This window comes from Phocaeicola vulgatus ATCC 8482, from assembly GCF_000012825.1.
Taxonomy (GTDB): domain Bacteria; phylum Bacteroidota; class Bacteroidia; order Bacteroidales; family Bacteroidaceae; genus Phocaeicola; species Phocaeicola vulgatus.
The window spans coordinates 115,343-230,685 of record NC_009614.1; the positions used below are offsets into that span (position 1 = coordinate 115,343).

Sequence of the window (115,343 nt, forward strand, 5' to 3'; positions counted from 1 at the left end):
ATAAACAAAGAAATGAACGTAGAAAACCTATGTGATGCAATGAATATGAGCCGGAGTAGTTTATACAATAAAATAAAGGCCTTAACCAATGATTCGCCCAGTGACTTTATACGTAAAGTACGTATGAACGAAGCTAGCATTTTATTGAAAAGCAAACGTTATACCGTATCCGAAGTTTCGGATATGATGGGATTCAGTGATCCCAAATATTTTACGGATACATTTAAGAAATACTACGGAGTTCCACCAAGCACTTATATGAAACAAAATTAAAAAAATGAATTTCTATTTACAATCATTTCTTATCTTCCTAAAAATAGGACTATTTACTATTGGCGGAGGATATGCTATGGTTCCCCTAATTCAAGATGAAATAGTGGACAAACGAAAATGGATTGACAAAGAGGATTTTATTGATTTATTAGCCCTCACTCAGTCTGTACCCGGAATATTTGCTGTAAATATTGCCATATTTATCGGATATAAATTGCGTAAATTCCGTGGAGCATTGGCAATGGCTTTAGGCACAATACTCCCCTCTTTCTTTATCATATTGGCAATTGCCTTGTTCTTTCAACAGTTCAAACAATACCCAATTGTAGAGAATATATTCAAGGGAATTCGCCCGGCGGTAGTAGCCCTTATTGCAGCTCCCACTTTCTCCATGGCAAAATCCGCCAAGATAAACCGTTACACTGTCTGGATACCAATAGTATCCGCATTGCTTATCTGGGTATTGGACGTGTCTCCAGTCTACATTATCATAATAGCGGGCGTGGGAGGTTTTATATATGGCAAGTACAAACATAAATATTCATCCAAATGATTTTTCTATATTTATTCTACACATTCTGTAAAATAGGGCTCTTCGGTTTCGGAGGAGGCTATGCCATGTTGTCCATGATACAAGGAGAAGTAGTAACAAGATATAATTGGATCAGTGCCAGCGAATTTACAGATATCATCGCTATCAGCCAAATGACACCGGGTCCCATTGGCATCAACTCTGCTACTTATGTGGGATATACTGCGGTATTGAATGCAGGCTACAATGAAAGCTGGGCTATATTCGGTTCTTGCATAGCTACTTTTGCTGTAGTTTTTCCATCGTTCATATTAATGGTAATCATCAGCCGGTTCTTCTTGAAATACCAAAAGCATCCGGTTGTAGAAGCCGTATTCAAAGGGTTGCGTCCGGCAGTAGTAGGTCTGCTGGCAGCAGCTGCACTCGTCTTGATGAATGCTGAAAACTTCGGCAGTTATCAAATAGATTTGTATCAATTCATCATCAGTATAATTATTTTTCTAGTAACCTTTATAGGTACACGGAAATACAAAATCAATCCTATATTAATGATTATACTTTGCGGAGTGGCAGGGTTCCTGCTTTACTGAGAATAGGACGATTATGGGAAATCATCAAAAAAATCCGTATGATCGGCTCCGGAAATAATCATCAACTCTTTGTCATCACTGATTAGATAAAGCCGCAATAGATGGATTACAGATGTTATAACCTTTTCCTGATTTCAACATAAACAATATAGCACCCGGAAAACAGGCGGCATACAAATCAACTGCCACTGCCCCGGAATTCTTTATTCATCGATAGGACGTGAATATAATACCCAGGCAGTGGCAGTAAAAATAAAATCTAAAATTAAAGAAACACTCCCGCTTCTTACAGTTTTACTTTCTTTTTAGTACCCTTCGACTCATTGTGCAAACGATCCAACGCTGTCACTACATACTGGTACTTCGTTTTTCCATCGTTATAAGGTAATGGATAAAAATGGTCACGGGTAATGGCTACAATATGGGAAGCATCATCCAAATTGATTTTTTCTTTTTTATCAAAGCGATAAACCACATACTGTACAGCTTTGTCCATCTCGTCCTTTGCCTTCGGAGCTGTCCAGAAGAGTACCGGACCTTCATACGTCCATACCATCTTCACCTTCTTTACTTTACCTGGAGCCTTATCGTCCATAAAAGGAGATTCAGGAATCAAAGCCGGATAACGATGATACTCCTTCTCCAGCATAGTGCGGTAATTGCCGGCATTATCCACCACTGCAGCAGCATACCATTGACAACTTCCCTGCACGGTAGGAAGCGACCGTTGCAACTTCATTTTGGCAGGCATCTGGTTTTGTAACGGATTACGGGCATCCGCCTTGTTCACCGTACGCATCACATCCTGACCGATAAATAACGGACGCGAAGCGGCATGTTTTGCCCACCAATGTATCAAGTTGTCATAATCGGCAGCAGGATGACCTATTTCCCAATAAATCTGAGGGATATTATAATCTACCCAACCATTATTAATCCACATCAGCACATCTGCATACAAATCATCATAATTCTGAAGACCGCGTGTATCACTTCCATTCGGATCATTTTTCTTGTTGCGGTAGATACCAAAAGGAGAAACACCGAACTTCACCCACGGCTTACACTCGCGCACAGTTTCGTGAATTTCCTTTATCAGCACATTCACGTTGTCACGGCGCCAATCGGCTTTATTACTGTATCCGCGACCATATTGCGCAAAACTGACATGATCAGGAAAATCTTCGCCCGGGTTGGGATAAGGATAGAAATAATCATCCATATGAATGGCATCCACATCATAACGGGTAACAATATCGCGCACAATCTTGCAAATGTATTTACGGTTTTCGGGCAAAGCCGGATCAAAATAAAGTTGACCAGCATAATTCACGAAACGTTCCGGATTCTTATTATACGGATGAATGGGTGATAAGGCAGTAGTTCCCTTTGTCTTGGCACGGTAAGGGTTAATCCAGGCATGGAACTCCATTCCACGCTTATGGCATTCATCAATCATGAACTGCATCGGGTCCCAGTAAGGTGAAGGCACTCTGCCCTGCACTCCTGTAAGAAAGCGGCTCCACGGCTCATAAGAAGATTTATACAAGGCATCGGCTTCTGCACGTACCTGAAAAATTATCGCATTAATGCCTGCGCCCTGCAGACTGTTTAGTTGATTTATTAACAGCCGCTGTATCTTCTCTGTCGGCATTCCCTGGAACTGTCCATTCACACACTGAATCCATGCACCGCGGAACTCACGTTTAGGATAACGTGTCTGAGCACTGACAACAGAAGTAAAAAGTAGTGCTATCAATAAAAGAAGAATAGTTTTTGCTCTCATTTTGTTATTCTTGTTTAATACGCTTGCAAAGATAAGAAAACTTATAATTATCTTTGCATATTAAACCAAATTCAATAAAGAATGTCAGAAAGTAACTATATATCCATAAAAGGAGCAAAGGTAAACAACCTCAAAAACATCGATGTAAACATTCCACGCAACAAGCTGGTCGTCATCACGGGACTATCCGGTTCCGGAAAATCATCCTTGGCTTTTGATACATTATACGCTGAAGGTCAGCGACGCTATGTAGAAAGCCTGTCATCATACGCCCGCCAATTTCTGGGCCGCATGAGCAAGCCTGAGTGTGATTTCATCAAAGGTATACCACCCGCTATCGCCATAGAGCAAAAAGTGAACAGCCGCAATCCTCGTTCCACCGTGGGTACTTCCACCGAAATATATGAGTATCTGCGACTGCTCTATGCACGCGTGGGGAAGACTTATTCCCCCATTAGCGGGCAACTGGTGAAAAAACATAGCATTGAAGATATTGTAAACTGTATGCTTTCCTTTCCTAAAGGAACGAAATACACGGTTCTCACTCCTATGATGCCCCGTGAAGGCCGTACACTGCTCCAGCAACTGGAAATGGACTTGAAACAAGGATTTACCCGTATAGAGGTGAACCGTGAAATAGTCCGTATAGAAGATTTTCTGCAACAAACAGCTGCCGAAGATAAAAAACAAAACATCTATCTGCTGGTAGATCGCATGACAGCCGATGATAGCAAAGACAGTATCAGCCGCCTCACCGATTCTGCCGAAACGGCCATGTACGAGGGAGACGGGAATTGTCTCCTCCGCTTCTACTCTGCTGACGGAAGTACGCAGCTGTTCTCTTTCAGCACTAAATTCGAGACCGACGGAATTAAATTCGAAGAACCGAATGACCAAATGTTTTCATTCAATTCCCCTCTCGGCGCTTGTCCCGAATGCGAAGGCTTCGGTAAAGTGATAGGTATAGATGAACATCTGGTGATTCCAAACCGTGCTCTGAGTGTATATGACGGAGCTGTCCTTTGCTGGCGTGGTGAAAAGATGGGGGAATGGCTACAGGAATTCATTCATGAAGCTCCCGCCCACGATTTCCCCATCTTCGCCCCTTATTATGAACTGACACAGGAACAAAAAGATTATTTATGGCATGGACCTAGAAATAAGGCCTGTATAGATTCTTTCTTCAAAATGCTGGAAGAAAACCAATATAAAATACAATATCGTGTGATGCTGGCACGATACAGGGGAAAAACTATTTGTCCTGTCTGCCACGGAACACGCTTGAAAAAAGAAGCCGGTTATGTAAAAGTAGGTGGAAAATCCATCTCTCAACTGGTTGACTTACCTATTCACGACTTAAAAGAATTCTTCCGCACTCTAGAACTAGATGCACATGACACAGCCATCGCCAAACGGATCTTAACGGAAATTACCAACCGCATCAACTTCCTCATGGATGTGGGTTTGGGATATCTTACACTGAACCGTCTCAGCAACTCGCTCTCCGGCGGTGAAAGCCAGCGCATCAATCTGGCCACCTCATTAGGCAGCAGCTTGGTAGGCTCACTCTATATCCTGGACGAGCCCAGTATCGGATTACACAGCCGTGACACCGACCGGCTGATAAAAGTACTTCGTCAGTTACAGGAGCTGGGAAACACCGTAGTAGTGGTAGAACATGATGAAGAAATAATCCGTGCTGCCGATTATATCATTGATATCGGTCCTCAAGCAGGACGTTTAGGAGGACAAATAGTATATCAAGGCAACATGAACGATCTTCAAAGAAACAGTAACAGTTATACGGTGCGCTATTTGTTGGGAGAAGAAAACATAGAGATTCCCCGATGCCATCGTCCGTGGAACAATTATATAGAAATAAAAGGTGCGCGTGAAAACAACCTTAAAGGCATTGACGTAAAATTTCCACTGAATGTAATGACGGTAGTTACGGGAGTCAGCGGTTCGGGGAAGAGTACGTTGGTACGTGATGTCTTTTACAAGGCATTGAAACGCGAATATAGTGAAGCTAGCGAACGGCCGGGTGAGTTCATCTCTTTGGAAGGAGATGTACAGCTGGTGAAAGATATTGAATTTGTAGACCAGAATCCTATCGGAAAATCATCACGCAGCAATCCGGTAACCTATGTAAAAGCATACGACGAAATACGAAAACTCTTTGCCGAACAGCCTCTTGCCAAGCAAATGGGATATACTGCCGGATATTTCTCATTCAATACCGAAGGCGGGCGCTGTGAGGAATGCAAAGGTGACGGTACGGTAACCGTTGAAATGCAATTTATGGCAGATTTGGTACTAGAATGTGAGTCTTGTCATGGAAAACGTTTCAAGAGCGACACGCTGGAAATAAAATTCCAAGACAAGAGCATCTATGACATTCTGGAAATGACAGTGAATCAAGCCATTGAATTCTTTGCCGAATACAATCAAAAAAAGATAGTGAAGAAACTAATTCCATTACAAGAAGTGGGATTGGGATATATAAAGTTAGGACAAGCCTCCTCCACTCTTTCCGGCGGCGAGAACCAACGCGTAAAACTAGCTTATTTTCTGAGCATAGAGAAAGCACAACCCACTATTTTTGTATTCGATGAACCAACCACAGGTCTGCATTTTCATGATATCAAGAAACTGCTGGAAGCATTTGAAGCCTTAATCAGCCGCGGACATACCATTATCATTATCGAGCATAATATGGATGTGATAAAATGTGCCGACCATGTGATTGACCTAGGACCCGAAGGAGGAAATATGGGAGGAAATCTGGTAGTTGCGGGCACTCCGGAAGAGGTTGCAGCATGTGCGGCATCTTATACGGGACAGTTTTTACGTGAAAAACTGGCGATGGATTCTCCTGATTGATTTTTTATTCACCGTTGATTGTCCAAACTGACACAAATTATTAAATATGATTATACGCAATATACCACTAGATGATAAATGGGAATTTAAAAGTGATTTATTCCGTTCTATAAGTTTAGCATTTTGTGGTATGATTGCAGAATCATTTTACTAAAAATCTGTTTTAATGTTTTCCGCATTGTCAATCTAAACGAAAATATGAGTAAATTTAGAATTGAATTAACAACCTTATAAATCAACAGAATATGAAAAAACTTTTTTTACTACTCTTGCTGTTCCCTTTCCTATTGGGATGTTCACAAAAAGAGAAAGAATTCACCGTTCTTCAATGGAACATTTGGCAAGAAGGAACTGTAATTCCCGGTGGTTACGACGCTATTGTGAATGAAATAGCCCGTCTTCGTCCGGACTTCGTCACATTGAGCGAAGTACGTAATTACGAAAACACCAATTTCACTGCCCGCCTAGTGCAATCATTAAAGGAAAAAGGAGAAACCTATTATTCCTTCTATACCTATGATACAGGTCTGTTAAGCCGATACCCCATCACTGATTCATTAACCGTTTTTCCCGAAAAGAATGACCACGGCAGTATCTATCGCCTTACAGCCGATATGAACGGACAGAAAATAGCAGTCTACACCGCTCATCTTGATTATTTGGATGACGCCTATTATAATGTACGCGGATATGATGGCTCTACTTGGGAAGAAATCCCTATCCCCACTACCGTAGAAGAAGTATTAAAGAGAAATGTAGCCTCACAACGCGATGACGCCATCAGACTATTCATTGAACAGGCAAAAAAAGATCGTGCAGCCGGCTACACCATCATTTTAGGAGGAGATTTTAATGAACCTTCACATCAAGATTGGACTGAAGAAACCAAAGACCTGTATGACCATCATGGCTTTGTAATCCCCTGGACAGTTCCTGTCCTGTTAGACGAAGCCGGATTGAAAGACGCCTATCGAGAATTCTATCCAGATGTATTAAACTATCCCGGCTTCACTTATCCTTCGGATAATCCGGCAAAGCCCGCCGACAAAATAACCTGGGCTCCCAAAGCAGATGAACGCGACCGTATAGATTACATTTGGTATTATCCCGAAAAGGGGTTGAAAGTGAAAGACGCCGCCATTTTCGGTCCGAAAAATTCCATAGTCCGTGCACAGCGTGTTCAGGAAACATCTAAAGACAAGTTTATAGAACCATTGGGCGTATGGCCTACAGACCATAAAGGAGTACTGGTTACTTTCCAATATCCCGCCAAATAATATCGTTTTTCCCAATATTTCTGTTATCTTTGTCCAATAACCTAATTTATTATCCTATGACCAAATGTACACATAAGCAGTTAATGACCGCCTGTATGTTAGCAGGCACATTGATGTTGGGAGCATGTACCAGTACTCCCCCTGTAACAAAAGAGGTATCCATTGTACCCATAACCAACCATCTGGAGGAAACAAACGGTGCTTTTGTATTGAAAAGTAATACCTCCATCGGTGTTATTGACGCCGAACTAATTCCCGCAGCCGAGTATTTGGCCGATATGCTTTCCGGTGCCACAGGCTACGACCTTAAAGTAAAAGAAGGCGAAGGAACCATCACCCTTGCCTTGGGGGATGTTCAAGGAAAAGAAGGTGCCTATACCCTGACAGCCGAGAGCGATAAGGTCAACATTACAGGTAACTCTTACGGAGGTGTCATTGCAGGTATCGAATCCCTCAGACAGCTGTTTCCCCCGCAAATAGAATCTAAAGAAATTGTTAAAGGTACAGACTGGGCCATACCGGCCGTTAACATTCAAGATGCCCCCCGCTTTGAATGGAGAGGCATCATGCTGGACGTATCCCGCCATTTCTACACAATAGATGAGGTGAAAGAATTACTGGATGTCATGGCCCTTTACAAGATGAATAAATTCCACTGGCATCTTACCGATGACCAAGGATGGCGTATCGAAATCAAGAAATATCCTTTACTGACGGAAAAAGGAGCCTGGCGCAAATTCAATTCCCATGACCGCGAATGCATACGTCAGTCAAAGACTGATAACAATCCGGATATGGCAATTCCCGAAGACAAGATACGCATCGTAGAAGGTGACACCCTATATGGAGGCTACTACACTCAGGAAGATATCAAGGATGTCATAGCATACGCCAAAATACGAGGCATAGATATTATTCCCGAAATTGATATGCCGGGACACATGCTGGCAGCTGTGAGTAACTATGAAGGTGTTTCCTGTTTTAACGAAACCGGTTGGGGAAGCGTCTTCTCCTCACCTGTTTGTCCGGGGAAAGACTCTGCATTGGAGTTCTGCAAGAATGTTTATGCAGAACTGATAGCCCTTTTCCCCTATAAGTATGTACATATAGGAGGTGACGAAGTAGAAAAAACCAATTGGAAAAAATGTCCGGACTGCCAGAAACGTATGCATGACAATAATCTGAAAACCGAAGAAGAACTGCAATCATGGTTCATTCATGACATGGAGAGATTCTTTAACGGGAAAGGCAAAGAAATGATAGGCTGGGATGAAATCATTGAAGGCGGATTGTCTAAAACAGCCACCGTAATGTGGTGGCGCAGCTGGGTAAAAGATGCAGCGACCAAGGCAACGGCACAAGGCAACCCTGTCATTTTCACTCCTAACGGACAATTTTATTTGGATTATGCAGAAGACAAGAATTCTATGGCAAGCATTTATAATCTGGATACGACAGACAACCTGACTCCCGAGCAGCAGTCGCTGATTTTAGGAGTGCAGGGAAATATTTGGTGCGAATGGATTCCTTCCAACGCACGTATGCAATATATGACCATTCCACGTTTGCTGGCTATTGCCGAATTAGGTTGGAGCAAACCGGAGCAAAAAGACTGGAATGCCTTCAAACAACGCCTGTCTGATCAGTTTGAACGTCTCAATATCATGGGTATCAATTACCGTATACCCGATTTGGAAGGCTTTAATGCCGTCAACGCCTTTATCGGTGAAGGAACCATCAATGTAACTTGCCTTGACCCCACTGCGGAAATTCACTATACCACTGATGGCAGTACTCCTACTTTACAATCTCCCGTATATGAAGGTCCCATCAAAGTGACTGAAACCACAGACTTTACTTTCTGCACCTTCCGCCCTAATGGAAAGAAAGGTGACATAGCCAAGACACGTTTCATCAAAAGTGAATATACCCCCTCTGTAACTGCCGCTCCTTCCAATCCGGGTTTGAAAGCTACATGGCACGAATTTAAAGGAAATAAATGCAGTGAAATAGAAAAAGCTCCGATCAATGGTACTTATCCAGTGGAAGACGTTATGATTCCTAAAAAAGTAAAAGGAAATATCGGACTGATTATCAAAGGATATTTCAATGCTCCTCAAGACGATATCTACACTTTTGCACTCCTGTCCGACGATGGTAGTACATTGACCATAGACAGTGAACAGATAGTAGACAATGACGGACCTCACGGACCTAAAGAAATAGTGGGACAAAAGGCATTGGCGAAAGGATATCATCCAATGGAATTACGTTATTTCGACCAAAACGGAGGACAACTGAAATTAAAAGTAACAGGTAGTGATGGTAAAGAAATTCCGTTCACGCATCTCTATGCGCATTAATCTCACATAAAAAGTTTTTCCACCACAGATTATACAGATTTACATAGATTGAATTTCAATGAATTCTCCCATTCAATAATCTGCGTAATCTGTGGTGGAATTACATCAATCAGAAGTAAACTCCGAACCCTATCTTGAAGCCTAATTTACTAAATTCTGAAATATCACTAAAACTCAAGTCATAATATACAGACGGCTCAATAGTCACATTTCTGCCCAAGAAAAAAGCATATCCGACTTCCGGTGTCAAACAAACCAGATTCTTTTTAAATCCTACACAAGAAAGGTGCTTATACGCCATTCCCAATCCTCCATAAATACCGCAACTGGAAAAATAATAACGTCCTTGTGCACCAATACTGGTTTCATCCATTCCATGTTCTACATAATTGCCCTTAAAATTCAGCAATACAGCCACATTATCGGCTACAAACGCACCACCGGTCAAAGCGAAACCAAAATTTGTACCCTCATTCTTGCTATGAGATAGGTCAAGCCCTGTCAATGAAGCATTCACATACCATACCTCCTTCTCAAATTGAGCATGCGCACTCAGTGCAGTCATTACCAACAGCATCAAGCTGACTAAAATTTTCTTCATAATGTTGTCGTTTAATAGTTATTTTTTATTTTCCAAATCACGTTCACGTCTTTCCTCCGCCTTTTCTTTCTTACGAAGGACAATCCATAACAACGCTATTATCATATAGGATAAACCTACTGTGAGATACTTTTCCGTATCACTTATTTCCGTATTACGCGGAATAAAATAAACGGCCATCGCTGTAGTATAAACCAACAAAGCGACAGGCAACCAAATCGATTTTCTATATTTTTTCATAAACTATGCTGTTTTGTTTCCTATACCAACTTACAAACCCTATAGCGGCTACCAACGTGCAAAGACCACCGATTATATAAGATACATAATCAGAAAGTGCCAATCCTTCGGGAGCAATGCAAATATAAGTAGAACATACAGCCGTCATAAACAAGGCAGGAAACAAGGTAATATAATAATTCTTTTTCGCACGTACCAGAAAAACAGTGACCGCCCACAAAGTAAAAACAGACAAAGCCTGATTACACCAGGCAAAATAACGCCATATCATATCAAATCCCGCCGCATCACGCTGACTGTACAACAATATACCGATAGTTACCGCAAAAATAGGAATACAAATCAATAAACGTTTCGCTATACTTTTTTGTTCCAAATGCATAAAATCGGCAACAATCAAACGAGCTGAACGTAAAGCGGTATCTCCACTGGTAATAGGAGCGGCAATTACCCCCAATACAGCCAATAAACCTCCTATCGTACCCAACCATTCCTTGGTTATGCTGTCCACAATAATCGAAGCATTACTCTCCTCCATACCATTTTGATGAAAAAAACAAGTAGCGGCAGCAGCCCAAATCAATGCCACGATCCCTTCGGTCACCATCGCTCCATAAAAAATAGGACGGCCATACTTCTCATTCTTCATACAACGTGCCATCAACGGAGATTGTGTGGCATGAAAGCCACTGATTGCCCCACAAGCAATAGAAACAAACATGATAGGAAAAATTGGTAATCCGGCAGGGTGGGTATTATGCAGCCCGTCCGTAATTTCGGGCAATGCCGGATGATTCCATAACAACATCACCAAAATCCCCACCGCCATAAACAATAAAGCAATGGCAAACAACGGATATATTTTTCCTATAATCTTATCTACCGGCAACAATGTAGCCAACATATAATAGACAAATACGACTATAATCCAAAAAGTAACATCCATATACTCCGGAGTAAGTTTGGCAAGCAATCCGGCAGGTCCTGCCACAAAAACCGCTCCGACTAATATCATCAGCACAACCGTAAAACCGCGCATCAACTGCTTTGTGGGAAGGCCCAAGTAACGACCGATAATTTCCGGCAAACTCTCGCCATCATGCCGAATGGAAAGCATTCCGGACAAATAATCGTGTACCGCCCCGGCAAAAATGGTACCTAAAACAATCCACAAATAAGACGCCGTACCAAACTTCGCTCCCATTATAGCACCGAAAATAGGTCCTAAGCCGGCTATATTCAAAAATTGAATCATGAAAATCTTCCAAGTAGGAAGTGGAATAAAGTCAACACCATCCGCCATGGTCAGGGCAGGTGTCTTCCTTATCTTGTCAGGACCGAACACACGTTCCACATAACTTCCATACAAAAAGTATCCGCCTACAAGAACCAATAATGCAATAATAAAGGTTATCATATTCTATTTTTTGTTTTGTTGGGGCAAAAGTAACGAATTAATTGATTACTTCGTATCTTTGCCCTAAAATTAAAGTAAATGCGAACATTCTTTATAACTTTATTACTAGTCATAGTGAGTTTATCACCCGTTTTCTCACAACCTAAATATGAAATCCGTGCCACCTGGATCACTACGCTCGGAGGAATGGACTGGCCTCGTAACAAGGCAGTAAACGCATCAGGCATCCGGCGTCAGCAAAAAGAATTATGTGATATACTGGATCGCCTGAAAGCCGCCAATTTCAATACGGTATTGTTGCAAACCCGTCTGCGCGGAGATATGATTTATCCTTCCGCCATAGAAACTTTCGGCGAATCACTGACAGGTAGCACAGGAGGGAATCCCGGATATGACCCTTTGGCTTTCGCCATCGGAGAATGCCACAAACGCGGCATGGAACTACATGCATGGATTGTTACGATTCCTGCCGGAAACACCCGTCAAGTACAATTGCAAGGACGTAGCTCCGTAGTACGGAAAAACCGGACTATTTGCAAACTTTATAAAGGTAACTGGTACTTGGACCCGGGAAATCCGGGAACCAAAGAATATCTGTCATGCATCGTAAAAGAAATAACTTCCCGTTATGATATAGACGGCATTCATTTCGATTACATCCGCTACCCTGAGCAAGCCGACAACTTTCCCGACAAGGACACCTACCGGAAATACGGCAAAGGTAAGGAGTTGAAACAATGGCGGCGTGATAATATCACAGATATTGTGCATAGGCTCTATACCGACATCAAGACTATCAAACCCTGGGTGAAAGTCAGCAGTTCCCCTATTGGCAAATACCGAGATACCAACCGATATCCCTCCCGTGGATGGAACGCTTATCATGTAGTTTACCAAGATGCTCAGAAATGGCTAAAAGAAGGTATTCATGATGCGTTGTTCCCGATGATGTATTTTCAGGGAAATAATTTCTATCCTTTTGCATTGGATTGGAAAGAGAATTGCGGTAACCGCTGGATAGTACCAGGTTTGGGCATTTATTTCCTCTCTCCCGACGAACAAAATTGGCCGTTGGACGAAATAGTCCGCCAACTTCATTTCACCCGTCAGATAAAACTAAACGGACAAGCCTACTTCCGCAATCGTTTTCTATTGAACAACACCAAAGGCATTTGGGACGAACTCCAAGAGAATTTCTATACCACTCCGGCATTGATTCCCCCAATGACCTGGATGGACAGCATCCCCCCATCCACTCCGGCCATGCCTTCCCTGCAACTGTTGCCGGACGGCAAAATGCACATGAGCTGGCAGATTTCCACAGATAACAACGGAGGTCTTGTCACCTATCATCTTTATGCCTCGGATACCTATCCGGTAGATATCACAGATGCCGGAAACTTACTGGAAACCTATCTCACCCATACGGAATACGAATATACCCCTATTTCACCTTGGCGACAAAAACGTTATTTTGCCGTAACAGCTGCCGACCGTTTTGGAAACGAAAGTGCTCCCTTGGAACTGAATGCAATTTCAGAAACGGACATGCCTTTACTAAATGACGGAGATATTCTCACCCTGCCTGAAATAAAAGAGGCAAAGACAGTGAAAATATTTACTGTTACCGGTGAAGAAATAAAATATTTTGTTTATGCACCCCAAATGTCCATAGCCTCATTACCCGGCGGATTCTATACAGTATATATCTTGAATAATGCAGGAGCACAAACCTTTGTCGGAACAATCGTAAAATAAACACATAGCAAAAAGTAAATTTGGGCAAAGCGTAGCGAAGTACATTCAAAGTGTTATTCTACGTGAAGAAAGGCAGTGCCAAACCCAACGGCAACCTGCCTCTGATGTGTTGTATCACGGTGGACGCGGAAGTTGTAACAAAATACTCAAAGATATAATCATACAATGCGGTTTCAAGGTTCGTTTGACCTACCACGTGGCAAGACATTGTGCATTGTCTTTATCGCTCAAATTGAATGGGTTGCAAAGATTGGCTTCTTGATAGGTAACGATTTAGAAACGAGCGAAGTTCTGTATTCTGCCTTGTTAAACCCAAAGAACGCTGACTTCAAATGCAAAGGTAGTGGATTAGTTTGGATTATTATCATTCTTGTCCTTTAATCTTTTGATTTCTTTATCAAAATCACTTTCAAGCAAATCCATTTCGCGTTTGCGATAGATGGCAAATTCCTTTTCTGCCTTTTCAATCGCCTGTTTATGTGAAATACGTCCCTTATCAATCAAAACCTTTCGTTTATGGGCAATAATCTGATTATCCAATGCCTCTATCCAATCTTTCATGGTCATGGGATTCATTTCCAATGCCTGGAACTCGGCAAAGTCCAAGAAACCGGAAACAAGCAGATTCAAACGCTGGAGTTCTATTTCTGACAAATAGTTCTTGGCAATCTTCACATCGTCCTTAGTCACATAGTTGCCTTTGAAGTTCGTCATACCCACAAACGGCTTCTCATTATCCACACGATTATAGATAACTTCCGCTGCCGTATTTTCGTGAACGGCATAATGGAGCTTGTTTTGCACGGTGGCAAAAAACATCTTTGTCATCTCGTCCCGTGGGTCATAGTCCGTGGCTGTGGCATATATGTCCGTAACCTGTTGATAGAAGTTACGTTCACTACTACGAATATCCCTGATGCGTTGCAGCAACTCACGGAAGTAACGATTACCCCCTTGCTTCAACCGCTCATCATCCATAGCAAATCCCTTTTGGATATATTCATGAAGCCGTTGAGTCGCCCAACGGCGAAAACGGGTTGCAACCTGAGATTGCACACGATAGCCCAAGGCGATAACCATGTCAAGATTGTAATGGTCAATGTTACGTCTCACCTGACGATTGCCTTCCTGACGAACTAACAAGAATTTCTTGTTAGTTGCTTCTGTGAATAATTCTCCGTCTTTATAGATGTTATCTACATGTTGGCTGATATTCTGTTGTGTAGTACAATATATTTCCGCCAACTGATTCTGTGTCAGCCACAAATCTTCATCGGAAAAGCGAACAGACACACGTATTATCTCATTATCGTCTTGATAGAGTATTATTTTGTTATTCTCACTCATGATTAGCGATTGTCTTTTTTCTTGGAATTTGAACGATAAAGGCTATCAGTGATGATACCTCTAAATATATCTTCATTAAGAAATTCTAAAGTACGATTTAGCTCAACAACATTATTGGTCGGTAACACTAACTCATTGTTCCCATTAATTTGTGCATTGATTCCATATTTCTTTAAAAGACTTGTTTTCGTTCGAAACGTCTTTCGCATAAAAGTAGCAATGTTGTTTGTGCTAGATAATAATTTTATGAGTCGACGAGTTTTTATGTTTGCGATATGTTTTATATTCTCTGCATTTACATCTATACCTTTTATTTCGCCAAATGATTCAATTTCTGTATTTGTGGCTTCTGTAACAAAATCTATTAGCGAAAATATTTGATTTGCAATTGTATAACTTTGAAAGTACAATTTCCCATTTTCATATATTGCATGAATTTTATCTTCTACGATAAAGGCAGAAGTATTCATTTTAGCAAAAATGTTTCCATGCTCATCTTGCAGTTGGCTTCTTGCCATGTCTGTAAGGCTGATATAGTCTTCTTCATTGTATTTGACAACGCTAATATCTGTATTTTGAACGGTAATTTTTGCCATTGTAATTGATGCATTGAGTTTCAATCACAAAGATAGCTATAATTTGTGAGGTTGCATTCTTTTTATATGGACTATCTACAAAGATAGGATGCAGTTTTTTTGATAGTAGGCATTATTCCCCGAATAATTTTATTAACTTTATAAATGCAAAGAGTTGTTTGACAGCATAGCACCGCAAATCGCTGATATTCGCACGGTTACTAAATCGTTACCTCTGTTTCTCAAATACTACGCTAAAAGTTTATTCTTCAATCGGTTGTATCAAACTGATGAAAATCTAAAATAAAATGCAAACTGCTTCTTTGGCATGACACATTATGTCGTTGCAGATGCCCGGCTCTCAAAAAGTTTGTCTGCCGGGCATATCCATCTTTGTCGTTAAGTTATAATCTGATAAAACTTTACGTACTGTTATTTTTTATTTCCGCACTGCAATGTTTTTGTTCCGCCACCGCATTATACTGATATACAACGATATGCAGTGACAGAATTTTCTGTATCCCCACAAAGTGTTTTTTTTCGTTTTTCCTTGCGGAAGCCAGCTCGTCAGATGCCGGTTGTCATATTGGATACGTAATCTTGGTATATTTACGGCAGTATCCGTGCAAGAAGAGTGCACCATCTGTACCATCACCCAGATGAACAGGCCCTATCATTCGGGTGAAGAGCCGTTGTCACCTGTGTGAAACTGCCGCTTCACACAGGTGAAGCAATAAAGCCATAAGGCTGTTTTCATGGTAACATACTGCCGGCAAGGTACATCTGTTGGAGTTTTGCCGCTATGGGTATGGTGGGCGCAATGTGGTACATTGACCGGCGATTACCAACCGTTTCGGGGCCTTTACAGATATTTTCACACCGGAACATACTGATAATGAAGACGATGAGATGACGGGGGAATTTTATATTTCACGTTAAATTAGGCCGTGTTTTCTTTTATAGTCTTTAAGATCTTTGATATTGATGGGGGGTGGTTGTACTATGCGTCTTTCTTTATAACGCTATATTGACAAGGCATTGTAACATATAAATAGTGTATGATATTAATGCCTGTTCGATATACATATTAAATTTACTTGTCTAAAAAATAAGAGCATAACAATAAATCTAAAACAGGAACGGCAATAATATGGGAACAGAATAAATCCCTTCTCCTCTTTTATTTTCATAAAACTCAAGGCTATAAGCAAAATAATAACTATTTTTGCACATTCAATTGAATAAAATATATAACTCATGAGCAATCAACGATACATGCAGCGCGGTGTGTCAGCATCCAAGGAAGATGTGCACAACGCCATTAAGAACATTGACAAAGGTATTTTTCCGCAAGCTTTTTGTAAAATCATCCCCGATATTCTAGGCGGAGATCCTGAATATTGCAACATTATGCACGCTGACGGTGCAGGTACCAAATCATCACTGGCTTATTTGTATTGGAAAGAAACCGGCGATTTAAGCGTATGGAAAGGCATTGCACAAGATGCACTGATTATGAACATCGATGACTTGTTGTGTGTAGGTGCAGTAGATAATATTCTGGTTTCATCAACTATCGGCCGTAATAAGCTACTCGTTCCGGGTGAAGTCATTTCCGCTATCATCAACGGAACGGATGAACTGTTGGCCGAACTTCGCGAAATGGGTGTAGGCGTATACGCTACCGGAGGCGAGACTGCTGATGTAGGTGACTTGGTTCGTACCATCATCGTAGATTCTACCGTAACATGCCGCATGAAACGTACCGATGTCATTAACAATGCCAATATTCGCCCGGGTGACGTCATCATAGGTCTGGCATCTTACGGACAGGCTACTTATGAAAAAGAATACAACGGAGGCATGGGCAGCAACGGACTCACCAGTGCCCGCCACGACGTGTTCGCAAAATACCTGGCCGAGAAGTATCCCGAAAGCTATGACAAGGCAGTACCCGAAGAACTAGTGTACAGTGGCAATTTGAAGCTGACCGATGCTGTGGAAGGAAGTCCGCTGGATGCAGGAAAGCTGGTACTCTCACCTACCCGTACCTATGCTCCGGTAGTGAAGAAATTACTGGATGCGCTCCGACCTGAAATTCACGGAATGGTTCACTGCTCAGGCGGTGCTCAAACCAAAGTCCTGCACTTTGTAGGAAACAATTGCCGTGTAGTAAAGGACAACCTGTTCCCCGTTCCCCCTCTGTTCAAAACCATCAAGGAACAAAGCGGCACCGATTGGGAAGAAATGTACAAAGTATTTAATATGGGCCACCGCCTGGAAGTTTACCTCTCACCCGAACATGCCGAAGAGGTGATCGCCATCAGCAAGTCATTCAATATTGACGCGAAGATCGTGGGACGTATAGAAGAAAGTGACAAGAAGGAGCTAATTATCAAAAGTGAGTTTGGAGAATTCAAATACTGACAAGCAATATTATAATAACACTTCCAAGCCTGCTACATTGAAAAAAAGATTTTTTTATGGCATAGGAGCAATAATATGCTCATTAGTTACGATTGATACAATACGCGAGTTGTATTTCATCTCTACCGCATGGGGTCATGAAACAACTTGGCATGACATACTATATACAGTAAGAAAAGTACTTGCCATACTTGGGTGGATATTACTCACTTGGTATGTCGCAAATAAATGTTTAGAAAAGAATGGCAGAAAACAATAATACATTACTTGAGAAATTAGACGGGTTAGTGGCTCGCTTTGAGGAAGTTTCCACCCTCATTACAGACCCTAATGTCATAGCTGACCAAAAACGTTATGTCAAGCTCACCAAGGAATACAAGGACTTGAATGACATCATGAAAGCCCGTAGAGAATATATACAATGCCTGAATGGACTGGAAGAGGCCAAACAAATCATGACTAACGAATCCGACCCGGAGATGAAAGAGATGGCACGCGAAGAGGCAAATCTCTGCGAAGTCCGCATCCCAGAACTGGAAGAGGAAATCAAACTGTTACTCGTTCCTGCGGATCCGCAAGATGACCGAAATGCCATTCTGGAGATACGCGGTGGTACGGGAGGTGATGAAGCCGCCATTTTTGCAGGCGACTTGTTCCGTATGTACTCCAAATACTGCGAGACAAAAGGTTGGAGACTGGAAGTATCCAGCGCCAATGAAGGAGCAGCAGGAGGTTTTAAGGAAATTATCTGCTCCGTAACCGGAGATAAAGTATATGGCACTCTGAAATATGAATCGGGCGTACATCGTGTGCAACGTGTACCAGCCACCGAAACCCAAGGACGTGTACATACTTCAGCCGCATCAGTCGCCGTTTTACCCGAAGCCGAGCCTTTTGATGTGGAAATTAACGAAGGGGAAATCAAATGGGACACTTTCCGAAGCGGTGGTGCCGGCGGACAGAACGTAAATAAGGTGGAATCCGGAGTACGCCTGCGCTACAACTGGAAGAACCCCAACACCGGAATAGTAGAGGAAATCCTGATAGAATGTACCGAAACCCGTGACCAGCCGAAGAATAAAGAACGAGCCCTTTCTCGCCTGCGTACCTTTATATATGATAAAGAACACCAAAAGTACATTGACGACATTGCCAGCAAACGAAAAACAATGGTATCTACCGGAGACCGATCGGCAAAAATACGTACCTACAATTATCCGCAAGGACGTATCACCGACCACCGCATCAACTATACCATTTACAATTTGGCCGCCTTTATGGATGGCGACATTCAAGACTGCATTGACCATTTGACTGTAGCCGAGAATGCCGAACGTTTGAAAGAGAGCGAATTATAATTTAAATATCGTAAACCATAAACTGTAAACATAGCAATGAACAAGCAACAATTATTTGAAAATATCCAAAAGAAAAAATCATTCCTCTGTGTAGGACTGGACACCGACATAAAGAAGATCCCCGAACATCTGTTAAAAGAAGAAGATCCTATCTTCGCTTTCAACAAAGCCATCATTGACGCTACCGCCCCTTATTGCATCGCCTATAAACCCAATCTGGCCTTTTATGAAAGCATGGGCGTAAAAGGATGGATCGCTTTCGAAAAGACTGTATCCTACATCAAGGAAAACTATCCCGACCAATTCATCATTGCCGATGCAAAACGTGGCGATATCGGAAACACTTCGGCCATGTATGCCCGCACATTCTTTGAAGAGCTGGACATTGACTCAGTCACCGTAGCTCCTTACATGGGTGAAGACAGCGTGACTCCCTTCCTGAGTTACGAAGGCAAATGGGTAATCCTGCTAGCGCTTACCAGCAACAAGGGTTCCCACGACTTCCAGCTGACCGAGGACACCAACGGCGAACGCCTTTTCGAAAAAGTATTGCGCAAATCACAAGAATGGGCCAACGATGAAAACATGATGTACGTAGTAGGTGCCACACAAGGACGCGCTTTCGAAGACATCCGTAAAATTGTTCCCAACCACTTCCTGCTTGTACCTGGAATCGGCGCACAAGGAGGTTCTCTAGAGGAAGTCTGCAAATATGGCATGAATAGTACCTGTGGACTTATTGTTAATTCAAGCCGTGCCATTATCTATGCGGATAAAACTGAGAATTTTGCGACTGTAGCAGGACAAGAAGCTCAGAAAGTCCAGGCACAGATGGAGAAAATAATGTGCCAATAAAACAATGTGCTAATATGCAAATTACCAGGTAGATACATAGCGTAATACATTGGTTTAAGCATATCAGCACACTGAATAATTATTCCCCATGAGTGACCGAAAAATTATAAATGACCCCGTCTTCGGGTTTATCAACATCCCGAAGGGGTTACTATATGACATTGTATGTCACCCATTGCTGCAACGTCTTACCCGCATCAAGCAACTGGGCCTGTCCTCTGCCGTATATCCGGGAGCACAACATACCCGTTTCCAACACTCATTAGGCGCTTTCCACTTAATGAGCGAAACGATCAAGCACCTTACCGCCAAAGGTAACTTCATCTTTGACAGCGAAGCGGAAGCCGTACAAGCTGCCATCCTGTTACACGACATCGGACACGGTCCCTTCTCCCATGTGCTGGAAAACACATTGGCAGGAGGCGTTTCACATGAAGAAATCTCCTTGATGCTGATGGAACGAATGAACAAGGACATGAAAGGTCAACTCAATCTTGCCATACAGATATTCAAAGATGAATATCCCAAGAAATTCCTGCACCAACTGGTCAGCGGTCAATTGGATATGGATCGTTTGGACTATCTGCGGCGTGACAGTTTCTATACCGGTGTATCCGAAGGCAATATCGGGTCCGCCCGCATCATCAAAATGCTTGATGTAAAAGACGATCACCTGGTAGTAGAATCCAAAGGCATTTACTCCATCGAAAACTTCCTGATGTCCCGCCGCCTGATGTACTGGCAGGTATATCTGCACAAGACCTCCGTTGCCAGTGAAAAAATGCTGGTCAACACTCTGACACGAGCAAAGGAATTAGCCTTACGTGGCGTAGAGCTGTTCGCCTCACCCGCTTTAAGATTCTTTTTATACCATCCTATTGATAAAAAAGAATTTTATAACAGTCCGGATTGTATTGAAAATTTTATTCAATTAGATGATAATGACATATGGACTGCACTGAAAGTTTGGAGCAATCACAGCGATGTGGTATTGTCCACTCTGAGTCGTGGAATGATTAACAGGAAACTATTCAAAGTAGAGGTAACCTCCTCTTCCATCACAAAAGCACGAAAAGAAGAAATTCTTTCAAGAATAAGTAAGAGACTGAATATCAACAAGAAAGAAGCAAAATACTTCCTATCCATATCCAGTATAGAAAACAATATGTATAAAAAGGAGGATGACAGTATTGAAATCATCTATAAAGATGGAAGCACCCGCGATATAGCCAAGGCTTCGGATATGCTCAACATCTCTCTTCTCTCCCGAAAAGTCAAAAAATATTATATATGTTACCTGCGTTCCGAAAACGACGGACATTAAATAATTAGCGAATTGTACGGATATATAAAAAAAAAATGCGTAATTTGCATAATTAATGATGTGTTTACACTAACATGTAACACGCAAGTAACAAAACTGAAACATTTAGAACATAAAGAATTAGACAGTATTATGGAGTTCTCAGCTAAACAAATTGCGGAATACATCCAGGGAATTATTGTTGGCGATGAAAACGCAACTGTGCATACTTTTGCTAAAATAGAGGAAGGCGTGCCGGGAGCGATTTCTTTTCTTTCAAATCCTAAGTATACTCATTACATTTACGATACTCAGTCTACCATTGTGTTGGTAAACAAAGATTTCGTTCCCGAGCAAGAAGTAAAAGCTACCTTAATCAAGGTAGACAACGCCTACGAAAGTCTGGCTAAACTACTAACCCTCTATGAAATGAGCAAACCTAAAAAGACTGGTATAGATCCGCTGGCATACGTTGCCCCCACTGCGAAGTTGGGGAAGGATGTATATATCGCTCCGTTTGCCTGCGTAGGCGATGGTGCTGAGATTGGTGACAACACTTCCCTCCACCCGCACGCTACTGTAGGAAGCCATGCCAAAGTAGGTAATAATTGTACACTTTATCCACATGCCACCATCTATCACGACTGCTTGGTAGGAAACCACTGTACCCTGCATGCAGGCTGCGTAATCGGTGCTGATGGATTCGGATTCGCACCTTCTCCCGAAGGGTACGAAAAAATTCCACAAATAGGTATTGCCATCATAGAAGATAATGTGGAGATTGGTGCTAATACCTGCGTAGATCGTGCCACCATGGGCGCCACCATTGTACATAAAGGAGTGAAACTGGATAACCTGATCCAGATAGCACACAATGTGGAAGTAGGAAGCCACACTGTCATGGCATCACAGGTGGGTATTGCCGGTTCCACCAAAGTAGGTGAATGGTGCATGTTTGGCGGACAGGTAGGACTAGCCGGACATATTAAGATAGGTGACAAGGTAGGTATCGGCGCACAAGCAGGCGTTCCCGGTAACGTGAAATCCAACGAGCAAATTCTAGGCACTCCGGCCATCGATGCCAAGAATTTCATGAAATCATCGGCCGTATACAAAAAACTGCCCGAAATTTACACCACACTGAACGCCATGCAGAAAGAAATAGAAGAATTAAAAAAACAACTAAATAAATAAACCCCATGTTGAAACAGAAGACATTAAAAGGCAGTTTTTCTTTAAATGGAAAAGGCCTTCACACCGGAGTAAACTTGACGGTGACATTCAATCCTGCACCGGACAACCACGGGTATAAAATCCAACGAATTGATCTTGAAGGACAACCAATAATTGATGCCGTAGCAGAAAACGTAGGTGATACTACCCGCGGCACTGTGCTGATGAAAAACGGAATAAAAGTAAGTACAGTAGAACATGCTTTGGCAGCTCTTTATGCAGCTGGTATAGACAACTGCCTGATTCAGGTAAGCGGTCCCGAATTCCCTATCCTGGACGGCAGTGCCAAAGCGTATGTAGAAAATATACAGCGTGTAGGAATCGAAGAACAGAATGCTGTCAAGGATTACTATATCATAAAATCAAAAATCGAATTCAGGGACGAGGAAACCGGATCTTCCATCATTGTTCTTCCGGACGAAAATTTCAGTGTGAATGCACTGATCTCTTATCAGTCTAAAATACTGTCCAATCAGTTCGCCACACTGGAAGACATGGCTAAATTCCCCACCGAGGTAGCTTCCGCGCGTACCTTTGTATTCGTCCGCGAAATAGAACCATTGCTGGGTGCCGGACTGATCAAGGGAGGCGATCTGGACAACGCCATCGTAATCTACGAAAAAGAGATGAGCCAGGAAAACTACGACAAGCTGGCAGACGTCATGGGGGTTCCCCACATGGACGCCACCAAACTGGGCTACATCAACCATGTTCCCTTGGTATGGGACAACGAACCGGCCCGCCACAAACTGTTGGATATCATCGGCGACCTGGCACTGATAGGCAAACCCATCAAGGGACGCATCATCGCCACCCGTCCGGGGCACACCATCAACAACAAGTTTGCCCGCCAGATACGCAAAGAAATCAAACTTCACGAAATACAGGCTCCGTCCTATAACTGCAACGAAGCTCCCATCATGGATGTCAACCGCATCCGCGAACTGCTTCCGCACCGTTATCCTTTCCAGCTAGTGGACAAAGTCGTTGCCATTGGCGCCAACCACATTGTCGGTGTGAAAAACGTAACCGCCAACGAACCCTTCTTCCAGGGACACTTCCCACAGGAACCTGTCATGCCGGGTGTGCTTCAAGTAGAAGCCATGGCACAATGCGGTGGTCTGCTTGTTCTTAATTCAGTGGACGAACCCGAAAGATACTCCACCTACTTCATGAAAATAGACGGTGTGAAATTCCGCCAGAAAGTAGTGCCGGGAGACACTTTATTGTTCCGTGTTGAATTGTTGGCTCCTATCCGCCGGGGCATCTCCACAATGAAAGGATATGTGTTTGTAGGCGAGAAAGTAGTCTGCGAAGCCGAGTTTATGGCACAAATAGTAAAAAATAAATAACCACTAAAAAAACAACATGATTAGTCCATTAGCATATATACATCCCGAAGCAAAAATTGGTGAGAATGTAGAAATCGGTCCTTTTGTGTTTATCGACAAGAATGTAGTTATCGGTGATAACAACACAATCATGCCTAACGCCAATATACTGTATGGCTCACGCATAGGGAACGGCAACACCATTTTTCCGGGAGCTGTTATAGGCGCTATTCCCCAGGATTTGAAATTCCGCGGTGAAGAAACGACTGCCGAAATAGGTGATAACAACACCATTCGCGAGAATGTAACCATCAATCGTGGTACAGCGGCTAAAGGCAAAACCATAGTGGGCAGTAACAACCTGTTGATGGAAGGGGTACACGTAGCACATGATGCCATCATAGGCAGCGGTTGCATCATAGGCAATGCCACCAAGATGGCAGGTGAAATTATCATTGATGATAACGCCATTATCAGCGGCGCCGTATTGATGCACCAATTCTGCCGGGTAGGCGGTTATGTAATGGTACAGGGCGGTTCACGTTTCAGCAAGGACATTCCTCCTTATATTATAGCAGGGCGCGAACCCATTGCCTACGCAGGAATCAATATCGTAGGACTCCGCCGCCGCGGATTCTCTAATGAACTAATAGAGAATATACACAACACCTATCGCATTATTTATCAAAATGGCATGAACGTTACCGATGCCTTGGAACAAGTACGCAAAGAAATACCTATGAGCAAAGAAATAGAATATATTATTTCTTTCATAGAAAATTCTCAAAGAGGTATCATCAGATAACAAAGTTTTTTATAACTTTACTGCACGAAAAAAAAGTTATATAGTATATACAGTATAAATATATGATTTACAGATTTACACTAATCTCTGATGAAGTCGATGATTTTATAAGAGAAATAAAGATAGACTCGGAAGCAACTTTCTTTGATTTGCACGAAGCAATATTGAAAGCGGCAGGATATAAAGATGACCAGATGACCTCTTTCTTCATTTGTGATGACGACTGGGAGAAAGACCAGGAAATCACACTGGAAGATATGGGAAGCAGTTCGGAAGAAGACAGCTACATCATGAGAGAAACCCGCTTGAGTGATTTGGTGGAAGACGAAAAGCAAAAATTGCTGTATGTATTCGACCCGTTGGCAGAACGAGTGTTTTTCATTGAACTGTCGGAAATCATCACCGGCAAAGACCTTGACAAAGCAGTGTGTTCGCGCAAAGCCGGAGAAGCCCCGAAACAAACCGTCGACTTTGACGAAATGATGGCAAAAAGCAATAGCGGAAATCTGGATATAGACGAGAATTTCTACGGCGACCAGGACTTCGATATGGAAGACTTTGATCCCGAAGGATTTGATATGGGCGGTGCCTCCTCACCGGACCCTTATGAGCAAGAAAACTATTAATCTTAACGGGGGCGGACGTTACACGTCCGCCCCTCTCTTTTTATAAACACCATGCCTGACACCCTTATCGTCCTTATCGGCCCTACCGGTGTAGGAAAGACCGAACTAAGCCTTTCCATTGCCGAACACTTCCGGACTTCCATTGTTTCGGCAGACTCACGCCAATTGTATGCAGACCTGAAGATAGGAACTGCCGCCCCTACCCCCGAGCAACTGGCGCGTGTTCCTCATTATTTTGTCGGAACATTACAGCTAACAGATTATTACAGCGCCGCACAATACGAAGCAGACGTACTGGCACAACTGGAAATCCTATACCAAAACCATGACACTGTAATACTGACCGGAGGTTCCATGATGTATATAGATGCCATTTGCAAAGGCATAGATGATATCCCCACTGTAGACAATGAAACACGCCAGCTGATGCTACGACGTTACGAACAGGAAGGGCTGGACACTCTGTGCGCCGAACTAAGGCTGCTGGACCCCGAATATTACAAAATAGTGGATTTGAAAAATCCCAAACGAGTAATACATGCATTGGAAATATGCTACATGACCGGAAAAACTTATACTTCTTTCCGTACCCGTACTCACAAGGAACGCCCTTTCCGCATCATCAAAATAGGATTAACCCGCGACCGCGAAGAATTGTATGACCGCATCAACCGCCGCGTGGACATCATGATGCAGGACGGCTTGCTGGAAGAAGCCCGGCAGGTATATCCTTTCCGGCATCTGAACTCGCTCAATACCGTAGGATACAAAGAAATGTTCAAGTATCTGGACGGAGAATGGACATTGGAATTCGCTATCGGGAAAATCAAGCAAAATTCCCGCATTTACTCTCGTAAACAGATGACCTGGTTCAAACGGGACAAAGACATCGTGTGGTTCCATCCCGACCAACAAACAGAAATTATGCAATATATTCATTCAGTTAACCACTAATTACAATCATGAAAAAATTACTAACCTTCATCATGGCTTGTGTCATAAGCCTGGGTGCAACAGCCCAAATCTCGGAAAAAGCATTTGAGAAATGGCATCAGAACAAGTATTCCATGTTCATCCACTTCGGTCTTTATTCCGAACTGGGAGGCGTATGGGAAGGCAACCCCGTCACCCGAGGATACAGTGAACAAATCCAATCGTTTGCGGGAATCTTCAGTGACTGGTATGGAGATACCGCCCTGCGCTTCAATCCCACCCTGTTTGATGCAGACGCTATCGTGTCACTGGCCAAAGAAGCCGGTATGCGCTCCATCATCATTACCACCAAGCATCACGACGGTTTCTGTATGTTCCGTACAGCCACCACCGACTATAATTCATACGATGCCACCCCCGGCAAGCGCGACTTCATAAAAGAGATGGCGGAAGCTTGCAAACGTGGCGGAATCAACTTCGGCATCTATTTCTCACTGATAGACTGGCATTTTCCACAAGCCTATCCTATCTCCAGCCATAACTGTGATTTCATCACCCCACAGCATCATGAATTCACCAAAGCCCAAGTTACCGAACTGTTGACCAACTACGGTCCCATCTCCGAACTTTGGTTTGACATGGGTTCCAACACTCCTGAACAAAGCAAGGAACTGTATCAACTGGTGCACAGATTGCAACCAGACTGTATGGTAAGCGGCCGGTTGGGCAACGATCAGTATGACTTCAGTGTCATGGCAGACAACACATACCCCGAAGGCTCCTTGCAGACCGCATGGCAAACAGCAGCTTCCATGTTCGATGAAACCTGGAGCTACCGTTCCTGGCAGAAAAGGGGGGACGTTCACACCAAAGCGATGGAAAAACTACGCAGCCTGATCAATGTAGTTTCCCATGGCGGAAACTTCCTGCTGAACATCGGTCCCAAAGGTGACGGTTCCGTAGTACCCTTTGAAAGAGAGGTGCTGAAAGAAATCGGTATCTGGTTGAAGAAAAACGGTGAAGCCATTTATGGCACAGAAGCCTCTCCTTTCCGTGAGCAATTCGAATGGGGAACCATTACCCGCAAAGGCAATAACCTCTACCTCATCTTATCAGGCAACCGCCCTGCCGATGGTAAAATCACTTTGAACGTGCCGGGATGCAAACTGCAAAAAGCAGACATTAAAGCTATTCAGAAAGGACAGGAGATGATCTTCACACTACCCGCCGACGCATACGGAAAAGACATCCAAGTGATTTGCGCCACGTTCGACCAACCGGTGAAACCGCAACCTATGGCTGCACAGCGCACTCCCAATTATAGTTATTCCTGTTTCGATTATTACAGCAACTACCGCAGTACGGTGAGCTATCAATGGAGCATCAACAAATCCAACCTCAACGCATTGGAATTTACCTATACTCCGCAGGAGAACGGTAAGGAATTACTGGTTGAAGTAGATGGAATACCTTACACAGTAACCCTTGACGCAGGCAAGGCACAGGCATTAAACCTGCCTTCCAAGACCGTATGGGGTCAGCGTTACTTCTGCGGACCGGGCAGCGGATTGTTCGATGCTCCTGCCACCATCCATACTGATCCGGACAAAGCACCGGTAAGAAAAGGACAATGGAAAGAAGTGAATGAGGAAAAAGCCATGTTCCCCAGCAATATTCTGGAAAGTTACTTCCTGATGCAGCAGGTAGAATCGCCCAAAGCACAAGATATTCTAGTAGATGTAGGTGCCGGAAACGGTATCGAAATCTATCTGAACGGCAAGTCGGTAATGAAACACCTCAACCCTTACCGCTGCAAGTTCCGCGAGGAAAAGGTGCTGCTACCGCTTCAAAAAGGCAGTAACCAAATTGTGGTAAGAATATACAACCGCTTTGAAAAAGAAACAGGCTATCTGCTGCGCCCATCAGCGGAACAGGTTATCTACAAGCAGAAATTCACTTTGCCGCAAGTGGCAAAAGGAAAAGTTCATACTGTTGTTGTAAAACAGAATAATCTGCCATCCATCCATAAGGACACAGAATTATCCAATCTGAAGGTAGAGGCAAAATAAAACTTTTCAATAAATAAAAAATGAAAAACCTCTCCCCGGATGTTTCTGTCATGAAATGTCCGGGGAAAGTTTTATATAAAGAAAACATCATTCTAGAATTTACCAATAGTACTGACAGGCCTCATGCATGAAGATCATAATATTCATAAAGTACCCTTCATACAGTCTGTTCCGATATTATGCTTTCCTCCTGTCTGCCTGATAATTCAGAATTACCCCCAGTACTATCAGTACAGAAAGTACAATCCATGCAACATTCAAAAAGATCCCTTTCCATTCCTGCCGGGTAATGAACTGTGAATACAAAGGTCGTATAATCGGAGCTTGAGGATGGTGGAGTTTACAGCGGGACCGATCAATGGCTTTCTGATAATCATCTAAATCAAAAATACAACGCTCATAACATACAACGGCTTGTCCTTTCTCATGCCTCACCGGAATAACCCATGCCTTAACTTCCCGCTCCTCATACTTATGATGGGGCAATGAATCGGTAAATGCAGGAGCTACAGAGAAATGATATTGCTTCTGTTCCTTACGATAGCGGTGTCTGCCCATACTTCGTGTCACCTCACGAGTGACAGTCACACTGCTCCTTCGGGCATAATCCACCTCCAGAGTATCGAAAGTAAAATACAGAGCATTATTCTCCAAATTATATAAATCGGTAACAGCATGATAACGCACCACTTCATCTGCCGAATGAAAAAGCCAGTTCTGTAAAGGAATATTAAAGGCCATACTTGCAGCTGCCATCAATATAAGAAAAGGAATTTTCCATCTTGAAGCAACGATAAAAGCCCCTCCGGCGAGAGTGAGTAACGGAGGTAAAGCATACGTCGTAATTTGTAACCAACCACCCGGATTAAAACCCAGGATAACGGTGAACAAAATTCCCACAAAAGAAGGAATGAAAAGTAACAGTAACAGCTTTACAACCCAATTTTTCATATTCAATATTAGTTTTATCCTGCCAAAGATAGCAATATAATTCTTGTTGTCTAAATCAAATTAGTAAATATTTTATCTATACAACAAGGCTAGGATTCATGAAACTGACAGGGAAAAAACAATAAGATAAGACCGATAAAAAAATCAGCTGTAAAGGAGGAAATTTCCACCCTTACAGCTGATAACTTTATCTAATCTTACTATTCAGACTTTCTTCCGCCTGTAACTACATCTCTGCAAACAAGGGGAAAATATTTATTCGGCAATCGTCACATTCGTCACCCTTTCCAGCCAGAAGCGGTTCCGGTTAGGATGGAACGGTTTGTATTCCGTATTCAACTTAATGGTGTTATTGCGGAAGACCAACCCATCGACAGACTTGGCATAAAGAATAGGAGCGTCGAAGGTTTCAAACTCATTGTCTTCAATCACAATGCCACCCTCGGGTCCGCCGTGGAAATATTGCTGCTGTCCCTTCAGGTCGGGAATCTCCGGATAGATGGAGATAACCGCATTGGTAAACTGGAACAGATTAGTCAGCGCGTTTACAAAACGGTTCTTACGGATAATGACATGACGGCAGGCACCGGTCTCAAACCAACCGTTGCAATCGCCGCAAAGCAGAATAGCAGCCCCCGAAGTATGGTCAAACAAGTTATTCTCGACGATAGTCTTGCGCGGGGTACTGAACAAAGAACCGCGTGCACGGTTATTACGGATCACATTGCCGGAAAACAAAACTTCAGGAGTCCATGTGAGGTTCTCTATTCCGAAACCACTTTGTTCATTAATTACCTGGTCTACCGGTTCCTGAAACGTAATCAGGAACTCTCGCGCGCCTTCGGTCTGTTCTTTGTCATAAGGACGGATAGAAATGATCTTATTCTGTTTTCCGACCAGTTCCATCGTATTCGAACGGATAAACTGCACCTCATCACCCGGGCATCCCCACTCGAATCCCCACGACTGACCATGCATATAGCGGCCCACCAAGGTACGGTCGTCCACCCGTTTCACCACTTTCAAATAAGTGCCATGTACATTGATGGCATCATCCATCATCCCCTCATACAACCCGTTGCAAGACACAATCTTACCCTTACAACCGGAAAAATGGGTCGCATCTGCCTGCGTGGTAAAATAACGCGGATCGGCATCCCCTTTCAAACATACGCCAAATTTCTCAAGTGTAATATTTTCACAAAGCTGTGCCAACAATCCCATGCCTTCCGCATAATGTACCTTCACATTCTCAATCGTTGTATTGACATCATGGGAAAGGAATATACCGGGTGTAGGACGTCCCCAGCCACGCATGGCCACCACTGTCCCCGGCACTAGGCGGGCATCTTTCCACCCCGGAGCATGGATACGGCGCGGAGCCACCTCACTGGCTCCTTTCGTCGGACAACCTATGTCACTGGTATTGTAAACCAGATGTTTGGTATCCCCGTCAAAAGCAATTCCCCACGAGTGTCTCATGGTCCATCCTTCACCATAAGCCTCGAATATGGAATCTTTAGCAATGCGATAATCGACCCACGGAGCCGGTTCAAAAACAATTCCATCCTGCGGATCGTTTTCTACGATCTTCACCTGGGCAATATGGGGGTTCTCGAAATCGATGCTGAAGTTCTTTAACAGACAGTTTTCGGAACGCAACAAGGAAACAGGCAACATCCTGCCGTGAAATACAAATTCGGAACCTTGCCCGTCTAATGTCAGATTCTTCATGTCCTCTAATGCGATACCTACTTTCTTGGGATTCGTTTGGTCGTGATTGGAAATATAATACTCGCGCACAGCGGCTCCTTTTTCATGAAATTCATAACGCCCTTCGGGAAAACGGAGGATTACCTTCTCACCTTCCTTATATTCCGCCTTTATCTTGGCAAGCGCTTTTTGAAGAACCGGAGAGGCATTTTTACTGCTATTGGCTTTCAGACCGAAAGCAGAGATTTCATAGACTTTCTGAGCAGAAAGAGTGGTGCACGATAACACCAGACTCAATGATAAAACAGATAATAATTTCATTTTCAGTTAGAATTAAGAATTAATCGTATTGAAGTTTAAAGATACAGTGAAAGGAAATAGCCCAATCTATTAATCAGATTTGTTTAAATTATTTTAACATAGACTTAAAACAAAACACAAGCATGAAAAAGGCTTGAAAGCAACGTCTTTCTAATAATAGCAAAGAGGAAATGCAGCCCCAGCTGCACTCCCCCTTTCCTTATCCTTGTTACTATTTTTAAATAGAATGTTATAAAATTATTTTAGAAAGTGTCATGATATCCTTTCACCTTGTTCCAAGCATCCACACCACCCGTCCTCCAGTCTGGAGCAGATGCTTAAGAACAACATAAACTCGATACACTTCACTTAAATGCTACATTATTTGTCAGCTTCCGTCGCCCACTCTTTGGCTCCCCGTTCTTTCAGTTTAGCGGTGAATGCTTTGGCTTTTTCCATACTTGCCTGCTCTTCTTCCGGGCTTGCATAAGCGTGCTTGTAGCCTTTCACCACGTTCCATTCTCCACGAGTGAAGTCGGGGAACTCTACGGCAGCGCAGTTATTGTCCATAGATATCTCACCCAGTTCGGCCAGTGCGCACCACTCGGCAAGGTCATACACATCCATATCCAGAGGCAGACCATTCTGCAAACAATATACCAGACGGCTGTCCATGATAAAGTCCATACCCCCGTGTCCGCCTACCTCTTTGGCTATTTCACCATACTTCTTCAGAATAGGGTGCTGGTATTTCTCAACCAAAGCATCCATTTCAGCTTGTGGCAGGAATCCGTGTGAGCTGAGATTGTCCACCTTGGGTTGTACTCCTGAAGCACTCAGCTGATCAGCTCCCAATGCGTAGCCTTCTGTAGGATATTTGTTGGCGAACCCTTTCACACCTGTCAATTGATACAAACGGTTATAGGGTTGCGGAGTCATTACATTGTGTTGTATTTCGATCACTTTACCGTTTTCGGTACGAATCATAGTCGTAGTGTGATCTCCATTACGGAAATTAGTGCATTCTGAACCTGTTTTGGCTTCTACCAATCCTTTTCCTACTACTGATTTGGTATCCATGGCAGTCAGTGTCTTCATACGGTCGCCACGGTGAATATCCAAAACTTGTGCCACAGGGCCAAGGCCGTGTGTAGCATACACATCACCACGATGACGCATATTGAATTCCAGACGCCAGCCCAGTTTATCGTTTTCACCGTTTTTCCAGTAATAATCCCAGAAATCGCTGAGGTTGTGGATGTAAGCTCCTTGTGCGCGGATTACCTCACCGAACACACCGTTCTGCGCCATGTTCAGCGTATTCATCTCAAACCAGTCATAGCAGCAGTTTTCCAGAATGAAGCAGTGCTTGCGTGTTGTCTCGCTCAAGTTGACAAGATCCCAGCATTCCTGCAGGTTCATGGCAGAAGGTACCTCGATGGCTACGTGCTTGCCGTTCTCCAATGCACATTTGGCAATGGGGAAGTGGTGCAACCAGTCTGCGGCGATATATACCAAATCAATATCATCACGTTTACAAAGTTCCTCGTAACCTGTCTCACCCGAGTAGATTGCCGCTTTCGGCATAGAAGCTTTCTTTAAAATGTTCTGGCATGCTTCCGCACGTTTAGGGTCATAATCACAAAGCGCCACGATTTGGGTGCCGGGAATATGGGTGAAACGCGATACAGCTCCGGGACCACGCATTCCCAAGCCAACAAAGCCTACACGCACCACCTCCATTTTAGGAGCAGTAAGTCCGATCACGCTTTTTTGTCCGGCAGGACGTTCGGGGCTTTTTACAACAATAGTTCCCTCGTTCCACTCCCATTGCGTACCTTTATCGGTCGTATGAACAGTAGGAGCCTGAGGTGAACATGCACTCAGCACAACACATGCGCCGGCTACGAGTAATAGTTTGATTTTTTTCATGATAATTGTTTTATAAATAAATAATAAATGAATCGGTTTATGCACGAACACATAATAAATACGCCTATAAAGGACCTTCCCCCCCTAGTGGAAGTGATTTTTTTAGAATCCATGTATTTCCATTCATTGTCATTCAGAAGGATAAACAAAGGCTTGCTGTCCATTGGACATGGAAAAACAAGCCTTTTTCATTGTTTATTCAAAAAAGTTGAAGAAAACAGAAAACATTAGTATCCAGGGTTTTGGTCATCTTTCAACAGCGGATTCACGTCCATGGCAGAAGTCGGAATAGGCATCAGGAGCAAACGATCTCCCCATACTTTATCTATTACAACATATTTTTGCCATTCTTTTTTCACCGGATCAAATCCTCCACAAGGTGCTGTACTTTCGCCATTCATCGCCTCACGACAATATTCCAATCCGTAACGACGTATATCATCGTAACGATGACCTTCGGCTGCCAGCTCAATACGACGCTCATTGCGTACCAACTCAAGAGCCGCATCTTTTGACAGACTGTTCGGAACATTGGGCATACCGCAACGGTCGCGCAAATCATTCAAAGCATGCTGAACTTTTTCATCCCAACCATTATTTTGTACACGAGCTTCAGCATAAGTCAACAAAACCTCAGCATAGCGAATGATCGGATAATCCTCCACACTCTGCCAACCTTGATAAGGAGTAAGAGAAACCAACTTACGGTAATTATATCCGGTCCAAGATTCATTTCCATCTGATCCGGCTTTCAAAGGATCCCACATATAATAGAAATCACCGGAGAAGTCCGTTTCCTGCCATCCTTTCAATGGAAATAAAATAGAAGCATACAAACGGCTGTCACGATTACGGAACTCCTGCATATAAGGGATTGACTTGATGTCCAATGTAGGCACCTTTTCACGGAACACTGCCGGAGCAACCGATTTATAAGTTTCTCCCACCGGCTCTGCAAAATACTTCATCCACATATCGGCAAAACGTGCACGTCTGGTTTCTTCGGAAGGAATTTCAGGAAGAGTTTTTCCATCAATGCTCCAATAGGCATCCACCAGATCCTGCATGGGCTCAAAAGAAGAGTATCCAGATCCCATCTGACTGGGACGAATATATGTATAACGAGTCCAATCACAGTTATTATCATCTGCCATGTATTCACGTGTCAGGATATATTCAGGATTACCCGGATTGGCATTCTCTTTGTGCCACAAGGTTTCATAACTGAACAATCCTTTTACAAACTTGTCTTTGTCAATACCCACTTCAGCAAAATCAATATATTTCTCCATTTCATCAGCTTCCTGCTGTTGTGCCGCATTCAAAGAAGTTACACGGAACAAGGAATGATGTCCTTCCGATATCACTTTGCCGGCAGAAGCCTCAGCCTCTATATAGTTACCGAAATAAAGGGCAGCGCGGGCACGCAAAGCCAAAGCAGCGGCACGGGTAATACGGCTTGACTCATACAAATAACTGCCATCATATTCATCAGGAAGTATTTCGGCTATTTCATTCAGCTCGCTCAAAATAAAAGCCTGTACTTTTTCTGCCGGATCGCGTTTTGCATAAGGTGCATTATATTCGGGCACATCAGTAAAAAGATAGGCCTTGCCAAACTTCGTAGTCAGTTGTAAATACTGCCAGGCACGGAAGAAACGGGCTTCTGCCTTCATACGTTCCTTCAGTCCTTCACTGATATCACATTTATCTACATTGATGATAAAATTATTGGCTATGCGGACTGTACTATAACCATAACCAAAATCATTCCCTGCCGTGATACCATTGGTTTGTACCAACTCATAGGGACCTTCCCACGGTTTATGGCTATGCGCGTTATCGGTATACATTTCATCCCAGATATCCATGCCCGGGAGTTCTGCATACAACGCGTTCAATCCATTCCAAGCATCTTTCTCGTTTTTCCAGAAAGTCTCGGTAGATATATCAGAAGGTGGAACAACGTCCAAATCACATGAAACCATAGATGCACACAGCAGTGCAGAAAATGTGATATATTTAATGTTGAATTTCATAATTTTATTTTTTTGAATTAGAATGATACGTTAACACCAAAGGCTACAGATTTAGCACCAAAAGCACTGATACCACGTCCGGTAGAGGATTCGGGATCAAAGTCCTTCATGTCTTTGTCGGCACGGAAGGTAAACAAGTTCTCGCCGGTAAGGAAGAATTTAAGGGAAGACAATCCCCAACGAGTTACCGCATCCTTCGGAACCATATATCCCAAGCTGATGGTCTTAATACGGAAGTAATCGGCATCAAATAACTGGTAATCAGAGAAATGCTTATTATATTCATCATAGTAATTACCTCCATACAAACGGGGACATGCTGCATTTGGATTCGGATTATCTTCATTCCAACGACTTAAATGATACTTTCTCGGATTAGAATTCAACATAAAGGCAAACACCTGTTCTGACTCAAAAGCCACACTGGTACCGGAAACGCCTTGGCCAAATGCCGACAATTCAAAATTCTTCCATTGCAAATTGATATTTATACCATAAGTAAAATCGGGTACATCTTTGCCAATAATAGTGCGGTCATCATCGGTAATGTCATCTCCCCATTCCACATTTTCACGCTGGGGTACATACTTAATGTCACCGGCATTAGGCTTGCGTCCGTATTTATAATAATGTCCCGCATCAATCTCTTCCTGGGTATACAGTCCATCCGTTTCCAGGCCATAATAAGAACCGATGGCTTCTCCTTCTTTCAGAATATATCTGACTACATCTCCACCATTCTGTATCATATTGTCTGATCCGGCCAAGGTTACGATTTCATTGTTATTAGTAGCAATGTTACCACTTACAGAATAAGACAGGTCACCAATCTTATTGCGGTAGGTTGCTGCCAATTCAAAACCTGTATTACGGACTTTGGCCAAATTCATAACCGGTTTTGTCCAAATACCCGTTTCTGCCGGAACGTTATAGCCCAACAAGATATCTTTAGTATTTTTGATATAATAATCGGCAGTCACACTTAGTTTATTATCGAACAAATCTACATCCAAACCGAAGTCCGCCAAAGCTACAGTCTCCCAACCCAAAGTCTTGTTAGTAATCTGCGCTTCAAGCACCCCCTTCACCGGCTCATCATTAAAATTATAATTTGCATTGCTGCTCAGCAATTCAAAATAGTCATAATATCCTACATTGTTGATATTACCCAACGTACCATACGAAGCTCTCAGTTTCAAGTTATTCAGCCAAGCTATCGGTTTCATGAACGATTCTTCGCTGATACGCCATCCGGCGGAGAAAGAAGGGAACCATCCCCAACGGTTGTCCTTATGGAAACGCGAGGAAGCATCAGCACGAAGATTGGCTTCAAACAAGTAACGGTCTTTATATGAATAGTTTATACGACCAAAGTAAGAAAGCATTTTGCTCTCCACAATACCACGTCCATCAGGTAAATCTTTTGAAATATTATTACCTTGTTCTATATCTTCCAGACCATCGCTTACAAAATCTGTTCGTTTACTATATAACCGTTCAGACTTATAATGCTCGTAGGATGTACCAACCAGAAAATTCACCGCATGTTGTCCCAGTTTCAAATCATACTTGGCAGTAAGAGTAGTCATCATATTGCTGTTGCTGATCCAATACATACTCATTGAGTTCGGACTACTGTTGCCCGTACCGGGAATTTCCTTTCCTGTTTCAAAATGTACTACTTCAGGATACTCAGCCGAATAACTCTTGCTTTTATATTCATAACGCTTATAATCCAATTGTCCCGAAATGACCAAGTTCTCAATAGGTTTCAAATCAAAACCCAAATCATACATGGTATTTTCCGTAGTACTTTTGCTCCAGTTGTCAAAACTAAGCGTACGGAGTGGATTACTATTCATAAAGGTTTGTGTTGCATCCTTACCTCCGGCTATACTACCCCATTCGCCATTAGACTGCTGAGCCACCATAATAGAAGGAACCAAAACAAAATTGGCAATCCATGGAGTGCCGTTTTTTGTATCGGAACTATTACGAATATACTTCACTCCGGTTTTCAAAGTCAGCCATTTGGTGACATCACTTTGAAGGTTAAGATTCAGATTATAACGATCGTCAGTAACCCCCGGCATGAAATTATCATTAAATACATAGCCCACACTGCTAAAGAAACGTACTTTCTCACTGCCTCCGCTAAAGTTCAAAGAATGTTGGGTAGTCAGCACATGTTTGTCCAATACCAGATCAGCCCAATTCGTATTTGGATAGTAATCGGGATTGCTGCCATCTCTAAACCATCCGATTTCTTCATTCGTATAAGCCTGATTTTTTCCTCCTGAAGGATTGGCGTTATATTTAGCTTCATTTAATAAGGTCGCATAATCCCATGAATCAAGGACATCCGGTAAATAAGTCGGAGTTTTGACTCCGACATATCCACTATAAGCCACATTCATTTTCTCTGCCTTTCCTCCTTTAGTCGTAACCAATACAACTCCATAGGCTGCACGAGAACCGTAAATGGCCGAGGAAGCAGCATCTTTCAAGAATGAAATTGACTCAATCGTGTTCGGATCAAGATTGGAAAATACCGTAGCATCTGCAATAGCACCATCGATCACATATAATGGAGCAGAAGTTCCCAAATTACCACGACCACGGAAATTAATAGAAGGTGTTGAACCCGGACGAGAAATAATAGTTACACCGGGAACGGTTCCTTGTATGGCAGACAAAACATTAGTCTGCACACGGTCTTTGATATCATCTGTACTGACAGAAGCAACAGCACCGGTCAAGTTTACTTTCTTTTGAGTACCGTAACCAATCACTACCACTTCATCCAGTGTTTTCGTGTCTTCTTTCAACGTTACATTATAAGAAGTAACTCCAGATTGCACTTTTACCACTTGAGGAAGATAGCCGATATAGCTAATCTGCAATTCATTACCCGAGACTGTCAATGTAAAGTTACCATCGAAATCGGTAATCGTACCATTGGTCGGAGCCCCTTTCTCTACTACAGAAGCACCGATGATAGGCTCTCCCAAAGCATCTTTCACACAACCGGTCACTTTCTTTGCCTGCTGCTGTTGTTGTTTTTCTACAGCAGCCACGGCATTCGCCTTTGACACAATGATCTGATTATTTACTATCTTATAAGTATAACCAGAATTTTTAAACATCTGGGCCAAGACTTGTTCAATAGTAGCATTCTGAGCCTTTACTGAAACCTTTTTGTCCAGTTTGATCTGATTGTCATTATAGAAAAAAGTATAGTCACTTTGTCCTTCCACTTCCTGCATAATCGTATGCATGGAAACATTTGACTTATTCAATGAGATGGTACCAGATTGGGCATTAACAGGTATTGCACAAACAGCACACGCCACTAAGGCACAAAAAAGTTGCCTTTTTACTTTTTGCGGATAAAATAACCGCTGGTTCGTTTTTTTCATAAATACATAATTCTTTATTAGACTAAAATCAACATGATTTTCAAAATACAGTGATAGAGACTATGGATAGTCAAGCCTGTCTACAGTAGTTTTCACAATTGTTTTTCATACTATCATTTTTATAATTACTATTTCATTTCTTCTATGATATAATGATCATTACTTATTAATCTATAATTTAATGGCGCACTGTGTGAAATATAATTCAAAATCAAATCCAATGATTCGCTGTGCATCGTAAAAGTAAAGCGATAATGTCTGGCAATATGGGGGACACATTCAATCTTTTGTCCATACCATTTTTCCAACCGTTCCAAAATCATCTCTAATGTCTCATTTTTAAAGCTCATTCTTTTTCCTTGCCGCCAAGATGAATAAGCATCCGCGTCAATAGTAGTGAGACTAATGCCATCAGTCTTGCTATATGTCAACTTTTCGTTCGGTTTCAAAACATAACTTCCGCCTTTCTGTTGATTACTTTCAAGTACTTCCACTTTTACTTTTCCAGTCAACAATACAGTTTCGCCCTCCTCATCACCATCATAACTAAACACTTCAAAAGAAGTACCCAACACAGTCACGTCCATTTTCTGGGTTTTTACAACAAAAGGGTGTGTTTTATCAGGCGTCACTTCAAAAAAGGCTTGTCCCGAAAGCTGTACTTCCCTTTTCTCCCCAGAAAACTCTTTTGGATAAGTAAGCCGGCTGCCTGCATTCAACATAACCTTTGTACCATCAGCCAATCTCACGGAATCCATTGATTGGTATCCGGTATTCACTACATATATAATTTCTTCACCACTATTTTTCATCAACAACAAAGCTGAAAGCACCATACATACTGCAATCATCGCAGCCATTCCATATTTATAAAAGGATTTCTTTATAAAAGGAAACCTCCGCCCTCTTACTTTCTTCATAATACCATTCAGTATCTTTTCTTCCCTCACCAAATCCACTGCCTCTTCGGACATTTCTTCCCATTGTCTATGAAAAGTATCATTTACATATTCATAGTTATTCAATGCCGCACGCTCCTCCGGGCTTAAAGAGCATTTGCTTTCAAACAGCTTTCTTATAATATCTTCGTTCTTTGTTTTCATCCTTTATTTGATACCCTACGGAAATTCATCCATAAATTTCCCCTGTACTTACTATAAATACACGCCAAAAAAGACATACCCCCAATGCAAGGATACATTTTTGCTAAAAAAAAATAAACTATGATTATTTAAAAGATAAAAATCAGATAAAGCATAATGTTCTTCTTTAAGAACTTGATTGCTTCATTAATATGTCGTTCTACTGTTTTCTCACTGATATTCAACCGAGTAGCAATTTCTTTGTAGGTCAGATGTTCATCACGACTCATCTTAAAAACTTCTTGTTGACGAGGTGGCAACTCACCCACCATCCTTTTAATAAATTCTTTTAAATCAGCTGCACTTAGCTCATCTTCCATATCATAATAATCCATTGCAGCACTCAACACCGTAAGTTTATAGGCATTCTCATTGAAACTTTTACGAAACTGATTAAAAATAAGATTGCGTGTAATAATAAAAAGATATCCCTTAAAATTATCATCCGCACGTAAAAAATCACGTGTCTCCCACACTTTCACAAACACTTCCTGCACCACTTCCTCAACTTCTGTTATGGAAGACAAATACAGACGAGAGAAATTATAAACTTTAGACCAATACAATCTATACAAAGTTGTAAATGCCTTTTCATCTCCATTTTTTAATAATATAATCAGTTCTTTTTCCGACATCGCATACAAAATCTGCACAAATATATTATTAATAGTTAAGAAAAGAAGCAATATTATTTTATTTTTTAAACAAAGAAAAAAAACATCATAGAAAGTCAGATTTCTACATTATGAAAAGCCACCCAATAAATCAGCGGAGAAAATCTGTAATCAATATAGCCAAAGAAAAGATGCAATCAAAAAAAAGAATCTGTAAATGCTTACTTCCCAACAGCATCTACAGATTCTTATTCATTTTATTCTTGCAGAACGAACACGTTCTTTATTTCTCCAATGCTTTCATTAATTCTTTTTTTACGGTATCCACCCCCGGAAAACCGGTGTGTTTTTGAATAACAGCCCCCTCCTTATCAACAATAATATAAGTCGGAACGCCCTGTATGCTGAACTGCTTGCTCAAGTATTTCCATTGAGCCGCCGTTACCCGGTAATGCTCTCCATGAATATCCGGAATCATGTTATCCCACGTTTCCTTGGGCGAGTTCTCTCCGGCAATAAAAACATATACAATATCTTTACCTTCAAGATCTTTCTTCATCGGTTTCATCTGTTTCATAGCCATTTTGCAAGGACCGCACCAAGTTGCCCAGAAATCAACCAAAATCACCTTACCCTTAAATTTAGAAATGATGGAATAAAATAAATCTTCATCTTTTACTTCTCCGGATTCATTAACGGTATAACCTTTCTTTTTCTTATTAGCATCAATCGTTTCCAAAAGACGGTTGTTCATCTTTGTCAGTCTGCCGAGATAATAAGGGTCACTCATCTTCCGTATCTCCTCAAAATCATGTACAGTCAATGGAGTGAAGTCACTGATTTTCTGAGCATATTTCATCATTTTCTGCAAGTCGAAAAAAAGTCCTTGGTCTGTGCCCAAATATCCGGCTATAATCTTTTTCAAAATATAGTCTTGCTGCATAGAACTGAATTCTTTAAACAATTCATCGTATTTTATTCGCAATTCGCCCATTTTTTCCTGATAGACAGATGTTTTTCCGGTATCTGTATCAGCCTTGAACTCACGTATTATCTTAGCATCTTCAGCAGAAACTTTATCGGAAGAGAGAATAAACGCAAATATATCACTCAACTCATCATCCATCTTCACCCTCAGATAGCCCATTCCCCTTACCAAATCAGCATAACCATTGGCATAAAGCATGACAGGCGAGTTCAGTATATTCAACTGCCGGATATAGTCATAGAAATCATCACTCAATTCCGGTTGTTTAAACTTTTGATAAGCTTCACGAGCCGGTAATCCACTGCACTGCACATAAGCATAGGCTAAATTAGAACTTACACGGGTCAATGTCAAAGTACAAAGCAAATCATTCTGAGCCAATAAAAGCTCCCGGTATGCCTGACTTCTTTTCTTATCGGAACAGATAGCGGATTTGGTTTCTTCATATTTTTTCAACCAATAAGCTTTATACTGACCGGCAGTCATATTATATAAATCATTCATATTCCAATGAACCATTCCCCATACATCCATCAAATGTTCATCATCGGTTATCATTTCATCATTCAAAGCCGCCATGGTACCTGAAAAATAGACTTTCTTTCCACCAGCACGCTTGCCTTTCAACAATTTGCTTTCAGAACGACTCAACTCACGCAAGTTGACAGCCATATCCAATTCACCACCGGGAACCAAAAAGACGTCAAAATAAATATCACGTCCCACAGAAAAACTGACCGTAGTCGGAGCACAAAGTTCAATCTCTGTCCGAAATGTTCCGTCTTCATTCACCTTTATTTCAGTATCCTCAAATTTTGCCGTCAACAAATCACAAGTCCTACAAGAAAACGGAAGTGCATAGTGCTTCTCATAGTCTAACAAACGACCGGTTATCACTGATTTGCCATCTTTCAATTCAGCCTTAGGCAACGGTTCAGCGTAATTCAATTTCTGTTTCTTCACATCATCCGATAAATCCAATTCCGGTAATTTACCATCCAAATGGATTCCCCATACCTTGAAACAGTCCTCACAATCGCTCTCAATGAAATCAATCACTTTCACTGTAGGGGGCAATAACGGAAAAATAAGACTAAAAGAAGCCTCACCGCTATCGGGCATCCAAAATTTTTCGCCCAAGGTAATTCCATTACCGGAACGAATCGGATACTTCTCTCCATTATCAGCCAACAAATAACTTTCATTACTTATCTGAATCCAATTATGAGGACGGAAAAAGGCTTTTACATCCAATACGGTTGCCGTATCCGAAACCACCACTCTGTCTATCTCGATAGTAGAAGAGCTACGAGCGATGAAAGGCGGCTGTTTAACCACCCTGTCTTTTGCCTGCAAAAGGCAGCAACTCACCATAGCAAGCAGTAAAATACCAAAGTTTTTCATTGTATCTTTTTTTTTAACATACTTACTTATTTCCCAAGTTCCTATCCAAAAGATTCTTTACTTCTTCGTATGCCTTTGTATATCCACGGGCCAAAGTAATACCATCCGGAGAGATTAACATAAGAATGGGAACTCCTGAAAAATAAAGGTCTTTCACTATAAAGCCGTTGCCCTCATCCTCTGTGTAAACTGTAGTCCACGGATGGCTTAGCAATCCCTGTACCCGTTCATCTTTCTTAAACTCTTCAGAACTTCCCTGCAACGATTTCAACAAATCATCACGGGTAAATCCCAATACCTCCAAACCTTTTTCATGATATTTTTGATAGAGATCCGTTATTTTAGGATTTACCCAAAAAGTACCAGGACATAATCCCCAATGATAAATCAACACATATTTGCCTTTATAATCAGACAAAAACACCTTCCGGCCGTCTTTATCTGTCACTGTAAACTCCGCTGGCGCAAAGCCTACTTCAATATTCTTCAATACAAGCAATTGCTTGTCAAGTATTTGTCCAAAATATGAATTTTGAATCTCTGGAGTAAATTGTGCCAAACGCTCTTTCACATCCTTATAAGTAGCATCAAAAACAAAAGCGGATGCATACATAAAAGCGGCATATTCCATATCGTTCACTTTCAATGCCAGACTATCACGAACAGTCTTCAGCATTAGCGGACGATGATATTCATTATACATTTGCCCGTATTTTGCCACACTATCATTTTGCTTTGTATCCTGATATTTCAGTATCTGACTGAAGATATCAATCATTTCAGTATTGGAAGACGCAGTCAGGCTATCATACCTAGCCACCAACGAATTGTCATAAAAGCCACCCGAATGACGAACCGCACCCAAGTAATCCAAAGACCCTTCCAGTTTTATATCATCACCTACGCGAGCTATAATCTCAGCTCCGCGAATACAACTCCGTAACGGTTCACCCACTTTAGGCTGATGCGTCAATAAATAAAAAGTAGTATGTTCCATAGGAATAAAAGCCGAGAAAATCCCCTCCTTTTCCACCAATATGGTATCTGTCCCGTCTTCTTTCCAATCGGGTAATAAAAAAGTTTTAAGAAAAAGAGTATCTCCAACCTGAAGCCCTTCCAAATGACCGGATAGTTTAAAGCCATCGGTCTGCATAGTTTGCCGGCATGACACTAGAGCCACTGCAAAGAGTGCCAAAGCTAAAATTTTCTTCATATATTCTTACTTTTATATAAATGACTTCCGTTATTTTGCATGACGAAGTGCCAACGTATCTTTTTTCTCTACAGGAAATGACTTTGTCGGAATATCACCTCTAAAGAAACCTTCCTCCTTTATTTTTTTGATACGTTTCCATGCCTGCTGGTAAAGTGTTATGCGGTCTTCCACCGGGTTCCCGTCTTCGTCCAAGGCATAACGCTGATCTTCGGAAACTGTAGCCATGTATTTCCTATAATAGCGAATGGCATTCTTCTCATCTTCTTTCCAATCATAGAGACAGGCTATTTTATAAAGAATGGAGTTTTTCTTTGTATAAATATATAACTTCTCCAAGGCTTCCACCTCTTTCTTTGTATCCCCCGCATAATCGTAACATTCTACCAACCCGTCATAAAGACGTACCATCATACTATCAGAAGGAACTGCTATGCGGAAGGCTTCTTCCATATATTCCACACCCTCCTTTTTCCAGGAAGTGCGTGCCGAAGCTTTTGCCAGATAATAGAGCACATTCACATCCATCGGATTTTTTTGATAAGCTTCTTTCAGATTATCGTATGCACCGTAAAACCAGTTATCCCCATAATGGGATACACCTAAATAGTAAAGAGTGAGAAAACTACGATCACCCAGTTCTTTTAATGACTCATAGCGTTTTACCGCCGTTCCGTACTCTTTCAGCATACAATAAGCCTTCGCATTCTGGCGGTTCACATCTATATTGGTGGTATCGGACAAACGATAAACTTCCGTCACATCAACAGCATCTTTAAACTGCTGATTGTTATTAAAAATACCGGCAATGCGTGCCACTGTCTGGGCATCCAACGAATCACGCCGATAGGCTATGTTATAACTGAGGAAGGCACTGGCGGCATCCTGCAATCCCTCGTATGCCTGTCCCAGATATTTGTATCCGGTGGCCGACAAGGAATCGCGTTCCAACCAGCCATGACAAGCCGTACGCGCTTCTTCATAATCTTCGGAAGCTAATAAAGAGCGTATGAACTGCAACCGGAAAAATTTATTTTCCGGTTGCAAATTCATTGCCTTCTGATAACAGTTGGCCGCCCGACGGGAGTTACCCGTCAATTTGTAACACTCGGCAAGGTCGATCAAAACTTTTGTGTTTGTGCTGTCTTTCAAGATAAGAGAGTTCAATACCCCTATGGCTTCCGGATAACGGTTCATCGCTTTCAGCGCCTGAGCTTTGGTAATCAGCAACAAAGAATCCTGACAATCGGGTTCAATCAGCGTAACTACTGTTTCATAATCATAATTATCCATTGCCTGACGAATCCCATCATTCACCTGGGCAAACAACGAAACGGGGAGCATACATAGCAGCAGTGTTACAAATTTTTTCATATCTTTATTCTTATTGTTTCTTTGTGGTAATCAATATCACGCCATTCTTGGCTTTGGCTCCATAAATGGCAGTACCTGCCGCATCCTTCAACACCGAAATAGATTCAATGTCCGAAACATTTATTTTTTCCATTTGACTATAAGGCTTTTCTATCCCATCAACTATAAGCAATGGTTTCTCCTTCCAATCTTTCAACGAAAAAGTTTCCTTACCTATCCGCAATGGATTTTCTTGAAAAACAGTGTCTGTCTTCAACTCCAAATGACGTGCTTCATTTGATTTGATATCTTTACCGTCTAGTCTGAAAGTGACGGGAACCGTATATTTCACACGCACAGGCTGACCTTTCTGCATACCCGGTTTCCATTTCGGCATAATGGAAATGACTCGGATGGCCTCACCGTCCAAATCCGGATCAATGCTCCTGACAACTTTGGGATTGGCTATATTACCATCTTTCTCAACTACAAATTGTACAATAACCTTTCCCTGTACTCCAGCTTTCTGAGCCTCCACTGGATATTTGATATTCTTCCCCAAGAATTTCAAACATTCTCCCATACCACCCGGAAACTCAGGCATCTCTTCAACAACCCGAAAAACCGGAACTTCATCAGAAGCTTCTTCACCACCTCCATAACCTACTACAACCACTTCCTGTGTCTTAGTTGTGATTTCTCCCTCCAAATACACTTTTAAAGATTTAATTTTTCCAATAAGTTTCTCTGTAATAGTCAATTCCTTTGTTTTCATATTTATATATGAAACACTCAAAGTAGCCCCAACAGGCATTGATATAACAAAATTTCCATCTAAATCAGTGATCGTACCTGAAGTGGTACCTTTGATAATCACACTAGCACCTACAACCGGAGCGTTTGTACTTTTTTCTAATACCTGCCCTTGCACTTTTATTTCCTTTGCAGGATGTTTTTCGGGACTTTTAACCTCTTCGGTTTTCATAATTGCCGTTAAATCATTAACTTTGACGGCTGAAATCTCATCTAACTCACTAGAGATTTCGGGGCGGGCAAAGGCTGCCACGGCAATGGCTGCCAATGGAAGCACATACAGGTACTTGAGTCGTGCCCACGGATTGGATTTCTTTTTTAACATCATAGTAATACGTTTTTTAAGTGAACTGTGATTGAAGCTGTTGGCCATAGAGTAGAGCCTTGTGCCGACAGCTTTTTTTATTAATAACAACTGATATTTCTTTGCATCAATACCTTGTGCAATCACGCTTTCGTCCGCTTCGAACTCGTGTATGTTCTGTAGTTCCTGTTTCAATAACCAGGAGGCAGGATTGAACCATTGGAAAAAGATGCAGATATCCGCTATAAGTAAATCTATGGAATGTCTCTTCCGTATATGGGCATATTCATGCGTCAGTATTTCCTCACCGTTTTCCTTCAGGTCTTTCTCAGAGATCACTACAAACTTCATCCAACTGAAAGGTGCGATTTTTTTCTGATGGGTAATCAGCGTGATGCCATTTTCCTGACGGACAAGGGTGCTACCCTTTATCAGCCTCAGCATACGGGTCAGCGACCATACATTACGTAAAAAGAAGAATACAATACCCAACAAATAAACCATCAGCAGCGCTTCACGCCATGTAATGACAGATTCGGGAGCAGTTTCTATAGTAGCAGTCCGATTAAGATTAGCCATAAGTAGCAGTTCTTCCCAAGTCAGCAATTGTTGGCTGACTTCCATCGGTTCTTTCATGGTCACTTCCACAAAGGGAATGGCACAGGACAATATCAGTATTCCCAACAAAGCAATACGGTTAAAACGATGGAATGTTTCACGGCTCAGCAACAGGCGGTAAAATAAATAAAATACCGCCAGACAGACTGCCGACTTTACAATATATACAAAAAATGCTCCCATAGTATGTATTTTTAATTATTCTCTTTATCCGGATTATTCATGCGCCTTTTCCACATCCCGGATAAGCTGCTTCAATTCATCCAAAGAAATCTCCTCCTCTTTCACCAGTGAAGAAACCGCTCCTAAATAAGAGTTATTGAAATATTTACTGATAACCCCTTTCAACGTCTTCTTCTTAAAATCATCACAGCTTACCACCGCATAATACTGATAGGTATTTCCAAATACCTCATGACTGAGAAACCCCTTTTCCTCCAATCCTCTCACAATGGTAGACAGAGTATTGAAATGCGGACGCGGTTCATCATAAAAATCAAGTAACTGTTTTACAAACAACGGGCCTTTTTCCCAAAAATAACCCATAATTTCTTCTTCCTTTGCTGTCAACATTTTCATAATCTTTCTTTTGATTATCACAAAGAACTAAAACTTTTAGTTATAAAACTAATTTTCATAGTTAAAGTAAACTAAAAGCTTTAGTTACCTGCTGTAAAACAGTATATCCCGTTTTCACCTGCTGATGCAAACGGGATATACTTATCATAAATAATCCACCTATAAGGAGACTACAGATCTCTATATACTTATACTTCCCTGAACAATCTATTATTCGTCAATGACCGGTTTATTTTCCGTCAGCCTTTTCAAACGGAGAAGTGCCTCCATATAATAATAATCAGCATAAATGATGGATGCATCAATCTCTGATCCGGCAGGCAAGTGTCCTGTGGAATGAAGCAGGAAAGCAGGTTTACTTTTACCACACTGGTATTTGTCAGAACTCAGGCTGGCCAGCATTTTTACAGCCGCCTGTTTATATTCCAATGCTTTTTCAGCCGGCAGATAACCGGACAATTCTAATAAAGCAGAAGCTACCACACAAGCAGCAGAAGCATCCCGGGGAGCATCAGGAATGGACGGATCATTAAAATCCCAATAAGGAACATAGTCTTCGGGCAGATTTTTCAGATATACATCCGTTACCTTTTGTACAAAATCGAGGTAACGGACATCTTTTGTTTCCCGATAAACGACTGTATAACCATAGATAGCCCATGCCTGACCACGAGCCCACATACTGTCATCCGAATAACCTTGATGGGTCACTCCCTTGATAAATTCACCTGTCAGGGTATCATACACTGCTACATGATAAGAGGTATAATCCGGACGAAAATGATATTTCATCGTCTTATCCGCATGAGCCACGGCAATGTCAAACAAATAAGGATTACCTCCATTCTTGGCTGCCCAGAAAAGCATTTCCAGATTGATCATATTGTCCATGATGGTATTATGACCGCCAAACATTTTCACATTGCGAGGCCATGAAAGCATAGTACCTACACGGGGATTGAACAATGCTGATAACGAATCAGCCGTATTGATTATAACTTGCTTATATTCCGGATTACCGGTCAGACGATAACCATTACCATAGCTACAAAAAACCAAAAAACCCAAATCATGATCGTATGCAGGAATCTCCGAGAGAAATTTCAAAGAAGCAGTAAACTTTTCGGCCTCTTCCTTTATTTTCGGATCTTGTGTATATTCATAATCATACCACAAGATGCCCGGCCAAAAACCTCCGCACCATTCTTCCTTACTCACTTTACGATAGTTCCAGTCATACTGGCCATCCATTATGTTACGAGGCATCATAGTGTAATCTACCTCCCGCCCTTTTCCATGCATAACCTCCAAAGTACGATGTACCTGGCGATCACAATATTCCAAAGCCCTGTTCACCTCCAGTTTGTTGTCTACTTCAGTACAGGCTGAAAGCAGACATAACCCTATACCTACTAATAGATTTTTTGTATTCATAATTATCCTTTCTTTTTTTACTTATCGATACGAAACCAGTCGGCATCTACCCAACCTCTTTCCTTGCCATAAGGAGCTGTGCTGAATAATCCTACTTTCGCTCCTATCCACTTACCTTGACGAGCAGTAAAAGGCACACCGGCCAATGTATATTTCCTGCCGTCCAGACTGTAGCTGAAATAACAGATACCTCCCCCAGTTACTTTCACCTGCAAATAAATATCACGCTCATAATTGGGATAGAGCCCGGCTCCGAACCGGCGGCTTACAGGTAATTCCGCAAGATGGGTCACTGTTTCAGGAGACCGTTGCTCCGCATCCTTGCAGACCACTTGATTCAATATAAACTTATCACCTTCTTTTACTACACCCAGATAGCCATAATCCCACCCCATCACTATCAGTCCGGACTGCTGTCCGTCCGCTTTCGCAGAAACTTTCAGTTTGGCAGTCGCCGTAAATTCTTCGGCAGGGAATTTTTGTAACAAGAGATTCGGCACCTCCCAAAAATTTACAAAATCCTTGGACAAAATATGTCCATATATACGAATGTAACCCAAATCAGAGGTAAAGCCAAACGTATCCTGATAATTGGCATGCCATTCCCATTGCAAGCCCAATTGCCTTGTGTTGAATTCATCACTCTCAATCGGTGTCTCTATAGGATAAATCCTGCCTACATCCGGTTTTTTATAGCGTTTTACAGGTTCGCCGCATCCATCACCGTCCTTGTCCTCCCCAATTACGGGCCAATCATTTTCCCACTTCACAGGATTCAAGTGCAAGACTCTGCCATACATGGCTTTATCTTGAAAATTGATAAACCAAGACTCGCCTGTACAGGTTTCCACCCATCCCCCCTGATGAGGGCCATTTATGTCCGTATCTCCTTGGGCCATAACAATTTTTGACTCGTATGGGCCATACACATTGCGAGAGCGAAGTGCCAATTGCCAACCTGTCACCACCCCTCCGGCTGGCGCCAGGATGTAATAATATCCGTTGCGTTTATAAAACTTAGGTCCCTCTATAGTATGATTTACACCATCATTGCCATCAAAAACCAATACAGGTTCACTAATAACTTTTGTACCTTCCGCATTCATCTCACAAACCGTAATCACACTATTGAATGCGGCGCGACTGCCCGCCCACGCATGTACCAAATACACTTTTCCATCCTCATCCCACAACGGAGTAGGATCTATCATTCCTTTCCCAGCCTTTACCAAGACCGGTTTTTCCCATTCACCCAGCGGATCTTTGGTCTTTACCATGAAAATACCCCAGTCGGGATCTCCCCAATAGATAAAAAACTCACCGTTGTGGTAACGGATAGAAGGAGCCCATACCCCTTTTCCATGTTGAGGAGCGTTAAAGAAAATGGTCGGCTCTATCTCCTTCAAGGCATAGTTTGCCAAACGCCAGTTCACCAAATCCTTTGAATGAAGAATGGGCAATCCCGGGGTGCAGCCAAAACTGGAAGCGGTCATATAAAAATCATCACCTACGGCACAAACATCCGGGTCAGAGTAATCCGCATGAATAATCGGATTAATATACGTACCGTCCTTCTGATCGGACACCCATACCTTCGATACATACTGAGCATCTGCCTGTTGCCATGCACCGCATACTAAAGCCACTATAATCACTATTTTTTTCATTCTTACCTATTATAAAAATGCCCTGAAACAATCATTCTTACCTTAAAAAACATACCCCTTTAAACTTAAAAAATCACCTAACCTTCATTTGTTAACCTAATCTGTCTATAATACGGACAAGAAAACCAATACACTCAACGAAAGTGGTTATTTTTATAATACTTGTCCTTTATACTTTTTATATTCTTTTATTTCCTGATCCGTCACTGGCACGAGTTGCATGGCCGCACCGCCTCCTGGCTTCAATGCAAACTGCATGATTTGAGAGGAATCCACCAACAGACGGGTACATTTCACCTGAGTACGGGTCTTTATCTTATCTCCCCCATCCGTATAAATACGGGCCAGATAGGTCTTTCCCTTATCTAAAAATGAAAGATTTACCGATTGAGCAGAACCTTCATTATTAGTCAAAGCTCCTACAAACCACTCATTACCCTTGCGACGCGCCATAGTTATATGCTTACCCGGAGCACCTTCCAATACTTTTGTATCATCAAATACGGTTTGCAGATTCTCGAACCATTCTATTTCGGGCTCCCCTTGATAGAATGAGGGGCGGTCATACCAGAAGATAGTTTGTAAAGGACTGTAAAAAATCAATGAAGCCGCCAACTGATGAGCATGGGTGTTCTTCAGACGTTTGTCGAAATAACAGATGGTATAATCCGCCGCTCCATTAATCATACGGGTAAAAGGCAGAATCGTATTATGCGTAGCGTCGGGAAATTCCTCATTCCCCCGTATCCCTTCCTGAGTGAGCAGGTTAGGATAAGTACGGCTGAAACCGGATGGACGGAACTCATCATGAATATTAATCAACAATTTGTTTTCGGCAGCCAGACGAACCATATCATGCAGCCAAGTAGCCCAACGATGACTGGCATACTGTACGAAGCCGGATTTCACACCTACGACTCCCCACTTATGCAGCAATGGAAAAAGCTCACGCATCTGTTTCATCAGGGCATGCTGATTGACATACACCCATACGCCTACCCCTTTTTCTTTGCCGTATGCAATGACACGCGGCATATCCAGTTTGGAAACCACCTTTGTGGCATCTCCATCATGAGAAGTACAAGGCATATACCATTGCCAGTCAAACAACATATAAGGAATATGATGGGTGGCACAGAAATCAATTGTGGCTATGGCCCCTTCAGTGGTAATAGTCGTTTCACGCATAATCTTTCCGGGCCTGATCCAGTCCGTATCGGTTATCTCACAAGGAGGATTCAGATTCTGGATGATATCATTGTGTTCCAGCAATTCTCCCGGTTTATCGGCTGCCATGATAACTTTCCATGGGGTAGCGTAATAAGTGACAATATCCACAGGACTGTACATGACCGAAGTCAGTGTATTCTGTTTAGTCGGAGAAGCTACCAATTTAGTAAGACACCAGTCATCTACATCGGCATCAGTCAAAGCCACCCACAGCCCGTTGGAAAGTTCCACAGTCAAAGCCCGTTCCACCGGCTGTTTAATATCGTTAATGGCAAGGTGCTCAAAAGGCGCTTGCGCCCATTGCTCCGCCCACGCCATCGCACCGGGGGAAAATGTATATTCAGTCAGATCCCCCACCACTTTATGAAAAATGGCCTGTGGATGTTCAGGAAAAAAATAACGGAAAGCGATGCCTTCATCGTACGCGCGCACTTCAATATTCAAACGATAATTGGAACCATCTTTTTTGGAAAGATACATGGTTGCCTCATTATACGCCTCGCGAACCGTACTACGTTCTCCATACAGAGGATGCCAAGACTTGTTAACAGCAGGCTGATAGATCACACTATCCACCTCCAAATTATCCATCCAACATTTTACCTGATTTATTTTACGGGCAAGCGCCAGTTCCCAAGTACGGTTATCCAGCTGAAGACCGGCACGGGAGTTTCCGATAACCTCTCTGCCTCTATACTTTACCTGATATACTATTTCATTTACTGAAGAAGAAATTTTCTCCTGCCTGAACATAACTTCATGAACTCCCTCCGGGGACGTCAATTTCAATTCTTTAGAATGACCTGCATAAAGCGAAGCCGTACAGGTCAACGCATATGCTATGAGTATTATTTTTTTCATAATGATTACTTTTTAATTAGTAGTACGGATGAATCGGAAAACTCACTCAACGAAAAGAAAAATAAAATCTATAGGATAAAACAATTCACCGCAGAGACCTTCAGCATTAGTCCCTGCGGTGAATAAGGATGCACAAAAAAATTATAATTTTTGATTGTAACCTTCATTCAGTTCTTTGGTTTCTTTTCCTATTTTCACCCGTACAGGACCGGTTGCTGAATAGTACCAAACACCATGCTGCATATAGATTGCAGCATATACGTCATGATCCGATTCTAAAACAAAGTTACCTTTCTTTAGTGAACGGCCACAGCCAAGATACATCAGTTGAATCTGACCTTCTTTTTCTCTTATCAATCCTAACCCGCCACAGAATGAAACACGTTTGGAAGGATGATGAGCCTGCATGTCCGTCGCACTGAACAGATAATCCGCATATCCGTCCGCCGTATTCACCTTCACCCCGGTACAGCCATCATCTCCCTGCAAGGCTTCTACACCGAGCACATTCGGACCACTCTTTTTATACGCTTCATAAACAGAAACAAAAGGATGAGTATGAGCATTATTACCTTCCTGACGGACAATCAAAGCAGGAGTCGGCATAGGAGGCATACAAATATCGCCGGGAGTCAACCCTTTATTCATTGTAGTCGGGGGAGCATCCACCTGATAAATTTCACGTCCCTCACCTCCTGTCATCCATAAACGCGCCGTTATATCTTCGGGCATACTCCATGAAGCGATGAAATTCTGGTTATAATCGGATTTATGCAGATTGGAAAACCAATGATATCCTTCATGCCACGTTTTGTCAAACTTCTCCAAAGCCTCACCGGGAAGCTTGTTCCCTTCCGAATCAGTGATTTCCATCGAAGTACCTACATGATGGAACAAATAATCATTATCCGCCCTGTCCGACCGGAAAATATCCACATAATAACCACTATTCCCCGAAGTACGGACCATAGCGACCATTCTTCTTTTCTCACCGGCAGACACATCGGCAAAGTTGAGGTAAGGAGTTAATTCTCTATCATTTACGAATTCTCCCTCCTTCACCATAGGTTCCATAGCATGAATAGTGATATCTCCTTCCGTATATCCGGGTAAAACCGTATTAGAACCTGTAGGAGACTGATGGTATCCATGATCTTTGCTCCAATAGGACTCATAAGCCGCTGCATCCGGAGCCAACGCATAACCATACGCATAGAATTGTAAAGCCAACCCGTTCGGAGTGAGATGGTATCCTTTTTTACCACCATACAGAGTGAACATCATTTTATAATCTCCCTCCCAGTTCTTCATTGTAATAAAACGATGATGGGGAGAATAAGACGCACGCTCATTACTCTCTGCACGTACAGACGGGATGGTAGCTGTATAGGTACAAAGCCCTGTCCAACCGGCATTATTTCTGGAGTATTTCTTTTGAGAAATCCCTTTGTTCAAGGCACTTGCCACTTTTTCCACCCCCTCCTTATTATCTGTTCCGGTATAATAAGTCAGCAGATTTTCAAACGTCTGAAAATTAGCACTTCCCCCACGTGAATCACCGAACACCACCATATTGGCTGCATCGTCCATCCAAGGAAATACAGCCATTGCAGCTTTCTGCAAAATGGGGTTACCGGCTATGATATCTATCCCGGCACGTTTCAAGGGAGCCGCCCAATCAAGCAATGACTGCACTGTACCGAATGAATAACCGGGAGATTCCGGCCACAGCCCTGTCACCCGATCGTAAGTTTTCAATATATCGGGAATGGCATCATGATAGGGAGTAGATTCGTTCACCAGCAGATTCAAATAATACTCTTTTCCTTTACCGTCAGCATAAGCCTCATTATGATCGAGCACCAACATAGGACGCAGCATTATATTCCACCCGTTCACATTCCAGTTACCCGATTTGCCACCGCGTACCAGCCCTATATTGATAAAACGCTTAAAGACTTCGGCAGCTACCGTTTTTGTATCTTTCCCAATTGCTTTCAGATGAGCATGAGGATGCCGTATCAAATAATCGAAAGCAAAATCATACGCCATTGCCGCATGCATTACCAAATCATCATGTATCTGTTCGTAATCATAATAGCCGCAAATACCTCCCGGTTCCCAACCACCGACACTGCCACACGACTTTTCAGGGTCCAAAATAGGATTCATATAATACGTCCCTACCAACCACACATTAAATATATCTGTGGCAAAACGGGCAAACTTCTCTTCTCCTGTCACCCAATAAACAAAAGCGGCATTTTCTGCTAATGTCAAGATCTCGACATTATTCCCCCGTATCATGTGCCCGCTTTCCTTATAAGGCACTTTGACCGAAGGCTCCGAAGGATTTAATTTATTAATTCCCCACATATCACCTGTTTCATTATAAGAAGTGCGGTCCTCCAACGGAACATTGACATACTTATTCCAAGTACGCATTCCCGGCATTCTTACAGTGGGAACAGGAGCATTCCCCTCTCCATAGTCCCAATTCTGTTTTTTCAAATAACATTGAGTATAGCGCTCTCCATCTTTCCAATACATGGCCAGCCGGAAAGTTATCCATTCGGGATCAGTCTGATGACGATCCACATATTTTTCCACTTTGGAGCGGATAGCTGCAAAGGCTTCCCCAGCCCAAGGCTCATTTTTCACTTTTTGCAGAACAGACGCTCTATCCGCCGGAGAAACATATACACAAGGGTGTTGCTGCGCCTGAACAGCCGACATACACCCTATCCATAAAATAAAGGTTACTAAAATATTTTTCATACTCATTTATTGATTTACTATCTTGGTTACCGTTTCAGACAGGACAGGACTGCCATAAAAAGAAGAGAAGCCGTCTTTTTTATTAGCTCCTCCCTGTACGTGAGCTATAAAGAAACCATACACGCTATCACGTTTATTTATCCACGGGTAAGCACCAGCCCATCCGGGAGAACTAATCTGATAAGCTTCTCCTGTAGTCTCATCAACCAGTTCACGCCATTCACCTAATCCATAGATACCAGTGTGGTGCTGTCCTAACGCTTTCTCAACATACTCACCAGGAGCAACAACAGCATTCCGTACCTGATCTACCTGCATAGTTTGAACTGTTTCCGGTTTCAATATCTCTTTGTTCCCGAAACGTCCGTTATGATAAATCATTTTCAAGAAACGGATATAATCATTCAGCGTGGTACACAATCCACCTCCCAACATAGGAGCATGTCCCCCGTCAGTATTAACCGGAGTAAAATGAGAGCCAGTCATTTCCAAAGGAACGGCAATTAATTTCTGAAATAAAAATTCAAACTCTTCCCCCATAGCTACTTCGGCCATACGTCCGGCTATTTGCATGGCCAATCCTCCATATTCAAATCGAATTCCCGGTGCAAAAACAGTATCCAAAGGCAATATCTCTGTGACAGCCGAATCCAAATGATTGTAATTGTCCACCCGGGGAGCAGGCAGGTAAGGACGTACACCGGAAGTATGAGAGAGTAATTGACGCAAAAGGATATCGCCTTTCGCATCGCCCCTGAACTGCGGTAACCACTTCTCTACAGGATCATCCCAACTCAAATCCGTCCGGTCCACTACCGCACCAATTACGGCAGCAGCCACCCACTTGCCGGCAGAAGCGACATACACTTTTGTATCTCCGGTGAAAGAGCCATACGTCTTTTCAAACAACACTGAATCATTCTTTATCACACATATTGCTCCCCCCGGATAGTATCCCTTATCCATCCAGGTACTGATTATGGAATCCAAAGGGGTAAAATCATAAGTTACATTCTGTTTACCTTGCCGTAAACAAGAAGTCACAACCAAGCCAACAGCCAATATCAAAATAAAAACGAATCCTCTATTCATATTCCTATATCATTTGATTAGTCAAACCATATATAAATACGAATCAAAGGATTCATTTACTCATCTAATAATGAAATTTATTCTTTCTCCAAATCCCAATATACCACATAACGCTGCCGATGAATATTGTACAACGGTTCTATCACATCTCCTTGCGAAGTCGTAAACTTTAATTCCGTACCGACACGCTGTACACTGCGTTCAGGATGCTTGACATCGAGTTTTAACGTAGTGCGAAGTCCTGCAGGGATATGATAATCATACGTATAATAATCATTGTACAAAGCAGGATTGGAATCGGGCGCAGGTGCCTGCATTCCTTCTGTTCCCCGCTTACCGGCCAACACTACCGGACCATAAACCAACGCTCCTTTTTGAGGATTATCCGGGGTCGTTTCCACACGGAGACACATAGGATAATCAGCCGTAATACGGTCACCGTCTTTCCATAGACGAGTAATGGCAATATATGAACCTGGCTTCTGTTTCACCGCTATCTTTTTGCCATTCACAAACACTTTCACTCCCTTGCTCCATGAAGGATAACGAAGATAAACCGTAGTCTCTACAGGATTTTGGGCTCTTATGGTCAGAACAGTGGTCTCCTCTGCCGGAAAATCCGTTTCCTGCCGGAGAGTCAATCCTTTCTCGCGCCAATTAACCACCGAGGGGATAAAAAGATTCACATAAATGCCTTTGTCATTGTGATAATAAATAGCTTCTCCATATTTAGCATGGTTCTCAAAACCGCTTCCCACACAACACCAGAAAGAATTTTCTTTCGTACTATACACCTTATGCGAGCCTGAAAGCAAGGGCAGGAAATATGTTACCATACCGGTCTGAGGATCTTGCTGTCCCAAAATATGGTTGTAAAGGGCCCGTTCATAATAATCCGCAATGGCAGCATCGGCTGTCCAGCAGAACAAATGACGGGACAGTTTCAACATATTATAGGTACAACACGTTTCCCCAGTATAACCTGACACATGCTTGGAGAACCGGGCCGGGTCAAAATAATGTTCCTTGTCACTACTGCATCCAGGGGCAAATGTATGATGGTCTATCATAGTATGCCAAAAGAAATCGGATAACTTTCTGCTGTTCTCATCCTCTGTCAATTCATAATTGCGAGCTTCGGCTATCACTTTCGGAATGAATGTATTGGTATGTTTAGTACCCAAATCATCACGTAGTTCCTTTAACGGATCAATCACTTCATTATGGTAAAAGAATTGAGCCAGCCACCGATGACGTTCGTCCCCGGTTATCGCATACAAATTATAAAAGGACTCATTCACTCCACCAAATTCATTCCGTATCATTTTTTGACGTGTAGTCTCATCCAAAGGTTTGAGTTTATGATATGCCCAGTCGGCCATACGGATAACAACCTCCAAAGCTTTCTGATTGTCACTGTAAAGATACTGGTCTATCAATCCAGAGAAAAGCTTATGAAGCGTGTACCACGGTGCCCATACACTGGTACCACGGATATTCCGATTGATCAATTCTTCAGGATAAGCACTCAGATAGCCGTTACCCAATGCGGTTTGTACCTCCGCCAGGCCATTCACCAGACTATCCCCTTTTTGTTTGAACTGTTCACTGCCGGTTGCCGCATACATCAAGCCGTAGGCAGAAAGCAAGTGCCCTGTGGTGTGTCCACGCAATTCACAGTCCAAGGACTCCCATCCACCTAACTTCTTTACTGTCATATAACCACCTTCACGACCTGCAAACACGCCAGCATTGGTACGAAAACTATGCAACAGCCTGTTCACCTCTATAGAAGCCATCCACATAGAATCACGCATCATATTTTCACGAAAACGGCTTGGAAGCAAACGAACATCTTTCAAATCAAAACTCTTGACTTTCATCGGAGCCACGGTTTCTCTCTTCAACTTTCCGGCATGTTGGCCGGGATAAACAGACTGGGCCGTCAAAGCACCCGACATAGCCAATAACCCGGCTACAACTAAAATTTTCTTCTTCATTGTCTTTTTCTAATTAGTTCCTCAATCGACATTCAAACTTGCTACATAATACGATAAAAGAGAGAAAAACACTCAATGCTTTTCTCTCTTTTCATAAATAGGTCCAACTATAAAACAGTTTTTTATCTACTTTATCTTTATTCCTTCGATATATTCATTCGTGATAAAACCCTTTAAATCCTTTATCTTCTCTCCATTAACCACCACATTTTCAAACGTAATATTCCGCACCATCCTTTCTTTATCCAGCCCTTTTATCAACGAAGGATTCTCGCCTACTCCGTTATAAGTAATATTACGGAAAGTTACTCCATCAATGCTCTGTCCGGGCTGTTTGTCATATTTAGGATTGAAACGAATGTTGATATGGAACAATTTTCCTTCTTGAATACTTTCCACCCGAATATCCTCAAATAAAATATTCTTCACCCTGTTTCTATCACCGGCATCTATAGCCATACATCCCTGATAAGGCACATCATCTTCATCATGTTCCAAAATATCAATATTCCGAAAAATCAAATTTTCAATGGTCTCACCTATCAAGGACTCCGGATCACCATGACCACCTACATTGATAGGATGAGCAATATCCGCCCAAAGAATGGAATTCTGTACAGTGATATTATCCGAACCGCCCCACCAGTTCCAACGATGATTATATAAAGCAATGCAGTCATCACTATTACGCATAAACACATTGTCTATCAATACATCGTGACAGCACATCATGTCAATGCCATCACTCCAACCTTTGCAACTAAAAGATTTCAAATTTCTGATTGTCACCCCTACAGAACCTCCTCCGAATACCGTGTAATGATCCGGATTGATCACCGTTATGCCATCCACCACTACATTTTTAGAATCTGTTATTTCAATGCCACGAATAGGATGATCCAAGATACCTCTACCCACAATACGTACATTTTCGGCTTTATCCACCCATAGTTTTGCTTTCACAACTGCTCCCGGAGCCAAATAAACCGTCGTATTACTTGGTATCCTTATCTGATTGTTTGGCAAATCTTTAGGTCGATGCACTCCCGGCCCAAAATACATCACTCCTTTCTCTTCTTTCGAGTAAGTCTCCGTTTCCATCGGATTGGCAAACACATGAAGGTTATGCAACCTATCCCCATTAAACTCCACAGAAAGATATCGGGGTTTATCAAGCATAAATGTAATCACATTCTTATATTGTACATAGCGTATATCATTTACCTGCGGACGAATATCTACCTCATGAATCGTTCCATTATTCTTTTTTACCATTACCTCCACAAGACTGCCCATATCAAACTGTACCATCGAAGCATCTTGTACCCTATCCATATCCACCTGCACATTATATTCAAACAGGTCTTTCCATTCACCCCCCGGAACACGGACACGGACTGTATAATCATCATTATGAGGCATACCTGTTTTCAATCCTTCGGGATAAGTCACCAACTGAGCCTGTGCAACCGCACAACACACCATAAAACAAAAGGCTAATAACTTTTTCATTTTTATGCTTTTCTTTTTAAATACGTTTGATAAGCATTTTCCACTCAAAAATAAAAGCCTATTAACCATTTTCTCATCAACAATGATCTTATCTTCTAGAATTTATTCCGTTCCACCTCTTTTCCTTCCTGAAAGAATACCACTTCATACGATGCGTTATCATCTGATAGTAACATATCCGAATCAAACATCAGACACTCAATCTCATAAGGTTGCAATGTTTTCAAAGCAATCCTTCTTTGGCTGGAACCGTTGCATATCACCTCAACTTCCGTCGGTTCCGATGCAGACAAACCAAAGTTCTGTATCTCTACCTTCAACCCACCTTTTTCTTTATCAAACAGAGGGCGACGGGCGGAGAGCAGAGCCGGCCGATAATTCACGTATGGCAAACGGGCATAACCATACAACATATTCCCTTTTTTATCTTTACCTATCATTTTAGGAGCAAATTCATCCGAAGTGATGCCACTGCCCTTCGCTTTAAAGACCACAATCAAATCTTTGCCCGACACCTTGGTCTTCACAGGCTTGCAACCACGTCCAAAATTCACTTCGGTAAATGAACCGAATCGCAACGACTTTACATCCACATCTGTCTGCGGATTAAAACCTGATTCGGCAGCAATCTTTACCTCAATAGTACGAGTAGACGGAGTGATCTCTTCTTCATTCAAAACAGACAATAGCATTCCTTTATTCAGAGGAATACTTATATTTTTGGAACTATGTTTATCGTTAGGCAGATCGTTCCATTTAATGGTATCAATCACGGCAAAATTCATTTGGACAGCACGCCCCTTCTCATCCTGAAAAACTTTAGGGCGCTCATATTTAAACCAATGTTCCACCGCTCCATCCTTATGGAATGATACACCCGGCACGTATGCTTCCCCTTGTTCTGTCACCCAATGCACTCCGTCCTTGGAACGCTGATAGAAAGCAATTCTGCCCAACCAGTCATTCACGATCAAGTGATATTGCAACTCATCCCGCCATACCACGGGATCTTCGAATCTGCCTTCCACATCCGGATAAACTCGTTTGTCAGTCAACTGCATATAAGGTGAAAGTCCGTCTTTACTGATCCAGACACCTCCACCCCGACATACCATCAAGTAAGAATCATCCTGACGGCGGGCAAAAGTCAAATTGGAAAGCCCCTCTATGATTTTTCGGTCACGAGAATCAAAACTGAATTTACCATACGTCCACACCTTGCTGTCCACCCCGTCTGCTATATAGTAACCGTCAATCACATAGACCACGACACGGCCATCCTTTAACTGGAACGCTTCCGGATTATGTCCTTTTCCCACAGAATTTTGAATTTTAAAAGGTCCTTCCAACCGATCACTTACTGCATGGAAAACAGTAGAATTCGACCAAAACATGTGCCCTTTCGGAGAATCCTCAGGCCAGCCACACACAAACAAATGGTATTTACCATCCGTATCCTGCAATATATTTCCTCCCCAAAAAGAAACTCCGGGAAGTTCTATTCCATTATCCACATAACGATTCAGTACACTGTCCGTACCCCAAATCCCCTTAATCTGAATGCCGTCCGGCATAGGAAGGAAACGGTCATAAAACGTGCGCCTTTTACTAAATGCTGCCATTCGGCAGGACGTTCACGCTCGGTTATCTGCGCATCTACTGAAGTTAAAAAGAAGCTTGCCGCTATTAAAAAGAAGAGTTTTTTCATTGTGTCATTCATTACACGTTAACAAATCGTTTATTTATGTGCTCAAAAATAAAAAGATTAAGCTGACCTAAATATAAGTCAGCTTAACAAAAAGCACGTAAACCTTTGCGTAAAATAAAATACCTTAAGAAGCCACCTGTGGATTTATTTAACCAAACATGGGATTACAACTGACTAACCTCTTCGAATGTCAATCCTGTAATTTCCATAATATCTTCTGTAGAGAATCCTTTTTCTTTCATTCTCCGGGCATTTCGAAGAACACCTTCTTTAATGCCCTCTTCACGACCTTCTTCACGACCCTCCGCACGTCCTTCTAATCGTCCCTCTATCTTTCCCTCTATCTTTCCCTCTATCTTTCCCTCCAACTTAGCAGAATCAAGAACATCATTCTGGATCATCAAAGCGCTAAGATGTTCATCATAGGCATGGCGTTCCTGAGGCGTCATTGAATAATATTTCAATTTTTCACGTGCCTCACCCAATCCGGGAGCAGTCGTGTCAGGACGGATAATACCCGTCTTCAAATATTCTATCCATTCCTCTAAAGGGGTCACCGCCACCTTGTTAAACTCATTCACACGGATCAGAAAATACTCCGGATAAATTTCGGAAGGCATACGGGGCACAATGGCATCCTTTTCCCGAGTACTCACTTGAAGAAAGTCTCCTGTATGCACTCCTTTAAATATATTCTGCCCATGATAAAGATAATCAGTTCCATGACCAATATCGAAATAAAGAATGCTGATAGAATATATCTTTTTAACTTTATAATAAGTCTCGCCCAATGAGATATGTTCTGTAATGGCTTTAGCCACTCCATACAGGATACGCTCCAAATAATACAGCTCACGCGTATTTTGAATCTCGATGATAACAATCTCATTTTTACTATTGAGAGCTTTGATATCAACCCGATTGAACTTATCATTCTCCGTTTGCTGGTTACCCTCGCTTTCCAAAATCTCCACTATATGAATTTCATCACCTATCAGTACCGTAAGGAATCCTTCGAGCACACCAAAATTAGCTTTATGACGCAGCAGACGCTTAACAGCCCAATCAAAGCGGATATATTTATCTTGTAATTCCATAAGAATATAATTTATTCATTTTCAATGGACAAAGATAGCAAAAAGGATCATTCTTTAAAAATTATCCTACCTAAATAATTACCTTTTCTTTTTATTTCGCAAAGATGATTTCTTTTATATGCTCTCTCTAAAAAACACCGACCACAGAGTTTTAAATCTTCTTGAAGCTCTTGCTTGAAACTACCTTTTTTCATTTTACAAATACAATATCACCTACATGTTCCCCAACAAAGAAACGCGCCATGTCCGACGTTTTATACCATGCAGGCTTACCGGTCATATCATCCGATATAACTTTACCGTTTATCTTCAGATTCTCAAAACGAATATTCTTCACCATCCGTTCCTCGTCGTAGCCAACGATATGTGAGAATTCGGCATGATCGCCATTATAGGTAATATCTTTAAAAAGCACATTCTCAATGCCCCTGCCCGGAGCCTTGCAATACTTCTTATTGTAAAATATACGCAGATTCACCAATTGTCCTTGCCGGAAATTCTCGATGCGGATATTCTCGAACCGTACATTCCGGACCAGATTATTATCACCTGCATTGATAGCCAGACAGCCTTGATAATCCACTTGCATTTCCCGATGATCCAAAATATCAATGTTCCGGTAAGTCAGATTCTCCATCACTTCATTCCTATCCACATCTCCGTGTAACCCGATAAAAATAGGGTGCGCCACATCTGCCCACAAGGTAGAATTCTGCATTGTCACATTACGGCATCCGCCATGAAACCCCATACGTGTAGCATACACGGTAGTGCAATCATCGGAGTTACGGCAAAATACTCCATCAAACAAGACGTTGTTGCTGGCAAATACATTCATACCGTCCCCCCACCCATATGAACTGACAGCCTTTACATTGCGGATTGTCACACTGTCCGAACCTCCAGTGGGGCATTGGGTTGTGATGAGACCTTCCACATATATATTTCGTGAATTAATAATGCTGATGCCTGCCCCACGACCTTCGGGATGCACCTCACCCCGTCCCAGAATTTTCACATCACGGGCATTGACCGCACGGATACATCCACGCACAATGGCCCCACCTGCCACATAGACCGTCTTTCCCGAAGGAACATTAAGTGTATCGCCGGGTAACTGATGTATTCCCGGAGCAAAATAAATCAGATTCTTATCTTTCAATTTCTTCGGGCGATTTTCATCTATCGGATTCGCAAAAAGATGAAGATTATGGAATATGTCTCCATTTACCTCAATGGACAGATTACGCGGACGGTCTAGCGTAAAAGTCATCGTACTGCCGCTAATCTGCGGAGTGATACCATACGACAACGGACGCACCCTGCCACTCTTTACTTCTCCTTTATTATAGGTAACGGAAACTTCCACCTGACCGGAAAAGTCAAAATATCCCATTGAGGCTAGTTCAACATGATGCTTCGTCTGGCGTACTTCATCTACTTTCATCGGATAAGTAACTACTTCTTTCCATCCACTGCCAGATTGCCTCACCCGAACTGTAAAATCGTCTTTCAACTCCACCCCGTCACTAGGAACCGTATAAGTTATCAACTGGTTTTGTGCATAAAGAATACAGGTCATCATCCATAAAAGACCTGTCAAGCATAATGTTCTCATTCTTTTCATTTGTAAAGTCTGCTATTTATTTTAGAATATACGTTCAATAACTATCAATCACTCAAAGCGCCTACCAGCAATTCTAATATACCACAATTTCATTATCAATTAGGGCATGAAATAATCCTTTACCTAAAGAATATTCTTATTTCACACCCTAACTACTATAAATCAGTCTATTGATTTTCGATTTATCCTTCAGTTTTTATTACCAACCAGGATTCTGCGTTAATTGCGGATTCAAACGTATCTGCTGACGAGGAATAGGATCTAAATAATCCCTTTGTGTATAAAGCAAATTACCAGCCAAAGTTGCTATAGAACGTCCATAGTCAGGGTCGTTAGGATCAGAGCCCTCATAAAGCCCATAAAGCAAAGGATATTTTTCTGGATAATAACAGGGTTCACCGAAGTAAGTGGCATCATTGGCTTTCTCTGTTTCGTATGCCGTCCCCAAAACATGTCGACCCAATTTACGACCAGTCAAGTTAATATGCGCAATACCCCAACGTTTTAAATCGTCCATACGAAAACCTTCACCAAAAAGTTCACATGCACGCTCTCTACGTATTTCATCCAACATATTCATTTTTTTACAAATAGTTTTTCCTGTAGCATGATCCCAATAACCAGCATCCCAAACATTAGCAATTAACGCATTGGTCAAAGGAGCCACTCCAGCACGAGCACGATTTTTATTAATAGAGAAATTAAGATCTTCATCTGAAATGTTTCCATTATTCAATTCACAAGTCGCCTCGGCATAAATACAATGCACCTCTGCCAAACGAATCAATGGAAAATCTGCAGATTCTGTATTATCCGGACGATTTGCCCCTTCAATCAAATACTTACGGCTGCTGTATCCCCCCATTGTACTATTATTTCTAATTGTGGGATGGAAGACTGCACAAGAACTACTATATACGGGATCAGTAGGATCATAATGATCATTGTCCTTAGGAAACACAGGAGTAGGATAAGGTTGACTAGCATCCATACGTTGACGTCCATCTTCAGTACGGCTACTATAAGATACACGGTCAGGTAAGAAAGTACAACCAACAAAACGATAATCACGATTACGATATTCACCTATAAATGTTGCATATCCCTCGAATTCTGGATTATTCTGCGCATCAGACATACTACCTGTATAACTGATACGAATAGGAAGTCCATTACGACAAAGGAAAGATTCACCAAACTGAGCACTCATACCCGTTGCTGCACCTACCATGACCGAATGCGATAAATTAATACCACCACGACTCAGATCGTAGTCATATTTTTTTGAGAAAATAAATTCTTTATTCGTACTTTTTCCAGCACTTTTGAAATTAGGAATATTTCCACCCTTATCATCAATATTAAACAAATAGTAATAACTCAAAGAATCACATTCTGCCCACAACTTATAAGTTCCACTTTCAGCTTCTTCTATCACCTCTTTTGACATCTGCTTTGCTTCTGTCAACATATCGGTTATAGAAGGATATCCTTCCGGTTTAACAGTTCCTGCCCCCTGCGAACTCCCATCACCATCTAAATCATAATTGATAGCAGGAACATACTTTTCCCACGTAGCCTCATAAAGCAATACTCTGGCCAAAAAAGATTTGGCAGCTTCCTTGCTTACTTTTCCTTTGCTTCCTTCCGGAATTTCCGTTTCTTTAGGCAAACGCTTTACAGCCTCTCTTAAATCGGACATAATAAAGGCTGCCACCTCATACCGACTGTTTCGCGGGGCCTGTAACACTCCATCACTAACAGTCAACACATGGTCTGAAATAGGCACACCACCAAAATGTTGCAACAAATAAAAATGCTGCCATGCGCGAAAAAAATAAGCAGTCCCCACAGACTGGGCAATATCACTTTGGCTACCATCATAAGCTTCTGCCTTTTCCAACAATATATTGCAAGTACGGATATGCGAATAAGGCTTATCCCAACTCCAATTTCCTTCCGATGCCGAACCACCTCCATTGCTTCCTAATCCACTGATATCCGTCCCTCGGTCCATTATATCACCGTATGACGGCTTATTATCCAGATTTTTCCATCCAATTACATTATATAAAGCATTGGCTGCCTGTTCAAAATGTTCAGGAGTCTTAAACACAATAGCCTCTGTTCCCTGAGACAACGGTTCTTTATCAAGAAAGTCACTGCATGCAGTCAATGACATCACCACAGCCGATGCAAGAAAAAATTTATTTATTATGGTTTTCATATGTTTATATTTTAACAGGTTATTAGAATGTAACATCTACTCCGAATGTCAGCAATCTGCTGAACGGGAATGTGTTATTTGAATTTTCACCATATTCCGGATCATATCCATCCTTTACTTTTGTCCATTCCCAAAGATCATCACCGGAGAAGTAAACTCTCAATTTACTGAGTCCGGCTTTTGAAATCCACTTTTGAGGCAATGAATACCCCACTACCAAAGATTTCAAACGGACATACCGATTATTCTGAACACTGACATCTTTATTATTATAATTCCACTTATTAAAATTCTGGTCACGTGAAGCAATAGTATATTCTGCATCCCGATTATTCTCACTCCACATTTTCCCTGCGAAGTTTTTATTTTGCAGAACATAATTTGTAGTCCATGGAGCAGCCAAATATCCACCTCTTAACAATACTTGTTTACCTACTCCTTGGAAGAAAGCCGAGAAATCGATTCCTTTCCATTCCAATCCCAATTTAAAGCCAAATGTCAAACGAGGGGCCATATCTCCTGCATAGTAAAGATCATCTTTTGTTATAGCACCGTCACCATTCAAATCGACTACTTTACGAGCCCCCGGACGAAGTGTATTAGTAGATGCCTCCTGAGGTGCAGGAAGAATATTATTAGCTTTCGGTCCTGAATGATCCGCATTCCAATAATACTTCTCATAATATGCAGCCACTTCATCTGCACTTTGGAAAATACCATCAGTTTGGTATACATACAATGCTTGTCTTGGCATACCGATTAAGCGATTTTCATTCTTACCCTCATTAGGTACATTTTCATTATTAGCTAATTCAAGCACTTTTGACCATGCATCCGAAAGAGATCCTCCAATGTTATACTTTACCTGACCTATTTGATCATTCCAATTCAAAGCCAACTCCCAACCACGGGCACGAAACTTACCATTGTTGGTTTTAGGAGCAGCCGCACCTAAAATAGAAGGATATTGTACATCAATAAACATACCGTTATTGGTCTTGATAAAATAATCAAATGAACCTCTCAAACGATTGCTAAGAAAAGCAAAATCCACTCCCACATCGTGGCTGTCAATAGTTTCCCATGTACGTTCCGCAGATCTCATACCGTCTACCCACAATGAAGTATGCGTACCGGGATTTACACCAAAAATAGTCGTACCAGTTTTGATAGTAGCAAATCTCTCGTAATTGTCAATACCTTCCACACTACCTGTTCTACCATAATTGTAACGCAGCTTCAAATCACTCAACCATGAAACATCTTTTAAAAAGTCTTCATTTGAAAGTCTCCAAAAACCAGAAATAGAATAAAAATTTTTCCAACGTTGTTCTTTCGCCAACTTAGAAGACCCATCCCGACGACCCAATACCTCTATTGAATATTTATCAGCATAAGTATAATTCAAACGCCCTAAATAAGAAACCAATCCCCAAGAATTCTGTCCACCATATGCCTCATTATTATTTCCATTCACCCATACATCCAAATCTGCTAATCCAGACCCCGGATAAACAGCACCGGATTTACGAACCGCACCTACCCTTTTATATGTTTCTTGTTCGGCAGTCATACCCAACATGGCAGAAACGCTATGCACATCAGCAAAAGTACGATTATAATTAGCAAAAGCACCTAAAGTAATGTTTTCCCATTTCGCTATTTCTTCTTTCAATTGTCCGGGACCTTGCTTATTACCAGTCTGTGTACCTACCCAATCATAATATTGTACTTTATTCTTCACTTCCTGCATATTTCTCTGTACAGTCTTATAAGCCCCCGAAGCTGAAATAGAAAGTCCTTTTACCCATTTAGAAAAATCATAAGTTGCTTTAGCACTTCCTCTAAAAGTTGTCAATGAATTTTTCTTCTCCCCTCCTTGGGTCAACCCACCAATAGGATTCCGGTTACCACTAAATGTATCATAAGCCTGACCATTTTTATTATACACAGTCCAAAACCAAGGATCAAAATATCCAGCTCCCACATCAGTAGTTGGGGTTATAATATCACGTTTGTCATACGACATACTTGTTTCAAATTTCAAAGCATCTGTCGCTTGATAATCAGCATTTAAACGACCACTATATTTTTTTTCTCCATCATTAGCAACTTTCAACTGTGAATTATTATCCGCATACCCCAAAGACGCTCGATAACTAAACTTTTCATCTGCTCCAGAAATACTAATCGAATGCTTTTGAGAAGTTGCCTGACCATAAAGATAATCCATCATATACACATTTGGGTCCCAACGTTCCACTTTATCACCATTTTGTAATGTCAAGACTTTACCTGCACGAAGAGCATTAAAAAGAGTTTCCCCCTTATATACTGTTGGTGCACCAGTAGCCGGATCAATATCCGATTGATCCAAAGTAGGACCACCAAAAGAATTAAATATCCACCAATTTACAGCTTTATGAATTTCATCAGCAGTAGTTAAACTAGGATTTAAAGCGGCAGCATCATTATATTGAGCTTCATAAAACATATCCAACCATTCCCGATTATTTGTAATAGGAGGCTGAATACCGTTAATTGTGCGACTAACAGAGCCACTATATGATATTTGAGCCTTTCCTTTTTTACCACGCTTTGTTGTTACCAGTACAACACCTGAAGCCGAACGGGCACCGTATATCGCAGCCGAAGCATCCTTCAAAACTGAAATATTTTCAATATCACTTGCATCCATAGCATTTAACTCATCCAATGAACCTGTTATACCATCAATGATAACTAATGGAGAAGATTTTCCATTAACAGAAATATCACCACGTATTTTCATCTCTGCTCCCTCACTACCCGGACGAGTAGAAGTGCGTGTAATAGTCAATCCCGGAACTTCACCTTGCAAAGCTACTGTAGCATTAGCAATACCCTTATTTTTAAAAGCCTCATCCCCCTTGATCTGACTAATAGAACTAGTTAAAGAAGCTTTCTTTTGGGCACCATAACCAACTACTACTACTTCATCCAGCACCTCAGTATCCTCTTTCAAAACGACCTTAACGTTTGTTTTCCCTGATATATTAACTTCCTGAGTCTTGTATCCGATATAAGAAATGACCAATATGCCTTTTTCCGGAACATTATTCAATGTAAAATTACCATCAAAATCGGTAATTGTACCATTAGTCGTGCCTTTTACTTGTACCGTAGCACCAATTACCGGTTCTCCTGTAGCATCCACCACTTGCCCTTTTACCGTTCCAGTCTGCATAACAGTCTGCACCCCATTCACCTCTGCAAATACAGTCTGCGGGCTACCTGCCAACAAGGCAGAAGCCATCACCGTAGAAAACAAGATTCTTCTCGATGAAAATTTAAAGAATTCGTTTTTCATAAACTTAAAATTTAATATTAACAGTTTTATTGTTGTTTTCTTATTATATACACTGTTTGATAAACTCGCGCACCTCATGCCGCCCTATCCTTAAATGGTTTTCAACGGTACGGTGCGAAAGATTTAATTCCGCTGAAATATCTGAAATAGATTTGTCTTCAAAACGACTCATTGCATAAATAGTACGACGCCGTGGAGGAAGCAAAGACAATCTATATTTCTCACACGCTTCCAAATCATTGGCCACCACACGAAGTTCTGTTTCATTTGTATAAGCAACCGTATGCTCATATAAATAAGAAGTAACTTCTTGCCTCTTATAATAACGACGTAAATAGTCAGTTACCAAATTACGAGCAATAGTAAAAATAAAATACTTAATAGTCTCTGCACAGAGCATCCGATCGTAGTCCATCAGCCGTACATACACATCTTGAGCCAAGTCTTCCGCCTCTTCTTTATGAGCTATCCTATAATAGATATACAGATAGACCGAATGATGATAATTCGTATAAGAATCCTCTATTAATTGAGTAGATTTCATGGATATGTTTTTCATGTCTTCAGCTTTTTGGGTTACATTTACGAATGCAAATATAGAAGGTAGAAGGACAAGAAAAACACTTTTTCTATTCTAATAAATCTCATATCATTACCCTAGACCAAAGACAGACTAATCCGCTAGTTTATAACAGATTAAGAATTTGACACACTCAGTATCATATAATAATTTGAGACTCTCAACAAAAAATAGAGAGGTTATTCATTGTTTTTCCCAATACTTCGGATGTACTCATTGGGAGTGATATTAGTCGCTTTTTTAAAATATCGAAAGAAAGAAGCTCTTGAACTGAACCCACACAACTCAGCCAAAGCACTCAAAGTGTATTTAGCATATTCATCTTTCTCCACCAAGCGCTTGAATTCAGCCATGCGATAATCATTGATATAATCATAATAATTACGGTTTAGATACTGATTAAATAAATAGGACAAAGTATGAGATGATGTGCCAATGGACACAGCCAAATCGGCAATCTTCAAATTAGGATTAGTATAAGGTTTTTCTCTATGCATAACAATCTCCAATTTCTCAGCCAACCGTTTACATTCCTCCACACTTATCTTATTTGTCCTGTATTTCTCTTCCGCTACAATATGGGATTCCTCAACTGGCTGAATCTCCTTTTCTATAACTTTAGCAGAGTCAGGCATCAGTTCTTCCCTTTCGTTCTCCACCTCTTTCTTTTTTTGATAAAGGACAGCAATGCTTCCGGTCACCACAGCTATCACGATGAACACTATGCTCCATATACTAATAGAAGACGCTATTTTAACCGTTAGCTGAGTTTCTGACTCTGGATTCCCCATCTGTCTTACTTTAAAAGTATAATTACCGGACGGTAAATCATAATAAGTAATATCCGAACGACCTGTCAAAGCCATCCATCCGGTATCCTCACCCTCTAATTGATATTCGTATGACATAAAAGCAGGTGCCGTATAACTGAAATCAGAAAAGTAAAAGGTAACATTCTTCTGAGAAGCTTCCAATGAAATTTCACTCTTGCCGCCATCTCCCACAACAGATTGCACTACAGATTTTCCATTTACACATATATCTGTTATGGCAACCGAATAGGGAACGGATTTCCTCTGATTCATCCGCACTGTATCCAAATACAGAAGCCCTTTGGAGTTTCCAAACCAAATGCCGTTCTCATCACGTACCGGCGGACAAAGAGTAAAAATGGAACTGGGAATACCATCAACAAAATTATAAGGAATAAAATGGTCTTTCTTATCATACCGGAACAAACCATTGTTAGTTCCCAGCCATAACCACTTTTCACGATCCTCTACAATAAACATACCATCATTCCCATCCAAAGGAGTCCCCGGCTGCAAACGCCTAAAAATAGTCATAGACAAATCAGAGATAAAAAGAGAGCCTTTGTCCGGAAAAAAATAAAGATCATGGTTGGAATCTTCGTAGATCACTCTTATTTTTTCCTTATGAATAAATCCCTCAGGAAACACATCGGTTTTCAATGTCCGGGCAGAGGGGTCCCAAATGCACATTCCATTCTCTGTACATATCCATCCTTTATGAGTGGAATCAAAATAGATTTCATATACGTTCCCTTCTGGCAACTTAGAATTGGCACTGGTATAATGAGCTATCTGTCTGCCGTCTTTATAGCAGAATATTCCTAAAGATGTTCCTATCCACAAATTCTTTTCACGATCCTGCTTGATACAAAAAATATGTCCCTTACTAAAAGGCATTCCTCCATCCGGTTCAAAATCTCTGAGTGTCAAAGTCGCAGGATTTAAAACATACATTCCACCACCGTATGTACCTATATAATACTCATTCTGATAATACAGACAACTGAAAATCATATTTGAGCGTAACTGTGGAACCTTGAAACTTTTATAACGATGATTTTCTTCGTCAATATAAAAAAGTCCGTCACGAGATCCAATCAGTTTCTCTTTCTCTTTGATAGCAAGTGCACGTACTGGCATATCTCTGGAATCAAAAAAAGGAGCATACGTATAAGTGGAGAACAGCCCACTCTGATATAATGTGTAATCCAACCCCAGCTGATAGAATCCTACCCAAATCAAACCTTCTTTATCAACCAAAACAGAATAAACGGAATTAGAACGCAAAGTTTCATCCTTCCCTGTTTCATGACGCATGGAACGAACAACTTTCTTTTTATCCGTTGATACAAAATGAACTCCGTTACCATCGGTTCCCACATACAAAAGGCTTTTCCCATCACCGGATAAAGAAGAAATTACATTACAACCTACATCAACAAAACGAGCAAATTCTTTAGTTTGTGTATCGAAACTGATGATTCCCTGCCCCATCGTTCCTAAATAAAGCATACTCCCAATCCTAGCTATATTCTTAAAAGAACAAACATGCTTCTCTTCCATCACATTATGATAAGCCTCTATTTTTCTATCTGAAAGTCGCAGAGAATAAAGACCATTCTCCGTAGCCATCCAAAGTATTCCATCTTCTCCCAAATTCAAGCCACCAATAGAGTTCGCCGCCGACAACATATTAGGATCTATCATAATTTGGTTCAAGCTACCTCCTTTATAAATGAAAAGCCCCCTTTCTGTTCCGATATAAAGTATTCCTTTCCCATCATGTAAAAGAGAGCGCACAGCATATCCTATCGTTTCACGGGCAATGGGCTCCAAACTATTTTTCTGCTTGCTAACACGCCATAATCCACTACCATTCCCCATCCACAATTCATTGCCAGGCATCTCAGCAATGGCATTTACCCGTTTCAATTTTTCATCTGAACCCGGAATAAGATAATGCTTGAAATGAATTCCATCAAAACATTCCAACGAATTGCCGGTCCCCAACCACACATAACCTAAAGAATCTTTATAGATGGCATTTACCACTAAATCTGATAATCCCTCAGTTACAGACAAGCCACGAAAAGCGTAGGAACGAGAGAAAATGGGTAAAGACAAGAATATAAGAAACAATATAAATATAAATCTTAAAATGTTTTTCATTACATTGTGCATATTTGGAACCTCGTGTTTATCAAATAATGCAAATATAGTGAAAAGGGAATATATTTTCCCTATCAAAAAAAGAAAAAATCATCATCCACTTCTTATTTGCTGTATGAAAAAGAAAGGATGATGATTTAAAAAGATTACTTTATAAAAGAAAGTTTATATCAAAGTTTGCGTAAATCATGTCCGGGCAACAAATTATATTCTTTTCCATTCATCCTGACTTTACAAGGTGCAGAAGCTGCATATTTCCAAACGCCCTCTTTATACACCAACATCACATCTGTTACTGTCAATGAACTTATTTCAACATGTGGAGTTTTCAATAGTGTACCTCCTCCCAAAAAGAAAATACAATCATCGCCTTGTTTATTTCCCCACAATGCATAAGCAGCTTGTACAGTCATTTCTCCACTTTTACACAAATGACCTGCATCATCCGAAGAAATAATCCGGTCCACACGCCCCTCTTTTTGTTGAATACAAATTCCGACATGACTTCCAGCCACACCACTTTCCACTTCTGGAAAAGTAACGGAGGAAATACATCCCGGCTCCTTTACCGAAGAAGGTTCATAAACAGCTACAAACGGACGATTCCAAGCTTCACCTTGTTGGCGGGCTACAAAAGTCAACGTAGGTTGCTCTTTGATAGCATAAGGCATATCCGGAATCCGGCTCAATCCTTCAGTCATCGGGCTCAAAGCCGAGAAGACTTTACGTTCAGGAGCACCTTTCATCCACATATTCATACTGATATTATCCTCATCCGGCATCTGTATAGTAAACATTGTTTTAATATCTTTGGAGGTCTCGGCACTTTTCTTGTCAAACAAATAAGAATAGGCATATATATGTGCCCCAGCAAAAGCCAGTTCCTCCGTTGGTTGAAGAAACAAGCTACTCCCATCAGCAGCAGTCAAGTTCATGGTTTGTCCCATATTATGATAAAAATAATCATGCATTTTATCTCCTCCCTCCACTTTCCTGCTACGGAAAATATCGACATAATATCCGTTCTTTTCTCCTGTAGTCACAATACTCATCATACGGTTTTGATCAGCTTGTGATTCAGGTTCACGGAAAAAGACTTCACTATAACTCACAGGCTGATAATCTACTTTCATCCCTGCTTCGGGGTAGCAGTTCAATAATTTGAAAGCATGATTGCTTTTCATAACCGGATAAGAAGAGATTCCATCTACACAAACCGTATTGTGTGCAGGGAACTGACTATAATACTCCAAATAATCCAAACCGGAATAAAGGGTCAAGCCAATACCTCCATCCGGTGCCAGACGATATCCTTTTCCATAAAGTTCCATGCTGATGCCATTGGCATGCATGTGATTCCCTTCACTGGCATTTTGGGCAATCATCAAACTATGACGTTTGTCCATGCCATTGCGTTGCACCAACCAACTGGCATTGGGAGCATAAAAAGTAGGAGTTACATAATCATTGATATCACCGGCAGGTATCTTATCATCAATTACCAAAGGCTTGTCACTGAAAAAAGAAGTTACCGCCACCCTCACATTTTTCTTTTCAGTCGCCGGTTTGGAGGCATCGGGATCAAATAACTTCAACATAGCAGTAAATTGTCTTTCTTGATATTTTTTACCATGTTTCTGGGCATTAGCTACCATACGGGCAAAGATAGCAGGATTCAATTTACCGGGATGTGTATCGCCAAAACCCATTGTCATACAATCCGGAAACAAATATTGCGGGTCGGCGGCCACCGCTTTTTTTATGACAGGAATCTCCTCGGTCAGGTCCATACCCAAATTACGGTCAAAGATAGTGACCATATCCGTATAATCCCCGACAACTACCTGACTATAACCCGGACATTCAGCCCAAATACCGGTTTCAGCATCATAACCATAATCAGCAAGCTGTTTCAGTGACCATTGACGGATGGAAGAACGATTCAACACATAATCAATATAATACTCGCCTCCCTTTTTATCCGGATAAGAAGCATCAGATTCCAAAATCATGCCGATGCTCATGATATAACGTGCCTGCATCAGATTCCAGTTATTATGCGGCACTCCATTATCAATGATATTATCCGCCCATTTCTTGAATGCTCCGGCATAGATGTCCATCTTATCAGCCTTATCGGTTTTCAAATAATCATATAAAAAATCATACAATGGAACCAAAGCATTCACAGCATCCTCGTGAATGACTTCAAAACTGCTCATACCCACCAAAGTCTGCTGATGTCCATGATTCAAATCCTTGGGAACATTCCGGTAATAAATCCCCGTCATATAAGTGTCAAATACCGAAGCTGCCAAATCAGCATATTTCTTCTCCCCGGTCATCCACCAAAGAAAAGCGGCATCACGGGCGATACCCAGTATCTCTACATTAATACTTTGGATGATATTTCCGGTTTTACTGATATTCACCCATTCGTACGGTCTGCCTTCCAACGTCCCATTTGCCAGATACATTCCCCGAGCATCTTCCTGATAAGGCTTCAAATCTTCCAGCTTGGGACGTACATAGTTAGTTGCATGACTGCGTGCACCGGTATACATCACCGTAGGAGCCGGCGCCTTCTCTCCTCCTGCATGATCATAATATTCTCCTTTAATATATACCTCCGTTGCATGAGTTTTCCAATACATTTGCAAACGGGAAGTAAGCCATTCAGGCCCTCGGTCAGCATACCGGTCAGTCCGTTGCTTTAACTTTTCAAACACTTCCTGTGCCCACGGTTCTTCCTTTATCAACTTCTGCGTTTCAACTTTGCCATTACTATCCGTCAGATAACGGGGATGACCTTGTGACAGTTTCACCGATAAGGAAGTTTCCTGTGCATATAATACACTTGTTACAAGCAAGCATATCCATAAAACGATCTTTCTCATAATTCTATTCATTCTCTTTCACAAAAATACGTATCATAAAGCTATTCCACTCAATCCAAATGAATTATTTTATCATCCGCCTCTTCCATTCAAATTTAAAGTTACCGAATATAAAATGTTTGCTTTACCGGCTCTGCAGTCTTTATCTTAGGATCAGAGTTTTTTCCGTATTGCCATGCTATTACAGTTACTTTTACCGGATAGGTGGTTTTAGGAGGAATAGCAGTTAATATCAATCGATTACCATCCACATAAGCCGGTCCCGATTCCACATAAAAATCTACCGGCAAGCCACAACTGGAAACAGCAGATAAAGAAACGTACTTAGTACCACGCTTTATGTCCGGTAACGTTGCAAACTTAATATATTGCTGCTGTCCTTCCGTATTTTTAACCGGAATTATCATCTGAGCTTGCTGAACAGCCGGTTTATATTCTTCATCTCCCGGATGAGTTATTGAAAAAACAATATCCGATTTCTTGTCCGTCCATAAAGTTCCCCGATTCCATTGTATTCGAAATGTCACAGAATCAACTAAAACAACTGGGCCGGTAATCATCTGCAGGACCGGAGCTTTTCCAGCATGACCAATAGATGCCCCAACAGGCAAATCAGTCCAATTGGAAAGTCGGGGACTTTCTCCTGGAACAGTATCCAAAAAAACAGGGGTCAATTGAAATGTGATACCATCTTCCTGTGGTATAAAAGCCGGGTGAACTTGTAAATGAGTATTCTGTTGGGATACTGTTTTTCCGTTTTGAGACACACTTACCAATTGTGGCTTCATATCGTAATATCGGGATTGATACGCCAAAGTAGCCTCTATCATCTCACGATCAAAAAACCAAAATGCTTGTGCAGGATCCCCTTTAAATTGATTTACCGGTGCCGGAATACATGAAGGCTTTTCATTTTTTTTCCATCGCTCCATCAACCATCCCTCCTTTGTCGGATCTACGTGTCCATAATGCATTGCCTTCTTGATATAGAGAGCTATATATTGTGCTTTTTCCGGAGTATAGGCAAAGTGTCCTTCAGCAGGACAGGCCAACATGCTTAAAGGCAGCAATGGATGCTCCTTGCGTTCTTTCAAACCTTCATTGCTCCATGTATGTGCTGATTCATATTCTCCCATGGTTTCCAGACAAGGAATTTTATTGATGTTACGTTCTCCCCAAATATCCGGACATAGCCAGCGATCACGATGATATGGCCACTGACCACTGACAGAAATGCATGCCAATGTACGTTCCGGTTTATAGGCAGCAAGATAATAAGGCCAACTAGCAGCAGCCGAATGTCCTATGGCTATTAAAGGAGCTGTAGACAACTCTTTATATCCAGATTCTTCAGCAAGATCTGCCAAAAGGCCATCCAAAGTTTCCCATGCCCCATCCGTAAAATCAAATCCATGATTGAAAGAAGGACATACCCATATTTGAGCAACATCAAGCTCAGCCATACGTTGTCGGAAAGCCTCATCTTCAAGGATAGAAATTTCCTCCATATTGTGTTGGGCAACCAAGATTGCTTTTACTTGTTCACACTGCCCGGGAATCCACAAGTAAGCCCTTGACTCAGGATTTTTGGGATGAGTACTAAAATTATGGACGGGTACAGACCATTGCCAAATTCCTGTTTGTGCAACAAGCGTAAATGATAAAAGCCAACCGAATATTCCAAATAAAAATACATGTTTCATAGCTATCTTCATTGTTTATTATAAAAACGAATCAGAATCAAGAAACACTCAACTTTATTCTAAAATTATCTTCCAAAGAAATGAGTAAAAACCTATCTTTGTACGTATTAGATACATATACAAAACTTAAATAGCATGAATAAACACACTTTATCTGTAGCAATCACTTTCCTATTCTGTACCCCAATATCAGGGGGCATACCGGACGGAATTTACCACAAAGGATGGATAGACTTCAACAAGAACGGGAAAATGGATCTATATGAAAATCCTAAAGCCCCGCTGGAAGACAGAGTACAAGACCTGCTTTCACAAATGACACTAGAAGAAAAAACCTGTCAAATGGCCACACTTTACGGTTCAGGACGCGTACTAAAAGATGCGTTGCCTCAAAACAATTGGAAAACAGAAGTATGGAAAGACGGAATAGGAAACATAGATGAAGAACATAACGGATTAGGGGCTTTCAAGTCCGAATATTCTTTTCCATACGCCAAACATGTGAATGCCAAACACACCATTCAACGCTGGTTTGTAGAAAAAACACGTTTAGGTATCCCAGTAGATTTCACCAATGAAGGTATTCGCGGATTATGTCATGACCGGGCAACCTACTTCCCCGCCCAGTGCGGACAGGGTGCCACCTGGAACAAAAAATTAATAGCCCGTATCGGAGAAGTGGAAGCTAAAGAAGCAGTGGCATTAGGATATACCAACATCTATTCTCCCATTCTTGATATCGCCCAAGACCCTCGCTGGGGAAGATGTGTAGAAACATACGGAGAAGATCCTTATTTAGTAGGAGAATTAGGAAAACAAATGATTACCAGTTTGCAAAAATATAATCTGGTAGCTACTCCGAAACATTTTGCAGTTTATAGTATCCCGATAGGCGGACGTGACGGAAAGACACGAACCGACCCACACGTAGCCCCACGAGAAATGCGTACCTTATATATAGAACCTTTCCGGATGGCATTTCAAGAAGCCGGAGCGCTGGGAGTAATGAGCTCTTATAATGACTATGACGGGGAACCCATTACGGGAAGCTACCATTTTCTGACCGAAATATTACGTCAAGAATGGGGATTTAAAGGATACGTAGTATCGGATAGTGAAGCTGTGGAATTTATCTCCAACAAGCATAAAGTAGCAGATACATACGAAGACGGAATAGCACAGGCGGTCAATGCCGGACTGAATATCCGTACCCATTTCACTCCGCCTGCCGATTTTATCTTGCCTCTTCGTAAAGCTGTTGATAATGGCAAAATCTCTCAGGAGACTCTCGACAAACGGGTAGCCGAGATACTTCGTATCAAATTCCGGCTAGGCTTATTTGACAATCCCTATCGTGGCAATGGTAAACAAGCAGAACAAATAGTCCATAGTAAGGAACACCAAGCTGTATCATTGGAAGCTGCCCGTCAGTCGCTGGTATTACTAAAAAATGAAACTAACCTGCTTCCTTTATCCAAATCTATCCGTTCCATTGCTGTTATCGGTCCCAACGCCAACGAACAGACTCAATTGATTTGCAGATACGGTCCGGCCAATGCTCCTATTAAAACCGTTTACCAAGGTATAAAAGAACTGTTGCCTCATACAGAAGTGATCTATAAAAAAGGATGTGACATCATAGATCCTCATTTCCCAGAAAGTGAAATCCTTGATTTTCCGAAAACTGCGGAAGAAGTCCAATTAATGGAAGAAGCCATTCGTGCAGCTAAACAAGCCGAAGTGGTAGTCATGGTATTAGGAGGGAATGAACTGACCGTCAGGGAAGATCGTTCACGAACCAGCCTTAACCTTCCCGGACGGCAGGAAGAACTTTTAAAAGCTGTTTGTGCAACCGGGAAACCGATCATTCTAGTAATGCTCGACGGACGCGCTTCTTCTATAAATTACGCAGCAGCTCATATACCTGCCATTTTACATGCTTGGTTTCCCGGAGAATTTTGCGGACAAGCTGTGGCCGAAGCCTTGTTCGGCGATTATAATCCGGGGGGAAGACTGGCAGTTACTTTTCCTAAATCTGTAGGGCAAATTCCTTTTGCTTTTCCCTTTAAACCAGGGTCAGACGAAAGTTCCTCTACTTCCGTTTACGGAGCGTTATATCCTTTCGGGCATGGCTTAAGTTATACTACTTTTACTTACAGTGATTTACATATATCACCATCACACCAAGGAGTACAAGGAGATATCCATGTAAGTTGTAAAATCAAAAATACAGGAAAAATAAAAGGAGATGAAGTAGTACAACTTTATTTACGGGATGAAATCAGCAGCGTTACCACTTATACCAAAGTATTACGCGGCTTTGAACGTATCAGTCTGAAAGCTGGAGAAGAACAAACTGTTCATTTCAGATTGCGACCACAAGATTTAGGATTATGGGACAAAAATATGAATTTCCGTGTGGAACTGGGTAGTTTCAAAGTAATGCTCGGAGCTTCTTCTACAGACATCAGATTACATGGTCAGTTCGAAATAACGCCCTAAACCTCCCACCATTTTAACTCAGCATGGAATGACAGGAATATTCAGATTCCTATAAATACAGTATTTCATTAAAACATCGGTAAATAATCAGTTCACATCTAATTTATGTTCACAGATCCTTTACCGATGTTTTGAACAAGAATCTTTTAATCTCTATTTTGAAGATATAAATGAAGGAGGAAGTTCTTCTACACCCCATTTTTTGTTAGGCTTTGCCCCTAATTTCAACTCCAAAGTCCCCCCCTTAATAAAGTCTTCATGATAAAACCAACATTTATTCCACTTTTTCCCATTAAGGGAAGCATTTTGAATGTACATATTATCAGTTGAATTTCCTTTCGTTATGATTTGGAAAGTCTTTCCGGAATAATAACGATTGTCCAAATGAATAGTAACCTTATCAAAAAGCGGAGAAGTAATCTCATAAAAAGGCTTTTCCGCACAACCACCATCCACCTCAAACAGTCCGATTGCCATCAGAACACCTAAAGCCCCCATCTGTCCCTGATCCTCATCATCCCGATAGCCTCCATAGGGAGTCACATCACAATAAGCAGCTTTTACTTTACGCACCCACTTCTGAGTAAGCCAAGGTGCTCCTGCATAACTAAACAAATGAGCCATTCCAGTCCCCGGCTGATTACCATAATCTGTCCAATTGCCTTCCTTTGTTTTATTAGAACGGAAAAACCCATACGACTCACTCTTTTCGAAATTAGCATTCAATCTCTTAACATACTGGTCGGCACCTCCATAAAGTTCTATCAATCCTGCCATATCATGTGGAACATAGTGTGAATAAATAGCAGAGTTACTCTCGCAAAATCCTCCTTTTTCTGTCAATTCCAACGGATCAAAATAAGGTAACCAGTTGCCATCCTCTCCACGAGGTTGCATATAACCACTTTCCGGATTCCAAAGATTACGATAATTCTTTGACCGCTTCATAAAAAACTCATAATCCTGTAATTTCCCCATTGTTTTCGCCATCTGTGCCAAGCACCAATCCTGATAGGCATATTCCAATGTCATGGAAGCTCCGGTAGTATGCATCCCTTCAACATCTTTCCGTCCGTCAGGCACATACCCCCATTCCTCATAATATTTCATGCCACCGGAATAAGCTGTCTTGCTATGTTCATAACCGGCATGGTCGCGAATACCTCCCACAAAAGCATTTTTCCGCAAACCTTCATAAGCCAGTTCCGCATCATAATTACGAATTCCTTTATTATAAGCCGAAGCAAAAAAAGAAACAGCCGGATCACCAATCATCACATACGTATAATTTCCTCCTGATGGTCCACGGGGAATCAGACCTCCGTTTTGATACATATCTATCATTGTATTACAGAAATTATCCATAACTTCAGGATATGCCATAGACCAGAGTATGTTCAGTGACCAATGACTTCCCCACCATGCATCAAAGTTATGATGATTATACAAAGGTTTTCCATCTTCTCCCAAAGGAATTTGCCGTATGCGCGGAAAGTCGGAAGTCATATCCATATAATGTCCATCGGCATCACTGACTACATGGCGTCCCAATAAGGCATGCCACAAATCCGTATAGAGTTTTATTTGCTGTTCTCTGCTACCGCCTTCCACTTCTATCCTTCCAAGCCAATCATTCCATTCGGAAAAAGAAGACTGCTTTACTTGCTCAAAATCCCAGCCTGACAGTTCCGTTAACATATTCTTACGTGCCTGTTCTACACTGACATATGAAATCGCCACTTTCAGCATCACCTTTTCGTCTTTTTCTGTTTTAAATCGGACTGCCATACCCGCATTCTTACCTGATATTCTTTCCGGATTGCTATTAGATTCTATCCGGCCTTCGCGCCAAGATACAACCTTATCCATTGGCTTGCTCAATTGTGCATAAAAATAAACAGGAGTATCTTTAGGACGACGTCCTGTACGTTCCATCATCTCCCATCCGGCTATTTCCTTATCACTTACTTTCCAAACCTCCGAATAAGCTGTAGGTCCATGTGCCAAAAACGCTCCCGTATCAAATAAAATATAACTGGCATCACTTTTCGGAAAAGTATAACAATGAAAGCCTACGCGCATAGTAGAAGTCAACTCTGCTGTTATGTCATAATCTGTCAGTTTCACTTTATGATATCCCGGTTTAGCTATCTCTCCATCATGAGTAAAAGCCGATTGATAAGCATTCATACCCAAATGCCCTTTAAACTCGCCAACGGTAGGCATCACCGCCACACCGGACATCTGCCAATTATGAACATGACTAAAACAGCGTATTTGTTTTGAGTCATACAGATATCCTGATCCCCAAGAGTGCTCGGTATCCGTATCAGGGCTAAGGCTGACCATACCAAACGGACGACATGCCGAACTGAAAAAAAACCATCGGGAACGGTGACTGTCAACAAAAGGATTTACCAAGTCAACATAATTCTTTTTAGTCCCCGCTTCATTGAACAACAAAGAACCAAAAGCAGGCTGATCACGATCGTATCCTTCAGGACGAATCTGCCGAAGAACCTGTTCCGTATAAGGCATCTGCATCCCTTTCCGTATAACAAAATGATTGTAGGTCATTTCAAAAATCGGCATATATCTACCCCTTCCTTTATTAGATATCTCAGTCCAGTTGCTATATTTTCCTGTGACATCCTTCCACACAGCAAAAGGAACATTATACCCCAAATTATATTTTGCGACATACTCAAACCCTTTCATAAGCCGGTTATCAAGAGCCGAATATAAATCATCACCTTGTTGCCAAGCTATTTCACAAACAGTTGCCAGGGCACCTATACCCAACATGCTATGCCCCTGATCACGACCACTCTCCTGTATCTGACCGGTATCCCCACTGATATAATGAGCTATTGTTCCGTTATCATTGGCATGAAGATAAAAATCAACCGCCTTATTATACATTTCCTCATTATCCCATAAAATAGCAGCTGCCATATAAGCTTTAGTCACAATAGGTCCCCAATTCCCATTTGTATAAGGCTTACGATGGTAAAAATTTTCCATTACAGGCAAGAACACTTCCCTTATCATTCTACTGATCTCATTAAACTGAACAACTGTCATCTTTTTATAAGTATGACGCAGTATTTCAGTAGCATAAATAATCTTTAATCCTTCCAACCCCACCAACAAAGGGGCATCATTCGTTTCCGGAATTCTTTTAAGTGTTCCGGCATAGCCTAACAATAATTCCAAAGATTTCTCGGCATGAGTCTTTTCACCAGTCAAAACCCACATCAATGCATTCTGATAGACTGCACTAAAGTCTTGCTCCATTTTTGATTTTGTATGACGAAACTCACCATCTCTTGAAATGATTTCAAAAGGTCCGAAAGGCTGATAATCCGCCTGAGAACAATGATGACTTTTCAATAATTCAAAAGAACCATAGGCAGGATATTCCTTATCAGCGATTTGAGCACGCATCCGCTCAATACTTTTTGTTGTATGTAATATTCCCGGATGCACAAATTTTCGGGCCTGCATCTCAAGTCCTATACTCAAAAACAGACAATAGAAACCCAATTTCAACAGGACTGATATTTTAAACTTTCTCATAACCGCTGCTGCTTATAGTTTTTGACAGATTTTATATTTCCATCGTCAGGAACTAAACGAACTGCCCCCCCCCCGGATGCTTTCAAACAAAAGTTTAATTTCGTCTTGTTGCTCACACGATAAGTAGAAACTCTGACTTTAGTACGTGTTTTCACTGATTTATCCCCATCCGTATAAATTTCCGCTATGTAGTTCTTTCCTTCGGGCAAGAAATCCAAGCTTACAGATAAAACACGCTTCTCATTATTTGTTATCGAACCGATAAACCATTCCTCTCCTTTACGACGGGCTATAGTAATAAATTCACCGACCTCCCCTTGCAACACTTTTGTATCATCCCATGTAGTATATACATCATCAAAGAATTTCAACTCGGGTTCGTCTTGAGAATCTGATGGTTTATCATACCAATACATATATTGCAACGGACTATAATAAACTGCCGCCAAAGCCAATTGATGCGCAGGAGTGGTCTGGATAGATTTAGAACGAGGAACACCATAACTATCCTTGTCTGCATTCAAGCGACCGAAATCCTGACGATAGTAACAAATGGTATAATCCGCCGCTCCAGCTATAAACCGGGTAAAGGGAAGAGTAGCATTATGTGTTGCATCAGGAAATTCCTCATTACCTCGGATACCTTCCTGAGTCATCAGATTAGGATATGTACGACTGAACCCTGTAGGACGGTACTCATCATGTACATCAACCATCAAGCCATAATCAGCACATTTCTTGATCGCTTCATGCATCCATTTAGTCCATACTTGTGATCCCACCTGTACGAAACCAAATTTAATACCCGCTATCCCCCAAGACTTATACAACGGAAGAATCTCATCCAATTGCTGTTGTAATGCACGTTGATTAACATACAGGATAACTCCTATACCCCGTTCTTTAGCGTAAGCTACCACCTCTTTCAGGTTCAAAGCATTTATATCCGGATTTCTACGAGGGTCTAATGTCACTGTAGTAGCATCAGAAACCTTGTCATATTCAAATCCATACCATCCCGCATCAAAATGAATATATTGCAGATTGCGTTTCACGGCAAAATCGACCAAAGCTTTTCCTCCTTCTGTAGTCAATGTCACTTCACGCACCACTTTTCCGGGTTTTATCCATGAAGTATCCTTTATTTTACAAGAAGGGTTCAAATTCAGAATCAAATCATTATGTTCCAATATTTGTCCCGGTTTATCAGCACACATAATCACCCTCCAAGGAGTATGATAAGGAGCAATATCTTCTACGGGACCATACATAGCAGATTGAATCGTATTCTTTTTTTCTGTCGATAACTTGAATTTTGTACGCACATAGTCTACCACTTGCGCTTCAGCCAGACATACGTAAGGACCTTCAGGTAATGTCAAAAGCAACGGACGGTCTGATTCACCGGGCCATCCTTCCAATGGGAGAAATTCATAAGGAGTCTGAGCCCTGGATGTAAAGTAAGCTTTTGTTCCTTCCGGTAAAGTATATTCAGTAAATTCATCTGTGATCTTCAAATATTGTCCGCCGGGAAACCGATAACGGAATGCAATCCCTTCATTATACGCCCGTATATCCAAAACCAACTTGTCACGAGAATTCTGACGGTTAATGACTACCGACCAAGCTTTATACTGATCTTTTATGGTGCTACGTTCTCCATATACAGGATGCCAGACAGTATCCTGTTCGGCAGTTGTCATGTCACCTAATGACAAATGATCACGCCATATAGTATTAGCCTTAATACCCAATAAAGATGGTTTTATCGTTTCTTTAGCATTCCAATTCAAAGAATAATGCAAGTTCCCACCCTCATCACTTAAAGTAAACTGATACTTTTCATCCGGCGAGGACATCTTTATCTCTTTTGCCTGAAGGATGGATAAAGAAAATACCATCCATAATACACCTATATATAATCTTTTCATCATACTAACTATTTATACCTTGCAAAGTTATACATTTATAGCGTACTCTCTATTTTTTATGTCATTGACAGATTAAAAAACCGTCTTTACTATAGATCAACAAAAAAGGAAGAATACGCTATAAACTTATTATAATATTAAGATAATTCAATTACTCCCAACCCGGATTATTTCCTAATTCCTGACCGTTGGATAAAGTATTCAACCATGTAACAGGAATAGGACGAAGACCATATTTACTTTTAAAGGTAGCTTCACTTAATTGGGTCTGAATCAATCCACCTGTAATATTAGTGACATCCCAATTGTATTTCAAAACTCTTTCTGCCAATTTTCCTGTACGCTGCAGGTCATTCCACCGTGGTGCTTCTCCATAAAGTTCCAATGCTCTTTCATCCAATACATTGTCTAATGTAACAGTACCAACATATTCTTGCAGTCCACCTTCCGGAGCATTATTCATGGCACGTTTACGTATCTGATTTATATAGTATAAAGCATTAGAGTTATCTCCCATTTTAACAGCAGCCTCAGCAGCAATTAAGTAAGTTTCGGCCAATCGGAACAAATAAATATCACGAGTTCCATTTTCTACTGTTCCCGAACTGTTATAACGGGTATTACAATCTTTAAATTTCCAAACAGGAAGCCAAACACGTGATTTTGCATTAAAGCTTTGATAACCGGTTTTATAATAATCATCATTTCCAGCATCAGCATAAGAACCCTCAGGATAATTATAGAAAAAACGTCCACGATTATTAGCAGCCGCTTTTTCAGCATCTGTATATTGTTTATAACCACTCTCTCCGGGAACAGGGAAATAAATTACGGTATCACCCTTTGCCACATTTACCCCATTTGTACTCTCAAACCAATTTCTACCATAAGCACGTCCGTCTATAGAAGTAGCCGGGTCACCATTCAATGGACTCATAAAAGTAACTTCCGTACGTCTATCTTTCTTCCAATCAAATAATAAATAACTATATTTGGTTGGCATAACAGAAGCATAATCATTACAATAAATTGAAGAAAAGCCCAAATCAGTCCAACCTTCACGATAAACAAACAAATAGAATTCTGTCTGAATATTATTATTCCATCCTGCTCCGGCAGAAAAGTTAAGACTGAAAATAATTTCATCATTCTCTTCATTTGCCTGACGATGAACCATTGCATAATCATCCAATAATGTATGTCCGGAATTCTTAATTACATCTACAGCATCATCGTAAGCCTTTTTAAAATCATCAGCTTCTGCATAACTCTGATATCCTCGAGTCAAATAAACAAGAGAACGAAGATGTTTAGCAGCCGCTTTTGATACACGTCCATAATTCGCCGAAGTCTGCTTCATGGGAAGAGAAGAATCCATAACGTCCTGCAAATCTGCCAGAATTTGTCTGTAAAAATCAAATCCACTATCCAATTGCGAAGTTGTAGAAGGTGAGGTCGGTTCTTCCAAGATCAATGGAGCTTGCCCCCAATTTTTTACAATTTCAAAAAGATATAACGCCCGCAAGAACTTAGCTTCCGCAACCCGTTGGGCCAAGATTTCTTTATCAATACCATCAAAAATATCTTGATCCTTTGTAACTACCATAGCAGCACGACCAATAGCAGCATTTACATTTTTCAAAGACTCATATAATACCTTCCACTGATTATAGACAGTGCCATTATCATTGGTATAATCTACTGTATACTGATTTAAAGCATTGGTTGCTGTTCCGTCATTCTGAGTCCCCAAATCCGTACCAAGTTGGGTCAACAGAAAATAGTTGGTTGTATTATAAACAGATTTTAATGTGGAATAGGCTCCATTAATAAGAGACTCATATCCTTCAGCCGTAGCATAATATTCTTCAGCAGACTGGCTAGACCAATTTTTTTCATCCAGAAAAGACGAACATCCCGAAAGAGCAAACACAGATGCCAACAGGAAACCTTTAGTAAATATATTTTTTGCTTTCATACTATCCTAATTATTTGAATGATAAATTAATACCAAATATTACATTGCGAGTCATTGCATCCGATGTATTGATGCTGACATTCAACTGTTCAGGATCAACCACATCCTTTGCACAGAAAATAAATGGATTCTGAACTGTTGCATATAAACGCAAATTGCCTAATTTCATTTTCTCAAGAACCGATGGTTTAAAAGTATATCCCAAAGTAATATAAGAAATCTTAAGGAAATTACTGGAAAACATCGTATGTGACATTTCCGATTTTGCATTTCCCCATGATCCTGCCTTGCTTCGATAAGTACCCATGTTACTAGGCTGTGCAGAAGCATTGGTAGGATTTTCCGGAGTCCAATAATCTTTTCTTAAATTATTAAAATTGAGATTGTTGTTTTCCAATGCATACGAAACATAGAACTGATTTCTAGCTCTTGCCCCTGCTTGGAAAGCTGCTTGAAATGACAAATCAAATTCCTTATATGTAAATGTATTAGTCATACCACCTGTCCAATCCGGAGTACGTTTACCATCAATCACACGATCTTTATCGTCAATCACACCATCCTCATTCAAATCCAAAGGTTTATATTGACCAGGTTTACAACCATATTTAGCTGCTTCTTCAGCTTCATCCAGCTGCCATACTCCCAATGTCATCAAATTATAATTTATATCAATAGGCTGACCAATAATCCAAAGATTACTATAATCACCACTCATACCAGCTAAAGACAATCCACGGGAAGTCAAATTCTCCTTATACTGTAAATCTACAATTTTATTCTTATTATAGGCAAAATTCAAACTAGTTCTCCATGAAAAATCTTTAGTACGGATATTATCCGAATTAATATTTACCTCAAACCCTTCATTTCTAACAGACCCTACATTTGCTTTTACAGAAGAATAACCGGTAGTAACAGGTACTGTCTTATTCATAATCAAGTCTTCTGTCAAACGATTATAATATTCCACACTACCCGAAATCCGATTATTGAAAAATCCGAAGTCAAGACCTACATTATATTCTGTAGTACGTTCCCATCCCAAATCCAAATTCCGTAAATTATTGGGAACATATCCAATAGACTCACTAGAACCGAATGTATAATATTTGGCACCACTAATAGATCCTTGCGTCTGATACGCACTTACATTATCATTACCGGTCTGACCATAACTTAAACGTAACTTCAAATTACTCAACCAAGACAAGCTCTTCATAAATTCTTCTCCTGACACTCTCCATGCTACAGCTGCTGATGGAAAACTTCCCCACTTATTGCCTTCAGCTAATTTTGACGAACCATCAAAACGAATACTTGCTGTTACAAAATACTTGTCCTTATACACATAATTGGCACGTGCTAAATAAGACATCAAATTCGTTTTGGTAAAACCGGAAGAAGAAGTATTACTTGCCGATCCTCCTGCCAAATTATACCACAAAGAGTTATATGACAATCCATTACCAATTCCTTTTAACTTTTCATCTTGTGATTGCTGCATAGAGAACACTCCGGTCAAATCTACGCGATGATCCTTCAATTCAAAGTTATAATTTACAAGATTATCCCAAACCCAATCTACATAGCTATTTTTCGCATAATTACTGGTTGCCTTATTTTGCCCTTTATTAGCTTTAGTGTATTTACCTCTGTACTGGCCAATTTCTTCCAAATTTATATCCGGCGAGAAAGTGGTCTTCAAAGTCAATCCTTTAATTGGAGTTATTGCCAGATAAATGTTACTCAGCAAATTGTACTTTTTGGTTTTATTCAGTTCATTCTTCATGGTAGTTAACGCATTATACTGACCATTAGAATAAGCCCACATTTCTTCTCCTGTCACCAAATCAGTCGGATGATAAGTCGGACGCAGACGAAAAGCATCCTGTAACAAGTCAGAGTTACCCGTATCACGTACTGAATGGGTTCCATACATATTAATTCCAAATTTCATGTATTTGCTAGGTTCTACATCCACAACAGCACGCAGATTATAACGGGAATATTCTTGAGGCTCCAACATACCATCTTCAAAATAATATCCGGCAGATAAAGCATAAGTAGCCATCTCATTACCTCCGGTAGCCGATATAGTATGATTTGTCATAAAGGCCGGACTAGAAACAGCATCCACCCAATCAAAATAATTTCCATCTTGAATAGCCTTTAACTCTGATGCTGTGAAAATCTGACTATCATCCACATATTTATTATTATTTCCGGCTCTTTTAGCCTCTCGTGCCAATTGCACATATTCTTCACCAGACATCATATCGGGCATATTCGTATATTTCCTATATCCGGCATATCCACTATAATCTATTTTTACTTTACCTATCTTACCTCTTTTAGTAGTAACCATGACTACACCATTAGTAGCACGGGAACCATAGATTGCGGTAGATGATGCATCTTTCAAAATATCAATTTTTTCTATATCATCCGGATTCAGGTTAGATAAAGAAGCTCCTGGCACACCATCTACAACAATTAAGGGAGATGTACTTCCGCTAATTGTATTCAAACCACGAATCAGAATATTATATTCCCCTCCTGGTTTACTATTAGAACGTTGAATTTGCACACCTGGCAAAGCCCCTTGCATAGCTCCTACTGCATCCGTTCTACCACTTCTTATCAAATCCTGAGTAGAAACAGAAGCTACAGCACCTGTCAAATCCGATTTCTTTACCGAACCATAACCTACCACTACAACTTCGTCCAACAGCTCAGTATCTTCTTTTAGAACAATCTTGAAAGAACGGTTAGAACCAATATTCAATTCTTGAGTTTGAAAACCAACGTAAGATATCTGTAACTTATGAGAAGGAAAAACAGTCAAACTAAAATTACCATCCAAATCAGTTACAATACCGTTGGTAGTTCCTTTCTCCATTACTGTAGCACCTATTATCGGTTCTCCATTTGGATCAATAACTTGTCCCGTAATCTTCACCGTATTCTGCAATACTTCTTGATTAATCGGAGAGTACAACCCTGCACCTGTTTGCTCTGCAACCGCATTTCCTAACGGCAAACAAGACAATACCATAAGTAATAAAAATTTGTCTTTCTGTTTCATAGCATGTACTTAAAGTTTAATTTATTAAATCATTCTATTTTTCATTTTCTTTTTTTACTTATTAAACGAATCTAAAATAAAATACACTCAAAAGACAGAAAAAATATTTTCTATCACTCACATATTCAAGAACATAAATATCTATCCGTCTGTTTACGAAGAACTCCCCTAGCTATATATAGCTGATTCTCTATTGTTCTCAATGATAGGCCTAAGTTTCTGCTTATCTCCGGATTAGAAAACTCTTTTTGGAATTTCATGATAAATATCTGTTTACATTTAGGAGGAAGGGAATTAATCCTTTTCTCCACAATCACAAAAAACTCTTTTGCCAACAAATCGTTATATCCATTTATATGTACCACTCTATTTTTTTCGTTACTATAGATTTCCTCGTATCTTTGCGCTATCTGCCTATGGCGTACCAAATCAATACAACGATTATATATTGCTGCATAAATATATTTTAAGGCTGCAGCCTCAGATACAAAATAATTTGTCTGCTGAAATAACCCTATAAATACATCCTGCACTACATCTTCAGCATAAAATTCACTAGATAACACCTTGCCCGCATACCGCATAAAACAATTCTTAAATTTCTTATAAATATCTTCCAAGGCTATATCCCCTTTTTGATAAAGACTAATATCAATAGATTGTGTATTCATAATATGAACGGATTAACAATGATTTTATAAATTAGCCAAAACAGATTGTTTCTCTTTCAAACGTTTCAATCGTACCAATGCTTCCAAATAATAGTAATCTGCATAACTAATAGAAGCATCAACTTCCCATCCCTTGTTCATGTGCCCAACCGAATGCAATAAAAAAGCATCTTTTTTATTGCGAGCCTGATATGCCGGAGAAGATAGTATCTGAAGCATTTCCACAGCCTTATTCCGATAGAAAGATGCAGAATCACTATTATTTATATAGGTGGAAAGTTCCAATAAGGCAGAGGCCGTTATGGCAGCAGCCGATGCATCTTTCGGTTCACCTGAGGATAATTCCGGAGCATTAAAATCCCAATAAGGAATCATGTCTTCGGGAATACGGGACAAATAGACATCCGATACCTTCCGGGCAAAATCCAAAAAACGTACATCATGTGTTTCACGATATACCATGGTATATCCATAAATAGCCCATGCCTGTCCACGGGCCCACATAGAATCATCACTCAATCCTTGATGGGTAACTCCTTTTATAAAATGACCATCCAGCGTATCATACACCGCTACATGATAACATGAATAATCTTTGCGGAATTGATGTTTCATAGTCGTTTCCGCATGTTTACAGGCAATATCATATAAATACTGCCCCCCTCCATTCCGCGCAGCCCAAAACAAAAGTTCCAAATTCATCATATTGTCAATAATAGTATTGTGCGGCCAGTTTTCTTTTTTCACCATTCCAGGCCAAGATAAAATAGTACCCACAACAGGATTATAAAGCATAGCCAAAGAATCTGCGGCATGCAGCAATCCTTCCTTATATTCCGGTTTTCCTGTCAAACGATAACCGTTGCCCAAACTACACATCATAATAAAACCGGAATCATGACTCTTTGCTTTCCTGTAAGCCAAGGGAGCAATCATATCGGTTACTTTCCCTGCTGCTTCCCTCCACATATTATCCTTAGTATCCTCATATAAATACCAAAGGATACCGGGCCAAAATCCACAAGTCCAAGAGCCTACCTGTGTATAACGCCATTTAATACTATCTAAATCCATGGAATTAGGAATTTTATCTAACGAAGGAATAGAAACCAGCGTCCGCATAGCCTGAGACCGGCAATACGCAATTTCCGAATCAATAGAAAAATCATCAGTAGCAGTCGTTTTACACGAAAAACATCCTAGGCTAACTAAAAAGATAAAAACAAGAATAAAAAAAGTTCTGCTTTTCATAATCATATCAGTTTCTTTAATGGATAAAAATATTTTTCTATCAGCAAAATTAGAAACTGAAATGTCTTTTCAACCATTCTGTAAAGCAGGATTAATCCCAACCTACTAAATGAGACAAAAAAGATCATACAACACTATGAATCAACAAATTGCATAATAGAAGAAGAGAGTTCCAAAAAAATATGGAACTCTCTTCTTCTATCCAATCACTAGAGTAACGCCTCTATTCCAAACGCTACTCAATAAATATCCCATGTTCCTTTATATATTCGGCAGGTGACATTCCCTTAAACTTCTTAAACGAACGGAAAAAAGAAGTACGAGAACTGAAACCACATTGTTCCGACAAAGAAACCAAGGTATATCTGGAAGCAGACTTATCCTGTATTCTTTTTATGAATTCGTCTATCCTATATTTATTAACATAATCCGTGAAACCAATATTCATAAACATATTCAACACTTGGGACAACTCTCCAGTATTACATTTCACCACTTTTGCCACATCCTGCAACTTTAAATCAGGATTCAAATATAACCGATCTTTCTCCATACACTCATTCAGTTTCCCAATAATGAGCATGGCCGTTTTCTCTTCCATCCTTGATTTTTGATATTTTTCTTTCCGATTTTCTTCGGATGATTCCGTCTTTTTATTTATATATTCCTTCATTGTGCGATACTTCCCCAATAACCCGGAGTAAAAATAAATAAGAATACAACAAACGACTACACTTAACACCACAATCCATCTTATAAAAGGCGTATTTCCGGCAACAACCACCCTTACCGCTTTTATTGCTGCAGGATTGGAAGCCGCCCTGACCCTAAACATATAATCGCCAACAGGAAGTTCTGTATAAGAAACCTGATTTCCTTTCATCAAAGTTTTCCATTCCTTATCATATTCTTCCAAACAATACTCGTATAAATCCGTATTCTCCACTGCATAATTCAAGGCTGAGAAAGTGAATGAAATATTATTATCATTTACAGACAGAAACACCTCATCTATAAATGGAGCAGAAACGGGCATTAATGTCTCTCCCGGGCACAAAGGTCTGCCTGCGACTGAAATGGAAGTAATCACGGGAGGCTGGACCTCTTTTGTTCCTATCTCACTCCAGCTCTTTGCCGCATCATAACAGACCAATCCGCATTCATTTCCCCACCAAATTGTATTATCATCCGTTATCTGTACCGGAGAATTAAAAATATATCCGGGAATGCCATCGTATAACGAAAAAATCTTATGATAATTTTCCTCTTCCTTTATATATAGTAACCCCCTCTGAGTAGCAAACCATAATCCGCCGTTCTTAGGATCTTCCACTATGCTCATCACAGAATTATTCGGTAAGAAATCATCGATCGTGATGTGTTCAAATGTCGTAAAAGACTCATCTACCTTAACCACCCCCTCCTTATCATCACAAAACCACAAATTCTTCTTTTTATCCTCATAAATGAATCGTACACTTTTAGTATATGGTAAAACATGCTCCGGAAAAACATCCGATTTAAATACCCCAGCAGCCCTATCATACATAAAAACGGCCCCTCCTGTGCCCAGCCACATCCTGCCCTTCGAATCTGCCTTCAATGAAAAAACAGAATTAACTGACAAAGAAGAATTACGACTGTTATAAACCTCATATTCCCCTGTCAAATGATCATATACATACACACCTTTGGAACTGCCGATCCATAATTTATTGTTTCCATCCCTTTCATATCCATTAAATGACCCTTGCATAAAACATTGATCTGATTGAAAAAAGGAAAGTTCACCCGTATTCCTGTGAAGCAAGTACAAGCCCCCTCCATACGTTCCAATTAAAAAATCCCGATTGAAAGGTTTTACAGACAAAATTATATCCGAACGCAAAATGGAATTCCGATGTGTATAATGCCTTATCCTTTGTTCCGTTTCAGAAATATAATAAAGTCCGTCACGAGTGCCTATTACTTTTTTCCCATCTGCATCCACCCAAAAAGCACGTACATTCATATTATAAGAATTAAAAAGCTCTGGATAAGAATAAACAGAAAAGAAACTTCCATGAGCTGGAGTATAACTTAATCCGCCCATGTAAGTACCTACCCAAAGCATATCATCCTCTTTCAATAAAGAATAAACTGCATTAGAACAAATAGCATCCGCATTCGAAGTATGCTCTATAGCCGATAACTCTTTTCCTGTAGACGCACTGATTATTCTAATACCGCTTCCATTTGTTCCCACCCATATCTCATCATTAACAGTAATGATACTTTTTATATATCCATTTTCCACTTCAGGACAAATAGAAAAAGCCGCCTTACCGATATCAAAAACAAGCATACCACTGCCGGCCGTTCCTAAATATAGCTTTTCTTTTAAAAGAGCCAGACAGGAAAAATAACTAACAAATTTCTCATCATCCTGATATGTATAGACTTTCGATTGACCGGTTTCAATATTATATTCAATCAAACCACCTTGTGAAGTCAGCCAAAAAGTATCTTTATATCCTTCAACAATGCCAGTGATAAAATTGATAGAAGACAAAGCATTTGACCCGAAAAGCACCTTCCTGAAAGCACTCTCTTGATAGATAAAAAGTCCATGAGTGGTTCCAACCAGCAATCGACCTGTCTGGCTTACAAAGACTGATCTAACTTCCAACGATTTTGTATCTAAAGTGACCGATTCCACTTGGTCTGTTTTCCTATCGAGTTTCCATAATCCTTTATCTGTACCCACCCACAAATAAACAGAATCTGTTTCGGCTATGGAAAAAATGGTACGTCCTGAAAACTGAAGAAAACTTTTCACATTGATACCGTCAAAACGATCTAATCCGGTCTGGGTACCCAACCAAATAAAGCCTCTTTTATCTTTATAAATAGTATTAATAATATTGTTAGACAGGCCGTCTGAAATAGTAATAGTACGAAAAGTTAAATTCGGAAGGTCAACGGCCGATAAGGATACAGGTAGCCATAATAAAATTACCACCCTAAAATATAATCTATATAACCACAAATTCCCTTCCATATAGGATGCGTTTTTCATAATTCAGCAAAAACTACAACTTTGATTGATTTGTATCTACAAATCTACATAAAATTATTCAAATGTGATTCTATATGAAAAGAAAAATAAGTCCAATATAAATAAAAGAGAAACAAGATATCCATGAAACAAATTCATAAATACCTTGTTTTGTGTAGCGGGACCCGGGATTGAACCGGGGACCTCATGATTATGAATCATGCGCTCTAACCAGCTGAGCTATCCCGCCATCGTTTTTTTAAAAAGACCGCCAAGAGTGGAAGCCTCTCAACAGTCTAAAATTGTTCATTGTAGCGGGACCCAGGATTGAACTGGGGACCTCATGATTATGAATCATGCGCTCTAACCAGCTGAGCTATCCCGCCATCATTTCTCAATTGCGGGTGCAAAGATAGAAAGTTATTTTGAATTTTGCAACATTTCAGAGAACTTTTTCTTGTAAAATTCGTTTTTTAAGAGAAAAACAGCTTAGTATATGGCTAATAAATATTTCAAAAAACATAGCATTTATTATGGCAAATAAGAAAATTTGGCTTAATTTGCCACCGAAACTTTAAAAAGCTAACCTATGAGAAAAGAAAAAATTCGCTTGGAGTACATGTTGAAAGCCGGATCCGGTAACATCGTATGGTCTATTATCAGTACTCCATCCGGCCTGGAAACATGGTTTGCAGACAAGGTGATATTCAAAGACAAAGTATTCACCTTTTATTGGGGAAAAACAGAAACACGGCAAGCTGAAGTTACAAACTTCCGGGTTAACAGTTTTATACGCTTTCGATGGCTGGATGATGAAGATCCTAAAGCCTATTTTGAATTGAAAATGGTCTATAACGAACTAACCTCTGACTATATGCTGGAAGTGATTGACTGGGCAGCCCCCGATGAAGTAGAAGATACGAAAGAACTTTGGGATTCCGAAATAGAGAAGCTAAAAAGGGTAAGTGGACTGTAATTCTATAAAAATATGCAAAACTTGTCTTTGCTCTCCGTTTTTTATGCTATTTTTGTGCCTTGATAGTTGCACAAAATGAAATAATGCTACGCATAAAAAAATTAGATATATTTATCCTAAAGAGCTTTTTGATGCTCTTTATAGGTACTTTTTTCATCTGTCTCTTCATCTTCATGATGCAATTTTTATGGAGATATGTAGACGAGTTGGTTGGAAAAGGATTGGAAATGAGTGTTTTAGCACAATTCTTCTTTTATTCTGCTCTGACCTTAATACCTTTGTCCCTACCTTTGGCAATTTTATTAGCTGCCTTAATGACATTCGGTAACTTTGGTGAAAGATATGAATTGCTGTCAATGAAAGCAGCGGGTATTCCCTTATTGAGGATCATACGTCCACTGATTATTTTTTGTACTTTCCTGTGTTGTACCTCGTTTTATTTTCAAAATGTCATAGCTCCCAAAGCGCAGATCAAACTGCTTACTTTACTTGTATCCATGAAGCAAACTTCACCAGAACTGGATATTCCGGAAGGTGTATTTTACGACGAAATTGAGGGGTATAATATATATGTAAAACAGAAAGACCGTGAAACAGGAATGCTAAAAGATGTACTGATCTACAACTTTTCAGATGGGTTTGAAAACGCTCACATTATATGGGCTTCCGAAGGAAAAATGGAGATGACAGCAGACAAACAACATCTTTATCTACATCTGTATAACGGAGAACAGTTCGAAAATCTGAAATCGCAGACCATTTCATCCAATAATGTCCCCTATCGACGTGAAACCTTCAGAGAGAAACATACCATTATCGAATTTGACGGTGGATTCAACATGGTAGATGGAAGCTTTTTAAGTGACCGTTCGGACAGCAAAAACATGATTGAAATCAGCCAGTCCATCGACTCACTGAACCACCGTGCCGACAGCTTGGGAAGAAGTATGTATAATGAAATAAAAGCCTCGACTTATCGCAATATCGTATTATCGAAAACAGACTCCGCAAAAATAGTTGAAACAAACAACAAAATCAATGTGGACAGCCTGTTCAATTCCTATACTTTAGCTGAAAAAGATAAGACACTGGGTAGTGCGGCGGATCGTACCGAGGCACTGGCCAGCGAATGGAGCATGAAAAGCTATCAAACTACAGATGCGGACAACAATATCCGGAAACACGAAGCCGACTGGCACAAAAAAATCACCCTCTCTCTCAGTTGTTTGATTTTCTTTTTCATCGGTGCGCCTTTGGGAGCCATCATCCGCAAAGGAGGTTTAGGAATGCCCGTAGTGGTATCCGTCTTAATTTTCGTAATTTATTATATCATTGATTCCGGAGCTACCCGAGTAGCAAAAAGCGGTGAAATGAATATGGTATTGGGCGTGTGGATGAGTACCATTGTATTGGCACCTATCGGAGCCTTCTTTACTTATAAGTCAAATAATGACTCTGTGGTATTCAATGCCGAAGTGTATATCAATTTCTTCCGTATGCTGCTAGGTCTGCGCCCCTCGCGCCATGTATTCAAAAAAGAAGTTATTATAGAAGATCCGGACTATCCACGTATACAAACGGAATTGGAGAAACTATGCAACATCTGTAACGAATATGCCATCAAGCATAGACTGGCCGATGCACCTAATTATATCCGCATCTTCGCCAATAAAGGACATGACGACGTCATAGCCGATATCAGTGCCAAAATGGAACTACTCATAGAAGAATTATCCAACAGCAAAGATGGAGTATTACTGGAATACTTAAATAAATATCCCATTTTGTCCACCAAAGCTCACAAAAGTCCGTTTGACAACCAATGGCTTAATTTACTTGCAGGAATCATTGTACCAATAGGCCTGTTCTTCTATTTCCGCATTTGGCGGTTCAGTATCCGGCTGGATAAAGATTTAAAAAACATAATCAAGACCAACCGTGAAATTCAAGAAAGAATAAACAATAAATCATTTATAATTTGACTATGGAAGAATTAAAACTAAATACCATCGAAGAAGCGATAGCTGACTTCCGTGAAGGTAAGTTTGTCATTGTAGTGGACGACGAAGATCGTGAAAATGAAGGCGATTTAATTGTTGCTGCGGAAAAAATTACTCCCGAACAAGTCAATTTCATGTTGAAACATGCACGTGGCGTGCTTTGTGCACCTATTACCATTTCTCGTTGCAAAGAATTGGAATTACCTCATCAAGTAGATACAAACACGTCAGTTCTAGGTACTCCTTTCACTGTAACTGTAGATAAGCTGGAAGGTTGCAGTACCGGAGTTTCTATCCACGACCGGGCCGCTACCATCCGTGCTCTTGCCGATCCCACCTCCACTCCCGAAACATTCGGACGTCCGGGGCATGTCAATCCATTATATGCACAAGACAAAGGGGTGCTGAGACGTGCAGGCCATACAGAAGCCTGTATCGACATGGCGCGTCTGGCAGGACTATACCCTGCCGCCGCACTGATGGAAATCATGAGTGAGGACGGAACCATGGCACGTCTGCCCGAACTAAGAAAAATGGCCGATGAATGGGGGCTGAAACTAATTTCAATCCGTGACTTGATCGCCTATCGTCTGAAGCAAGAGTCATTAGTAGAAAAAGGGGTGGAAGTGGACATGCCGACTGAATACGGCCATTTCCGTCTGATACCTTTCCGCCAGAAAAGCAATGGTTTAGAACATATCGCTATTATAAAAGGTGACATAAAAGAAGGAGAACCCGTTTTGGTACGCGTACATTCTTCTTGCGCCACCGGTGATATTTTCGGATCCATGCGTTGTGACTGTGGAGAACAACTGCACAAAGCATTGCAAATGATCGAAAAAGAAGGAAAAGGTGCTGTTGTTTACTTAAACCAAGAAGGAAGAGGCATAGGACTAATGGAAAAGATGAAAGCCTACAAATTGCAAGAAAATGGTGTGGATACTGTAGAAGCAAATATCCTTTTAGGGCATCAGGCAGATGAACGTGATTACGGAGTCGGAGCACAGATACTACGCAGTATAGGCGTCACCCAAATGCGTTTGCTGACAAATAATCCTGTCAAACGTGTAGGATTGGAATCATACGGTTTGTCCATAGTTGAAAACGTTCCCATTGAAATCACGCCTAACAAATATAACGAGCGTTATTTAAAAACCAAAAAAGACAGAATGGGACACACATTGCACTTTAACAAATAAAAAAGCTATAACTCAGACGAAATCACATCATTTTTTATGCGATTTCGTCTGTTTTACTTTCATAATTAAGATATTATCCTTTATTTTGCAGCAAGTAAACTTAAACACATTAAAAAATAATAGCAATGAATCAATTATCAGATCGTCTGAATCGTTTGTCTCCTTCAGCAACATTGGCCATGTCCCAAAAAAGTAATGAGTTAAAAGCCCAAGGAGTTGATGTCATTAATTTAAGCGTAGGTGAACCGGACTTCAATACCCCGGACCACATCAAAGAAGCAGCAAAAAAGGCAGTAGATGATAACTTTTCCAGATATTCTCCAGTTCCGGGATATCCTGCACTTCGCAATGCAATCGTAGCCAAACTGAAGAATGAAAACGGATTAGACTATACAGCTGCACAAATCTCCTGTGCAAACGGTGCCAAGCAATCTGTTTGTAATACGATTATGGCTCTAGTTAACGACGGTGACGAAGTAATAGTCCCTGCTCCCTATTGGGTAAGCTATCCTGAAATGGTAAAACTAGCAGACGGAACTCCTGTTATTATCACTGCGGGTATTGATCAGGATTTCAAAATCACCCCTGCACAACTAGAAGCAGCGATTACTCCTAAAACCAAAGCATTGATTCTTTGCTCACCGTCAAATCCCACCGGTTCCGTTTATACCAAAGAAGAGTTGGCCGGCTTGGCCGCTGTTTTGGCAAAGCACCCGCAAGTATATGTTATAGCCGATGAGATTTACGAACATATCACATACAGTGGCAAACATGAAAGCATTGCCCAATTCCCTGAGATTCATGACAATGTAATTATTGTAAACGGAGTTTCAAAAGCATATGCTATGACAGGATGGAGAATCGGGTTCATTGCCGGTCCGGAATGGATTGTAAAAGCTGTAAATAAGCTGCAAGGACAATATACCTCAGGTCCGTGCTCTGTTTCTCAGAAAGCTGCCGAAGCTGCCTATACAGGTACTCAGGCTCCCGTAGAGGAAATGCGCCAAGCATTCCAGCGCCGCCGTGACCTTATTGTAAAATTAGCAAAAGAAATTCCAGGATTTGAAGTAAACAATCCTCAAGGAGCATTCTATTTATTCCCGAAATGTGATTCCTTTTTTGGCAAATCAGCAGGTGACCGCAACATCAATAACGCTGACGATTTAGCAATGTATCTGCTTGAAGTAGGTCATGTGGCATGTGTAGGTGGTACTTCATTCGGTTCCCCCGAATGCATCCGTATGAGTTATGCAACTTCCGATGAGAATATTATAGAAGCTATGCGCCGCATCAAAGAAGCATTAGCCCTATTAAAATAAAATATTCTTTCTCTATAAAAAGAACAGGCATCCGTTTTTTTCTGTGATGCCTGTTTTTTTATTCATAAAGCAGACATACGAGCTTCCAATCAAAACAAAATTTAGATAAACAAAAAAACGACCGTTTCCATCAACGGAAACGATCGTTATTAACTTTAAAGAACAAAATTGTACTGCTTAGCCAAGGTGAATAGCTTCAGAAGGACAAGCATCAGCACAAGTTCCGCACTCTGTACACAGATCCGGATTGATAGAATACTTATCGCCTTCAGAAATTGCTTCTACCGGGCATTCATCGATACAAGTACCGCAAGCGATACAATCGTCACTAATTACGTAAGCCATTTTCGTTAATTATTAAATTATTAGTACTAATTGATGGAGCAAATATACAGCTTTTCTCTATTAGTTGTCACATAGAGATTACAAAAATGCACTAATTTGTATTTAATCTAAATATGATCATTTCATCAAAGCCTGATACATAACCTGTTGCATACGAGGACGGATATTTAACCGCATCAACTGTTTATGGTCAAAAGGACGCGGATAAATCCGATTACTCAGAAAAACAAAAACCAAATGATTTTTCGGATCTGCCCAAGCGCAAGTTCCGGTAAAACCAGTATGTCCTATCACCTCTTCGGGCGCTTCCTCCGCACACGGACTTTTCACACTATTATTCACATCCGGTTTGTCAAATCCCAATCCTCTCCTACTGATTTTTGAGGTATGGGTTAAAAATAAATCACAAGTTTCCCTACTCAGATAACGCTTTCCATTATAAACCCCTCCATCAATCAATAACTGATACACTTTTGCCACATCACGAGCCGTGGAAAATAAACCGGCATTTCCTGATACCCCTCCCATGAAAGCAGCTGATTCATCGTGTACATAACCCTGCAACACTTTTCCTTTACGCAAATAATCCGCTTTCACTGTAGGAACAATTTCCTCCTTTTTGAACTGCCGAAGCGGCAAATAAGCCGTACAGTTCATCTCCATCGGTTTATAGAATTCCTTATCTAAAAAAAGATTCATAGGCATTTTACTGATATTCTCTACCATTTCTTTCAATAACATAAAGTTCAGGCAACTGTAACGATATCTCCTGTCTTTTAATGGAATACGTCCTATTTGTACCATAATGGAATCACGAAAAGAACGATGAAGAAACATACTGTCAGCTACCTGTAAAGGATAATCAGCAGAGAAAGTTTTTGCCATCAACTCTTTTCTATAATCAAACTTATCAATGACATACAGCCGTGTATCTATTTGCGTATGATGACTAGCGTCCGGTCTTGCTCTGTAAAAACTCCCCTTATAACTGTCTTTATCTATAGTCTCCTTATAAAAAGGCCAAAAAGCAGGAATGCCCGACTGATGTAAAAGTAACTCCTCAATAGTGACGCGTTCCTTGTCCGTACCTTTTAAAGCTGGAATGTATTGAGATATGCGATCGGTCAAACCAAATTTTCCTTCATCGTAAAGTTTCATAACAGCCAACAGCGTCGCCGTGGTCTTGGTTAACGAAGCCAAATCATACAAATCATCCTTTTCCACCTTTCGGTCACTTTCATAAGTGAAAGTGCCGAAAGACTTATCATATACTGGTTTCCCATCTTTTAAAATTAGAATCTGACAACCAGGATAAGCCTTCGCCTTGATTCCTTCCATGGCTATCCTGTCTATCTTTTCCAGTATTTTGGAATCCATACCATAATCCTCAGGTCTATAAATACGAGACACTTTAGGAGTTATAGTCACTCCATCACCCGGTTTGAACAAATCGGCGACAGCCACCGACAAACGCCCGTCTGCCACTGCCTTTCCTACCAAGACATCAGCCACATACTCCTGAATAACAGATTCATCAGTATGCCCCAATACTACAGCCGCTGCTTTCTTCCAATAGCCCTCCATATCCAACATAGACTTTAATGGCATCAGAAACACATAAATAACAGGCAAATCAGCCGGAAGCGAATCAAGCATTGTTTTATACTTTTTGTAATCATCCGAAGTAACCACCACAATTACACGCTGACTACCCAACAATCGTTTTCTGATAGCTTCCATCGAATCCGGACGAGCAACAACACGTGTGAGAGAAAGTGTATTTTGCAAACGATTATAAAAAGCAAGCCCAGCACCGGGAGTTTTCCCAATATTCAGAACCACCGTTCCCCTCAATTTTGAATCCAAGGGCAAGATTCCATTTACATTGGCAGGAACCGTTATAGCAGCTTTCTGCAAGCGGAGAATCAACTCCTTCGTTTCCGGACGGTTCAATCGTTTCTCCAGCCCAGAAAGTTGGATGTGAGGTTTATTCTTCAACCCTAAAACATATTTATAAGTCAATACCTTACGACATTTTTCCGTAATCAGTTCTTCTGATAGTTTTCCACTTTTTACAGCATTTAAAACACCATCCAATTCTCTCTTCAAATTACGAGGAGCCAATAATAAATCATTACCTGCTATCAAGGCTTGAGCGCATATATTCTCATTTTGCGAAATACCTTTCATCTCCAAAGCATCTGTAAAAACCAAGCCTTGAAAGCCCAATTCCCGACAAAGCAGATTATAAATAATATGTGAAGAAATCGAAGCCGGATTTTTACCCAATTCAGGTACCTCCAAATGTCCTACCATCATACCTCCCAATCCTGCTTTAACAGCCTCTTTAAACGGAAAAAGCTCAATGCTGTCCAAACGCGCACGATCAAAATTCAAAACCGGTAACGCCTTATGAGAATCCACTTCCGTATCTCCATGTCCCGGAAAATGTTTACAGACAGACAATACCCCTCCATCCTCCAAACCACGAGCATAAGCTACCACTTTTTGAGCCACATTCCGAGGATCACCACCAAAAGAACGGGTATTAATAACCGGATTCCGAGGATTAACATCTACATCGGCCACCGGAGCAAAATTGATCTGCACACCTATCTCCTTACATTGCCGGGCTACTTCCTTACCATATTCATAAAGCAGTTCATTATCCTGTATACATCCCAAGACTCTGTTTCTTGGAAAACGAGGGGTTCCCTTCAAGCGCATAGCCAGCCCCCATTCACCATCAAAAGTTATGAGCAAAGGCACTTCCGCCAGACTCTGCGCATAATTAGTCAATAAAACCTGATCAGACAACTGACCGCCCGAAAAAAGTAATCCTCCTACTTTATATTCTTTTATAGCTGCATATATATTGTTTTTATTTCGCTGTGTCTGAAGAGGAGCCACTGTGTGTATAAACAGTTGTCCTATCTTTTCCTTCAAACTCATTTCAGAAAGCTGTTCATCCACCCATGCCTTACAATCCTGAGTATCCGCCTTCCCCTTTTGTAACAGCCCAGGCATCTGCTGTGCATACGTCATCACACATCCGACGACACATAAACTTATAAATAACAATACGTTTCTCTTCATCTAATTTCTTCAATTATATCAGATTTCCTTATACAACAGCAACTATCAGTTCTTTTCCATCCTTACTTTCATTTTTCCCACATAAACAGCATTTTTTCCCATTTGTTGCAATGGAATCTCCTTGCCATCCAAATTCTTATAAAACAAAGTCTTATCAAAATAAGAATGCGAATGACCTCCCAAGACAATATCAATATTACGAGTATTAAGAATCAAAGTTTCATCAGAATAAGGTTTTCCTTGCCACCCTAAATGAGACAAACAAACCACTAAATCACATTTTTCCCGATTCTTCAATATATCCGCCACACGCTGAGCAGCCTCTATTGGATTTTCAAAAACCACTCCTTCACAGTTTTTTGCCTGTACTAGCCCCTCCAATGCAGGACTCAGTCCGAACACACCTACCTTTATCCCCTTACGTTCCAAAATAACATACGGTTTGACAAGCCCCTCCAAAACAGTTCCCTGTACACCATAATTAGCACAAACAACAGGAAAATCCGCCATTTTAAAAAGACGTGCCATATTATCCAAGCCCAAATCAAACTCATGATTTCCAATAATCCCGGCATCATATCCCATTTCATTCATCAGCTTCACTTCAACTTCACCACCAAACATATTATAAAAAGGAGAGCCTTGTGAAAAGTCACCACAATCAAACAATAACAAATCCTTATCCTGTTTCCGTATTTCTTTTATTAAGGTAACACGACGTACAAAACCCGCTTTTCCTGCAAACTCCGGATTCGGATCAGTAATGGGGATAGGTTCCACACGGCTGTGGGTATCATTAGTATGAAGTATCAAAAGTTCTTTGATATCCTGTGCTGCCAGCGCACAACATACACACAAAGCAGTAAATAATACATATATTCGTTTCATGACGGTTCAGTTTATTCTTTAACGGTAATTCTTCCTTCTATCTTTGAGTCTATTTTCTTCCCTGCTTTAGTCTGCTCATTCACATAGTTCAGAAACAACTGACGCACTGTGGCCTTTTCAGGCAGCAATTTATCCGCATCGCCCACTTTGGCAAAAGCAGTCATATGGTCATTTCCCTCAGCCAAATAATCCAAGGTGGCTACTTTATACTCTTTAGAGTCTTCAATTTCTTTTCCGGCCACTGTAGCATCCAATAATTTTCCATCTCCAGAAATTTCAAGACAAGCGCCACTTAATCCCTCACCATGCACAGCTGCTATATTTTCAAAAAGTTCACGCAGCAAAACCCCATTCATAGTAACAATGCACAATGTATTTTCAAAGGGAGTTATTTCATAAATATTACCGTAAGTTATATCCCCCTCGGGCAAAGCCGTACGTAGTCCCCCCATATTCGTCACCCCCACGTCGGCCATACGGCCTATATATGCAGAAGCAGAATAACGTAAAATATCCGCTACCAAGTTGGATAACTCACTTTCAGGACGAAAGCGATCCATAAAACGAGCGCTTTGTCCTATGACCGGTGACATAATACTATCAACCGTTTTTTGATACGGAGCCAAAACAGCGATTGCAGCGGAATCCGGATTAGCATCCAAAGCTGCTGTCACTTCTATCCTGCTTCCCTCAACTGACGCCAGAGAATAGCCTGAATGACAGCTTGAAAACATAAAAATCCCGGCTACTATTCCTGCCGGAATGATACACATAATTCGGTTTGGTTTCATGTTTATTAGTTGTTTATTGCCCAAATGTAGTTAAAAAAGAAGTTGCAACCAACGATATCAGATGAAAAATAGTTGAATTTAATTTGGCTGTATGACAAAAATCTAGTAATTTTGCACCGCTTTCGCGCAATCGCTGTCAAAGAAGAGTTACTTGATATGTTGCGTTGGTAACGATAAACAATTTAAAATCAAAAAAAATGGATTTAATTAAAATTGCTGAAGAAGCATTTGCTACTGGCAAACAGCATCCTTCATTCAAAGCTGGTGATACTATTACAGTGGCATACCGTATCGTTGAAGGTAGCAAGGAACGTGTACAGTTGTACCGTGGTGTTGTTATCAAAATCGCTGGACATGGTGACAAAAAACGTTTCACCGTTCGTAAAATGTCTGGAACTGTAGGTGTTGAACGTATTTTCCCTATCGAATCTCCGGCTATCGACAGTATCACTGTTAATAAAGTTGGTAAAGTTCGTCGTGCTAAATTGTACTATTTACGTGCTCTTACTGGCAAGAAAGCTAGAATTCAGGAAAAAAGAGTTAATCAGTAAGATTTATCATTCCTACATAAAAAAGGAGTATTCTCTTCCCGAGAATACTCCTTTTTTAATTTACATCCCCTTTACCACGATTTTTTATATAATCATGAACAAACAGACTTGAAATAGCATTTATATTTAATATTGAATCAAACTTAAACCATTTATGAAAAGAATAATGTTCATTTTAGGAGTAAGCATCATTATGGCCTTACTTACTGTTACCGCAGCCTTGGCAGGTTGGTGGCTCGGAGCGTCTCTGCCTCTAGATATATCTGATACCACTCAACAAATAGCAGCATTACTCACCGCTTCTGCTTGTACATGGATACTCTATATTGTAAGTCGCAAAGTACTGACAAAAATCAGTCTCAAACCATACTAAATATATAGTCCATTAAAACAAAAAGGTCAACCGATTCTATATCATTCTCGATTGACCTTCTTATTTAAAATCTTGTTTTCATCATTCCTTATTTTCTGTTTCCTGTATCCCGGACTCTTCCTTTCCACGTAAATAAACAGAAGGTGCCACACCGAATTGTTGCTTAAAACATTTACTAAAATAGAACGGATCATTAATACCTACTTTATAAGAAACTTCGGCTACCGTATAACGATTTTCCAACAACAGTTCCGCCGCTTTCTTCATACGAATAATCCGGATATATTCATTGGGTGAATATCCCGTCACCCCACGTACCTTACGATAAAAAACGGTTCGTCCCAATCCCATCATCGAAGCAAACTCATCAATCGTAAACTGAGCATTACCAATCTGTTGATCCATAACCATCTGTAATCTGTCAGCAAATTCTTTATCCTTATCAGAGGTACAAATAGCCGGTCGTACCATATTCGGATCATTCGAAAATTTCTCACGTAATTTCTCACGTTGCTCTATTAGTTTGAAAGCGCGTGCCAACAGTAGTTTCGGGCTAAAAGGCTTAGTAATATATGCATCCGCACCACTTTCCACGCCTTCCAAATGACTTTCGGCAGAACTCATAGCTGTCAATAAAATAATAGGTATATGACTTGTATCAAAATCATTCTTCAATTTTCGGGTTACCTCAAATCCTGTCATCCCCGGCATCAGCACATCACAGATTATCAAATCAGCATCATACGTACGTGCACGTTCCAATCCAGACGGACCATCCGCCTCGGCCACAACTTCAAAATATTGTCCCACTTCTTCTTTCAAAAACTCACGTACATCGTTATCATCTTCTATAATAAGTACTTTACGCTTATTAAGTGGTGCAGATGGAAGTTCCACGCCCCCTTCTTGCGCCGATATTTCTTCTGCAAGAACAGCTGCATGATGTACTTCCTCCTCTTCCAACAACACATTATGGGGAATCAGAAAATCTTTTTCCTCATAAACAGAAATATCAGTAGGCAAACTGACCGTAAATATAGACCCACCACCTTCATTTTCAGTATATACTATCGTACCTTTATGTACACACACCAGTTCATGTGTCAAATGCAGGCCAACTCCGACACTACTACCCGAAAAGCTACTTTGCATAAAACGCTTAAATAACTCATTACGTTTCTCTTTAGGAATGCCTACACCGGAATCGGCTACCGATATGACCAACTGTTTCTTTGCTTCATCCACCGTCACAGAAAAAGTCACTTTTCCACCGCTGGGTGTATATTTGAAAGCATTAGACAACAAATTATAAGTCACTTTGTCCAAATAACCCTTATCGATAAACATCTTATAAGAAGCTACAGATGGCAAGAACTTGAAATCCATATTCTTAGACTCAGCAGCATCATTGAAACTCAAGAAGATTTCATACAAGAAAGCCATGACATCCGTTTCCTCCAAAGAAAGGGCCAGTTTATTATTCTGCATCTTACGGAATTCCAGCAACTGATTGATAAGACGCAACATACGCTGGGTGCTTTTATCCATGACCTTCAATGAATAAGCCATTTCTTTAGGGATTTTACCACCACGCTGCATCTTTTCCAATGCTCCTTGTATCAAAGTCAAGGGAGTACGGAACTCATGAGAGATATTCGTGAAAAAAACTAATTTATACTCTGTCAGCTGTTTCTCCACCTGTATACGATTACGCAAAGTATTAAAGTCACGCATCAGTCTGAAAGTGATATATAGCGCCACCCCTATCAAAATAGCATAAATAAAGAAAGCCCAAGTAGTTTTCCAAAAAGGAGGAACAACAATAATCTTCAAAACCGTTTCTTTATCTCCCCACACACCGACCCCATTGCAAGCTTTCACCCGCAATTTATAAGTACCGGGTGCCAGGTTCTTATAAGCTGCAAAATTCAACGAAGACGGTATACTCCACTCTTTATCATAATTATCCAACCGATACGTATATTTAGTACTATTCGTTCCGGAATAATCAAATGTAGAGAAATCTATGACAAAAGAATTTTGAAAATATTTCAACTCGATTTCATCTGTATAAATCAACGAACGGTCTAACGGAGAATCCACATCGCCCGGGCGCATGGCAATACCATTAATTCGAAGATTGGTAAAAGCTGCCATAGGAGTTACAGTGGAATTATTCACAATTTTGCCGGGAGTGATAACAACCAATCCATAATTAGAACCAAACATCAGTTTGCCATCCTTACTCACACAACCACTGTTCTCACTATAGACATTCCCCAACGCATATGCCGAGAAAAAGAAATTTTCAAAGGCATGTGTATCCGGATCAAAACGAGAAATACCATATTCCGTTGCAACCCAAAGCTTACCCTCCCTGTCTTCAACAATAGATTGCACCATACTGTTTACCAACCCGTCACTTCCATCATAATGCTCAAAAGTCAAGTTTCTGTAATCACCTTCTGGCATACACATACTGAAGCCTTTTCCTGAAGTACCTACCCATATCCGGCCTTTACTATCTTGATGGATACATTTTATTTCATTACTACGTAACTTACCGTTATTATAAGTAATATAGTTATCCGGGTCATTCATTAACGAATCAGGATTAAATATGTAAACTCCGGCACTGGTGCCCACCCATATCCATCCATTATTGTCTTCCTGTATCACACGAATCTGGCGCTGGCTATAAAAATTGTTCAAAAACCGCTTGAATACATACTTATCCTTTTCCTTCACCGCCAAATTCAATCCACCGCCAAAAGTACCTATCCACATTCTATTCTTCCGGTCCCGGTAAAGAGTAAAAATATTATTATTCCCAATAGACAGAGGATCATCCGAGTGATAAGTGTACCATTTCCCGTCAATACTCAATCCGTTTCCACGGCTACCCAACCAAATACTACCATCAGCCCCTTCCTCAACAGCATAAATGTTAGAATCAAAATAACGACTGCTCTCTATCGTTTTCAAATGAGGGTCATAAATATACAATCCTCCACGACGGGTCCCCAGCCAAATCTTATCATCAGGCATACGGTTGATCATACGCACGGTATTTGAACGGTCTGATAAAGTTTCATCTTCAGGAAAAACACGCTCAGCTCCTTCATTCAAGACCGAAAGACGAGAAATACCCGTATATTCCGAACTGACCCAAATACCACCGGCTCGATCCTCCATAATATATTGCAAGAAATTTGAAGTGATATGACTGAATCCATTAATATTGGATTCGAAATGCTGCAATTCATCAGTTGCCAAATCATAAGCAAACAAACCGTTACCATAAGTGGAAATCCAAACAATATCACGAGAATCATGAACGATGTGGTAACGTTCTTCATCTATATAATTTACTTTATCAGCCGGAATCAGTTGGAAAGACTTGACAAATCTGGTCTTGGCGTTGACATACCATACCTTACCTGTATGATTATAAATCCAGAAATTCCCCCGGTTGTCAATCTGAACTTGTCCTCTTGCTATATTCAGTTCCGTATCCCGGCTCACCTGATGAGTTCTCAAATTAAAGACATAACTGCCATCTTCCGTAAAAACGATCCAATCGTTTTGCAAGCGCATGGTACTATATACTTTACTACCTTCACCTAAACGGGTAACAATACGGCTATCCTCTCCTTCTCTCTTCAACGAAATTGTTCCTGTTCCCGAAAGAAAAAAAACATCTTTACCAAAAGACATCATCTTGGAGGCATCATGATTTTCTTCCACCAATACTGCCTTGTCCCCTACCACTTGAGCTATACCGTCATGGCTACCAATCCATACTCTTCCTTGCTCATCCTCAGATATATAAGTAACATTATTAGAAGGGAGATTATTATTTTCTTTCTTGAAAACCACAGATGTAAATTCACCATTCATATAAGTCACTTTACGACACCCGTTTCCATCCTGCCACAACCAGACATTACCTTCACGGTCAGTCATCTTGTAGCTATACAGTTGTTCATATTCCCCACAACCGGTAAAATCAACAAAGCAATCTTTCTTCAGATCATAACAACTAAACAACTCGGCAGAAGTCGCAATCCATAAGAAACCATTTTTATCTTCTTCCAAATCGCGAATCCGATGGTCTATCAACGAAATTTTATTTCCACCCTCAGGACGATAAGTCACAAACGAATTCCCGTCATAACGACTAAGTCCATTCAGCGTTCCCATCCAAATAAAACCTTTGCTATCCTGATATATATACCGAATTGAGTTATTGGCAACCCCATCTCCCGTAGTCATATGAGTAGAACGCACCTCGACTGATGCGGCAATACTTTGACTGAAAAGAATAAAGAATGCCCATAGAGCATAGATGTGTTTTTTCATATCATTTATCACAGTGTTTTTGTCTTGCAAAGGTATAAAAAAAGAGTGTATCAGAATGAATCGATACACTCTTTTTTATTTTAATCCATATGGAAGACCTCGGGCAGCGGAATAGTAACCGGAGAGTTATCCGGATTCACTTCCATGATATCCGCCATATAGTCCCACCATTTCTGCACGATAGGATTGGCTCCCATATCTTGCGAAGACTCCTCTCCTTTAGTTTTCTGACAAGCAAACAGAATATTTGTATCCTTGTCCCAATAAATGGAGTAATCATATACTCCTCCATCGGACAACATTTTTTTTAATTCCGGCCAAATGGCTGCATGTCTCTTCTCATACTCTTTCTCGAAGCCCGGCTTCAAGAACATTTTAAAAGCTTCACGTTTCATGGTATTTTCCTCCTTTTTATAAAGTCCTTGTTTTTACTTATTTAGTTTCTCCATCCATTACATGGAAAATTGGTTCGGAAGTCTTTTGTTCCGTACGGTAATATTGCACGGCACTATCATTCATTTTAGGATGCTGCTTGTTCAACAAATTAATCATCTCAGCACCCGCCCAAAGTACCGGTCCATAGCCGTGGGCAGCATACACATTGACCGGACGATAATAATAAAAAGCCGGATCAAAAGCCATACCTGTACCTACACAAGTTCCGTCCACCTGACCTTCCACATTGATTTGGGTGGTAACGGCATGCCATCCCAACTGTGCCACCGGACCGTATGCCATAGCGTCAATCCATCCTTTATTGATAGCATGGGCAAAGCAATATACATAAATAGCCGTGGCCGAGGTTTCCAGATAAGAATCGTTACGATCCAGCAACTGATGCCAGAAACCTTCACCACTCTGGCAGGCAGCAAGACCACGTACATGAGCACGGAACAGCTCCAGTATTTTATCGCGCTGAGGATAATCCTCCGGCAACACATCCAAGACCTCACACATAGTCAACAACGCCCAACCATTGGCACGTCCCCAATGGAAAGCAGGATGATCCTGCATACCTTCCACCCATCCATGACGGAAAAGGTTTTTCCCGGGTACCCACATACGGTCCGCAAATTGAAATATCTGACGTACAGCTTCGCTCAAATACATTTGCTTTTTATCACCGGCAATACATGAATACCAAGCTACCGGCGGAATACCCATAAACATATCGTCCAACCACAGCGTATTATGTTGTGGACGGGTACGGGCAAATGTTCCATCAGCAAGACGATACTCCTTATTCACAATAAAATCCATATAATTATCAATCAACGGCTTAAGTTCCGGTGAATTTTCCTTCATCTGCACCTTGACCATAGCCGCACACACCGCCCCGGCATCATCCAATGCATGAGGAGTCAGAATTTGTTTCATCTGCGGATCTACAGTTCCATACTTTTCCAATACCTTACGGAAGTGCGGAGCAACCTCGGCCAGAAACTGAAAACGATCTGTTACATATTTATAATAAGCCTGATCCCCCGTAGCCTCAGCAGCAGCCAACATAGCTGAATAAGTCACCCCCCATTCATAACTTGCCAGACGGAAAGCACCTCGTTCCAGCTGTGCATCAGCCGTCATATTGGCATAATCCGTAATAACCTTACCTGTATTCTTATCAACGACACGAGTCGGAGTATTCTTTTCCAAATAACGAAGGACACGATCCATATCGGCCTTTATCTCCTCTGTAGTGAGCATACCGTAAGGCACTTTGTATGCAGGTTGCAACAAATGTAACGGCGTATTCGAATCATTCAGTACTTCTTTCTTCTTTTGCGCATTCGCACCCGTTCCAGCCAGCAGCAACAGAGCGCCCATCATGCTTAATGTTTTCAGATTCATGGTATATAGTCTTTATTCATTTTTAAATTCATAACCTCTAAATATCCCCTCTTTCAAATCCGGTCCGAAATAAAAACCAGGCTGGGTAGGCTGGTTGTATGCCACATTTTGAGTAGCGATACTGATACGATACACCGGATCTTCCAAGAAAGTATGAAAACGGTATTCAGTCGGTATCCGCGACACATACAGACGAAGTGCCGAATTATCTTCCGTACGGAGCAGCACCTCCTCACGCCAATCACCTATTATATCTCCCTGCAAACAAGGATGGGACTTCGTACCATTATTTGAATCCGTTCCATCAAATATCATTAACGGACGACATACATCGTCTTCCCAATCATACTTGGTTATCCTGTTTTTATCCAGCAACTCACGAAGCAAATCTCCATCCCACCATACAGCCATATTGACTGAAAAGCTCTTGAGGTCAGGACGAATCACTTCACCTTTTATATTACGTACTCCTTTTGAATCGGATGACCACATCTCCACTCCCGGATTGCGCGGATCAACATCAGCAGCCATACACCGGCCTACATCTATACTACTTTTCACCTGAAACAGCACTTCACCCGTAGCCGCATTACGGAAAGTGGAACCATCTTTCTTATTTTCATGACAATCCCAAACCTGCAAGCCTTTTAATCCGGGAGCAAATTGTGTCAGATGCATAGCGTCTCCATGCCCCATACGGGTAGAATACAATCCTTTTCCATCATGATCAATGGCACAAGAACCATACATTATTTCATCACATCCGTCACCGTCCACATCGCCTACACGAAGATTATGGTTACCCTGCCCGGCATAGTCTTCACACCCCGGATTATTGCTGTCGAACACCC

At 41.0% G+C, this 115,343-nt stretch carries 72 protein-coding genes, 2 tRNA genes and 1 pseudogene (2 of these 75 running past the window's edge); 24 read left to right on the forward strand and 51 right to left on the reverse strand.

Going from position 1 to position 115,343, the window contains the following annotated elements; all coding sequences use genetic code 11:
- The 3 genes in view from BVU_RS00405 to BVU_RS00415 are tightly spaced (at most 4 nt apart) and all read left to right on the forward strand, a layout consistent with a single transcriptional unit that may run on beyond the window.
- Positions 1-273: the 3' end of a hybrid sensor histidine kinase/response regulator transcription factor gene (locus tag BVU_RS00405; RefSeq protein ID WP_011964615.1), read on the forward strand. It extends 3,744 nt beyond the left edge of the window; 273 of the gene's 4,017 nt are visible here — the last part of the coding sequence; its start codon lies off the left edge, out of view; it ends in the stop codon at positions 271-273.
- Positions 274-277: 4 nt separating this feature from the next.
- On the forward strand, positions 278-826 hold the full coding sequence (locus tag BVU_RS00410) for a chromate transporter (RefSeq protein WP_005843001.1): 549 nt from the start codon (positions 278-280) through the stop codon (positions 824-826).
- A complete protein-coding gene (locus tag BVU_RS00415; RefSeq protein ID WP_005843003.1) occupies positions 823-1,395 on the forward strand; it encodes a chromate transporter in 573 nt (190 codons plus the stop codon). Before BVU_RS00410 ends, BVU_RS00415 begins: the two co-directional genes overlap by 4 nt.
- A 286-nt stretch (positions 1,396-1,681) precedes the next feature.
- Here the strand turns inward: BVU_RS00415 and BVU_RS00420 are convergent, their stop codons facing one another.
- Positions 1,682-3,181, reverse strand: a complete 1,500-nt coding sequence (locus BVU_RS00420; RefSeq protein ID WP_011964616.1) for a glycoside hydrolase family 10 protein — start codon at positions 3,179-3,181, stop codon at positions 1,682-1,684.
- A gap of 81 nt (positions 3,182-3,262) precedes the next feature.
- Here BVU_RS00420 and uvrA point away from each other — a divergent pair, with 81 nt between their 5' ends.
- The 3 genes from uvrA (at position 3,263) to BVU_RS00435 (ending at position 9,704) form a co-directional block, all read left to right on the forward strand.
- Positions 3,263-6,064 (forward strand): excinuclease ABC subunit UvrA, encoded by a 2,802-nt coding sequence (gene uvrA / locus BVU_RS00425; RefSeq protein ID WP_011964617.1) that lies wholly within the window; start codon positions 3,263-3,265, stop codon positions 6,062-6,064.
- A gap of 245 nt (positions 6,065-6,309) precedes the next feature.
- Positions 6,310-7,341 carry an endonuclease/exonuclease/phosphatase family protein gene (locus BVU_RS00430; RefSeq protein ID WP_005843009.1) on the forward strand — a complete coding sequence of 344 codons (1,032 nt, stop codon included), beginning with the start codon at positions 6,310-6,312 and terminating at the stop codon, positions 7,339-7,341.
- Between the two features lie 56 nt (positions 7,342-7,397).
- A complete protein-coding gene (locus BVU_RS00435) occupies positions 7,398-9,704 on the forward strand; it encodes a family 20 glycosylhydrolase (protein WP_011964618.1) in 2,307 nt (768 codons plus the stop codon).
- A gap of 109 nt (positions 9,705-9,813) precedes the next feature.
- On the opposite strand, the gene BVU_RS00440 is transcribed toward BVU_RS00435, so the two are convergent.
- From BVU_RS00440 to BVU_RS00450, 3 genes are read right to left on the reverse strand one after another with little or no spacing between them, the layout of a single operon-like run.
- The gene (locus BVU_RS00440; RefSeq protein ID WP_005851070.1) at positions 9,814-10,305 is read right to left on the reverse strand and encodes a hypothetical protein; all 492 of its coding nucleotides are present in this window, start codon (positions 10,303-10,305) and stop codon (positions 9,814-9,816) included.
- An 18-nt stretch (positions 10,306-10,323) separates the two neighbouring features.
- Positions 10,324-10,545: a hypothetical protein gene (locus BVU_RS00445; RefSeq protein ID WP_005851069.1), complete on the reverse strand. Its 222-nt coding sequence runs from the start codon at positions 10,543-10,545 to the stop codon at positions 10,324-10,326.
- Positions 10,532-11,962: a carbon starvation CstA family protein gene (locus BVU_RS00450; protein WP_005851068.1), complete on the reverse strand. Its 1,431-nt coding sequence runs from the start codon at positions 11,960-11,962 to the stop codon at positions 10,532-10,534. Before BVU_RS00450 ends, BVU_RS00445 begins: the two co-directional genes overlap by 14 nt.
- A 78-nt stretch (positions 11,963-12,040) precedes the next feature.
- Here BVU_RS00450 and BVU_RS00455 point away from each other — a divergent pair, with 78 nt between their 5' ends.
- A complete protein-coding gene (locus BVU_RS00455) occupies positions 12,041-13,720 on the forward strand; it encodes a glycoside hydrolase family 10 protein (protein ID WP_011964619.1) in 1,680 nt (559 codons plus the stop codon).
- 348 nt (positions 13,721-14,068) lie between these two features.
- Here BVU_RS00455 and BVU_RS00465 read toward each other — a convergent pair whose 3' ends face one another.
- Together BVU_RS00465 and BVU_RS00470 are read right to left on the reverse strand one after the other, a co-directional pair.
- On the reverse strand, positions 14,069-15,067 hold the full coding sequence (locus BVU_RS00465; protein ID WP_005843020.1) for a virulence RhuM family protein: 999 nt from the start codon (positions 15,065-15,067) through the stop codon (positions 14,069-14,071).
- A gap of 2 nt (positions 15,068-15,069) precedes the next feature.
- Entirely contained in the window at positions 15,070-15,663 is a 594-nt protein-coding gene (locus BVU_RS00470; protein WP_005843021.1) for a hypothetical protein, read from the reverse strand.
- Positions 15,664-16,899: 1,236 nt separating this feature from the next.
- Between BVU_RS00470 and BVU_RS00475 the strand changes: the two genes are divergently transcribed.
- From BVU_RS00475 to BVU_RS00520, 10 genes are all read left to right on the forward strand, one after another.
- Positions 16,900-18,069 carry an AIR synthase-related protein gene (locus BVU_RS00475; protein ID WP_005851064.1) on the forward strand — a complete coding sequence of 390 codons (1,170 nt, stop codon included), beginning with the start codon at positions 16,900-16,902 and terminating at the stop codon, positions 18,067-18,069.
- Between the two features lie 242 nt (positions 18,070-18,311).
- Complete coding sequence (gene prfA / locus BVU_RS00480) at positions 18,312-19,427, forward strand: peptide chain release factor 1 (protein ID WP_005843023.1); 1,116 nt, start codon at positions 18,312-18,314, stop codon at positions 19,425-19,427.
- Between the two features lie 36 nt (positions 19,428-19,463).
- Entirely contained in the window at positions 19,464-20,282 is an 819-nt protein-coding gene (gene pyrF / locus BVU_RS00485) for an orotidine-5'-phosphate decarboxylase (protein WP_005843024.1), read from the forward strand.
- 88 nt (positions 20,283-20,370) lie between these two features.
- A complete protein-coding gene (locus BVU_RS00490) occupies positions 20,371-21,606 on the forward strand; it encodes an HD domain-containing protein (RefSeq protein ID WP_011964621.1) in 1,236 nt (411 codons plus the stop codon).
- A 132-nt stretch (positions 21,607-21,738) separates the two neighbouring features.
- Positions 21,739-22,779 (forward strand): UDP-3-O-(3-hydroxymyristoyl)glucosamine N-acyltransferase, encoded by a 1,041-nt coding sequence (lpxD, locus tag BVU_RS00495; RefSeq protein ID WP_005851060.1) that lies wholly within the window; start codon positions 21,739-21,741, stop codon positions 22,777-22,779.
- A gap of 5 nt (positions 22,780-22,784) precedes the next feature.
- Positions 22,785-24,170, forward strand: coding sequence for a bifunctional UDP-3-O-[3-hydroxymyristoyl] N-acetylglucosamine deacetylase/3-hydroxyacyl-ACP dehydratase (locus tag BVU_RS00500; RefSeq protein ID WP_005851058.1), 1,386 nt, complete (start codon positions 22,785-22,787; stop codon positions 24,168-24,170).
- 16 nt (positions 24,171-24,186) lie between these two features.
- Positions 24,187-24,954, forward strand: a complete 768-nt coding sequence (gene lpxA / locus BVU_RS00505; protein ID WP_005843031.1) for an acyl-ACP--UDP-N-acetylglucosamine O-acyltransferase — start codon at positions 24,187-24,189, stop codon at positions 24,952-24,954.
- 62 nt (positions 24,955-25,016) lie between these two features.
- Entirely contained in the window at positions 25,017-25,580 is a 564-nt protein-coding gene (locus BVU_RS00510; protein ID WP_005843033.1) for an IS1096 element passenger TnpR family protein, read from the forward strand.
- A 51-nt stretch (positions 25,581-25,631) separates the two neighbouring features.
- Positions 25,632-26,534: a tRNA (adenosine(37)-N6)-dimethylallyltransferase MiaA gene (miaA, locus tag BVU_RS00515; protein ID WP_005843035.1), complete on the forward strand. Its 903-nt coding sequence runs from the start codon at positions 25,632-25,634 to the stop codon at positions 26,532-26,534.
- An 8-nt stretch (positions 26,535-26,542) separates the two neighbouring features.
- A complete protein-coding gene (locus tag BVU_RS00520) occupies positions 26,543-28,582 on the forward strand; it encodes an alpha-L-fucosidase (RefSeq protein ID WP_005843037.1) in 2,040 nt (679 codons plus the stop codon).
- A 177-nt stretch (positions 28,583-28,759) separates the two neighbouring features.
- On the opposite strand, the gene BVU_RS00525 is transcribed toward BVU_RS00520, so the two are convergent.
- The 28 genes and pseudogenes from BVU_RS00525 to BVU_RS00660 form a co-directional block, all read right to left on the reverse strand.
- On the reverse strand, positions 28,760-29,533 hold the full coding sequence (locus tag BVU_RS00525; RefSeq protein ID WP_005843039.1) for a hypothetical protein: 774 nt from the start codon (positions 29,531-29,533) through the stop codon (positions 28,760-28,762).
- A gap of 255 nt (positions 29,534-29,788) precedes the next feature.
- A complete protein-coding gene (locus BVU_RS00530; protein ID WP_005843041.1) occupies positions 29,789-31,567 on the reverse strand; it encodes a right-handed parallel beta-helix repeat-containing protein in 1,779 nt (592 codons plus the stop codon).
- A gap of 360 nt (positions 31,568-31,927) precedes the next feature.
- Positions 31,928-33,478 carry a Gfo/Idh/MocA family protein gene (locus BVU_RS00535; RefSeq protein ID WP_005843044.1) on the reverse strand — a complete coding sequence of 517 codons (1,551 nt, stop codon included), beginning with the start codon at positions 33,476-33,478 and terminating at the stop codon, positions 31,928-31,930.
- 227 nt (positions 33,479-33,705) lie between these two features.
- Positions 33,706-35,517, reverse strand: a complete 1,812-nt coding sequence (locus tag BVU_RS00540) for a RagB/SusD family nutrient uptake outer membrane protein (RefSeq protein ID WP_005843046.1) — start codon at positions 35,515-35,517, stop codon at positions 33,706-33,708.
- Positions 35,518-35,534: 17 nt separating this feature from the next.
- Positions 35,535-38,936, reverse strand: a complete 3,402-nt coding sequence (locus tag BVU_RS00545) for a TonB-dependent receptor (RefSeq protein WP_011964623.1) — start codon at positions 38,934-38,936, stop codon at positions 35,535-35,537.
- Positions 38,937-39,064: 128 nt separating this feature from the next.
- Complete coding sequence (locus BVU_RS00550; protein WP_005843050.1) at positions 39,065-40,039, reverse strand: FecR family protein; 975 nt, start codon at positions 40,037-40,039, stop codon at positions 39,065-39,067.
- A 128-nt stretch (positions 40,040-40,167) separates the two neighbouring features.
- On the reverse strand, positions 40,168-40,713 hold the full coding sequence (locus BVU_RS00555; RefSeq protein WP_005843052.1) for an RNA polymerase sigma-70 factor: 546 nt from the start codon (positions 40,711-40,713) through the stop codon (positions 40,168-40,170).
- A gap of 262 nt (positions 40,714-40,975) precedes the next feature.
- Complete coding sequence (locus BVU_RS00560) at positions 40,976-43,084, reverse strand: TlpA family protein disulfide reductase (RefSeq protein WP_005843054.1); 2,109 nt, start codon at positions 43,082-43,084, stop codon at positions 40,976-40,978.
- A 22-nt stretch (positions 43,085-43,106) separates the two neighbouring features.
- Positions 43,107-44,297 (reverse strand): peroxiredoxin family protein, encoded by a 1,191-nt coding sequence (locus BVU_RS00565; protein WP_005843056.1) that lies wholly within the window; start codon positions 44,295-44,297, stop codon positions 43,107-43,109.
- Positions 44,298-44,327: 30 nt separating this feature from the next.
- Positions 44,328-45,671 (reverse strand): tetratricopeptide repeat protein, encoded by a 1,344-nt coding sequence (locus tag BVU_RS00570; RefSeq protein WP_005843058.1) that lies wholly within the window; start codon positions 45,669-45,671, stop codon positions 44,328-44,330.
- A gap of 10 nt (positions 45,672-45,681) precedes the next feature.
- Positions 45,682-47,568: a M56 family metallopeptidase gene (locus tag BVU_RS00575; RefSeq protein ID WP_005843060.1), complete on the reverse strand. Its 1,887-nt coding sequence runs from the start codon at positions 47,566-47,568 to the stop codon at positions 45,682-45,684.
- 33 nt (positions 47,569-47,601) lie between these two features.
- Positions 47,602-47,964: a BlaI/MecI/CopY family transcriptional regulator gene (locus tag BVU_RS00580; RefSeq protein WP_007831675.1), complete on the reverse strand. Its 363-nt coding sequence runs from the start codon at positions 47,962-47,964 to the stop codon at positions 47,602-47,604.
- Positions 47,965-48,174: 210 nt separating this feature from the next.
- On the reverse strand, positions 48,175-49,398 hold the full coding sequence (locus tag BVU_RS00585) for a glycoside hydrolase family 88 protein (RefSeq protein WP_005843064.1): 1,224 nt from the start codon (positions 49,396-49,398) through the stop codon (positions 48,175-48,177).
- Positions 49,399-49,415: 17 nt separating this feature from the next.
- The gene (locus BVU_RS00590) at positions 49,416-51,065 is read right to left on the reverse strand and encodes a glycoside hydrolase family 43 protein (protein ID WP_005843066.1); all 1,650 of its coding nucleotides are present in this window, start codon (positions 51,063-51,065) and stop codon (positions 49,416-49,418) included.
- A 153-nt stretch (positions 51,066-51,218) separates the two neighbouring features.
- Entirely contained in the window at positions 51,219-53,156 is a 1,938-nt protein-coding gene (locus BVU_RS00595; RefSeq protein WP_005843068.1) for a glycoside hydrolase family 97 protein, read from the reverse strand.
- A 141-nt stretch (positions 53,157-53,297) separates the two neighbouring features.
- Entirely contained in the window at positions 53,298-55,934 is a 2,637-nt protein-coding gene (locus BVU_RS00600; protein ID WP_011964625.1) for a hypothetical protein, read from the reverse strand.
- Between the two features lie 6 nt (positions 55,935-55,940).
- Positions 55,941-57,026, reverse strand: coding sequence for a serine hydrolase domain-containing protein (locus tag BVU_RS00605; protein ID WP_005843072.1), 1,086 nt, complete (start codon positions 57,024-57,026; stop codon positions 55,941-55,943).
- A gap of 77 nt (positions 57,027-57,103) precedes the next feature.
- A complete protein-coding gene (locus BVU_RS00610; RefSeq protein WP_005843074.1) occupies positions 57,104-59,026 on the reverse strand; it encodes a glycoside hydrolase family 127 protein in 1,923 nt (640 codons plus the stop codon).
- Between the two features lie 126 nt (positions 59,027-59,152).
- Positions 59,153-60,538 (reverse strand): glycosyl hydrolase family 28 protein, encoded by a 1,386-nt coding sequence (locus BVU_RS00615; protein ID WP_005843076.1) that lies wholly within the window; start codon positions 60,536-60,538, stop codon positions 59,153-59,155.
- Positions 60,539-60,633: 95 nt separating this feature from the next.
- Positions 60,634-62,246 (reverse strand): annotated as a pseudogene (locus tag BVU_RS00620) (glycoside hydrolase family protein).
- A 164-nt stretch (positions 62,247-62,410) separates the two neighbouring features.
- On the reverse strand, positions 62,411-63,343 hold the full coding sequence (locus BVU_RS00625; protein WP_005843082.1) for a PD-(D/E)XK nuclease family transposase: 933 nt from the start codon (positions 63,341-63,343) through the stop codon (positions 62,411-62,413).
- Between the two features lie 190 nt (positions 63,344-63,533).
- Entirely contained in the window at positions 63,534-64,970 is a 1,437-nt protein-coding gene (locus BVU_RS00630) for a glycosyl hydrolase family 28 protein (protein ID WP_005843085.1), read from the reverse strand.
- A 199-nt stretch (positions 64,971-65,169) separates the two neighbouring features.
- Positions 65,170-67,197 carry a RagB/SusD family nutrient uptake outer membrane protein gene (locus BVU_RS00635; protein WP_005843087.1) on the reverse strand — a complete coding sequence of 676 codons (2,028 nt, stop codon included), beginning with the start codon at positions 67,195-67,197 and terminating at the stop codon, positions 65,170-65,172.
- Between the two features lie 22 nt (positions 67,198-67,219).
- Entirely contained in the window at positions 67,220-70,546 is a 3,327-nt protein-coding gene (locus BVU_RS00640) for a SusC/RagA family TonB-linked outer membrane protein (RefSeq protein WP_005843090.1), read from the reverse strand.
- A gap of 43 nt (positions 70,547-70,589) precedes the next feature.
- Positions 70,590-71,105: a sigma-70 family RNA polymerase sigma factor gene (locus BVU_RS00645; RefSeq protein WP_005843092.1), complete on the reverse strand. Its 516-nt coding sequence runs from the start codon at positions 71,103-71,105 to the stop codon at positions 70,590-70,592.
- Positions 71,106-71,305: 200 nt separating this feature from the next.
- Positions 71,306-74,119 carry a two-component regulator propeller domain-containing protein gene (locus BVU_RS00650; protein WP_011964627.1) on the reverse strand — a complete coding sequence of 938 codons (2,814 nt, stop codon included), beginning with the start codon at positions 74,117-74,119 and terminating at the stop codon, positions 71,306-71,308.
- A 158-nt stretch (positions 74,120-74,277) separates the two neighbouring features.
- Entirely contained in the window at positions 74,278-77,016 is a 2,739-nt protein-coding gene (locus tag BVU_RS00655) for a heparinase II/III domain-containing protein (protein WP_005843098.1), read from the reverse strand.
- An 89-nt stretch (positions 77,017-77,105) separates the two neighbouring features.
- Positions 77,106-78,707: a hypothetical protein gene (locus BVU_RS00660; protein ID WP_005843099.1), complete on the reverse strand. Its 1,602-nt coding sequence runs from the start codon at positions 78,705-78,707 to the stop codon at positions 77,106-77,108.
- A gap of 135 nt (positions 78,708-78,842) precedes the next feature.
- Here BVU_RS00660 and BVU_RS00665 point away from each other — a divergent pair, with 135 nt between their 5' ends.
- Positions 78,843-81,209 (forward strand): glycoside hydrolase family 3 N-terminal domain-containing protein, encoded by a 2,367-nt coding sequence (locus BVU_RS00665; protein ID WP_005843100.1) that lies wholly within the window; start codon positions 78,843-78,845, stop codon positions 81,207-81,209.
- A gap of 153 nt (positions 81,210-81,362) precedes the next feature.
- Here BVU_RS00665 and BVU_RS00670 read toward each other — a convergent pair whose 3' ends face one another.
- The 9 genes from BVU_RS00670 to BVU_RS00710 form a co-directional block, all read right to left on the reverse strand.
- A complete protein-coding gene (locus tag BVU_RS00670) occupies positions 81,363-84,788 on the reverse strand; it encodes a GH92 family glycosyl hydrolase (protein WP_005843101.1) in 3,426 nt (1,141 codons plus the stop codon).
- A complete protein-coding gene (locus BVU_RS00675) occupies positions 84,785-86,719 on the reverse strand; it encodes a glycoside hydrolase family 97 protein (RefSeq protein ID WP_011964629.1) in 1,935 nt (644 codons plus the stop codon). Before BVU_RS00675 ends, BVU_RS00670 begins: the two co-directional genes overlap by 4 nt.
- 151 nt (positions 86,720-86,870) lie before the next feature.
- Entirely contained in the window at positions 86,871-88,697 is a 1,827-nt protein-coding gene (locus BVU_RS00680) for a RagB/SusD family nutrient uptake outer membrane protein (protein WP_011964630.1), read from the reverse strand.
- Positions 88,698-88,707: 10 nt separating this feature from the next.
- Positions 88,708-91,785: a SusC/RagA family TonB-linked outer membrane protein gene (locus BVU_RS00685; RefSeq protein WP_005843104.1), complete on the reverse strand. Its 3,078-nt coding sequence runs from the start codon at positions 91,783-91,785 to the stop codon at positions 88,708-88,710.
- A gap of 125 nt (positions 91,786-91,910) precedes the next feature.
- The gene (locus BVU_RS00690) at positions 91,911-92,456 is read right to left on the reverse strand and encodes an RNA polymerase sigma-70 factor (RefSeq protein ID WP_005843106.1); all 546 of its coding nucleotides are present in this window, start codon (positions 92,454-92,456) and stop codon (positions 91,911-91,913) included.
- A 24-nt stretch (positions 92,457-92,480) separates the two neighbouring features.
- On the reverse strand, positions 92,481-93,707 hold the full coding sequence (locus BVU_RS00695; protein WP_011964631.1) for a glycoside hydrolase family 88 protein: 1,227 nt from the start codon (positions 93,705-93,707) through the stop codon (positions 92,481-92,483).
- 235 nt (positions 93,708-93,942) lie between these two features.
- Positions 93,943-96,747 (reverse strand): two-component regulator propeller domain-containing protein, encoded by a 2,805-nt coding sequence (locus BVU_RS00700; protein ID WP_005843108.1) that lies wholly within the window; start codon positions 96,745-96,747, stop codon positions 93,943-93,945.
- Positions 96,748-96,920: 173 nt separating this feature from the next.
- Positions 96,921-96,994, reverse strand: a tRNA-Met gene (locus tag BVU_RS00705).
- A 62-nt stretch (positions 96,995-97,056) separates the two neighbouring features.
- Positions 97,057-97,130: transfer RNA gene (locus tag BVU_RS00710), tRNA-Met, on the reverse strand.
- 203 nt (positions 97,131-97,333) lie between these two features.
- Between BVU_RS00710 and BVU_RS00715 the strand changes: the two genes are divergently transcribed.
- The 4 genes from BVU_RS00715 to BVU_RS00730 all read left to right on the forward strand — a co-directional run bounded on the left by BVU_RS00715 (position 97,334) and on the right by BVU_RS00730 (position 102,238).
- Entirely contained in the window at positions 97,334-97,720 is a 387-nt protein-coding gene (locus BVU_RS00715; protein ID WP_005841901.1) for an START-like domain-containing protein, read from the forward strand.
- Positions 97,721-97,803: 83 nt separating this feature from the next.
- A complete protein-coding gene (locus BVU_RS00720; RefSeq protein ID WP_011964633.1) occupies positions 97,804-99,702 on the forward strand; it encodes an LptF/LptG family permease in 1,899 nt (632 codons plus the stop codon).
- A 2-nt stretch (positions 99,703-99,704) separates the two neighbouring features.
- Positions 99,705-100,919 carry a bifunctional 3,4-dihydroxy-2-butanone-4-phosphate synthase/GTP cyclohydrolase II gene (locus tag BVU_RS00725; protein WP_005841905.1) on the forward strand — a complete coding sequence of 405 codons (1,215 nt, stop codon included), beginning with the start codon at positions 99,705-99,707 and terminating at the stop codon, positions 100,917-100,919.
- 125 nt (positions 100,920-101,044) lie between these two features.
- On the forward strand, positions 101,045-102,238 hold the full coding sequence (locus BVU_RS00730) for a pyridoxal phosphate-dependent aminotransferase (RefSeq protein ID WP_005853495.1): 1,194 nt from the start codon (positions 101,045-101,047) through the stop codon (positions 102,236-102,238).
- A gap of 177 nt (positions 102,239-102,415) precedes the next feature.
- On the opposite strand, the gene BVU_RS00735 is transcribed toward BVU_RS00730, so the two are convergent.
- From BVU_RS00735 to BVU_RS00750, 4 genes are all read right to left on the reverse strand, one after another.
- Complete coding sequence (locus BVU_RS00735) at positions 102,416-102,583, reverse strand: 4Fe-4S binding protein (RefSeq protein ID WP_005841910.1); 168 nt, start codon at positions 102,581-102,583, stop codon at positions 102,416-102,418.
- A gap of 117 nt (positions 102,584-102,700) precedes the next feature.
- Complete coding sequence (locus BVU_RS00740; protein WP_011964634.1) at positions 102,701-105,679, reverse strand: glycoside hydrolase family 3 N-terminal domain-containing protein; 2,979 nt, start codon at positions 105,677-105,679, stop codon at positions 102,701-102,703.
- Positions 105,680-105,724: 45 nt separating this feature from the next.
- Entirely contained in the window at positions 105,725-106,567 is an 843-nt protein-coding gene (locus BVU_RS00745) for a bifunctional metallophosphatase/5'-nucleotidase (protein WP_005841915.1), read from the reverse strand.
- Positions 106,568-106,578: 11 nt separating this feature from the next.
- Positions 106,579-107,358, reverse strand: a complete 780-nt coding sequence (locus BVU_RS00750) for a 5'-nucleotidase C-terminal domain-containing protein (RefSeq protein WP_005853502.1) — start codon at positions 107,356-107,358, stop codon at positions 106,579-106,581.
- Between the two features lie 197 nt (positions 107,359-107,555).
- Here BVU_RS00750 and rplS point away from each other — a divergent pair, with 197 nt between their 5' ends.
- Positions 107,556-107,909 (forward strand): 50S ribosomal protein L19, encoded by a 354-nt coding sequence (gene rplS, locus BVU_RS00755; protein WP_005841919.1) that lies wholly within the window; start codon positions 107,556-107,558, stop codon positions 107,907-107,909.
- Between the two features lie 154 nt (positions 107,910-108,063).
- Positions 108,064-108,282, forward strand: a complete 219-nt coding sequence (locus BVU_RS00760; protein WP_032938433.1) for a hypothetical protein — start codon at positions 108,064-108,066, stop codon at positions 108,280-108,282.
- Positions 108,283-108,363: 81 nt separating this feature from the next.
- Here the strand turns inward: BVU_RS00760 and BVU_RS00765 are convergent, their stop codons facing one another.
- The 4 genes from BVU_RS00765 to BVU_RS00780 form a co-directional block, all read right to left on the reverse strand.
- The gene (locus BVU_RS00765; protein ID WP_011964635.1) at positions 108,364-112,644 is read right to left on the reverse strand and encodes a hybrid sensor histidine kinase/response regulator transcription factor; all 4,281 of its coding nucleotides are present in this window, start codon (positions 112,642-112,644) and stop codon (positions 108,364-108,366) included.
- 80 nt (positions 112,645-112,724) lie between these two features.
- Complete coding sequence (rhaM, locus tag BVU_RS00770; RefSeq protein ID WP_005853508.1) at positions 112,725-113,039, reverse strand: L-rhamnose mutarotase; 315 nt, start codon at positions 113,037-113,039, stop codon at positions 112,725-112,727.
- A gap of 37 nt (positions 113,040-113,076) precedes the next feature.
- Positions 113,077-114,492, reverse strand: a complete 1,416-nt coding sequence (locus BVU_RS00775) for a glycoside hydrolase family 88/105 protein (protein ID WP_011964636.1) — start codon at positions 114,490-114,492, stop codon at positions 113,077-113,079.
- A 12-nt stretch (positions 114,493-114,504) separates the two neighbouring features.
- A protein-coding gene (locus BVU_RS00780) for a rhamnogalacturonan lyase (RefSeq protein WP_011964637.1) crosses the window boundary here: on the reverse strand, positions 114,505-115,343 show its 3' portion. The gene runs 1,069 nt beyond the window's last position; the window shows 839 of its 1,908 coding nt (coding positions 1,070-1,908); its start codon lies beyond the right edge, outside the window; it ends in the stop codon at positions 114,505-114,507.

Excerpts from the sequence above, each read along its gene's own strand:
- BVU_RS00410 (WP_005843001.1), top strand. The coding sequence starts at position 278 with ATGAATTTCTATTTACAATCATTTCTTATCTTCCTAAAAATAGGACTA.
- BVU_RS00415 (WP_005843003.1), top strand. The coding sequence starts at position 823 with ATGATTTTTCTATATTTATTCTACACATTCTGTAAAATAGGGCTCTTC.
- BVU_RS00420 (WP_011964616.1), bottom strand. The coding sequence starts at position 3,181 with ATGAGAGCAAAAACTATTCTTCTTTTATTGATAGCACTACTTTTTACT.
- uvrA (WP_011964617.1), top strand. The coding sequence starts at position 3,263 with ATGTCAGAAAGTAACTATATATCCATAAAAGGAGCAAAGGTAAACAAC.
- BVU_RS00430 (WP_005843009.1), top strand. The coding sequence starts at position 6,310 with ATGAAAAAACTTTTTTTACTACTCTTGCTGTTCCCTTTCCTATTGGGA.
- BVU_RS00435 (WP_011964618.1), top strand. The coding sequence starts at position 7,398 with ATGACCAAATGTACACATAAGCAGTTAATGACCGCCTGTATGTTAGCA.
- BVU_RS00440 (WP_005851070.1), bottom strand. The coding sequence starts at position 10,305 with ATGAAGAAAATTTTAGTCAGCTTGATGCTGTTGGTAATGACTGCACTG.
- BVU_RS00445 (WP_005851069.1), bottom strand. The coding sequence starts at position 10,545 with ATGAAAAAATATAGAAAATCGATTTGGTTGCCTGTCGCTTTGTTGGTT.
- BVU_RS00450 (WP_005851068.1), bottom strand. The coding sequence starts at position 11,962 with ATGATAACCTTTATTATTGCATTATTGGTTCTTGTAGGCGGATACTTT.
- BVU_RS00455 (WP_011964619.1), top strand. The coding sequence starts at position 12,041 with ATGCGAACATTCTTTATAACTTTATTACTAGTCATAGTGAGTTTATCA.
- BVU_RS00465 (WP_005843020.1), bottom strand. The coding sequence starts at position 15,067 with ATGAGTGAGAATAACAAAATAATACTCTATCAAGACGATAATGAGATA.
- BVU_RS00470 (WP_005843021.1), bottom strand. The coding sequence starts at position 15,663 with ATGGCAAAAATTACCGTTCAAAATACAGATATTAGCGTTGTCAAATAC.
- BVU_RS00475 (WP_005851064.1), top strand. The coding sequence starts at position 16,900 with ATGAGCAATCAACGATACATGCAGCGCGGTGTGTCAGCATCCAAGGAA.
- prfA (WP_005843023.1), top strand. The coding sequence starts at position 18,312 with ATGGCAGAAAACAATAATACATTACTTGAGAAATTAGACGGGTTAGTG.
- pyrF (WP_005843024.1), top strand. The coding sequence starts at position 19,464 with ATGAACAAGCAACAATTATTTGAAAATATCCAAAAGAAAAAATCATTC.
- BVU_RS00490 (WP_011964621.1), top strand. The coding sequence starts at position 20,371 with ATGAGTGACCGAAAAATTATAAATGACCCCGTCTTCGGGTTTATCAAC.
- lpxD (WP_005851060.1), top strand. The coding sequence starts at position 21,739 with ATGGAGTTCTCAGCTAAACAAATTGCGGAATACATCCAGGGAATTATT.
- BVU_RS00500 (WP_005851058.1), top strand. The coding sequence starts at position 22,785 with ATGTTGAAACAGAAGACATTAAAAGGCAGTTTTTCTTTAAATGGAAAA.
- lpxA (WP_005843031.1), top strand. The coding sequence starts at position 24,187 with ATGATTAGTCCATTAGCATATATACATCCCGAAGCAAAAATTGGTGAG.
- BVU_RS00510 (WP_005843033.1), top strand. The coding sequence starts at position 25,017 with ATGATTTACAGATTTACACTAATCTCTGATGAAGTCGATGATTTTATA.
- miaA (WP_005843035.1), top strand. The coding sequence starts at position 25,632 with ATGCCTGACACCCTTATCGTCCTTATCGGCCCTACCGGTGTAGGAAAG.
- BVU_RS00520 (WP_005843037.1), top strand. The coding sequence starts at position 26,543 with ATGAAAAAATTACTAACCTTCATCATGGCTTGTGTCATAAGCCTGGGT.
- BVU_RS00525 (WP_005843039.1), bottom strand. The coding sequence starts at position 29,533 with ATGAAAAATTGGGTTGTAAAGCTGTTACTGTTACTTTTCATTCCTTCT.
- BVU_RS00530 (WP_005843041.1), bottom strand. The coding sequence starts at position 31,567 with ATGAAATTATTATCTGTTTTATCATTGAGTCTGGTGTTATCGTGCACC.
- BVU_RS00535 (WP_005843044.1), bottom strand. The coding sequence starts at position 33,478 with ATGAAAAAAATCAAACTATTACTCGTAGCCGGCGCATGTGTTGTGCTG.
- BVU_RS00540 (WP_005843046.1), bottom strand. The coding sequence starts at position 35,517 with ATGAAATTCAACATTAAATATATCACATTTTCTGCACTGCTGTGTGCA.
- BVU_RS00545 (WP_011964623.1), bottom strand. The coding sequence starts at position 38,936 with ATGAAAAAAACGAACCAGCGGTTATTTTATCCGCAAAAAGTAAAAAGG.
- BVU_RS00550 (WP_005843050.1), bottom strand. The coding sequence starts at position 40,039 with ATGAAAACAAAGAACGAAGATATTATAAGAAAGCTGTTTGAAAGCAAA.
- BVU_RS00555 (WP_005843052.1), bottom strand. The coding sequence starts at position 40,713 with ATGTCGGAAAAAGAACTGATTATATTATTAAAAAATGGAGATGAAAAG.
- BVU_RS00560 (WP_005843054.1), bottom strand. The coding sequence starts at position 43,084 with ATGAAAAACTTTGGTATTTTACTGCTTGCTATGGTGAGTTGCTGCCTT.
- BVU_RS00565 (WP_005843056.1), bottom strand. The coding sequence starts at position 44,297 with ATGAAGAAAATTTTAGCTTTGGCACTCTTTGCAGTGGCTCTAGTGTCA.
- BVU_RS00570 (WP_005843058.1), bottom strand. The coding sequence starts at position 45,671 with ATGAAAAAATTTGTAACACTGCTGCTATGTATGCTCCCCGTTTCGTTG.
- BVU_RS00575 (WP_005843060.1), bottom strand. The coding sequence starts at position 47,568 with ATGGGAGCATTTTTTGTATATATTGTAAAGTCGGCAGTCTGTCTGGCG.
- BVU_RS00580 (WP_007831675.1), bottom strand. The coding sequence starts at position 47,964 with ATGAAAATGTTGACAGCAAAGGAAGAAGAAATTATGGGTTATTTTTGG.
- BVU_RS00585 (WP_005843064.1), bottom strand. The coding sequence starts at position 49,398 with ATGAATACAAAAAATCTATTAGTAGGTATAGGGTTATGTCTGCTTTCA.
- BVU_RS00590 (WP_005843066.1), bottom strand. The coding sequence starts at position 51,065 with ATGAAAAAAATAGTGATTATAGTGGCTTTAGTATGCGGTGCATGGCAA.
- BVU_RS00595 (WP_005843068.1), bottom strand. The coding sequence starts at position 53,156 with ATGAAAAAAATAATACTCATAGCATATGCGTTGACCTGTACGGCTTCG.
- BVU_RS00600 (WP_011964625.1), bottom strand. The coding sequence starts at position 55,934 with ATGAAAAATATTTTAGTAACCTTTATTTTATGGATAGGGTGTATGTCG.
- BVU_RS00605 (WP_005843072.1), bottom strand. The coding sequence starts at position 57,026 with ATGAATAGAGGATTCGTTTTTATTTTGATATTGGCTGTTGGCTTGGTT.
- BVU_RS00610 (WP_005843074.1), bottom strand. The coding sequence starts at position 59,026 with ATGAAGAAGAAAATTTTAGTTGTAGCCGGGTTATTGGCTATGTCGGGT.
- BVU_RS00615 (WP_005843076.1), bottom strand. The coding sequence starts at position 60,538 with ATGAAAAAGTTATTAGCCTTTTGTTTTATGGTGTGTTGTGCGGTTGCA.
- BVU_RS00625 (WP_005843082.1), bottom strand. The coding sequence starts at position 63,343 with ATGGAATTACAAGATAAATATATCCGCTTTGATTGGGCTGTTAAGCGT.
- BVU_RS00630 (WP_005843085.1), bottom strand. The coding sequence starts at position 64,970 with ATGAAAAGAATGAGAACATTATGCTTGACAGGTCTTTTATGGATGATG.
- BVU_RS00635 (WP_005843087.1), bottom strand. The coding sequence starts at position 67,197 with ATGAAAACCATAATAAATAAATTTTTTCTTGCATCGGCTGTGGTGATG.
- BVU_RS00640 (WP_005843090.1), bottom strand. The coding sequence starts at position 70,546 with ATGAAAAACGAATTCTTTAAATTTTCATCGAGAAGAATCTTGTTTTCT.
- BVU_RS00645 (WP_005843092.1), bottom strand. The coding sequence starts at position 71,105 with ATGAAAAACATATCCATGAAATCTACTCAATTAATAGAGGATTCTTAT.
- BVU_RS00650 (WP_011964627.1), bottom strand. The coding sequence starts at position 74,119 with ATGCACAATGTAATGAAAAACATTTTAAGATTTATATTTATATTGTTT.
- BVU_RS00655 (WP_005843098.1), bottom strand. The coding sequence starts at position 77,016 with ATGAATAGAATTATGAGAAAGATCGTTTTATGGATATGCTTGCTTGTA.
- BVU_RS00660 (WP_005843099.1), bottom strand. The coding sequence starts at position 78,707 with ATGAAACATGTATTTTTATTTGGAATATTCGGTTGGCTTTTATCATTT.
- BVU_RS00665 (WP_005843100.1), top strand. The coding sequence starts at position 78,843 with ATGAATAAACACACTTTATCTGTAGCAATCACTTTCCTATTCTGTACC.
- BVU_RS00670 (WP_005843101.1), bottom strand. The coding sequence starts at position 84,788 with ATGAGAAAGTTTAAAATATCAGTCCTGTTGAAATTGGGTTTCTATTGT.
- BVU_RS00675 (WP_011964629.1), bottom strand. The coding sequence starts at position 86,719 with ATGAAAAGATTATATATAGGTGTATTATGGATGGTATTTTCTTTATCC.
- BVU_RS00680 (WP_011964630.1), bottom strand. The coding sequence starts at position 88,697 with ATGAAAGCAAAAAATATATTTACTAAAGGTTTCCTGTTGGCATCTGTG.
- BVU_RS00685 (WP_005843104.1), bottom strand. The coding sequence starts at position 91,785 with ATGAAACAGAAAGACAAATTTTTATTACTTATGGTATTGTCTTGTTTG.
- BVU_RS00690 (WP_005843106.1), bottom strand. The coding sequence starts at position 92,456 with ATGAATACACAATCTATTGATATTAGTCTTTATCAAAAAGGGGATATA.
- BVU_RS00695 (WP_011964631.1), bottom strand. The coding sequence starts at position 93,707 with ATGAAAAGCAGAACTTTTTTTATTCTTGTTTTTATCTTTTTAGTTAGC.
- BVU_RS00700 (WP_005843108.1), bottom strand. The coding sequence starts at position 96,747 with ATGGAAGGGAATTTGTGGTTATATAGATTATATTTTAGGGTGGTAATT.
- BVU_RS00715 (WP_005841901.1), top strand. The coding sequence starts at position 97,334 with ATGAGAAAAGAAAAAATTCGCTTGGAGTACATGTTGAAAGCCGGATCC.
- BVU_RS00720 (WP_011964633.1), top strand. The coding sequence starts at position 97,804 with ATGCTACGCATAAAAAAATTAGATATATTTATCCTAAAGAGCTTTTTG.
- BVU_RS00725 (WP_005841905.1), top strand. The coding sequence starts at position 99,705 with ATGGAAGAATTAAAACTAAATACCATCGAAGAAGCGATAGCTGACTTC.
- BVU_RS00730 (WP_005853495.1), top strand. The coding sequence starts at position 101,045 with ATGAATCAATTATCAGATCGTCTGAATCGTTTGTCTCCTTCAGCAACA.
- BVU_RS00735 (WP_005841910.1), bottom strand. The coding sequence starts at position 102,583 with ATGGCTTACGTAATTAGTGACGATTGTATCGCTTGCGGTACTTGTATC.
- BVU_RS00740 (WP_011964634.1), bottom strand. The coding sequence starts at position 105,679 with ATGAAGAGAAACGTATTGTTATTTATAAGTTTATGTGTCGTCGGATGT.
- BVU_RS00745 (WP_005841915.1), bottom strand. The coding sequence starts at position 106,567 with ATGAAACGAATATATGTATTATTTACTGCTTTGTGTGTATGTTGTGCG.
- BVU_RS00750 (WP_005853502.1), bottom strand. The coding sequence starts at position 107,358 with ATGAAACCAAACCGAATTATGTGTATCATTCCGGCAGGAATAGTAGCC.
- rplS (WP_005841919.1), top strand. The coding sequence starts at position 107,556 with ATGGATTTAATTAAAATTGCTGAAGAAGCATTTGCTACTGGCAAACAG.
- BVU_RS00760 (WP_032938433.1), top strand. The coding sequence starts at position 108,064 with ATGAAAAGAATAATGTTCATTTTAGGAGTAAGCATCATTATGGCCTTA.
- BVU_RS00765 (WP_011964635.1), bottom strand. The coding sequence starts at position 112,644 with ATGAAAAAACACATCTATGCTCTATGGGCATTCTTTATTCTTTTCAGT.
- rhaM (WP_005853508.1), bottom strand. The coding sequence starts at position 113,039 with ATGAAACGTGAAGCTTTTAAAATGTTCTTGAAGCCGGGCTTCGAGAAA.
- BVU_RS00775 (WP_011964636.1), bottom strand. The coding sequence starts at position 114,492 with ATGAATCTGAAAACATTAAGCATGATGGGCGCTCTGTTGCTGCTGGCT.